Source organism: Kitasatospora sp. NPDC101801 (genome assembly GCF_044766665.1).
GTDB lineage: Bacteria > Actinomycetota > Actinomycetes > Streptomycetales > Streptomycetaceae > Kitasatospora.
In genome coordinates, this window is record NZ_JBIWML010000005.1 from 1 (window position 1) to 109,328 (window position 109,328).

118 protein-coding genes and 3 pseudogenes (1 of these 121 running past the window's edge) are annotated in these 109,328 nt (G+C 73.5%); 75 read left to right on the forward strand and 46 right to left on the reverse strand.

All coding sequences use genetic code 11. The features are described from left to right. Positions 1-105: 105 nt before the first annotated feature. On the forward strand, positions 106-519 hold the full coding sequence (locus ACIRPK_RS09090) for a PPOX class F420-dependent oxidoreductase (protein WP_403035160.1): 414 nt from the start codon (positions 106-108) through the stop codon (positions 517-519). 15 nt (positions 520-534) lie between these two features. On the opposite strand, the gene ACIRPK_RS09095 is transcribed toward ACIRPK_RS09090, so the two are convergent. Together ACIRPK_RS09095 and ACIRPK_RS09100 are read right to left on the reverse strand one after the other, a co-directional pair. Beyond that, a complete protein-coding gene (locus ACIRPK_RS09095) occupies positions 535-822 on the reverse strand; it encodes a hypothetical protein (RefSeq protein WP_403035162.1) in 288 nt (95 codons plus the stop codon). A 256-nt stretch (positions 823-1,078) separates the two neighbouring features. Continuing rightward, the gene (locus ACIRPK_RS09100) at positions 1,079-1,555 is read right to left on the reverse strand and encodes a MarR family winged helix-turn-helix transcriptional regulator (protein WP_403035164.1); all 477 of its coding nucleotides are present in this window, start codon (positions 1,553-1,555) and stop codon (positions 1,079-1,081) included. A 118-nt stretch (positions 1,556-1,673) separates the two neighbouring features. Here ACIRPK_RS09100 and ACIRPK_RS09105 point away from each other — a divergent pair, with 118 nt between their 5' ends. After that, complete coding sequence (locus ACIRPK_RS09105) at positions 1,674-2,066, forward strand: nuclear transport factor 2 family protein (RefSeq protein WP_403035167.1); 393 nt, start codon at positions 1,674-1,676, stop codon at positions 2,064-2,066. A 407-nt stretch (positions 2,067-2,473) separates the two neighbouring features. Here ACIRPK_RS09105 and ACIRPK_RS09110 read toward each other — a convergent pair whose 3' ends face one another. From ACIRPK_RS09110 to ACIRPK_RS09120, 3 genes are all read right to left on the reverse strand, one after another. Then, positions 2,474-3,280 carry a DUF1206 domain-containing protein gene (locus ACIRPK_RS09110; protein WP_403035169.1) on the reverse strand — a complete coding sequence of 269 codons (807 nt, stop codon included), beginning with the start codon at positions 3,278-3,280 and terminating at the stop codon, positions 2,474-2,476. A gap of 66 nt (positions 3,281-3,346) precedes the next feature. Continuing rightward, positions 3,347-3,556, reverse strand: coding sequence for a hypothetical protein (locus ACIRPK_RS09115; RefSeq protein WP_403035171.1), 210 nt, complete (start codon positions 3,554-3,556; stop codon positions 3,347-3,349). A gap of 341 nt (positions 3,557-3,897) precedes the next feature. Further along, positions 3,898-4,266 carry a winged helix-turn-helix transcriptional regulator gene (locus ACIRPK_RS09120; RefSeq protein WP_403035174.1) on the reverse strand — a complete coding sequence of 123 codons (369 nt, stop codon included), beginning with the start codon at positions 4,264-4,266 and terminating at the stop codon, positions 3,898-3,900. Positions 4,267-4,319: 53 nt separating this feature from the next. Between ACIRPK_RS09120 and ACIRPK_RS09125 the strand changes: the two genes are divergently transcribed. Together ACIRPK_RS09125 and ACIRPK_RS09130 are read left to right on the forward strand one after the other, a co-directional pair. Then, positions 4,320-5,234, forward strand: a complete 915-nt coding sequence (locus ACIRPK_RS09125) for an NAD(P)-dependent oxidoreductase (protein WP_403035177.1) — start codon at positions 4,320-4,322, stop codon at positions 5,232-5,234. A gap of 487 nt (positions 5,235-5,721) precedes the next feature. Beyond that, on the forward strand, positions 5,722-6,285 hold the full coding sequence (locus ACIRPK_RS09130) for a dihydrofolate reductase family protein (protein ID WP_403035180.1): 564 nt from the start codon (positions 5,722-5,724) through the stop codon (positions 6,283-6,285). Positions 6,286-6,378: 93 nt separating this feature from the next. Here the strand turns inward: ACIRPK_RS09130 and ACIRPK_RS09135 are convergent, their stop codons facing one another. Continuing rightward, on the reverse strand, positions 6,379-7,470 hold the full coding sequence (locus tag ACIRPK_RS09135) for a VWA domain-containing protein (protein ID WP_403035182.1): 1,092 nt from the start codon (positions 7,468-7,470) through the stop codon (positions 6,379-6,381). 225 nt (positions 7,471-7,695) lie between these two features. Between ACIRPK_RS09135 and ACIRPK_RS09140 the strand changes: the two genes are divergently transcribed. The 4 genes from ACIRPK_RS09140 to ACIRPK_RS09155 all read left to right on the forward strand — a co-directional run bounded on the left by ACIRPK_RS09140 (position 7,696) and on the right by ACIRPK_RS09155 (position 11,612). Further along, positions 7,696-9,432, forward strand: coding sequence for an MFS transporter (locus ACIRPK_RS09140; protein WP_403035185.1), 1,737 nt, complete (start codon positions 7,696-7,698; stop codon positions 9,430-9,432). 91 nt (positions 9,433-9,523) lie between these two features. After that, positions 9,524-9,970 carry a MarR family winged helix-turn-helix transcriptional regulator gene (locus tag ACIRPK_RS09145; RefSeq protein WP_403035188.1) on the forward strand — a complete coding sequence of 149 codons (447 nt, stop codon included), beginning with the start codon at positions 9,524-9,526 and terminating at the stop codon, positions 9,968-9,970. A gap of 147 nt (positions 9,971-10,117) precedes the next feature. After that, positions 10,118-10,321, forward strand: a complete 204-nt coding sequence (locus tag ACIRPK_RS09150) for a ferredoxin (protein ID WP_403035191.1) — start codon at positions 10,118-10,120, stop codon at positions 10,319-10,321. 64 nt (positions 10,322-10,385) lie between these two features. Next, complete coding sequence (locus ACIRPK_RS09155; RefSeq protein ID WP_403035194.1) at positions 10,386-11,612, forward strand: cytochrome P450; 1,227 nt, start codon at positions 10,386-10,388, stop codon at positions 11,610-11,612. Positions 11,613-11,777: 165 nt separating this feature from the next. Here the strand turns inward: ACIRPK_RS09155 and ACIRPK_RS09160 are convergent, their stop codons facing one another. Further along, positions 11,778-12,542: a hypothetical protein gene (locus ACIRPK_RS09160; RefSeq protein ID WP_403035197.1), complete on the reverse strand. Its 765-nt coding sequence runs from the start codon at positions 12,540-12,542 to the stop codon at positions 11,778-11,780. 551 nt (positions 12,543-13,093) lie between these two features. Between ACIRPK_RS09160 and ACIRPK_RS09165 the strand changes: the two genes are divergently transcribed. Further along, positions 13,094-13,915, forward strand: coding sequence for an SAM-dependent methyltransferase (locus ACIRPK_RS09165; RefSeq protein ID WP_403035200.1), 822 nt, complete (start codon positions 13,094-13,096; stop codon positions 13,913-13,915). Positions 13,916-14,009: 94 nt separating this feature from the next. Here the strand turns inward: ACIRPK_RS09165 and ACIRPK_RS09170 are convergent, their stop codons facing one another. Beyond that, positions 14,010-15,308: an ABC transporter substrate-binding protein gene (locus tag ACIRPK_RS09170; RefSeq protein WP_403035202.1), complete on the reverse strand. Its 1,299-nt coding sequence runs from the start codon at positions 15,306-15,308 to the stop codon at positions 14,010-14,012. Positions 15,309-15,850: 542 nt separating this feature from the next. On the opposite strand from ACIRPK_RS09170, the pseudogene ACIRPK_RS09175 reads away from it, so the two are divergent. Both ACIRPK_RS09175 and ACIRPK_RS09180 read left to right on the forward strand, forming a co-directional pair. Then, a pseudogene (locus ACIRPK_RS09175) lies at positions 15,851-16,177 on the forward strand (carbohydrate binding domain-containing protein); the annotation flags it as partial. Between the two features lie 246 nt (positions 16,178-16,423). Continuing rightward, positions 16,424-17,389: pseudogene (locus ACIRPK_RS09180) on the forward strand (chitinase); the annotation flags it as partial. A gap of 93 nt (positions 17,390-17,482) precedes the next feature. Here the strand turns inward: ACIRPK_RS09180 and ACIRPK_RS09185 are convergent. Both ACIRPK_RS09185 and ACIRPK_RS09190 read right to left on the reverse strand, forming a co-directional pair. Further along, positions 17,483-18,226, reverse strand: a complete 744-nt coding sequence (locus ACIRPK_RS09185; RefSeq protein WP_403035205.1) for a hypothetical protein — start codon at positions 18,224-18,226, stop codon at positions 17,483-17,485. Positions 18,227-18,305: 79 nt separating this feature from the next. Then, positions 18,306-18,728: a nuclear transport factor 2 family protein gene (locus ACIRPK_RS09190; RefSeq protein ID WP_403035208.1), complete on the reverse strand. Its 423-nt coding sequence runs from the start codon at positions 18,726-18,728 to the stop codon at positions 18,306-18,308. Positions 18,729-18,812: 84 nt separating this feature from the next. Between ACIRPK_RS09190 and ACIRPK_RS09195 the strand changes: the two genes are divergently transcribed. The 4 genes from ACIRPK_RS09195 to ACIRPK_RS09210 all read left to right on the forward strand — a co-directional run bounded on the left by ACIRPK_RS09195 (position 18,813) and on the right by ACIRPK_RS09210 (position 21,524). Next, complete coding sequence (locus ACIRPK_RS09195; RefSeq protein ID WP_403035210.1) at positions 18,813-19,382, forward strand: PadR family transcriptional regulator; 570 nt, start codon at positions 18,813-18,815, stop codon at positions 19,380-19,382. Then, complete coding sequence (locus tag ACIRPK_RS09200; RefSeq protein WP_403035213.1) at positions 19,369-20,145, forward strand: SGNH/GDSL hydrolase family protein; 777 nt, start codon at positions 19,369-19,371, stop codon at positions 20,143-20,145. Before ACIRPK_RS09195 ends, ACIRPK_RS09200 begins: the two co-directional genes overlap by 14 nt. A 9-nt stretch (positions 20,146-20,154) precedes the next feature. Beyond that, the gene (locus ACIRPK_RS09205; protein WP_403035216.1) at positions 20,155-20,922 is read left to right on the forward strand and encodes a class I SAM-dependent methyltransferase; all 768 of its coding nucleotides are present in this window, start codon (positions 20,155-20,157) and stop codon (positions 20,920-20,922) included. A 179-nt stretch (positions 20,923-21,101) separates the two neighbouring features. Next, complete coding sequence (locus tag ACIRPK_RS09210) at positions 21,102-21,524, forward strand: hypothetical protein (RefSeq protein WP_403035219.1); 423 nt, start codon at positions 21,102-21,104, stop codon at positions 21,522-21,524. Between the two features lie 68 nt (positions 21,525-21,592). Here ACIRPK_RS09210 and ACIRPK_RS09215 read toward each other — a convergent pair whose 3' ends face one another. Continuing rightward, on the reverse strand, positions 21,593-22,372 hold the full coding sequence (locus ACIRPK_RS09215; RefSeq protein WP_403035222.1) for a VOC family protein: 780 nt from the start codon (positions 22,370-22,372) through the stop codon (positions 21,593-21,595). A gap of 258 nt (positions 22,373-22,630) precedes the next feature. Here ACIRPK_RS09215 and ACIRPK_RS09220 point away from each other — a divergent pair, with 258 nt between their 5' ends. Genes ACIRPK_RS09220 through ACIRPK_RS09255 form a run of 8 tightly spaced genes read left to right on the forward strand, consistent with a single transcriptional unit; the run spans position 22,631 to position 29,953 of the window. Next, a complete protein-coding gene (locus ACIRPK_RS09220) occupies positions 22,631-24,304 on the forward strand; it encodes a purple acid phosphatase family protein (RefSeq protein ID WP_403035225.1) in 1,674 nt (557 codons plus the stop codon). Next, positions 24,304-25,485 (forward strand): non-hydrolyzing UDP-N-acetylglucosamine 2-epimerase, encoded by a 1,182-nt coding sequence (gene wecB, locus ACIRPK_RS09225; RefSeq protein WP_403035228.1) that lies wholly within the window; start codon positions 24,304-24,306, stop codon positions 25,483-25,485. The genes ACIRPK_RS09220 and wecB overlap by 1 nt, the downstream gene beginning before the upstream one ends. After that, positions 25,482-26,144 (forward strand): PIG-L deacetylase family protein, encoded by a 663-nt coding sequence (locus ACIRPK_RS09230; RefSeq protein ID WP_403035230.1) that lies wholly within the window; start codon positions 25,482-25,484, stop codon positions 26,142-26,144. Before wecB ends, ACIRPK_RS09230 begins: the two co-directional genes overlap by 4 nt. Further along, on the forward strand, positions 26,141-26,845 hold the full coding sequence (locus ACIRPK_RS09235; RefSeq protein ID WP_403035233.1) for an HAD family hydrolase: 705 nt from the start codon (positions 26,141-26,143) through the stop codon (positions 26,843-26,845). The genes ACIRPK_RS09230 and ACIRPK_RS09235 overlap by 4 nt, the downstream gene beginning before the upstream one ends. Then, the gene (locus ACIRPK_RS09240) at positions 26,842-28,146 is read left to right on the forward strand and encodes a glycosyltransferase (RefSeq protein WP_403035235.1); all 1,305 of its coding nucleotides are present in this window, start codon (positions 26,842-26,844) and stop codon (positions 28,144-28,146) included. Before ACIRPK_RS09235 ends, ACIRPK_RS09240 begins: the two co-directional genes overlap by 4 nt. Then, on the forward strand, positions 28,143-28,697 hold the full coding sequence (locus ACIRPK_RS09245; RefSeq protein ID WP_403035238.1) for an exosortase/archaeosortase family protein: 555 nt from the start codon (positions 28,143-28,145) through the stop codon (positions 28,695-28,697). The genes ACIRPK_RS09240 and ACIRPK_RS09245 overlap by 4 nt, the downstream gene beginning before the upstream one ends. Then, positions 28,694-29,683: an ATP-grasp domain-containing protein gene (locus ACIRPK_RS09250; protein ID WP_403035241.1), complete on the forward strand. Its 990-nt coding sequence runs from the start codon at positions 28,694-28,696 to the stop codon at positions 29,681-29,683. The genes ACIRPK_RS09245 and ACIRPK_RS09250 overlap by 4 nt, the downstream gene beginning before the upstream one ends. A gap of 51 nt (positions 29,684-29,734) precedes the next feature. Beyond that, positions 29,735-29,953, forward strand: a complete 219-nt coding sequence (locus ACIRPK_RS09255) for a hypothetical protein (RefSeq protein ID WP_403035243.1) — start codon at positions 29,735-29,737, stop codon at positions 29,951-29,953. A 346-nt stretch (positions 29,954-30,299) separates the two neighbouring features. On the opposite strand, the gene ACIRPK_RS09260 is transcribed toward ACIRPK_RS09255, so the two are convergent. Beyond that, positions 30,300-31,310, reverse strand: coding sequence for an aldo/keto reductase (locus ACIRPK_RS09260; protein ID WP_403035245.1), 1,011 nt, complete (start codon positions 31,308-31,310; stop codon positions 30,300-30,302). A 190-nt stretch (positions 31,311-31,500) separates the two neighbouring features. Between ACIRPK_RS09260 and ACIRPK_RS09265 the strand changes: the two genes are divergently transcribed. From ACIRPK_RS09265 to ACIRPK_RS09290, 6 genes are all read left to right on the forward strand, one after another. Beyond that, positions 31,501-33,246: a glycoside hydrolase family 36 protein gene (locus ACIRPK_RS09265; protein WP_403035247.1), complete on the forward strand. Its 1,746-nt coding sequence runs from the start codon at positions 31,501-31,503 to the stop codon at positions 33,244-33,246. Then, the gene (locus ACIRPK_RS09270; RefSeq protein WP_403035249.1) at positions 33,243-34,778 is read left to right on the forward strand and encodes a GMC oxidoreductase; all 1,536 of its coding nucleotides are present in this window, start codon (positions 33,243-33,245) and stop codon (positions 34,776-34,778) included. The genes ACIRPK_RS09265 and ACIRPK_RS09270 overlap by 4 nt, the downstream gene beginning before the upstream one ends. Beyond that, on the forward strand, positions 34,775-36,181 hold the full coding sequence (locus ACIRPK_RS09275) for a hypothetical protein (RefSeq protein ID WP_403035251.1): 1,407 nt from the start codon (positions 34,775-34,777) through the stop codon (positions 36,179-36,181). The genes ACIRPK_RS09270 and ACIRPK_RS09275 overlap by 4 nt, the downstream gene beginning before the upstream one ends. Positions 36,182-36,184: 3 nt before the next feature. Then, positions 36,185-37,177, forward strand: a complete 993-nt coding sequence (locus tag ACIRPK_RS09280) for a TauD/TfdA family dioxygenase (RefSeq protein ID WP_403035253.1) — start codon at positions 36,185-36,187, stop codon at positions 37,175-37,177. A gap of 101 nt (positions 37,178-37,278) precedes the next feature. Further along, the gene (locus ACIRPK_RS09285; protein WP_403035255.1) at positions 37,279-38,526 is read left to right on the forward strand and encodes an MFS transporter; all 1,248 of its coding nucleotides are present in this window, start codon (positions 37,279-37,281) and stop codon (positions 38,524-38,526) included. Between the two features lie 159 nt (positions 38,527-38,685). Further along, positions 38,686-40,179 carry an FAD-binding oxidoreductase gene (locus tag ACIRPK_RS09290; RefSeq protein WP_403035257.1) on the forward strand — a complete coding sequence of 498 codons (1,494 nt, stop codon included), beginning with the start codon at positions 38,686-38,688 and terminating at the stop codon, positions 40,177-40,179. 14 nt (positions 40,180-40,193) lie between these two features. On the opposite strand, the gene ACIRPK_RS09295 is transcribed toward ACIRPK_RS09290, so the two are convergent. Beyond that, a complete protein-coding gene (locus ACIRPK_RS09295; RefSeq protein ID WP_403035259.1) occupies positions 40,194-40,499 on the reverse strand; it encodes a hypothetical protein in 306 nt (101 codons plus the stop codon). 198 nt (positions 40,500-40,697) lie between these two features. Here ACIRPK_RS09295 and ACIRPK_RS09300 point away from each other — a divergent pair, with 198 nt between their 5' ends. Continuing rightward, positions 40,698-41,138 (forward strand): VOC family protein, encoded by a 441-nt coding sequence (locus tag ACIRPK_RS09300; protein WP_403035261.1) that lies wholly within the window; start codon positions 40,698-40,700, stop codon positions 41,136-41,138. A gap of 112 nt (positions 41,139-41,250) precedes the next feature. On the opposite strand, the gene ACIRPK_RS09305 is transcribed toward ACIRPK_RS09300, so the two are convergent. Continuing rightward, positions 41,251-41,622 (reverse strand): hypothetical protein, encoded by a 372-nt coding sequence (locus ACIRPK_RS09305; protein WP_403035263.1) that lies wholly within the window; start codon positions 41,620-41,622, stop codon positions 41,251-41,253. Positions 41,623-42,033: 411 nt separating this feature from the next. After that, positions 42,034-42,237, reverse strand: coding sequence for a hypothetical protein (locus ACIRPK_RS09310; RefSeq protein ID WP_403035265.1), 204 nt, complete (start codon positions 42,235-42,237; stop codon positions 42,034-42,036). A 218-nt stretch (positions 42,238-42,455) separates the two neighbouring features. Here ACIRPK_RS09310 and ACIRPK_RS09315 point away from each other — a divergent pair, with 218 nt between their 5' ends. From ACIRPK_RS09315 to ACIRPK_RS09330, 4 genes are all read left to right on the forward strand, one after another. Next, the gene (locus ACIRPK_RS09315) at positions 42,456-42,929 is read left to right on the forward strand and encodes a DIP1984 family protein (RefSeq protein WP_403035267.1); all 474 of its coding nucleotides are present in this window, start codon (positions 42,456-42,458) and stop codon (positions 42,927-42,929) included. 563 nt (positions 42,930-43,492) lie between these two features. After that, a complete protein-coding gene (locus tag ACIRPK_RS09320) occupies positions 43,493-43,810 on the forward strand; it encodes a hypothetical protein (RefSeq protein ID WP_403035268.1) in 318 nt (105 codons plus the stop codon). 60 nt (positions 43,811-43,870) lie between these two features. Continuing rightward, positions 43,871-44,491, forward strand: a complete 621-nt coding sequence (locus ACIRPK_RS09325; protein WP_403035270.1) for an L-threonylcarbamoyladenylate synthase — start codon at positions 43,871-43,873, stop codon at positions 44,489-44,491. 93 nt (positions 44,492-44,584) lie between these two features. After that, the gene (locus tag ACIRPK_RS09330; RefSeq protein WP_403035272.1) at positions 44,585-44,983 is read left to right on the forward strand and encodes a hypothetical protein; all 399 of its coding nucleotides are present in this window, start codon (positions 44,585-44,587) and stop codon (positions 44,981-44,983) included. 45 nt (positions 44,984-45,028) lie between these two features. On the opposite strand, the gene ACIRPK_RS09335 is transcribed toward ACIRPK_RS09330, so the two are convergent. After that, positions 45,029-45,955: a LysR family transcriptional regulator gene (locus tag ACIRPK_RS09335; RefSeq protein ID WP_403035274.1), complete on the reverse strand. Its 927-nt coding sequence runs from the start codon at positions 45,953-45,955 to the stop codon at positions 45,029-45,031. A gap of 115 nt (positions 45,956-46,070) precedes the next feature. On the opposite strand from ACIRPK_RS09335, the gene ACIRPK_RS09340 reads away from it, so the two are divergent. From ACIRPK_RS09340 to ACIRPK_RS09350, 3 genes are all read left to right on the forward strand, one after another. Beyond that, on the forward strand, positions 46,071-46,886 hold the full coding sequence (locus tag ACIRPK_RS09340) for an inositol monophosphatase family protein (RefSeq protein ID WP_403035277.1): 816 nt from the start codon (positions 46,071-46,073) through the stop codon (positions 46,884-46,886). Positions 46,887-46,930: 44 nt separating this feature from the next. Further along, positions 46,931-47,575, forward strand: a complete 645-nt coding sequence (locus ACIRPK_RS09345; RefSeq protein ID WP_403035280.1) for an NADPH-dependent F420 reductase — start codon at positions 46,931-46,933, stop codon at positions 47,573-47,575. A gap of 175 nt (positions 47,576-47,750) precedes the next feature. Further along, the gene (locus tag ACIRPK_RS09350) at positions 47,751-48,236 is read left to right on the forward strand and encodes a hypothetical protein (RefSeq protein ID WP_403035283.1); all 486 of its coding nucleotides are present in this window, start codon (positions 47,751-47,753) and stop codon (positions 48,234-48,236) included. Positions 48,237-48,320: 84 nt separating this feature from the next. On the opposite strand, the gene ACIRPK_RS09355 is transcribed toward ACIRPK_RS09350, so the two are convergent. Beyond that, the gene (locus ACIRPK_RS09355; protein WP_403035286.1) at positions 48,321-48,521 is read right to left on the reverse strand and encodes a hypothetical protein; all 201 of its coding nucleotides are present in this window, start codon (positions 48,519-48,521) and stop codon (positions 48,321-48,323) included. 95 nt (positions 48,522-48,616) lie between these two features. Between ACIRPK_RS09355 and ACIRPK_RS09360 the strand changes: the two genes are divergently transcribed. Beyond that, positions 48,617-48,955 carry a hypothetical protein gene (locus ACIRPK_RS09360; RefSeq protein ID WP_403035289.1) on the forward strand — a complete coding sequence of 113 codons (339 nt, stop codon included), beginning with the start codon at positions 48,617-48,619 and terminating at the stop codon, positions 48,953-48,955. 228 nt (positions 48,956-49,183) lie between these two features. Next, a complete protein-coding gene (locus tag ACIRPK_RS09365) occupies positions 49,184-49,684 on the forward strand; it encodes a nucleoside 2-deoxyribosyltransferase domain-containing protein (RefSeq protein WP_403035292.1) in 501 nt (166 codons plus the stop codon). Between the two features lie 49 nt (positions 49,685-49,733). Here the strand turns inward: ACIRPK_RS09365 and ACIRPK_RS09370 are convergent, their stop codons facing one another. After that, positions 49,734-50,462, reverse strand: coding sequence for an SDR family oxidoreductase (locus ACIRPK_RS09370; protein ID WP_403035295.1), 729 nt, complete (start codon positions 50,460-50,462; stop codon positions 49,734-49,736). Between the two features lie 108 nt (positions 50,463-50,570). Here ACIRPK_RS09370 and ACIRPK_RS09375 point away from each other — a divergent pair, with 108 nt between their 5' ends. From ACIRPK_RS09375 to ACIRPK_RS09395, 5 genes are all read left to right on the forward strand, one after another. Further along, a complete protein-coding gene (locus ACIRPK_RS09375) occupies positions 50,571-50,861 on the forward strand; it encodes a DUF2695 domain-containing protein (RefSeq protein ID WP_403035297.1) in 291 nt (96 codons plus the stop codon). 175 nt (positions 50,862-51,036) lie between these two features. Next, a complete protein-coding gene (locus ACIRPK_RS09380; RefSeq protein ID WP_403035300.1) occupies positions 51,037-51,291 on the forward strand; it encodes a hypothetical protein in 255 nt (84 codons plus the stop codon). Next, positions 51,288-51,554, forward strand: a complete 267-nt coding sequence (locus tag ACIRPK_RS09385) for a hypothetical protein (protein WP_403035303.1) — start codon at positions 51,288-51,290, stop codon at positions 51,552-51,554. The genes ACIRPK_RS09380 and ACIRPK_RS09385 overlap by 4 nt, the downstream gene beginning before the upstream one ends. 95 nt (positions 51,555-51,649) lie before the next feature. Continuing rightward, positions 51,650-51,967 (forward strand): hypothetical protein, encoded by a 318-nt coding sequence (locus ACIRPK_RS09390; protein ID WP_403035306.1) that lies wholly within the window; start codon positions 51,650-51,652, stop codon positions 51,965-51,967. Between the two features lie 400 nt (positions 51,968-52,367). Further along, positions 52,368-52,751, forward strand: coding sequence for a hypothetical protein (locus ACIRPK_RS09395; RefSeq protein WP_403035308.1), 384 nt, complete (start codon positions 52,368-52,370; stop codon positions 52,749-52,751). 504 nt (positions 52,752-53,255) lie between these two features. Here the strand turns inward: ACIRPK_RS09395 and ACIRPK_RS09400 are convergent. Continuing rightward, positions 53,256-53,684, reverse strand: coding sequence for an ArsI/CadI family heavy metal resistance metalloenzyme (locus tag ACIRPK_RS09400; RefSeq protein ID WP_403035310.1), 429 nt, complete (start codon positions 53,682-53,684; stop codon positions 53,256-53,258). Positions 53,685-53,772: 88 nt separating this feature from the next. Between ACIRPK_RS09400 and ACIRPK_RS09405 the strand changes: the two genes are divergently transcribed. From ACIRPK_RS09405 to ACIRPK_RS09415, 3 genes are read left to right on the forward strand one after another with little or no spacing between them, the layout of a single operon-like run. Then, positions 53,773-54,159 (forward strand): ArsR/SmtB family transcription factor, encoded by a 387-nt coding sequence (locus ACIRPK_RS09405; protein WP_403035313.1) that lies wholly within the window; start codon positions 53,773-53,775, stop codon positions 54,157-54,159. Next, positions 54,156-54,902, forward strand: a complete 747-nt coding sequence (locus ACIRPK_RS09410; RefSeq protein ID WP_403035316.1) for an aquaporin — start codon at positions 54,156-54,158, stop codon at positions 54,900-54,902. The genes ACIRPK_RS09405 and ACIRPK_RS09410 overlap by 4 nt, the downstream gene beginning before the upstream one ends. Before the next feature lie 37 nt (positions 54,903-54,939). Then, a complete protein-coding gene (locus ACIRPK_RS09415) occupies positions 54,940-55,362 on the forward strand; it encodes an arsenate reductase ArsC (RefSeq protein WP_403035318.1) in 423 nt (140 codons plus the stop codon). A gap of 45 nt (positions 55,363-55,407) precedes the next feature. On the opposite strand, the gene ACIRPK_RS09420 is transcribed toward ACIRPK_RS09415, so the two are convergent. Beyond that, positions 55,408-56,400 carry a helix-turn-helix transcriptional regulator gene (locus ACIRPK_RS09420; RefSeq protein WP_403035320.1) on the reverse strand — a complete coding sequence of 331 codons (993 nt, stop codon included), beginning with the start codon at positions 56,398-56,400 and terminating at the stop codon, positions 55,408-55,410. Between the two features lie 229 nt (positions 56,401-56,629). Between ACIRPK_RS09420 and ACIRPK_RS09425 the strand changes: the two genes are divergently transcribed. The 4 genes from ACIRPK_RS09425 (at position 56,630) to ACIRPK_RS09440 (ending at position 63,167) form a co-directional block, all read left to right on the forward strand. After that, positions 56,630-57,493 (forward strand): LLM class flavin-dependent oxidoreductase, encoded by an 864-nt coding sequence (locus ACIRPK_RS09425; RefSeq protein WP_403035323.1) that lies wholly within the window; start codon positions 56,630-56,632, stop codon positions 57,491-57,493. A 142-nt stretch (positions 57,494-57,635) separates the two neighbouring features. Continuing rightward, positions 57,636-58,310: a hypothetical protein gene (locus tag ACIRPK_RS09430; RefSeq protein WP_403035325.1), complete on the forward strand. Its 675-nt coding sequence runs from the start codon at positions 57,636-57,638 to the stop codon at positions 58,308-58,310. 1 nt (position 58,311) lies between these two features. Beyond that, positions 58,312-59,874: a DNA polymerase Y family protein gene (locus ACIRPK_RS09435; RefSeq protein WP_403035328.1), complete on the forward strand. Its 1,563-nt coding sequence runs from the start codon at positions 58,312-58,314 to the stop codon at positions 59,872-59,874. Between the two features lie 35 nt (positions 59,875-59,909). Next, complete coding sequence (locus ACIRPK_RS09440) at positions 59,910-63,167, forward strand: error-prone DNA polymerase (protein ID WP_403035330.1); 3,258 nt, start codon at positions 59,910-59,912, stop codon at positions 63,165-63,167. Between the two features lie 328 nt (positions 63,168-63,495). Here ACIRPK_RS09440 and ACIRPK_RS09445 read toward each other — a convergent pair whose 3' ends face one another. Beyond that, positions 63,496-64,689 carry a PP2C family protein-serine/threonine phosphatase gene (locus tag ACIRPK_RS09445; protein ID WP_403035333.1) on the reverse strand — a complete coding sequence of 398 codons (1,194 nt, stop codon included), beginning with the start codon at positions 64,687-64,689 and terminating at the stop codon, positions 63,496-63,498. Next, the gene (locus ACIRPK_RS09450; RefSeq protein ID WP_403035829.1) at positions 64,686-66,296 is read right to left on the reverse strand and encodes an ATP-binding protein; all 1,611 of its coding nucleotides are present in this window, start codon (positions 66,294-66,296) and stop codon (positions 64,686-64,688) included. The genes ACIRPK_RS09445 and ACIRPK_RS09450 overlap by 4 nt, the downstream gene beginning before the upstream one ends. A 113-nt stretch (positions 66,297-66,409) precedes the next feature. Between ACIRPK_RS09450 and ACIRPK_RS09455 the strand changes: the two genes are divergently transcribed. Both ACIRPK_RS09455 and ACIRPK_RS09460 read left to right on the forward strand, forming a co-directional pair. Then, positions 66,410-67,183, forward strand: a complete 774-nt coding sequence (locus ACIRPK_RS09455; RefSeq protein WP_403035335.1) for a response regulator — start codon at positions 66,410-66,412, stop codon at positions 67,181-67,183. A gap of 389 nt (positions 67,184-67,572) precedes the next feature. Beyond that, positions 67,573-68,289, forward strand: coding sequence for a hypothetical protein (locus ACIRPK_RS09460; protein WP_403035337.1), 717 nt, complete (start codon positions 67,573-67,575; stop codon positions 68,287-68,289). Positions 68,290-68,419: 130 nt separating this feature from the next. Here ACIRPK_RS09460 and ACIRPK_RS09465 read toward each other — a convergent pair. Together ACIRPK_RS09465 and ACIRPK_RS09470 are read right to left on the reverse strand one after the other, a co-directional pair. Next, positions 68,420-68,587: pseudogene (locus ACIRPK_RS09465) on the reverse strand (NAD(+)--rifampin ADP-ribosyltransferase); the annotation flags it as partial. 40 nt (positions 68,588-68,627) lie between these two features. After that, a complete protein-coding gene (locus tag ACIRPK_RS09470) occupies positions 68,628-69,047 on the reverse strand; it encodes an SsgA family sporulation/cell division regulator (protein WP_403035340.1) in 420 nt (139 codons plus the stop codon). Positions 69,048-69,288: 241 nt separating this feature from the next. On the opposite strand from ACIRPK_RS09470, the gene ACIRPK_RS09475 reads away from it, so the two are divergent. Together ACIRPK_RS09475 and ACIRPK_RS09480 are read left to right on the forward strand one after the other, a co-directional pair. After that, positions 69,289-70,017, forward strand: a complete 729-nt coding sequence (locus ACIRPK_RS09475; RefSeq protein ID WP_403035343.1) for a class I SAM-dependent methyltransferase — start codon at positions 69,289-69,291, stop codon at positions 70,015-70,017. Between the two features lie 308 nt (positions 70,018-70,325). After that, entirely contained in the window at positions 70,326-70,625 is a 300-nt protein-coding gene (locus ACIRPK_RS09480; protein WP_403035344.1) for a hypothetical protein, read from the forward strand. A gap of 182 nt (positions 70,626-70,807) precedes the next feature. On the opposite strand, the gene ACIRPK_RS09485 is transcribed toward ACIRPK_RS09480, so the two are convergent. Beyond that, positions 70,808-71,740, reverse strand: coding sequence for a LysR family transcriptional regulator (locus ACIRPK_RS09485; RefSeq protein WP_403035347.1), 933 nt, complete (start codon positions 71,738-71,740; stop codon positions 70,808-70,810). A gap of 109 nt (positions 71,741-71,849) precedes the next feature. Between ACIRPK_RS09485 and ACIRPK_RS09490 the strand changes: the two genes are divergently transcribed. Both ACIRPK_RS09490 and ACIRPK_RS09495 read left to right on the forward strand, forming a co-directional pair. Then, positions 71,850-72,767 (forward strand): NAD(P)H-binding protein, encoded by a 918-nt coding sequence (locus tag ACIRPK_RS09490; RefSeq protein ID WP_403035350.1) that lies wholly within the window; start codon positions 71,850-71,852, stop codon positions 72,765-72,767. Positions 72,768-72,966: 199 nt separating this feature from the next. Continuing rightward, a complete protein-coding gene (locus ACIRPK_RS09495; RefSeq protein WP_403035352.1) occupies positions 72,967-73,689 on the forward strand; it encodes a dienelactone hydrolase family protein in 723 nt (240 codons plus the stop codon). 454 nt (positions 73,690-74,143) lie between these two features. Here ACIRPK_RS09495 and ACIRPK_RS09500 read toward each other — a convergent pair whose 3' ends face one another. Together ACIRPK_RS09500 and ACIRPK_RS09505 are read right to left on the reverse strand one after the other, a co-directional pair. Beyond that, complete coding sequence (locus ACIRPK_RS09500) at positions 74,144-74,803, reverse strand: response regulator transcription factor (protein WP_403035353.1); 660 nt, start codon at positions 74,801-74,803, stop codon at positions 74,144-74,146. A gap of 5 nt (positions 74,804-74,808) precedes the next feature. After that, positions 74,809-75,993, reverse strand: a complete 1,185-nt coding sequence (locus ACIRPK_RS09505) for an ATP-binding protein (protein WP_403035356.1) — start codon at positions 75,991-75,993, stop codon at positions 74,809-74,811. 233 nt (positions 75,994-76,226) lie between these two features. Here ACIRPK_RS09505 and ACIRPK_RS09510 point away from each other — a divergent pair, with 233 nt between their 5' ends. From ACIRPK_RS09510 to ACIRPK_RS09530, 5 genes are all read left to right on the forward strand, one after another. Next, positions 76,227-76,604, forward strand: a complete 378-nt coding sequence (locus ACIRPK_RS09510) for a hypothetical protein (protein ID WP_403035358.1) — start codon at positions 76,227-76,229, stop codon at positions 76,602-76,604. Between the two features lie 17 nt (positions 76,605-76,621). Continuing rightward, complete coding sequence (locus tag ACIRPK_RS09515) at positions 76,622-77,647, forward strand: efflux RND transporter periplasmic adaptor subunit (RefSeq protein WP_403035359.1); 1,026 nt, start codon at positions 76,622-76,624, stop codon at positions 77,645-77,647. Between the two features lie 2 nt (positions 77,648-77,649). Beyond that, positions 77,650-78,363 carry an ABC transporter ATP-binding protein gene (locus ACIRPK_RS09520; RefSeq protein WP_403035831.1) on the forward strand — a complete coding sequence of 238 codons (714 nt, stop codon included), beginning with the start codon at positions 77,650-77,652 and terminating at the stop codon, positions 78,361-78,363. Next, complete coding sequence (locus ACIRPK_RS09525) at positions 78,360-79,601, forward strand: ABC transporter permease (protein WP_403035362.1); 1,242 nt, start codon at positions 78,360-78,362, stop codon at positions 79,599-79,601. The genes ACIRPK_RS09520 and ACIRPK_RS09525 overlap by 4 nt, the downstream gene beginning before the upstream one ends. Positions 79,602-79,699: 98 nt before the next feature. Then, a complete protein-coding gene (locus tag ACIRPK_RS09530; protein WP_403035365.1) occupies positions 79,700-80,035 on the forward strand; it encodes a hypothetical protein in 336 nt (111 codons plus the stop codon). Between the two features lie 43 nt (positions 80,036-80,078). On the opposite strand, the gene ACIRPK_RS09535 is transcribed toward ACIRPK_RS09530, so the two are convergent. Together ACIRPK_RS09535 and ACIRPK_RS09540 are read right to left on the reverse strand one after the other, a co-directional pair. Continuing rightward, positions 80,079-80,759, reverse strand: coding sequence for an ATP-grasp domain-containing protein (locus ACIRPK_RS09535; RefSeq protein ID WP_403035368.1), 681 nt, complete (start codon positions 80,757-80,759; stop codon positions 80,079-80,081). A gap of 441 nt (positions 80,760-81,200) precedes the next feature. Next, complete coding sequence (locus ACIRPK_RS09540) at positions 81,201-81,893, reverse strand: TetR/AcrR family transcriptional regulator (protein ID WP_403035370.1); 693 nt, start codon at positions 81,891-81,893, stop codon at positions 81,201-81,203. A gap of 53 nt (positions 81,894-81,946) precedes the next feature. On the opposite strand from ACIRPK_RS09540, the gene ACIRPK_RS09545 reads away from it, so the two are divergent. Then, on the forward strand, positions 81,947-83,068 hold the full coding sequence (locus tag ACIRPK_RS09545; protein WP_403035372.1) for an FAD-dependent oxidoreductase: 1,122 nt from the start codon (positions 81,947-81,949) through the stop codon (positions 83,066-83,068). A gap of 105 nt (positions 83,069-83,173) precedes the next feature. Continuing rightward, positions 83,174-84,379, forward strand: coding sequence for a saccharopine dehydrogenase family protein (locus tag ACIRPK_RS09550; protein ID WP_403035375.1), 1,206 nt, complete (start codon positions 83,174-83,176; stop codon positions 84,377-84,379). Between the two features lie 227 nt (positions 84,380-84,606). On the opposite strand, the gene ACIRPK_RS09555 is transcribed toward ACIRPK_RS09550, so the two are convergent. Beyond that, positions 84,607-85,161 carry a dihydrofolate reductase family protein gene (locus tag ACIRPK_RS09555; RefSeq protein ID WP_403035376.1) on the reverse strand — a complete coding sequence of 185 codons (555 nt, stop codon included), beginning with the start codon at positions 85,159-85,161 and terminating at the stop codon, positions 84,607-84,609. 95 nt (positions 85,162-85,256) lie between these two features. Further along, positions 85,257-85,958, reverse strand: a complete 702-nt coding sequence (locus ACIRPK_RS09560; RefSeq protein ID WP_403035834.1) for a helix-turn-helix domain-containing protein — start codon at positions 85,956-85,958, stop codon at positions 85,257-85,259. Between the two features lie 130 nt (positions 85,959-86,088). Between ACIRPK_RS09560 and ACIRPK_RS09565 the strand changes: the two genes are divergently transcribed. After that, positions 86,089-87,492: a mycothione reductase gene (locus ACIRPK_RS09565; RefSeq protein ID WP_403035378.1), complete on the forward strand. Its 1,404-nt coding sequence runs from the start codon at positions 86,089-86,091 to the stop codon at positions 87,490-87,492. A gap of 7 nt (positions 87,493-87,499) precedes the next feature. Here the strand turns inward: ACIRPK_RS09565 and thpR are convergent, their stop codons facing one another. Genes thpR through ACIRPK_RS09580 form a run of 3 tightly spaced genes read right to left on the reverse strand, consistent with a single transcriptional unit; the run spans position 87,500 to position 90,601 of the window. Beyond that, positions 87,500-88,081, reverse strand: a complete 582-nt coding sequence (gene thpR, locus ACIRPK_RS09570; protein WP_403035379.1) for an RNA 2',3'-cyclic phosphodiesterase — start codon at positions 88,079-88,081, stop codon at positions 87,500-87,502. A 43-nt stretch (positions 88,082-88,124) separates the two neighbouring features. Then, positions 88,125-89,855: a hypothetical protein gene (locus ACIRPK_RS09575; protein WP_403035382.1), complete on the reverse strand. Its 1,731-nt coding sequence runs from the start codon at positions 89,853-89,855 to the stop codon at positions 88,125-88,127. Beyond that, positions 89,852-90,601 carry an ABC transporter ATP-binding protein gene (locus ACIRPK_RS09580; RefSeq protein WP_403035384.1) on the reverse strand — a complete coding sequence of 250 codons (750 nt, stop codon included), beginning with the start codon at positions 90,599-90,601 and terminating at the stop codon, positions 89,852-89,854. Before ACIRPK_RS09580 ends, ACIRPK_RS09575 begins: the two co-directional genes overlap by 4 nt. A gap of 310 nt (positions 90,602-90,911) precedes the next feature. Between ACIRPK_RS09580 and ACIRPK_RS09585 the strand changes: the two genes are divergently transcribed. The 4 genes from ACIRPK_RS09585 to ACIRPK_RS09600 all read left to right on the forward strand — a co-directional run bounded on the left by ACIRPK_RS09585 (position 90,912) and on the right by ACIRPK_RS09600 (position 93,746). Further along, positions 90,912-91,064, forward strand: coding sequence for a hypothetical protein (locus tag ACIRPK_RS09585; RefSeq protein WP_403035386.1), 153 nt, complete (start codon positions 90,912-90,914; stop codon positions 91,062-91,064). Positions 91,065-91,470: 406 nt separating this feature from the next. Continuing rightward, entirely contained in the window at positions 91,471-91,842 is a 372-nt protein-coding gene (locus ACIRPK_RS09590; protein ID WP_403035388.1) for a hypothetical protein, read from the forward strand. A 91-nt stretch (positions 91,843-91,933) separates the two neighbouring features. Next, positions 91,934-92,767 (forward strand): PIG-L family deacetylase, encoded by an 834-nt coding sequence (locus ACIRPK_RS09595; RefSeq protein WP_403035389.1) that lies wholly within the window; start codon positions 91,934-91,936, stop codon positions 92,765-92,767. An 85-nt stretch (positions 92,768-92,852) separates the two neighbouring features. Beyond that, on the forward strand, positions 92,853-93,746 hold the full coding sequence (locus ACIRPK_RS09600; protein ID WP_403035390.1) for an endonuclease/exonuclease/phosphatase family protein: 894 nt from the start codon (positions 92,853-92,855) through the stop codon (positions 93,744-93,746). A gap of 14 nt (positions 93,747-93,760) precedes the next feature. On the opposite strand, the gene ACIRPK_RS09605 is transcribed toward ACIRPK_RS09600, so the two are convergent. From ACIRPK_RS09605 to ACIRPK_RS09635, 7 genes are all read right to left on the reverse strand, one after another. Then, on the reverse strand, positions 93,761-94,396 hold the full coding sequence (locus tag ACIRPK_RS09605) for a class F sortase (RefSeq protein ID WP_403035391.1): 636 nt from the start codon (positions 94,394-94,396) through the stop codon (positions 93,761-93,763). Positions 94,397-94,424: 28 nt separating this feature from the next. Further along, complete coding sequence (locus tag ACIRPK_RS09610; protein WP_403035392.1) at positions 94,425-95,093, reverse strand: hypothetical protein; 669 nt, start codon at positions 95,091-95,093, stop codon at positions 94,425-94,427. A gap of 258 nt (positions 95,094-95,351) precedes the next feature. Further along, entirely contained in the window at positions 95,352-95,597 is a 246-nt protein-coding gene (locus ACIRPK_RS09615) for a hypothetical protein (RefSeq protein ID WP_403035394.1), read from the reverse strand. A gap of 20 nt (positions 95,598-95,617) precedes the next feature. Then, positions 95,618-95,782 (reverse strand): hypothetical protein, encoded by a 165-nt coding sequence (locus ACIRPK_RS09620; protein WP_403035396.1) that lies wholly within the window; start codon positions 95,780-95,782, stop codon positions 95,618-95,620. 69 nt (positions 95,783-95,851) lie between these two features. Then, positions 95,852-96,718 carry a hypothetical protein gene (locus ACIRPK_RS09625; protein ID WP_403035397.1) on the reverse strand — a complete coding sequence of 289 codons (867 nt, stop codon included), beginning with the start codon at positions 96,716-96,718 and terminating at the stop codon, positions 95,852-95,854. Further along, positions 96,715-97,365, reverse strand: coding sequence for a hypothetical protein (locus ACIRPK_RS09630; RefSeq protein ID WP_403035398.1), 651 nt, complete (start codon positions 97,363-97,365; stop codon positions 96,715-96,717). The genes ACIRPK_RS09625 and ACIRPK_RS09630 overlap by 4 nt, the downstream gene beginning before the upstream one ends. Positions 97,366-97,819: 454 nt before the next feature. After that, the gene (locus ACIRPK_RS09635) at positions 97,820-98,104 is read right to left on the reverse strand and encodes a hypothetical protein (RefSeq protein ID WP_403035400.1); all 285 of its coding nucleotides are present in this window, start codon (positions 98,102-98,104) and stop codon (positions 97,820-97,822) included. A gap of 171 nt (positions 98,105-98,275) precedes the next feature. Between ACIRPK_RS09635 and ACIRPK_RS09640 the strand changes: the two genes are divergently transcribed. After that, the gene (locus ACIRPK_RS09640) at positions 98,276-98,608 is read left to right on the forward strand and encodes a YkvA family protein (protein WP_403035402.1); all 333 of its coding nucleotides are present in this window, start codon (positions 98,276-98,278) and stop codon (positions 98,606-98,608) included. Between the two features lie 6 nt (positions 98,609-98,614). Here the strand turns inward: ACIRPK_RS09640 and ACIRPK_RS09645 are convergent, their stop codons facing one another. The 3 genes from ACIRPK_RS09645 to ACIRPK_RS09655 form a co-directional block, all read right to left on the reverse strand. Then, positions 98,615-99,208 (reverse strand): NAD(P)H-dependent oxidoreductase, encoded by a 594-nt coding sequence (locus tag ACIRPK_RS09645; protein ID WP_403035405.1) that lies wholly within the window; start codon positions 99,206-99,208, stop codon positions 98,615-98,617. 106 nt (positions 99,209-99,314) lie between these two features. Further along, the gene (locus ACIRPK_RS09650; RefSeq protein WP_403035406.1) at positions 99,315-100,562 is read right to left on the reverse strand and encodes an RNA polymerase sigma factor; all 1,248 of its coding nucleotides are present in this window, start codon (positions 100,560-100,562) and stop codon (positions 99,315-99,317) included. 74 nt (positions 100,563-100,636) lie between these two features. Beyond that, entirely contained in the window at positions 100,637-101,011 is a 375-nt protein-coding gene (locus ACIRPK_RS09655; protein ID WP_403035408.1) for a YciI family protein, read from the reverse strand. Between the two features lie 348 nt (positions 101,012-101,359). On the opposite strand from ACIRPK_RS09655, the gene ACIRPK_RS09660 reads away from it, so the two are divergent. Both ACIRPK_RS09660 and ACIRPK_RS09665 read left to right on the forward strand, forming a co-directional pair. Continuing rightward, the gene (locus ACIRPK_RS09660; protein WP_403035411.1) at positions 101,360-102,397 is read left to right on the forward strand and encodes an NlpC/P60 family protein; all 1,038 of its coding nucleotides are present in this window, start codon (positions 101,360-101,362) and stop codon (positions 102,395-102,397) included. A 99-nt stretch (positions 102,398-102,496) separates the two neighbouring features. Next, positions 102,497-102,841: a RidA family protein gene (locus tag ACIRPK_RS09665; protein ID WP_403035414.1), complete on the forward strand. Its 345-nt coding sequence runs from the start codon at positions 102,497-102,499 to the stop codon at positions 102,839-102,841. 91 nt (positions 102,842-102,932) lie between these two features. Here the strand turns inward: ACIRPK_RS09665 and paaK are convergent, their stop codons facing one another. Continuing rightward, positions 102,933-104,276, reverse strand: coding sequence for a phenylacetate--CoA ligase PaaK (paaK, locus tag ACIRPK_RS09670; protein ID WP_403035837.1), 1,344 nt, complete (start codon positions 104,274-104,276; stop codon positions 102,933-102,935). Positions 104,277-104,567: 291 nt separating this feature from the next. Between paaK and ACIRPK_RS09675 the strand changes: the two genes are divergently transcribed. After that, on the forward strand, positions 104,568-105,302 hold the full coding sequence (locus ACIRPK_RS09675; protein WP_403035839.1) for an NPP1 family protein: 735 nt from the start codon (positions 104,568-104,570) through the stop codon (positions 105,300-105,302). A gap of 158 nt (positions 105,303-105,460) precedes the next feature. Here the strand turns inward: ACIRPK_RS09675 and ACIRPK_RS09680 are convergent, their stop codons facing one another. Beyond that, entirely contained in the window at positions 105,461-106,096 is a 636-nt protein-coding gene (locus tag ACIRPK_RS09680; protein WP_403035416.1) for a DUF6629 family protein, read from the reverse strand. Between the two features lie 332 nt (positions 106,097-106,428). Between ACIRPK_RS09680 and ACIRPK_RS09685 the strand changes: the two genes are divergently transcribed. After that, a complete protein-coding gene (locus ACIRPK_RS09685) occupies positions 106,429-108,312 on the forward strand; it encodes an FAD/NAD(P)-binding protein (RefSeq protein ID WP_403035419.1) in 1,884 nt (627 codons plus the stop codon). After that, on the forward strand, positions 108,313-109,328 hold the 5' portion of the coding sequence (locus tag ACIRPK_RS09690; RefSeq protein ID WP_403035421.1) for a putative PEP-binding protein. 238 nt of this gene lie beyond the right edge of the window; only the first 1,016 of its 1,254 coding nucleotides appear in the window; its start codon is at positions 108,313-108,315; its stop codon lies off the right edge, out of view.

The window sequence follows — 109,328 nt, forward strand, 5'->3', positions numbered from 1 at the left end:
CAGACCGCCAAGCCCTACCGCTGGACCTACGACGGCACCCCACTCAAGACAGCGTGATCAACACCCCTCCACGAACTTCCGCAGAGCAGCACTAGGGTCGCCGGTGTGACGACGATCGAGTTGAACGATGCCGCCCGCCGGCTCCTTGACGATGTGAATCTCGCGGTGCTGGCCACCCTGAACCCCGACGGCAGCCCGCAGACCTCGGTGGTCTGGGTCGCCCTCGACGGCGACGACCTGCTGATCTCATCGGCGGCCGGCCGCCGCAAGGTCACCAACGTGGAACGCGACGCCCGGGTCAGCCTCACCGTGTACGACCGCACCGACCCGCTGCGCTACCTGGAGGTGCGCGGCACCGCGACGGTGACCGAGGACCTGGGCCGGAAGGTGGCCGTCGCGCTGGCCCAGAAGTACGCGGGGCCCGACGCGGGCGAGGAGTACCTCGCCCTGCCGCCCGAAGTGGTGCGGGTGGCCGTCCGGATCACCCCGCAACGCCTGGCCGGCAACCTCGCCCGCTGACCTGACCGCCGGTCCTCACCGCTCGCGCCGCTGCGCCTCGGTGAGGACCCCCAGCTCCAGCTCCTCCAGCCCGGCCAACAGCCCTTCCACGTCCCCGGCCTGAGTGACCAGCAGCTCGGTCAGCACCGCCACCAGCACCCTGCACCCCTCGACCCCGAACCGCTCGACATACGCATCCAGCAACCCGACCTGCACCTCGGTGGCCGCAGCCGCCGACCCCGCCGCCGCCCTGGCCCGCACCAGCGCCGCCGCGACCAGCGAAGCGTCGTCCAGCAGATCATCGGAACCGTACGAAGCACTCATCCCACCAGCATGACGGGCCCGCACACCAAACGTGGGCACATCGCCCAAGTCGCCTGCGGCAAGCCCCGCCCCGACGAACGGCTCGCCAGGAGCGGGCACGCTTCGGCCGCCCCGCCCGCGACGTAGAGGTAGCGTGTCGGCTCGCCACTGCCCTCCTCGTACGTGGCTCCGCCCAGGAGCAGCACCGCCGTGCCCCGGACCAACTTCGTCGGCCTTCGCCGTGATCCGGGCGAACGTCCCGCCAGGCCCTTGACGGTCAGTCGTGGTCGGCGGCGAAGGGTCCCTGGTCGACGAAGGCGAAGGGTCCCTGGTCGACGAAGCGGCGCAGGAGACGGGCGAAGGCCAGGGAGTCGGCCTGCGGCCAGGTGGCGAGTGAGTCCTCGATGGCGTCCGCGAGTCGCCGCCGGGTGACGGCCAGGACGGCGTGCCCGTCGTCGCTGAGCGCGAGCAGGGTGGCGCGGCCGTCGTTCGGATCCGGCTGACGCTTGAGGAGGCCGGCCCGTTCCAGGTGGTCGGCGCGCCGGGTGACGGTGGTGCGGTCCAGTCCGACCTCGCGGCCGAGGTCGGCCGCGCTGCGCGGGCCGGTGCGGGCCAGGCCGCTGAGGACCGGGTAGGTGAGGTCGTCCACCGCTTCGAGACCGTCGGTGAGACGGGCGTGGAGACGGGCGCGGGTGCTGCGCCGCAGGAGCAGCCCGAGGGCGTCGGCGATGTCGTCTCCGGTCGTGTTCGTCATGGCCCCAGAATAGCGTGCGCGGAGCACGCTTTTCCGCTACCGTCATAAGCGTGCTCAAGGCACGCGTCTCCGGATCGAACCCGCCGGGACACTCCCGCATGCAACCGAAGGAATCCCCATGAGCCGCACCGACATCCGCACCGCCCTGACCGACCTGCTCCTCACCCCGGGCCTCGACCTGCACGCGGCCGCCGACCGGCACTTCGCCCCCGACTACCGCCAGCGCACCGACGGCCGCTGGGACGACCGCACCCAGTTCCTCGCCCACATCGCCCACCTGCGCACGGTGGTGGCGGACGGCTCGGTCGAGGTCCACGACGAGCTCACCTCCGGCGACCGGTACGCCGACCGCCACACGATGGAGATCACCAAGACCGACGGGTCCACCGTCCGCATGGAGGTCTACCTGTTCGCCGAGTTCGCCCCCGACGGCCGCTTCCGCCGCATCGAGGAGACCACCCTCCTGCTCGAAGGCGCCGAGGGTGACCGCAACCTCGGCAGCGCCCGCTGAGAACCCGGCCCCCGCCCACGCCCCACGAGCTCTCCCATGAAGCAGTTGCTGTTCCCCGAGTTGCAGACCTCGATGGCACCCGGCTGCCCGAAGGAACCGAGCAACGGGGCAGCGTTGACCAAGGGCGCGACCGTCTGCGGTCCGAGCGCGAACAGAGCAGGCTGAGCCTCCTCGGCTACCACCCTGCTGTCTGCGTCCAGTTCCCTGCGGAGATCGTCGATCCACTGGTCCATGAAGGAGGAGTCCGGCCGCGATCGCCGGCCGGCGAGTTCGCGGTCGGCGCGAAAACCACCCCGCTCCACCGGCCACTCGTTCGGTCCGGCGAACACCCTGGGCTCGGCCAGGCGTTGGGCGGCCTGGTCAAGATCGCGGGCGGTGCCGGTGCCGGCCAAGGGTGTGTCAGCGGGTCACAGGCGGCGCCAGCGGGCGGCGGCGAAGGAGAAGCCGCCGAACAGCAGCAGGCCCAAGGCGACCAGCGCCAGCAGCCACGGGCCGGCCGGGGTAGTCGTGAAGGAGCGCAGGGTGTCGTCAACTCCCTTGGCCTGGCCGGGATCGAAGCGGACGGCCGCGATCAGCGCGAAGACGCCGGCGGCGGCGAATACCGTGCCACGGGCGACGTTACCGGCCATACCGCTGACGGTGACCGCGGTGCGGGTCCGGGGTCCCATCGCGGCCGTGTCCAGCTTCCGCAGGAACTTCCGCAGGGCGGCGCGGACCACGATGCCAATGCCGATCCCGATCACGACCAGCCCCGCCGCTCCGACCAGGAAGCGGCCGCCCGGCTTGCCGAGAAACGTCGCCGTCCAGTCCCGGGACTTGGCGTCGCTGCTGGACGAGGCCCCCGCACCGGCAGCGAACACGGCGGCTCCCCAGCAGGCGACGGCGTAGAACGCGGCCCGGCCGCCGTTCAGAACCCGGCTCCCGACCTTCCTCCGCTCCGAGCCACCGAACACGGCCGCCGACGCGCGCCAGATCGCCATACAGGCGAAGCCGACGACCAGCAGCCAGAGCGCCACCCAGCCGAACGGCTGCTCCACCACCTGCTGGAGCGCACCCTGACGGTCGGCCTCCTTCCCACCACCGTGCCCGAACGCGATCTTCAGTGCCAGGTAACCGACCAGGAGGTACACCACCCCCCGCGCCACGAAGCCCGACCGGCCGGCGAAACGCAGCCACCGGTCGCGCCGGCCTCCAGCCCTCGCTACAGCATCCACCAGGACATCCCCCTCTTCATGCGGTACTTCTCCCGCACCTCGCGATGACCGCGCGTATGCCCGGCATCAGGGGCTGCCATGCCCCCGACCCGCCGCCGGTGGGATCCAGACCTCGGCCGCTCGCAGTGCCTTGCCGCGCCAGATGTGGAAGACGATCTCGAACTGCGGGTGCACGGCCAGGACCTTCATCGTGCGGAAGGCACTGGTGGAGCCCTCGTGGGTGACCTTGACCTGGCCCAGCCGGGCGGCAGCCGCCTTGGCCTCGTCCGCGGACATGCCGCGTGGGGATCCAGTTCGATGTCCATGGCCGTCCTTGTGTCGGCCCGCACGCACGGCGATGATCCCGCTGCCCGCCGGTCCCTGCCGGCTGACCAAAGCCACCGAGCTCCGTCGGCCCCGCAGGCACGGGGACGGTCCCAAACGCGTCGGCATCCCACTGATCGACCTCAAGTCGGCCGATGGGGTGTCCGGCCGGATGGCCGGCATGCCGGCGGCTCCGCCCGTCACCTGGCGGCCGTCGCGTCCCTGCCAGTGGCCACCTTTTTGTGCGTACTGGGCAGCGGCGGGCAGGTGCGACGAGACTGGTGCCCAGAAGGGCGAAGGGAACTGACAGCAGGTCAGGAGGCCGGCAGTTCGACTTCTCCGGCCTGCTCGGCCGCCATCCGGTCGAGGCGTTCGTGGCCCAGGTCGGAGACCGGGCCGAGGGCCTCGGAGAGGCGGCGGGCGAAGTCGGTCAGTGAGTAGACCGTCTTCAGCGGAAGGACGTCGTGCACCTCACGGTGCACCAGGCCGTCGGACTCCATCTCGCGCAGGGCCTGGGTGAGGACCTTCTCACTGAGGCCGGGCAGCCGCCGACGGAGTTCGGCGGGGCGGTGCGGGCCGGCCTCCAGCAGCCAGAGCAGCGACGTCTTCCACTTGCCGTCGATCACCGCGATCGCGGCGGTCACCCCGCACACGTTCGGGTTCACGGCCTGACTGCGCGTCATCTCTTCCCCCCGGGCTCGTCGTTGTCCACCACCATGTCTACAGGAGCTGAAGTATGTCCACCAACCACACCCGGCCCACCGTCACCGTGCTCGGCCTCGGACCGATGGGCCGCGCCCTGGCCGGTGCCTTCGCGGACGCCGGCGTCCGCACCACGGTCTGGAACCGCACCCCGGGCCGGGACAGCGAGCCGGCCGCCCGGGGCGCGGTGAGCGCGGCCACGGCGGCGGAGGCAGTGGCCGCGAGCGAGCTGACCGTCGTCTGCGTGGTGAACTACGACGCCTCGGACGCCGTGCTGCGCCGCCGGGAGGTCGAGGCCGCGCTCAAGGGCCGGGCGGTGGTCAACCTGACCGCCGACTCGCCGGACCGGGCCCGCTCCACGGCCGCCTGGGCGGCGGAGCACGGCGTCGGGTACCTGGACGGCGCCATCATGACGCCGGCCCCGAGCATCGGCACGCCGGAGGCGGTCTTCATCCACAGCGGGCCGGCCGACCTCTACGAGCGGCACGCGCCGGTGCTGGCGCTGCTCGGCGGCACCCACACCCACCTGGGCGAGGAGATCGGCCGGGCGGCCGGCTTCGACATCGCACTGCTGGACATCTTCTGGACGGCGATGGCCGGGTACGTGCACGCGCTGGCGCTGGCCAAGGCGGAGGGCATCAGCGGACGGGAGCTGGCGCCGTTCGCCCAGGGGATCGGCGCGATCTTGCCCCCGCTGTTCGCGGAGTTCGCCGAGGACTTCGACAGCGGCAGCTACTCGGGCGCGATCAACCCGCTCACCTCGGGAGTCTCCACCATGGCCCACGTGGTGCACACCGCCGAGTCGCACGGCATCGACTCCGGGGTGATGCGCGCGGCCGAGGGCCTGGTCCGCCGGACCATCGCGCTCGGGCACGGACAGGACGGGGTGAGCCGCCTCGCCGAGGTGCTGGGCCGCCGCTACCAGCCCGGGCAGGCACCGAACGCCTGACCCCTGCTGGGAGGGCCTGCGGCTGAGCAACAGCCGCAGGCCCTCCGCATGTTGGCCTCGGGCCCCCACCATCTGCCCTCGACGACGGGCACCGGCACGGGCCCCGGCAGTGGCTGGGCGCCATCACCCCCTGGCTGCCCGAAAACTGACCGCCCATCACGGTCTCCTCCACCGTTGCCCCCTCGCTCCCGGCCGCAGTGCGGCAGGATGGCGCCGCTGCACCACCGTCCGAGGAGACCACCGTGGAACCCTGGCACTACGTCGTCATCGCCCTCGCGCTGCTCGCCCCCGCCGCCGTCTGCATCGTCAGGAGAATCCGTCGCAGGTAGCTGTCCCACCCGGCCACCAGTCGGCCCCGCACATGCGACGGTCGGCCGGCCGAGGTCGAGCAGCGGCCCGGAAGGACCACAGTGGCGCGGATCGCGCACCGATGGGTTCCCGCGCGCCGGTCCGTACGCGTGAGACCGACTCACGGAATGCTGGCGCCATGCGGAAACTGATCTACGGCATGAACCTGAGCCTGGACGGCTACATCGCCGCGCCCGGCGACGACATCGGCTGGAGCGTGCCGAGCGACGAGCTGTTCCGGTTCTGGTCCGACCAGTTGCAGGCGACCGACCTGTCGCTGTACGGGCGCAAGCTGTGGCAGACGATGAGTTCCTACTGGCCGAACGGCGACCAACTGCCCAACGCCACCCCGGCGGAGATCGAGTTCGCGCGCCGCTGGCGGGACATGGCGAAGGTGGTGTTCTCCTCGACGGTCGACACGGTCGACTGGAACACCCGCCTGGTCACCGGCGACGCGGTCGCCGAGATCGCCCGGCTCAAGGCCGAGGACGGCGGCGCGATGGACATCGGCGGCGCGACGCTCGCCGGGGCGGCCATCCGGGCCGGGCTGGTCGACGAGTACGTGCTGGCCACCGCGCCGGTCCTGGTGGGCGGCGGCACGCCGTTCTTCACCGCGCTGGACAGCTGGGTGAACCTGAACCTGGTGGAGACCCGGACGCTTCCCTGCGGCGTGATCCTGACCAGGTACGAGACCAGGCGCTGAGCGCCCCTCCCCGGGTGGACCCGCGGCATCGGATCGGCACCGCGCTGACGGGTGGGGACGGCGCCCGTCTCCACCCGTCAGCGCCCACTCCTCCTACAGGAGGACGAGCAGCTTCGTGCCCGGGACCAGCTTCCGGTTCACCGAGGTGGACTGGACGAACACCGTGTACGCCGGGTTGTCGCCGGGCTTGACCGTGGCCTCGGAGGCCGGCAGGCCGAGGAGTTGACGGGCCGCCGGGCCGGAGAAGACCCGGCCCGTGAGCTGGCCGGTGGTCTGGTCCTTCTCCGCCACGGCGAGCTGCTTGCTGCCCTGGATCTTCTCCCGCTTGGAGAGCTCGTAGAAGGCGCAGCCGGTCTGGTACGGGTGCCCGGAGCGGGTGACGAAGTCGCGGATCGGTGTCGGCTGGTCGACCGGGACCAGGATGTACTTGCCCGCGCCGAGGGCGTCGAGGTTGGCCTTGACCTCGGCGGTGCTCAGGTCCTGGCCCATGGTGAAGAGGTTCTTGGTGCCGCGCACGCCCTGCTCGCGGCCGCGCAGGAAGCTGGTGGCGGCCGCCTTGACGGTGCCGATGGCCTCCTCGACGCCCTGGCTGGAATCCGCGTCCCAGATCGCGATGTTGCCGGCCGGGAAGCCGTAGCCCTGGGCGGTGCGCTTGGCGAGGGAGTTCGGGACCAGGATCGCCGATGTCCAGTGGTCGGGGAGACTGTCCATCGCGGATCGGACCCGCCCCACCCAGGTGCCCAGGACATCCACTCCCTGATTGCCGCTCAGCCGCGTGTGCATACGGCCGGTCTCCGAAAAGCCGGACGCATTCTCCTCGCCGTCGGTGACCACGACCTGGAGGAAGGAATGCTCCCCGTACCCCTCCCAGATGTTCGTCAGGTCGTCGAGGGATTTCACGGCCGCCTCGATCAGTGCCGTCGCCCCGTTGTTGACCTTGTAGAGGCCCCGCAGGGACGGGAGGTGCTTGACGTCCATGTCCCAGACCAGGTTCTGCACCACGTGGTCGAACGCGTAGAGGCTGATGCGGGTCTCGTGACCGAGTCGGTCGGACTCCTCCTGGAGGCCCTTCACGAATTCGTCCACCACGCGGACCAGCTGCGCCTCGTGCTTGTGCATCGAACCGGAATTGTCGACCACCAGCGAGACGTGGTTGACCTTGTGCTTGATCCTGTTCGCAGACACAGTGAATCCCCTTTTCCGGCGCGTTGCCGACGCCTTTTCGGCGCCCCCTCCAACGTTGATCACAGAATACGAGGAGGCACTGACATTCCCCTTCGGAGCCAGCCGGGCCGACCGCCCCGCCTTCGGCCCCGGCTCCGGCTCCGGCTCCGGCCACGACCCCTTGCCCCGGGAGCCCCCTCCAGCAGATAGTTAGCTGAAGGCAACTAACGTCCTGGGGAGGCCGGCATGCAAGCGGTGGACCACGACCATCCGCGCTACAAGTGGGTGGCCCTGTCGAACACCACACTGGGGACCCTGGTGGCGACGATCAACAGCTCGATCGTGCTGATCTCGCTGCCGGCCATCTTCAACGGCATCGGGCTGAACCCGCTGGAGCCCGGCAACGTCAGCTACCTGCTCTGGATGCTGATGGGCTACATGCTGGTCACCGCCGTACTGGTGGTCACCCTCGGCCGGCTCGGCGACATCCACGGCCGGGTGCGGATCTACAACGCCGGGTTCCTGGTCTTCACGCTCACCTCGGTGGCGCTCTCGCTCGACCCGATGGCGGGCGGCGGCGGCGCGCTCTGGCTGATCGGCTGGCGGGTCGCGCAGGCGGTCGGCGGGTCGATGCTGATGGCCAACTCGGCGGCGATCATCACCGACGCGTTCCCGGCCCGGCAGCGCGGGATGGCACTGGGCGTCAACATCGTTGCGGGCATCGCCGGTTCGTTCGTCGGCCTGGTGCTCGGCGGGGTGCTCGCCGAGTGGAACTGGCGCTCGATCTTCTGGGTCAACGTCCCGATCGGCCTGTTCGGCACCCTGTGGGCCTACCGCTCGCTGCGCGACACCGGCCTCCGCCGGCCGGCCCGGATCGACTGGTGGGGCAACCTCACCTTCGCCGTCGGCCTGACCGCCCTGCTGGCCGGCATCACCTACGGCATCCAGCCGTACGGCGGCCACACCATGGGCTGGACCGACCCCTGGGTCCTGGCCGGACTGCTGGGCGGCACCGCGACGCTGGTCGCGTTCTGCCTGATCGAGCGTCGGGTCGCCGAACCGATGTTCCCGCTGCGGCTGTTCCGGAACCGCACCTTCACCGGCGGCAACGTCGCCACCCTGCTCGGCTCGGTCGCCCGCGGCGGGCTGCAGTTCATGCTGATCATCTGGCTGCAGGGGATCTGGCTGCCGCTGCACGGCTACGACTACGAGTCCACCCCGCTCTGGGCGGGCATCTACATGATCCCGCTGACCGTGGGCTTTCTGGCGGCCGGGCCGCTGGCCGGGCACCTCTCCGACAAGTACGGCGCCCGGCTGTTCGCGGCCGGCGGGCTGGTGGTGATGGCGGTCTCGTTCGGCGGGCTGCTGCTGATCCCGACCGACTTCGGGTACGGCTGGTTCGCCTTCCTGATCTTCCTGAACGGGCTGGGCGGCGGGCTGTTCGCGGCGCCCAACACCTCGCTGATCATGTCCAGCGTGCCGGCCGAGGCGCGCGGCGCGGCCTCGGGGATGCGGGCCACCTTCCAGAACGCCGGCATGGTGCTCTCGATCGGGATCTTCTTCTCGCTGATGGTCGCGGGGCTGGCCGGCTCGCTCCCGGCCGGCCTGGACAGCGGGCTGACCGCCCAGGGCGTCCCGGCCCCGGCCGCCCGGTCGATCGCGGGGCTGCCTCCGGTGGGCACGCTGTTCGCCGCCTTCCTCGGCTACAACCCGGTCCGCGAACTGCTCGGGCCCGATCTGCTGGCCCGGCTGCCGACGGGCAACGCGCAGACCCTCACCGGCCGCGAGTTCTTCCCCCAACTGATCTCCGGGCCGTTCCACGACGGCCTGGTGGTGGTGTTCTGGTTCGCCATCGCGCTCTCGCTGCTCGCGGCCGCCGCCTCGCTGGTGACGGACCGTCCGCAGGCGCGGGGTCGTTCGACGGGTACCGTGAAGGCGCCGGACGGCCCGGACCGGGCGGCCGACCCGGTGCGGCGCGCCTGACCGGTGCGCCTGGCCGGTGCGCCGCACCAACGCAGCCCCACGGGCCGGGCCCACGGGCCGAGCGCGAGGACCACGAGAGACCGGAGGACCCATGGCGACCCGACCCGAGCTGCCTCCGGCGGAGCTGTCCCGACTGCGCCTGGCGATCTCCCGCCTGCACCGCCGGATGGTGCAGGCGTCCAGTCGGCTGGATCTCACCTTCGCCCAACTGTCCGCACTGGCCCGGATCGAGGAGCACGCCCCGATCCGGCTCGGCGACCTGGCGGCCCGCGAGCGGGTCGCCCCGCCCTCGATGATCCGCACCCTGGCCCCGCTGCACGAGGACGGGCTGATCACCAAGGACCCGGACCCCCGGGACCGCCGGTCCGCCCTGATCGCCGTCACCGACCACGGTCGCGAGACGATCGCCCGGATCCGCGCCGAACGCTCCCAGCTGCTCGCCGACCGGGTGTCCCGGCTCACCCCGGACCAGCGGGCCGCGCTGCTCGCCGCGCTCCCGGTGCTGGAGCTGCTGGCGGAGGAGCCCGAGCAGGACTGAGCGGGCCGCTCCGAGCGGGGAACCGAGGGGCGGTTTCCCGCCATTTCCAGCGCGGGGCGCGCCACCTCTTCGTGTGCGATGCGCACTGGGTTACGGTGAATTGGTTGCCTAGGGAAACCGATTCACCCTGAGACCGAGGTGCCCACCATGCAGGTGACCATCGATCAGGACCGGTGCTGCGGCTCCGGTCAGTGCGTGCTGACCGCCCCCGGCGTCTTCGACCAGAGCGAGGACGACGGCCTCGTCCGGCTGCTCGACCCGAACCCCGGGCCCGCCTCCGCCCCCGACGTACGGCTGGCGGCCGCACTCTGCCCGGGCGGCGCCATCACCCTCGCGGGCCGGCCCGACTGAGCCCGACCCCGCCGACTCCGCCAATCCAGCTGACCCCGTTGGACGTTGGAAGGACCTCTGCCCGATGAGCATCGACGCCCCCACCGCACGGCCGAGCCACCCCGGCCCCTCCGTCACCGACCTCCCCGCCGCCCCCGGCGGCTGCCCGTTCGACCCGCCGCCCGCGTACCGCGAGGCGCACCGCAGCGCACCGATCGGCGAGGCCCGGCTCTGGGACGGCACCGCCTGCCGGCTGCTCACCGGCTACCGGCAGGTCCGCGCCGTCCTCTCCGACCAGCGCTTCAGCGCGGACGCCCGGCACCCGGGCTTCCCGTTCCTCTCCCCGGGCCGGCGCGAGCTGGTGGCCCGCACCACGCCCAGCTTCATCCGCCTGGACGACCCCGAGCATGCCCGCCAACGCCGCATGCTCACCGGGGACTTCATCATCAAGCGGGTGGACGCGCTGCGCCCGCAGATCCAGCGGATCGTCGACGAGGCGCTGGACCGGATGACCGCCGGCGGCGGACCGGCCGACCTGGTGGCCGAGTTCGCCCTGCCGGTCCCCTCGCTGGTGATCTGCCTGCTGCTCGGCGTGCCGTACACCGACCACGACTTCTTCCAGCAGCACAGCCGCACCCTGCTGGACCTGACCGCCGACTTCGAGGAGGTCGCCGCCGCGCAGCAGGAGTTGACCGGCTACCTGGTCGAGCTCGCCGAGACCAAGCGCCGAAGCCCCGACGACAGCCTGCTCAGCCGCCTGGTGGCCCGCGGCGAGGTCACCCTCGCCGAGGCCGCCGCGATGGGCCTGCTCCTGCTGGTCGCCGGGCACGAGACCACCGCCAACATGACCGCGCTCGGCACGGTGGCCCTGCTCCGCAACCCGGCCCAGGCCGAACGCCTCCGGGCGGAGCCGGAGTTGATGAACGGCGCGGTGGAGGAACTGCTGCGCTACCTGAGCATCGTCCACCACGGCGTCCCCCGGGTCGCGTTGGCGGACGTCGAGCTGGACGGGACGCTGATCCGGGCCGGCGAGGGCGTCATCTGCATGGTGTCCACGGCCAACCGGGACGAGGAGATGTTCACCGACGGCGACGAGCTGGACGTCACCAGGGACGCCCGCCGCCACCTCGCCTTCGGCTTCGGCGTGCACCAGTGCCTGGGGCAGCCGCTGGCCCGCTTCGAACTCCGGATCGCGCTCGGCACCCTGCTGCGCCGCCTGCCCAGTCTGCAACTGGCGGTGCCGTTCGAGGAGTTGGAGTACCGCACCTCCTCGGTGGTGCACGGCCTGCGGGAGCTGCCGGTCACCTGGTGAGCGGCCCCGGGCCCGCCGCACCACCGCCGGCGCGCGGACGAGGCGTCACCAGCACTCGTACGCCGGGGACGCCCGCAGGACCGACCCCCGGGTCGGCACGCGAAACCCCTGCTCGCACGGTAGTCGGCCCGGGGGCGGACGGTCGTCCGCAGCGGGGCCCGGTGCTCACCGACCGCGCTCGGGACCGGCCGCGCGGAGCGCGACCGCCTGGCGGAGCGTCAGCACCGCGCACTGGGCCCGCGCGCCGTCCGGGAGGGTGTCGCGCTCGGCGCCGATCACCTCGACCGGTTCCAGTCCGAGCTCGGCGAGCCGCGCGTTGACCCCGATCCAGGCGGCCAGCCGCTGCTCCAGGCTCCGCTCGGCAGCGGCCGGGCAGCGGAGCAGCGCCTCGGTCTGGGTCAGGGTCAGCTGCCCGATCTGGGCCAGCTCCTCGGCGGTCATCCCGGGGCAGTCCTCCGGTTCGGCCGGGCCCACGCCGAGTTCCACGAGCCGGGCGTTCACCGGCCGCCAGGCCGCCGACCAGAGGTCGGCGGCCTCCTGCTCCGCCCGCAGCCGCTGCATCGCCCGCTGCTCGCTCTCGTGGTTCCCCCGGGCGAAGTACGCGTTGGTCTGCACCGCGTCCCAGCGGGTCGGGTCGTAGCCAGGACGGTCGCGCCACGGCCTGGCGACCCGGACCAGCTGGTTCCACTCCCGGCGGATCGCCTGTAGGTGGGCCAGCTCGGTGAAGCCGTCCTGCGGCCGGGTGGCGTCCCGCAGCTCGATGCTCAGGTTGAGGACGGCCGCGCTCTCGCCGAGGAACACCTCCAGCGCCCGGGCGGTGGGGTCCGCCTGGTCCAGCTGGCCGCGCACCCAGCCGAGCAGTTCGGCGACGTCGGCCTTGCTCAGGTCACCGGCGAACCGCTCCGCGGATGCGGCGCTCTTCTTCGGCACAGTGGTCCCCCTCGGTCTCGGGCGGCCGGACCGACGGGGCGTCAGGTCGGGCTCGTCGCCCCGGATACGTGACGTTATCCGAGGCGACAACGCGACAGAAGGGGCTCCGGTGAACCGGCCGGTCGTCCACCACCGACCCCACCGCCCCGCCCCCACCGCCCGACGAGGTCAGGTGCCCGGCGGACCGGCGCTGGTGGCGCCGGTGTACGCGGCCGGGTCCAGGCACTCACCGCTCTCCGGACTCCGCAGGGTGCTGCCGCTCCAGACCCGGACCTGCCCGGACCACCCGTCTCAGGCCGCGACCGGCGGCACATCGGCGACGGGAGCGGGGCCCTGTCTGCGGTCAGACGATCGTCAACCGGCCCACCCCCTGGCACTCCTGCCACTGGCACCGGCCGGTGGCCGCCGACGCGAGCGAGCGTCGGCGGCCACCCGCCGCTTCTCGCCCAACCATGCTGTCCAGCACCGGAACTGATGGGGCGTCACTATACTCACCGGCGGTGGACGGCACGCCGTCGTGACGTGCCGCCATCTCGAGGCGAGGGGTCCCCATGACCACAAGCACCGAGCGCCCGGTGGCCGACGTCGAGTCCGCCAACATCGCCCGGATCTACGACTACTACCTGGGCGGGCTCTACAACTTCGAGGTGGACCGGCAGAAGGCCGAGCGGATCAGGTCAATGCTGCCCAGCGTCGACCTGCTCGCGCGCGCGAACCGGGACTGGCTGCGCCGCACGGTGCGGTTCCTGCTCACCCAGGGCGTGGACCAGTTCGTCGACCTCGCGTCCGGACTGCCCACCATGGGCAACGTGCACGAGGTGGCGCACGCCCGGAACCCGCAGGCCCGGGTGGTGTACGTGGACCACGAGCCCTCGGCCGTGCTGCACGGCGAGGAGATCCTCGCGGACGAGCCGCTGGTGGCGATGGTCGAGGCGGACGGCCGGTTCCCGGAGCGGATCTGGGAGCACCCCCGGGTCCGCGAACTGATCGACCTCAGCCGGCCGGTCGGCGTCCTGATGGGCGGCCTGCTGGTGTTCGTCGACGACAAGGACGACCCCGCCGCCTTGGTGGCCCGCTACCGGGACGCCTGCGCGCCCGGCAGCTACCTCGCCATCTCGCACCTCTCCGACGACCTGGCCGACCCGGAGACCCGGGCTCAGGTCGGCCGGATGACCGATGCCTACCTCGCCGGCGTGGGCCAACAGCTCTACGTCCGCCCCAGAGACGTGATCGCGTCCTGGTTCGAGGGGATGGAACTCGTCGAACCGGGCCTGACCCTGATGGCGGACTGGCGCCCCACCCCCGGCCACGCGGTGGACGCCCAGACACCGTCGAAGGCGCTCGGCTACGGCGCGACCGCCCGGATGCCCTGACCCCATGGCCGGGCGGCGCCGCAGGCGCCTGCCCACCGTGGGCGCCCGCCTCGCTCGGGCGCCGCGGGCGCCCCCGTCGCCCGCGACGTCCCGGCTACTGCGGCTTCCCGCCGGTGAGCACCCAGCGGACGTCCACGAAGCCGCTCTGCTGCTCCGTCAGGCGACCGCCCTTGACCTGCTGGAACGTCACCCAGGTGTTGGTGAGCCGGGGCGACTCCGCGCTGGGCAGCATGTCGGTCTGACCCCAGCTCAGCGGCGGTGTGACGCCACCGGTGTCGATCGAGTCGCCGCTGTCCAGCTGGCCACGCAGGCCCTTGGCGGTCAGCGGCTGGCCCGCCGAGGCGATCCGGTCGACCGCCTGCAGGAACACCTGGTAGGCGACCCAGGTGGTCTGCACGGCGAGGTCGGTGGTGTCGACCGGCGCGGCGCCCGCGGTCGCCGCGTCGGCGGCCGCCGTCCGCAGGTCGTCCCAGCTCTTCGAACCCTCCGGGGGGAACCACCCGGTGGCCAGCGCCCCGTTGAGCGGGCCGGCCGCACCCCCGGTGGAGTCGATGACCCCCTGGTGGACGCTGCCGATCACCGAGGCCAGCTGGGTGCGCTTCGGCGCCGCCTTCCGGTACGCGTCGAGCAGCAGCAGCGTCTGCTCGGGGCCGAGCGCCACCGACACGCAGCTGCCGGGCCGGTCCTCGCCGACCGCCTTCTGCACCGGCCCCGCCATCGCGCCGGCCCCGGCGCCCTCGGGCACCGGGACGTCGACCAGCTTGATCCCGGCGGGGGTGACCGCCGCGGCGAGGTACCGGGTGAGCGTGTCGCCGTTGCCGGTGTCCGGCCGGACCAGGGCGACCGTCTTGCAACCGGCCGCCGCCAACTGCCGTCCGCTGCCCGCGATCAGCGCCGGTGTGCCACCGGCCACCGGGTAGGACAGCGGGCTGCTGAAGTCCGAACCGGAGACGCCGTACCCGCCGAGGTAGGGGATCCCCGCCGCGCCGAGCACGGGCATGAAGGTGTCACCGAACTGGCTGTACGAGCCGATCACGGCGACCACGTGGGCGGCCACGGCCTGCTCCGCACAGGCGGTGGCACCGGCCGCCGTGTTGTGCTCGTTGCAGCTGAGGACCTTCAGCTTCCGGCCCGCCCGGCCGCCCTTGGCGTTGACCTCGCGGCCGATCTCCTCGGCCAGCGCCGTCACCCCCGGCCGGTCCACCGAACCGGTCCCGGACGGCGCCCAGGTCATCACCACCAGCGCCTCGCCGTCGCCCGCCGCACCGGCCGGCCCGCCGCAGCCCGCCACCGCCAACAGCGCGGCGGCGGCCGCCACCGACCCCACCCGGCGTCCGCCCGCCCGCCACCTTCCGGTGGTCTCTCCGCCGGCCGCCGCGGTCTGCCTGCTCATGCTTCCTGCCCTCGTTGGACTACTCGCGACGCGGAACCGCGCTCACTCGCCGGACAGCAAAACGCCACCGCCGCACAACCAGAGGGACAACGCACGAACACCCAGCGGACACCCACGTAACAACAGCCCCACCGGCACCCGCAGGAGGGCCCCGGCGGTACTGACGCGGCATCAACCCACCCGCCCGGTCCCGCGATGCCGGTCCCGACGGTGCACCCCGAGATCGCCGCAATGGTCCAGACCTATTGACGGGCCCCGCCGCCCCTTCTACGATCCGGTCCGGCACATCCCCACATGTCCCCACCTCACCCACAGCCGGGCGTCACGCCCCCACGCACTGGTCCTTTCCATGGCGTTCGGCGGGAAGGCAGCACAGCATGTTCCGTCGGAGGTCACGTACTCCACGCCCGTCGGGTGCACTCAACCCCAGCTCACGCGCGGCACAGCCGAACCGGACCAGCCACGCCACGCCCGGCCGGTCCGTCCTGAGCCGCTCCGTCGCCGGGGTGAGCGCCGCCGCCGTCATCGGTGCCGGCCTGGTCATGGCCGGCTCGGTCACGGCCGGGGCCGCCGCCACCAACCTGGTGGCCAACCCCGGCTTCGAGAGCGGGCTCTCGGGCTGGACCTGCACCGCCGGCTCCGGCGCGGCGGTCGGCAGCCCGGTCCACGGCGGCGCCTCCGCGCTCAAGGCCACCCCGAGCGGCCAGGACAGCGCCCAGTGCACCCAGACCATCAGCGTGCAGCCCAACTCCCAGTACACGCTGAGCGCTTACGTCCAGGGCAGCTACGTCTACCTGGGCGCCACCGGCACCGGTCTCACCGGCACCACGTCCACCTGGACGCCGAACAGCGCGACGTACGGCCAGCTCAGCGTCAACTTCGCCACCGGCGCGAGCACCACCTCGGTGACCGTCTTCCTGCACGGCTGGTACGGCCAGCCGACCTACTACGCCGACGACGTGTCGCTCACCGGCCCCGGCGGCAGCAGCCCCTCGCCGAGCAGCAGCCCGTCGGGCAGCCCTTCCGCCAGCCCGTCGCCGAGCAGCAGCCCCTCGGCCAGCCCCAGCCCGTCGAGCAGCCCGTCGACCAGTCCGTCGCCGAGCACCAGCCCCACCTCGCCGGGTGACACCTGCCCGACCAAGCCCAAGCCCGCGGGCAAGGTCCTGCAGGGCTACTGGGAGAACTGGGACGGCGCCTCCAACGGCGTCCACCCCGGCATGGGCTGGGTGCCGATCACGGACAGCCGGATCGCCGCGCACGGCTACAACGTCATCAACGCCGCGTTCCCGGTGATCCTCTCCGACGGCACCGTGCTCTGGCAGGACGGCATGGACGCCGGCGTCAAGGTCTCCACCCCCGCCGAGATGTGCCAGGCCAAGGCGGCCGGGGCGACCCTGCTGATGTCGATCGGCGGCGCCGCCGCGGGCATCGACCTCAGCTCCAGCACCGTCGCGGACAAGTTCGTGGCGACCGTCGTCCCGATCCTGAAGAAGTACAACTTCGACGGGATCGACATCGACATCGAGACCGGCCTGTCCGGCAGCGGCAGCATCACCACGCTGTCCGCCTCCCAGTCCAACCTGATCCGCATCATCGACGGCGTGCTCGCCCAGATGCCGCCCGGCTTCGGTCTGACGATGGCCCCCGAGACCGCCTACGTCACCGGCGGCAGCGTCACCTACGGGTCGATCTGGGGCTCCTACCTCCCGATCATCAAGAAGTACGTCGACAACGGCCGCCTGTGGTGGCTGAACATGCAGTACTACAACGGCAGCATGTACGGCTGCTCCGGCGACTCCTACCAGGCCGGCACCGTCCAGGGCTTCACCGCGCAGACCACCTGCCTGAACAACGGCCTGGTCGTCCAGGGCACCACCATCAAGGTGCCCTACGACAAGCAGGTCCCCGGCCTGCCGGCCCAGTCCGGCGCGGGCGGCGGCTACTTGGCGCCGAGCCTGGTCAGCCAGTCCTGGAACGCCTTCGGCGGCGGGCTCAAGGGGCTGATGACCTGGTCGATCAACTGGGACGGCTCGAAGGGCTGGTCCTTCGGCGACAACGTCAAGTCCCTCCAGGGCCGTTGACACCCGCTGACGGGTGATCGAGCGGGCGGGGCCCCGGGAGCGTTCGTCGCTCCCGGGGCCCCGCTCCGGTACCCGCCACCGGGCCGGGCCCGGTCAGGACTGCGGACGGCGGTGCCCGCCCCGGAGCACCAGCGCGGGCGTCCGGTCGTCGTACGCGCCGCAGGCGGTGGCCGACCACGGCGAGTACTGCTGCGGGACGGTGTAGTACGGCACCAGCACCGGCCCGCCGCGCCGACCGCGCGCCCCGCGCGGCAGCAGTGCGGGCAGCACGTCCAGGCTCTGGCCCGCCAGGATCGCGTTCCGGCAGGCCGGACAGGCCGGCCGCCGCTCGGCGGCGGCCTCCCGGACGCTGACGGTGGGTCGGCGCCGGGCCTTGCGGCCGGGGCCGGCCGAACCGGCGGCCGGGCGGACCGCGGCGCCGTGCAGCGGGTTGTAGAAGCACCGCACCGCGAACGGCCGGGGCCGCCCGCCCGCGTGCGCGACGTGTGCGGCCGCCAGCCGTTCGACCGCCTGCTCGGCCAGCACCACGGCGGCGGTGAGGTCCGGCAGGTCGGCGGCCTCGTCGAGCAGGCGCCCCGCCGCGTCGTACGCCTCCAGCGCCCACAGGTAGTCCCGGCGGGCCCCGGTCTCCTCCGGCGGGAGCTGCAGCTCGGCCGCCCGGAGGACGTCACCGGCCGCCGTCACCCGCTCGGCGGCGATCTCCGCGAGCCGGTCGCGGAGCACCTCCCACTCCCGCAGCACCAGCTCCCGGGCCTGCTTGGACTCCCGCCGGCCCGGCCGACGCGCTTCCTGCTCCTCGGGCCGCAGCAGACGCAGAAACCACCAACGGCGGAACACCCCGACCTCCTCGACCGACCGCACGCAGCCTACCGCCGGCCGCCGACGGGAAGCGGGGCCGGGCCCGCCTGACGGCCGCTCAGGCGCCCGGCACCAGCCCGTCGGCGACCAGCCCGGCCAGCACCGCCTCGCCGAGGGCGTGCACCGCCGACTGCGGGCGCACCATCACGGTGAACTCCTCGATCAGGCCCGCCTCGTCGAACTGGAGCAGGTCGATGCCGTGGATCTCCCGGCCGTTCACCGTGACCCGGAACGGCAGCACCACCGACGGGGCCTCGGCACCGTCCCCGGTGGTCTCCACGGTGCCCGTCAGGCTGCCGAGGTAGCGGAAGTCCTCGAAGATCCGGAGCAGCACCCCGAACAGCCCGAGCACCATCGGCCGCCCCTCGAACGGGGTGAACTTCACCGGGCTGTAGAACCGGATGTCCTCGGTGAACAGCTCCTCCAGGGCGGCGAGTTCACGCTTCTCCACTGCGGCGCGGAAGCGTTCGGCGGTCTCCATGGCTCTCCCAGGTACTCAAGAAGGTGACTAGTCAATTTCTTGAGTATGATGCAGCCACGGACCGGAAAAGGGAAGGGGAATCGGATGGCCCTGCGACATGCCGTCCTGGCGGCGCTGCTGGACGGCGAGTTCAGCGGTTACCAGCTGGCCAAGGCCTTCGACATCGGCGTCGCCAACTTCTGGCACGCGCTCCCCCAGCAGCTCTACACCGAGCTCGCCAAGCTGGAGCAGGCCGGGCTGATCACCGGCCGCGAGGTGGTCCAGGAGGGCCGGCCCAACAAGCGGGTCTACCAGGTCACCGGCACCGGGCGGGCCGAGCTGGAGACCTTCGCGGCCACCCCGGCCAAGCCCTCCTTCATCCGCGACGACCTGTTGGTGAAAGCCCAGTACGCGGACCGGATCGGCACCGCCGAGGTGATCGGGCAGCTCGACGAGCGGGCCGCCGCGGCCGCCGCCAAGGTCGAACTGCTCGGCGAGCTGCTCAAGAAGCTCCGCGGTGACCTGGACGAGGACGAGTTCCTGCTCCACGGCGAGCGGATCGGTCCGTACCTCACCTGCCTGCGCGGCATCACCCACGAGCGCGAGACCCGGGACTGGTGCCGCCGGATCGCCGCCGTCCTGAGAGCGAGAGAGCACGCCGATGTCGAGAACTGACCACCAGCGGTACGTCGCCCTGGGCGACAGCCAGACCGAGGGCCTCGGCGACGGCGACGACACCGTCGGCCTGCGCGGCTTCGCCGACCGGCTGGCCGAGCAGCTGGCCCGCGCCAACCCCGGCCTGCAGTACGCCAACCTGGCGGTCCGCGGCCGGCTGGCCGGCCAGGTCCGTGCCGAACAGCTCGCCCCCGCCCTGGAGTTGCGGCCCGACCTGGCCACCGTGGTGGCCGGCGTGAACGACCTGCTCCGGCCGAAGTTCGACGCCGAGGCGGTGGTCGGGGAGCTGGAGCAGATGTTCGCCGCCCTCACCGCCGCCGGGGCCACGGTGGCCACCGCCACCTTCCCCGACCTCAGCCGGCTGGTCCCGATCGCCCGCCCGCTCAGCGGCCGGATCCACGAACTCAACGACCGGGTCCGGGCCGCGGCCGCACGCCACGGCGTCCTGGTCGCCGACACCGCCCGCCCGGCCGTCTCCACCGACCCCCGGCTGTGGAGCACCGACCGGCTGCACGCCGGCCCGCTCGGCCACGCCCGGATCGCCGCCGCCCTCGCCGAGGCGCTCGGCCTTCCCGACAGCGACGACAGCTGGGCCGATCCCCTTTCCCCCCTCCCGCCGGCCGGCTTCCTGCGCACCGCCCGCGCCGAACTCCGGTGGACCGCCGATTTCCTGGGCCCCTGGCTGGCCCGCCGGGTCCGCGGCCGTTCCTCCGGGGACCACCGCACCGCCCGCCGCCCCCACCTCGCACCGTTGGCCGGGTGAGTCGTCCGGATGTCTGATCGTGCACGGAGCTTCGGGGCGATCGCGGAATCCTACGAGCGGTTCCGGCCGGGGTATCCCGAGGAGCTCTTCCGGCTGGTGACGGCGTACGCGGGAGACCCCGTCCGGACCGCCCTCGAAATCGGCGCCGGGACGGGCAAGGCGACCCGCCTCTTCGCCCGCCCCGGGCTCACGGTCACCGCCACCGAGCCCGACCCGGCCATGCTCGCCGAGCTGCGCAGGCACCTGCCGGCCGACGTCCGGACGGCGCAGCTGGCGTTCGAGGAGCTGCCGACGGACGAGACGTACGGGCTGGTCTACGCGGCGGCGGCACTGCACTGGACGGCTCCGGCGGGCCGGTGGCCGCGGATCGCCGCGCTGCTCCGGCCCGGTGGGGTGTTCGCCTCCTTCGGCGGTCCGGTGCAGCTGGCCGACCCGGCCGTCGAGGAGGCCGTCCGGCGCGCCCGGGCGCCGTTCCTGACGACCGACGAGATCCCGTCCCCGGACGGCACGCCCCCGGAGCGGGCCATGCAGTGGCCGGGCACCGAACTCGAACGGTCCGAGTGGTTCACCGACGTCCGACAGGCCGTCCTCGCCCGGCGTCTGACGGTGAGTGCCCACGACTACCTCGGTCATCTCTCGACCGTCTCGGCCTATCTCGTGCTGCCCGCGCCGGACCGGGCGGAGGTGTTCGACCGGATCGGCCGGGTCCTGCCCGCCCGGGTCGAACTGGCCGCCGACATCACCGTTCATCTCGCGCGCCGTCGCGACGAACGGTGACGCCCGACGACCCGGAATCCGATCCTCGGGGCGCGGTCGGTATCAATCCGATGAACAATTCCAAGTTTCGTACAGATGCCCCATTTTGGCCGTTGAAGCACGTGTTCGATCGCCGCTAGGGTCCCGGCTCCGAGCGCATCGAACTCCGGTGCCGGAATCCAACGGGGAGTACACGCCAGATGGCGATCCGCAAGTCCACCATGCAGGAGCAGGTCGCCGAGGCGATCGCGGCGATCGAGCCCACCGACCGGGCCGTCGTCACCTTCCACACCATCACCGGGCCGAGCCCGTGGATCATGAACGAGCTCGGCCTGCTCGGCCAGTTCTTCGTCAAGTACTACTTCGTCACGCTCACCGAGCGCGTGGTCGTCGTGCACCGGGCCGGCCGCCTGGCCAACCGCCCGAAGGAGCTCGTCCACGTCATCCCGCTGGAGCAGGCCCGCACCCTGGTCACCGAGGTCAAGCGCCGCACCCTGTGGAGCTCGCTGCGCTTCCAGTTCCCGGGCGAGGCCAAGCCGACCCGGCTGAACATCGCCCGCTACTGGCGCGCGGAGCTGGACCAGTTCGTCCCGGCGCTGACCGGCGAGCAGATCGCCTCCTGACCGAGCCGACGCCGTGCCCGGATCCCCTTGCGGGGTCCGGGTACTGACGTCTCCGGCCGGCCGGGCCGTCAGCCCATCCGGGGGTCGGGCTCGAGCACGGCGAAGACGGCCCCGGCCGGGTCCGCCAGCCAGGCGATCCGGCCGACCTCCGGCACGTCCGAGCCCGGCATCACGACCGTACCGCCGCTCGCCCGCGCGGTGTCCGCCACCGCGTCCACGTCCGCGACGGTGAAGTACGGCACCCAGCGAGCCGCCGTCTCACCCTCCATCAGCGGCGCCACACCGCCGAAGGAACCGTCCTCCTGGTCGCCGTCGGCGATGCTCACCACCCGGTAGGTCATCCCGGGCACGGACATCTCCTTCGAGCGCCAGCCGAACAGGCCCCGGTAGAACCCGAGGGCCGCGACCGGGTCGGCCACGTGCAGCTCCACCCAGCAGAGGGTGTTGTCGGCGGAGGTCAGGTCCAGCCCCCGCGTCCTGGCCGGCTTCCAGACCGCGAAGTCGGCGCCCTGCTGGTCGGTGTACTGCGCGAGCCGGCCCTCGCCCATCACGTCCATCGGCTCGACCCGGACCGTGCCGCCGCCGTCCCGCACGCCCTGCGTGGTCGCGTCCGTGTCCTCCGTCTGGAAGTACACGGTCCACCGGGAGCTCGCCCCCGCGTCCAGCTCGCCGACGGCCCCGACGGTCTTCCCGTCCACCTGGAAGAAGCCGTACCCGCCCGTGTCGGGCCCCAGCAGCTGGAAGTCCCAGCCGAACACCGCCCGGTAGAAGGCGGCGGTCCGGGGGATGTCCGGACTCCCCAGGTCGATCCAACTGGGGGATCCGGTGCGGAAGTCGGTACCGAGCATGGGGGCCTCCTGGGACGGGGTTCGCGAGTCACGCGTACGTACGACTACACGCCCCGGCGCCCGCGCGACCGCGCCCTGCCCTCCCGGCCGTCCGTGTTCACCCGCCCGGAGGCACCGCCGGCCCGGCTTAACCGAACATACATCCGGCCAATGCCGGGGCTTCACCCTCCGACACCCGGCCGGTCACGGTGACCGACGAGCCTCACCGGGGCGGAACGCGCCCTTCCGAATTGCCGTACCACCGAGAAAGGCAACCAGGTGGACCTCCCCGGGTTCCGGGTGTCCCGTCGCCGCGCCGACGAGATGACCATCGCCGAGCAGTACGACTACTGGCAGGACGTCAGGAAGAGCGTCTCCCGTCGCCGCTTCCTCCAGGCGAGCGCCGTCGGCGCCGCCGCCGTCGCGGTCGGACCGACCCTGCTGACCAGCTCCGCGCACGCCGCCTCCGGCGACGCCGTCACCCCGTTCGGCCGCCACCTGGCCTTCGGCAACGACCCGACCAAGCAGATGCGGGTGGCCTGGCAGGTCCCGGCCGCCGTCTCCAACCCGGTGCTGCGGCTCGGCACTTCGGCGAACGACCTGAGCCAGCTGGTCCAGGGCGACCTGCGCAGCCTGCACAGCGAGTACGGCACCGCCGCGCCGCTGGACCAGTTCTACGGCCACGCCGCGCTGGACGGCCTCGCGCCGGGCACCACCTACTACTACGCGATCGGCCACGACGGCCTGGAGGCCGCCGGCGGCCCGGTGAACAGCTTCACCACCGCGCCGGCCGGCTCCGGCGGCTCGCTGGAGCCGTTCACCTTCACCGCGATGGGCGACCAGGGCGCCAGCACCCAGGCGGCGCTGGAGAACACCCAGATCCTCGCCCAGAAGCCGGTGTTCCACCTGCTCGCGGGCGACATCTGCTACGCCGACTCCAGCGGCCGGGGCACCCTGACCGACTCGTACAACCCGAAGGTCTGGGACAGCTACCTGACCCAGATCGAGCCGGTCGCCCAGTCGGTGCCGTGGATGGTGGCCACCGGCAACCACGACATGGAGCCCTGGTACTCCCCCAACGGCTACGGCGGCCACGCCAAGCGCCTGGACCTGCCCACCAACGGCCCGGCCAACTGCCCGTCGGTGTACGCCTTCACCTACGGCAACCTCGCGGTGCTGTCGCTGGACGCCAACGACGTCAGCAACGAGATCCCGGCCAACCGGGGCTACTCCGGCGGCGCCCAGACCAGCTGGCTGGAGCAGACCCTCAAGGACCTGCGCGCCAACCCGGCGATCGACTTCATCGTGGTCTTCTTCCACCACTGCGCCTACGCGGTGACCACCAGTCACGCCTCCGAGGGCGGGGTGCGCACCTCCTGGACCCCGCTGTTCGACAAGTACAACGTCGACCTGGTGGTCAACGGCCACAACCACATGTACGAGCGGACCGACCCGATCCGCGGCGGCACCGCGACCCGCGCGGTCGCGGTCGGCGACACCGTCGACCCGGTGGCCGACGGCACCACCTACGTGGTGGCCGGCGGTGGCGGCGCGAGCCTCTACAGCCTGCCCGCCAACGGCCCGGAGAGCTACGCGGGCAACGTGCACGACTCCGCCGGGGTCACCGGCTACGCCTGGAGCGGCTCGGGCGGCAAGACCGCCGAGACGGTCGCCTGGTCCCGGGTCCGCTACCGCGGCCACAACCTGATCGCGGTGGACGTCAAGCCGGCCGCCCCGGGCGGCCGGGCCACCCTGACCATGCGGGCCATCTCGGTTGAGGGCGCCAAGGCCGGCACCGAGGTCGACCGGGTCACCATCGCCCGCACCACCTCCGTGGTGGACACCCCGGCGTTCGGCATGCCGGCCGTCCTGACCGGCGCCGCGCTGGCGGCCGGTGCGGGCTACCTGGCCTGGCAGAAGCGCCGCAGCGGCCTCGAGGTGCCGTCCGCCTGATGGACACTCAGAACGAAGGCCCGTCCGGGGCGGCACGCCCCGGACGGGCCCTGCGGGCCACCCTGTTCGCGGGCACCCGCCCGGAGATCGTCAAACTCGCACCCGTCGCCCTGGCCCTGCGCGCCGCCGGCGCCGAGGTCCGGGTGGTCGCTACCGGGCAGCACCACGACCAGCGGATGGCCGGGTCCTTCTTCACCGGCCTGGGCGTCGAACCGGACCAGCGCTGGACGCTGGCCTGGGACGAGTCCGAGCGGGTCGCCACGCTGCTCGGCCGCGCCCTGGCGCACTTCGCCGCCGACCGGCCGGACGTGGCCGTGGTGCAGGGCGACACCTGGACGGTGCCGCTGGTGGCGATGGCCGCCCGTCGGCACGGCGTCCCGGTGGCCCACGTCGAGGCCGGGCTGCGCTCGGGCAACCCGCTCTCCCCGGAGGAGTCCAACCGCAAGGTGGCGGCCGCGCTGGCCACCGTGCACCTGGCGCCCACCGAGGGCGCCGTCGCCAACCTGCGGCGCGAGGGCGTCCCCGAGGACGCGGTGCACCTGGTCGGCAACACCGTCTGCGACGTGCTGCGGGCCTCCGGCGTCGAGCCGGCGGCGCCCGCCGACCGCAGCGGCGTCCTGGTCACCGCGCACCGCCCGGGCACCGTGGACACCCCGGAGCGACTGGCCGCCCTGGTCACCGTGGTCCGGGCACTCGCCGACCGGCACGCACCGGTGGTCTTCCCGGTCCACCCCCGCACCGCCGACCGGCTGGCCGCCTTCGGCCTGACGGACCGGCTGACCCACCCGGGCCTCACCCTGCTGGAACCCCAGCCGCACCGCCGGATGCTGGAGCTGATCGCGGGCTCCGCCCTGGTGGTCACCGACTCCGGCGGCCTCCAGGAGGAGGCCGGCTGGTTCGGCGTCCCGGCCGTGGTGCTCCGCGAGAGCACCCCGCGCCCCGAGGGCGTCGCGCTGGGCCAGGCCGTCCTGGCCGGCCTCGACCGGGACCGCGCCCTGGCCGCCGCCGGCACCCTGCTCACCCCCGGCGAACAGCGGCGGATCGCCGCGATGCCCTGCCCGTACGGTGACGGGCGCTCCGCCGAGCGGATCGCCCGGCTGCTGACCGACCGTCACCGGCACGACCTGCTGGCCCTGCGCGAACCCGGCACCCGCCGCACCGTCGAGGAGGACTCCCCGTGACCCGCGTCCTGGCTGTCGGAGCCCACCCCGACGACATCGAACTCGGCTGCGGCGGCACGCTGTTGCGGGCCCGCCGGGACGGCGCCGAGGTGACCATGCTGGTGCTCACCGACGGCCGGCTGGGCCCCGGCGACCCGGGCCTGCGGGCCAGGGAGCAGCGCCAGGCCGCCGACCACCTCGGCGCCGACCTGGTCGACGGCGGCTTCCGGGACGGCGAACTGGTGCACGGCCCGGCCCTGGTGGACCGGATCGGGCAGGTGCTCGCCGATGTCCGCCCGGACCTGGTGCTCACCCACGCCCCGGCCGACTCGCACCAGGACCACCGGGCCGCCGCCGACGCCACGGTGGCGGCCGCCCGGGCGCTGTCCAGCGTGCTGCACTACGAGTCGCCCTCCACCCTGGAGTTCCAGCCCACCGTGTTCGGCGACGTGACCGGGCTGCTGCCCGACAAGCTGACCCTGCTGCGCCACCACGTCTCCCAGGTGATCGGCGCGAGCCGGGTGGACCTGGAGGCGCTGTCCGCGCAGGCCAGGTTCCGGGGCTTCCAGGCCCGGGTGACGGAGGCCGAGGGGTTCTCGGTGACCCGCGCGCTGCTCAGCGTCCGGTCCCTGGCGATCCCTCAGCCCCGCCGCACCGCCGGGTCCGAGGGCCGGGTGTGAGCGCGGACCGGGCGCCGCTCGGCGTCCTGCTGGACCTGGACGACACCCTCTACCCGCAGGCCGAGTTCCTCGCCCTGGCCTGGGCCGAGGTGGCCGCCGCCGGGGCCCGGCTCGGGCTGGACGGCCCCGCCCTGCGGGCCGCGCTGCACCGCGCCGCCGAGGCGGGCAGCGACCGGGGCGGGCTGATCGACGGCGCGCTGGCCGAGCTGGGCGCCGACCCGTCGGCCGCCCCCGCGCTGGTGGCGGCGTTCAAGACCTTCCGGCCGACCGTGCTCACCCCCTACCCGGGCGTGGCCGAGCGGCTGCCCCGGCTGGCCGCACTGGTCCCGGTGGTGCTGCTGACCGACGGCAACCCGGACCAGCAGCGGGCCAAGCTGGCCGCCACCGGGCTCGGCCCGGCGCTGCGGGCGGTGGTCTGCACGGACCAGCCGCACGGCCGCAGCCACCGCAAGCCGCACCCGTCCGGCTTCCTGGACGGCCTGGCCGTGCTGGGCTGTTCGGCGGCGGACGCGGTGATGGTCGGCGACCGCCCGGACAAGGACGTGGCCGGGGCGCAGGCGCTCGGCATCCGGGCCCTGCGGGTCCGCCAGGGCGAGTACGCCGGCCGGCCGGACCCGGCCGGGCTCTGGCGCGCCGCCGCGACCACGGCCGAGGCGCTCGACCAGCTGATCGCGCTCTGCGGCGGGGAGGCCGGCCGGTGAGGCGGACCGTCCTGCTGCGGCCGGCCGCTGCGGCCCTGCTGGTCGCGACCCTGGTGCTGGCGCCGCGCTGGGTGCACGGAGCAGCCGTGCTGCTGCTCACGGCGGTGTTCGCCGCCTACCTGCTGCGCCACCTGGTCTTCCTGACCGCCGCCCTGCGCCCCGCCCCCGCCGAGCCGGCCGGGCCCGTAGACCCGCCCCGGGTCACGGTGCTGATCCCCTGTCACAACGAGGCGAAGGTGGTGGACGGCCTGACCACCGCGCTGGCCGCGCTGGAGCACCCGGCCGACCGGCTCCAGGTGATCTTCGTCGACGACCGCTCCGCCGACGGCACCGGCGACCTGCTGGCGGCCGCCCTGGGGAACCGGCCGAACTGGCAGCTGCTGCGCCGGGCCGCCGACGCGGTGGGCGGCAAGTCCGCCGCGCTCAACGACGCGTTGGAGCTGGCCACCGGCGAGATCGTGGTGGTCTTCGACGCCGACCACCAGCCCGCCCCCGACTGCCTGCGCGAGCTGCTCCGCCCGTTCGCCGACCCGAAGGTGGCCGCCGCGCAGGGCCGCTGCGTGGTCCGCAACCCGGACGACGGCGTGATCGCCCGCCTGGTCGCGGTGGACTACCTCTGCGGCTACCTGGTCAACATGGCGGGCCGGGCCCGGGTGTTCGGCCTGCCCGCGTACGGCGGCGCCAACTGCGCGGTGCGCACCGAGGTGCTCCGCGAACTCGGCGGCTGGAACGTCGCCTCGGTCACCGAGGACACCGACCTCTCGCTCCGGGTCTGGCTGAGCGGCCGTCGGATCGGCTACGCCGAGCGGGCGGTCGACACCGAACTGGCCGTCACCGGGCTCGGCGCCTACTACCGCCAGCGCTACCGCTGGGCGCGCGGCCACCAGCAGGTCTGCCGGGACTACCGGGGGCAGCTGCTGCGCAGCCCGCACCTGGGGTGGCCGGAGAAGGCCGAGGCCCTGCTGTTCCTGTACGTGTTCCACGTGCCGGTGCTCTGCGTGGCCGCCGTGCTGCTGGCGGGTCTCGAACTGAGCCTGCCCGGGCTGTCCACGGTCGGCCTGCTCTGGCCGGTCGCCCCGCTGATGGCGGCCGGGCCCGTGCTGGAGATCGGCGGCGGCCTGATCCGGGCCGGCGCCGGCCGCCGTGAGGTGCTGCCGCTGCTGCTGTTCCCGTTCCTGTTCGTGGTCTCGATGCTGCTCTGCACCCGTGCGCTGCTGGACGGTTGGGCCGGCTCGCGCTACTCCTGGGTGAAGACCGAGCGCACCGCCCAGGCGCCCAACGCCCGGGGAGCGGCCACGTGAGCGCCCGCCGGGTCCGGCTCGGCCACCCGTTGGTGCGGGTGCTCGCGGTGGTCGGGCTGACCGTCCTGCTCGGCTGGTACGCGGCCGGTCCGGTGACCGGTCTGGAGGCGGCCGCGACCGCCAGGCTGGCCCGCTGGACCGGCCTGGAGCTGACCCGCTCGGTGCCCGGCACCAACCTGGTCCGGGGCTTCCACGGCTACCAGCCGTTCTACATCCGGGTCACCCCCTCCTGCTCCGCCCTCACCGTGGGTGCGGCGGCGGCCGGGGTCTCGCTGCTGATCCTCGGCGGCAGCCGGCGCCAGCGGGTCGGCGGGGCGGTGCTCGCGGTGTCGGTGCTGGCCCTGGGCAACCTGGTCCGGCTGGCCGCGGTGCTCTGGGTCGGCCAGGGGGCGGGCATCCCCGCCATGGTCACCTTCCACGACTGGGGCGGCACCGTCTTCTCGTACGCGCTGCTGCTCGCCGCCGTCCTGCTGCTGATCGCCGTCCGGCTGCCCCGCCGACGGCGCGCCCGCTCCGCCGAACCCCCGCTGACCGAAGGACCCCGACCGTGAACCCGACCGACCGCCCCACTGCCCCCGACCTGGCCGGCCGCCGGGTCCTGGTGACCGGCTGCGGCGGCCCGGCGGGCGTCGCCGTGGTCGAGGAGCTGGCCGCGCTGGGTGCCGTCCCGGTGGCCGCCGACTGCGACCCGTACGCCGCCGGGCTGCACCTGGGGCACCCGGCGGTGCTGCTGCCGTTCGCCGACGCGCCCGACTACCCGCGCCGCCTGCTGGCGGCGGCGGTGGCGCAGCGGTGCGCGGCGGTGGTCGTGACGGTGGGCGAGGAGTTGCTCCGAGTGGCGGGCCTGGAGGCCGAGTTCGCCGCCCAGGGGGTGGCGGCCTGGTTCCCCGCCGGGCGGGCGGTGTCGGACTGCCTGGACAAGTGGGCCTTCGCGGAGCGGATCGAGGCGGCGGGCGTGGCGGGCCCGCGCAGCGCGCTGGGGGCGCCCGGCGAGCTGCCGGGCCCGTGGATCGTCAAGCCGCGGTTCGGCCGGGGTTCCCGGGACGTGTACCCGGTGGACGACCCGGCCGACTTCCCGACCCTGCTGCGGCGGGTCCCGGAGCCGCTGGTGCAGACCCGGCTGACGGGCCGTGAGTTCACCGCCGACTGCCTGATCGACCGGGACGGGACGGTGCTGGGCACCGTCCCGCGCTGGCGGTCGCAGACCCGGGCGGGCATCTCCACCCGGGGCACCACCTTCACCGACGCCCGGATCGACGTCCTGGTGGCGGAGTTGGCGGTCGCGCTGGGCCTGACCGGCGTGTGCAACGTCCAGGGCTTCCTCGACGAGGAAGGACCGGCCCGGGTGGTGGAGGTCAACCCGCGCTTCTCCGGCGGGCTGCCGATCTCGCTGGCGGCCGGTGCCGACCTGGTCGGCCAGTTCCTCCGGGGCACCCTCGGTCTGCCGGTCCGGCCGGACGCCCTGCGGGGCCGGGACGGGGTGACCACCGTGCGGTGGTTCGCCCAGCGCACGGCACTGGAGGCCGCCGACCGATGAGCCGGGCCGGTCGGCGGCCTCCAGGCCCGCAACCTCACCCTCAAGGACGGCGTGCTGGGCCGGAGCGAGCCGTGGACCGCCGCTGACCGGCAGCGCTCGGCGGCAGCCGTCCACTCGCTGACCACCGGTCAACCCACCGCCCGGTACGAGTCGACCGGCACGGTCGGCGCCACCCTGCTCGCGGGCGGACGCCTGCTCTGGTGGAGCGCACGGCCGGACCGAACCCGCGCGGCGCCATCCGCTCCGGCGCCCAGGACGCCTCGGGCGTGACCGGCCTGCTCCCCGCCGACTCCGCGTACGCCCCGAGGCTGGTCGGCCCGACCGCCTCCGACCAGGCCGGCAGCTTCCGGACCGGGAGCGGCGAGCCGGCCGGCGGCTGGACCAACGCGGTCCTCCCCAAGCTCTGGCAGCTGCCGATCACCGGTGGCACCCCCGCCCGGGTCTCCTGCAACCGGGGCGGCCAGTACGAGCACGCCGCCGACCGGGGCACCGGGTGCTCTGGCTGGACGGCACCCTGGGCCGCACCGACCTGGTGGTCCGCGACAACCCGGCCGGCCGCTGCTGACCGGGCGTCAGGCACCCGGCAGGGCCACCTCCGGACCTCCGGCGGTGGCCCTCAGTGCTGCGGCGTCGGGGCGTGCTCCGGCAGCAGGCCCGCGCCCTTGAGGTCGGCCCACAGGGCTCCGGGGACGGGCAGCTCGAACATCGCGACGCTGTCGTCGACCTGCTCGGGCGAGCGCGCCCCGACCAGGACGGACCGCACGGCGGGGTGTCCGAGCGGGAACTGCAGGGCGGCGGCTCGCAGCGGCACGCCGTACCGGCCGCAGACCGCCTCGACGGCCCGCGCCCTGGCCAGCACCGCGTCGGTGGCCGGCTCGTAGTGGAAGTGCGCGCCGGCCACCGGGGCGGCGAGCACCCCGGAGTTGTACACCCCGCCGGCGATCACCGTGATCCGCCGGTCCGCGCAGAGCGGGAGCAGCTCGTCGAGCGCCGACTGGTCGAGCAGCGTGTACCGGCCGCCGACCAGCACGCAGTCGAACGGCGGGTCGGTGGCCGCCTCGGCGAAGCGGGCGAGCAGCGGGGCCTGGGTGAGCCCGACGCTGATCGCCCGCACCACGCCGGCCGCGCGGAGTTCGGCCAGCGCCCGGTAGCTGCCGGCCATCGCCTGCTGGTAGTGCCGGTCGGCGTCGTGGATGTGCAGGATCTCGACGTGGTCGGTGCCGAGCCGGGCCAGGCTCTGCTCCAGGGCCCGGTGGGTGCCCCGGTAGGAGAAGTCGAACCGTGGTGCGACGCCGGTGAGTTCACCCTCCGGCCAGCCCTCCTGGGTGTCCGGGCCGCCGGGCTCCAGCAGCAGGCCGACCTTGGTCGAGAGGGTGAACCCGGCCCGCGGCCGTCCGGCGAGGGCGTGCCCGGCCCGCTGCTCGGAGAGCCCGTAGCCGTAGAGCGGCGCGGTGTCGAAGAACCGGATGCCGTGCTCCCAGGCCCGGTCCACGGTGGCGATGGCCGACCGGTCGCCGACCGCTCGGTACAGGCCGCCGATCGGGGCGAGCCCCAGGCCGAGTTCGGTCACTTCCACGTCGGTCCGGCTGCCCAGCCGGACGCGTCCGGCGGCCCGTGCGGTTCCCATTGGCTCCCCCTCTGGCTCCATGCACCCTTGCAGGGCTTATCTGCAAATACTGCGTCAGACTTCCATCACTGCAAGCAAATCAGCAATGAAACTTTTCCTAATCTGATGGCAAGTCATCTGGTGACGTGGGTAGCCTGACGCGGCGCGGCCCGATCCGACGGGCCCGCACCCGTGCCGAGGAGGAGCCAGGATGCTCAGCGTGACGACGGCGGAGCTCGCACCCGCCGAAGTTCGACCCCTGCTGGACGAGATCGGCATCGCGGTGCTGGGGGACGGCGCGAGCTGGGAGCTGACGCACGAGTCCGACGAGGTCTCCCTGCTCACCCTCCGGGGCGACGGCGAGCTGGAGGTCCGGCTCTCGGTACCGCTCGGGGACGCGGCCGGCTTCTGGCACCCCGAGTGTCACTGGGAGCGCACGATCGTCGCCGACTGGGGTGGGCGGGCCAGCGCCTCGCTGGTGGACGGGACCATCGCCGGCTGCCTCTACGGCGCCGCCGGGCAGACCCGGCTGACCTTCGTGACGCTGGATCACCTCCCGGGCGGCCGGATGCTGTTCGGCGTCTCCGAGGAGCACAAGACCTACGTCGTCCACCTGCACGTCGACCCGGGGGCGCGCCCGTACCGGCTGCTGCTGGCCCGCACCGCACCCACCGTGGCCACCGCGATGCGCCGGCTGCGCGAGCGCATCCGGCGGGACGTCACCCTGCCCCCGCTGCCGCCCGGCGGCGACGGGCCGGCCTACTCGACCTGGTACGCCTTCAGCCAGCACGTCGCCGCCGCACCGGTGGCGGCCGAGGCGGCGCTCGCCGCCGAGCTGGGGTGCGGGGTGCTGCTGCTCGACGACGGGTGGCAGGAGCACGGTTCGGGCCGCGGCTACGCCGGTGTCGGGGACTGGCTCCCCGACACCGCCAAGTTCCCCGACCTCCGCGCGCACGTCGCCGCCGTCCAGGCCCTCGGCCTCAAGTACCTGCTCTGGGTCGCCCCGCTGCTCCTCGGCCCCCGGTCGGCGGCCTTCGGCACGCTGGCCGGCTCCGCACCGCTGGCCGCCCCGGCCCCCGGCGCACACGTCCTGGACCCGCGGCTGCCCGCGGTCCGCGACCACGTCGTGCGCACCGGCGTCCGGCTGGTGACCGACTACGGGCTCGACGGGCTGAAGTTCGACTTCCTGAACGACGTCATGGTCTACGCCGGGACGCCGCCCACGCCCGGCGCCGACACCGCCGACGTGGGGGCCGCCATGGGCCTGCTGCTCGACCAGCTGCGCACCGCGCTGGAGGCGGTCCGCCCGGGCGTCCTGATCGAGCTGCGCCAGCCGTACGCCGGCCCCGCGATGGCGCCGTACGGCAACCTCTTCCGGGCCGACGACTGCCCGGCGGACGCCGTCGACAACCGGGTGCGGACCATCGACATCTCGCTGCTCGGCGTCGGCGGCGCCGTCCACTCCGACATGCTGATGTGGGATCCGCTGAGCACCCCGCAGATCGCGGCCCGGCAGCTCATCGCCGTCCTGCACGCCGTCCCGCAGCTCTCGGCCCGGCTGGCGGACCTGTCGGCCGAGCACCGGCGGATGCTCACCTTCTGGCTCGGCCAGTGGCGGCGCCTGCAGCCCACCCTGACCGGCGGCACCCTGGAGCCGGGGCGCCCGGACGGCCTCTACCAGCTGATCACCGCCGTCCGGGACGAGGAGTGCGTGGTCATCGTGCACGAGGACCGGGTGGTCGGCCTGCCCCGCGCCGCCCGAACCACGGTGGTGAACGGCGGCACCGCCGACCGGGTGGCGATCGAACTCACCGGCCCCGGACGGGACTTCCGGCACGAGACGTTCGACGCCTGCGGCGACCTGGTGGCGAGCGGGCCCGTCAGGCTCGGCAGCGGCCTCACCGCGCTCGCCGTCCCGCCGTCCGGCCTCGCGGTGCTGGACGAGGTGACGGCGTGACCGGCCGACGCCCCGAGCCTCCCGAGCACGCCGACGTCGTGGTCGTCGGCGGCGGGATGGCCGGCCTGGAGATCGCCAAGGAGCTGGACCTGCGCGGGGCCCCCGACGTCCTGGTCCTGGAGGCCGGCCCGGCCGACGACCTGGCCCACGTCAACGCGGCGCACGACGCCGACACCGCGCTGCGGATGTGGCTCGCCCCGGACGGTGACCCGCACTTCTGGCGGCCGTGGAGCTCGCACTGCGCCCCGCACTACCTCGGGGTCGCGGGCCTGCGGCGCCGGTTGGGCGGACGCTCGCTGTACTGGCACGGCGTCACCCTGCCGGTCGAGAACTGGGCGCTGCGGGAGCCCTGGTGGCCGGCCGCCGTGGTGCGCGACCTCACCCGGTCCTGGCAGGACGGGCCGTCGCTGCTCACCCGGGTCGGGAACGACCTGCGGGACTGGGCGGCGGCCGACGGCCCCGCCCCGGCCGCCGGGCCGGACACCCTCGACCTCGGATCGGTCCGGCTGGTCCGCGCACCCCAGGCCGTCCGCGCCGTCCCCGGCCCCGCCGACCACCGCTGGGAGGCGTACAGCCCGCTGACCCACTGGGAGCAGGGCCTGGACTCCCGGCGGACCCGGTTCGCCGCCGACACCCGGGTGCTGTCCGTCCGGCTGACCGAGGGTCAGGTCACCGGGGTGACCGTCCGCTCCGGGCCGGCCGGCGCCGTCCGGACGGTGAGCTGCCGCACCGTCGTGCTCGCGGCCGGCACCGTCGAGTCCACCCGGATCGTCGCCCAGAGCCTCGGGCGGCGGGAGCCCTTCGACGGCCTGGTCGACCACCTGGCGCAGGGCTTCGTGGTGGCACTGCCGCCGGACGGGATCCCGGCCGGGATCGCCGCGGCCGCCGACGCGGGCGCCTTCCTGTACGCCCCCGGGCCGCCGGCCGCCCGCTCCAATCTGTTCGTCCGCCTCTACCGCAACCGCACCGGGGCCGTGGTCCTCGACACCTGGCTGATGGGCGAACAACTGCCCTGCGCCGACGGCGTGTTGCGGTTCACCCCCGACGCCGATCCGCAGGCCCCGTGGACCACCGCCGTGAGCTGCGGCCTCGGCCCCCAGGACACCGAGGTGGTCGCGGCGCAGCGCACCGCGCTCCGGGAGTTCTGGGAGCAGTTCTGCCTGGCCACCGGCCGGACCGCGACGCCGCTGGGGTTCCCGGACTTCGAGAGCGCCGAACGCATCCTGGAGGACGTCCTGCCCGGGGTGGACGAGGCATCCGCCGACGCGGTGCCGGTCACCTGGACCCGGCCGCTGGGCACCGAGTACCACGAGGCGGGCACGCTGCCGCTGGGCCGGTGGCTCGACGACGGCCACGCGCTGCGCGGCACCCGGGGGCTGTACGTGGCCGGCCCGGCCTCGTTCCCCCGCAGCGGCGCCGCCAACCCGTCCCTGACCGTGCTGGCACTGGCCCGCCGCCTCGCGGCGCTGCTCCCGCTCGGCCCGTCCGAACCCACCGCCCCGGCCGCCGGGGCACGAGAGGTCCGCCCATGAGGCTCGCCCTGATATCCGGCGACGGGCTGCCGGTGAGCGGCCTGCTCACCGTGTTCCGCAACGTCGTCGCCCTGGCTCGGCAGCAGCACGAGCTCACCCTGCCCGTCCCCGCCGATCTCGGCTTCTCCTGGCGGCCGGACAAGCCCGCCTTCTACCCCGACGGCAGCGACCCGACCGGCCACCCCGACTGGCTGGACGTCACGACCGCGCGCCCGGTCGCCGACAGCGCCCGGCTGGCGAAGGAACTGACCTGGATCCGCGACCGGGTGGCGATCGGCGAGACCCTCTCCCCCGACGAGAGCCGGGAGCTCGACGCCCGGATCGAGCTGCTGGCCGGCCCGTACGAGGAGCACTTCGCCCGGCTGCTGACGGACCACCGGGTCGACTGGGCGGTCGCCGTCAACATGACCCTGACCGACGCCGTGCCGGTCACCCTCGCCCTGCACCGCGCGGCGGCCCGGTACTGGGCGGACGGCCGGCCCGGCGGCATCCTGTTCTGGGACCACGACCTGTTCGGCAGCTACGCCGTCCACGAGGGCACCACCCGGGTCTACCCGGTGCGGCCGAACGCCTTCACGCCACTGCCGGGCGGCCACCCGTCCCACCGCTGGGCGGTGGTCTCGCCGGGGCTCGCCACCGAGGCCGACGGCTACCCGACCGCGCTGCGGCCGACCACCGTGCCGAACGTGCTGCCCGTGGTCCGGCCCGGACCGACGGACCGTCACCGCGAGTTCCTGGCCAGGTTCGGGATCGGCCCGGAGCGTCCGGTCGTGCTCTGCCCGGTCCGGGTCTTCCGGGTCAAGGGCGTCGAGCTGTCCGTCGAACTGCTCGCCGCCGTCCGGGCCGAGACCCGGCGGCGGGGCGAGCCCGATCCGGTGCTGCTGGTCTTCGGCTCGCTCGGCGAGGACCCGGAGTACGCCGCCGAAGTCCTGGCGGCGGTCGACGAGTTCGACGTCGCGGCGGACGTCCGGTTCCTCGACGGCGTGCCGCTCGCCAGCCACCGGGACCGGCACGGCCGGTGGCACCTGGACGAGGCCGACCTGCTGGCCCTCTGCGCGGCCTCGCACGGTGGTGTCTTCTTCACCCCGAACCGCCCCGACGTCGAGAGCGTCGGCCTCGGCCCCGCGCTCGCGGCGCTGGTGCGGGTGCCCTGCGCGAGCACCGGTTACGGCGTCCTCGACGAGGTCTACGGCCCGGGGTTCCGCCAGGTCCGGGTCCTGCCCGGCGCCTACCCGGAGGCCGGCGCCGCCTTCGCCGACTGGATCGCCCGCACCCGCGACGGCGACCGGGACGCCCTCGACGCCCTGACCCGCAATCAGGAGATCGTCGCCGAGCGCTTCCCCGACCTGCCCTGGACCACCCTGCTGTCGCAGCTGGCGGCGGCCCTGCACCCGGAGGTGTGAACGATGGCTCCGACCCTGCCCGCCGACATCGCGGAGACGACCGTCGACCCGGCCGACCGGCCCGGCCTGCGGTCACTGCTCGACAGCCTGGTGCGCCGCTACGACCGCGCCGACGCCCCGGCCTTCCTCCGCGACGCCCCCGGTCTCGGCGCCGCCCTCCCGTTGGCCCTGCACGAGCGTCTCTTCCAGATGCGGGAGTTGGACGACACTGCCGCGCTGGTGGTCCGGGGCGGACCGGTCGGCGACGGCGTGCCCCCCACTCCCGGCCACTGGCAGGACCGCGTCCCCGGCGCGACCCGGTACCAGGACTTCTGGCTGACCCTGCTGGCCTCCCAGCTCGGCGAGCCGGTCTGCTGGAGCACGCTGCAGGGCTCCCGGCTGCTCGGCGACGTGCTCCCGATCAAGGGCGAGGAGGAGGAGCAGACCGGCCACGGCAGCGCGACCGAGCTGGCGTTCCACGTCGAGGACGCCTTCCACGACCGGCGCTGCGACCTGCTGGCACTGCTGACCCTGCGCAACGTCGACCGGGTGCCGACCACCCTGGCGACCACCGGATCGCTCGACCTCGCCGCGCTCGACCTGGACGTCCTGTTCGAGCCGCGCTTCCTGATCAGCCCGGACCCCGAGCACCTGCGCGGCCTTCCCGCCGCCGACCGGCCGCAACCCCGGCTCAGCGCCGTCCTGCACGGCCGCCGCGACTCCCCCGCCCTCCGGGTGGATCCGGCGTTCACCCGGGCACCCGAGGCCGATCCGGCGGCCCGGCGCGCCTTCGACGGACTCTGCGCCCAGCTCGCCGACCGCCTGGTGCCCGTCGAAGTCCCGGTCGGCGACGTGCTCCTGATCAACAACCACCGGGCGGTGCACGGCCGACGGCCGTTCCGGGCCCGGTACGACGGCACCGACCGCTGGCTGCGCAAGGCCACCGTGCTGCGCGAACTGTCGCACCCGGACACGGCCCTGCCCTCGGCCCGCGCCCGCGTGCTCAACCCGTTCTGAGCCGCTGACCACTCCGAGCCGACCACCACGAGGAGTCCCACCATTCCTGCCGCCCTTCCCCTTCCCCCTGCCACCGGCCGCACCGTCACGGCGGGCCCCCGATGAGCGCGCCGGCCCAACTCCGGCTGCTGGCCCGGTACGGCCGGCTGCGCCGGATCCTGCTCTGGTCGTTCGTCGCCCGGATCCCGCTCGGCGCCGTGACCCTCTCGCTGTTCCTCGGCACCAGGATCAGCACCGGCTCGCTCGAGTTCGCCGGCTGGGTCAGCTCCGCCGCCGTGGTCGGGATGGCGGCGGGCGCGCCGGTCCAGGGGCGACTGCTCGACGCGTTCCCGCTGCCCCGGGTGGTGGCCGCCTTCGCGGCCGGCCAGGTCCTCGCCCTGGCCGCACTCGCCCTGGCGGTCACCGGTGACCGCCGGGACTGGGTGGTGGTCGCCCTGGCCTTCCTCCAGGGGGCGTCGGTGCCCGCACTGTCCTCCTGCACGCGGCTGGTGACCAAACGGTCCCTGCCGCCGGAGGAGCTCGGCACCGCGTTCGCGCTGGACTCCGTCCTGCTGGAGGTCGTCTACCTGGGCGGGCCCGCGCTGGCCGCCTGGGCCGTCACCGCCGTGGGCGTCCGGCCCGTGCTGGTGGCCGCCGCGCTGCTGACCGCCGTCGGCACCGTCCGGTTCCTCCGGGCGGCCGGTCTGCCCGCCCTCACCGGTACGGCCGACGACGCACCCGCCGGGCCCGGCCCGGAGTCCACCGACCGGCCGGCACCGGCGGCCCCCGGCCGGTTCACGGCCGGCAGCTTCGTCCTGGGCATGGCCCTGCTCGCCGCGCCGTTCGGCCTGATCGAGGTCGCCCTCACCCAGCGGGCCACCGAGGAGGGCGCCACCCTCGCCTCAGTGGGGACCTACCTGACGATCATGGGCGTCGGCAGCGTGATCGGCGGCCTGGTCCACGGCGCGCTCCGCTGGCGGGGCGGGGTCTCCGTCCGCTTCGTGCTGCTCGCGCTCGGCCTGGGCGGCGGTCTGGCCTCCGTCGCCGTGGTGTCGGGCCCCGCGCCGGTCGGCCTGGCCTTCGCCCTCGCCGGGCTCTGCGTGGCCCCGCTGGCCGCGCTCGGCTTCCAGATCCTCGACCTGATCAGCCCGCCGGGGGCCTGGATGCAACTCCAGGGCTGGGGCTCGGTGGCGAACACCGCCGGCCATGCCGTCGGCCTCACCCTCGGCGGCTACGTGGCGGCCGCCCAGGGCTCGTCCGCCGCCTTCGGGCTGATCGCCGTGGCCGTGCCACTGGCGGTGGCCCTCTCGCTGCCCGCCCTCCGGACACCGGCCCGCACCCGACCGGCGGCCACCGTCGGAGCGGCCTGACCCCGGTCCGCCGGTGCACCGCTGCGCTGCGGGGCCATGCGGTGAATCGGGCGCAGCCGTTCCGCAGTTGACGGCGCGTCACCGTGGCCGCCGATGGCCCGACGGTTACCGTGACCTGGCGAATTGACCGCATTCCCGGACCGGAAGGAGTGCAGGACGATGGACCGACGAGGGTTCCTGACCGCCCTGGGCATCGGCGGCACGATGGCCCTGACGGGCACCGGCCGGGCCTACGCGACCGGACCGGACCGACCCCGGGCACCCCGCGACACGACCGCCCCACCGGACTGGTCGGCCCTGAAGGCCCGGCTCGACGGCCGACTGCTGCTGCCGCAGGACCAGGGCTACGCCGTGGCCCGGCTCGGCTACAACGAACTCAACGACGTCCAACTCCCGGCGGCGGTCGCCCGTTGCACCTCCCCGGACGACGTACGCAGCTGCCTGGACGCCGCCCGGGGTCACGGCGTACCGATCGCCGCCCGCAGCGGCGGCCACAGCTACCTCGGCTACAGCGTGCCCAACGACGGGCTCGTGATGGACCTCCGCCCGATGGCCCGGGTCCAGGTCCAGCCCGACGGCACGGTACGGGTCGGCGCCGGCGCCCGGCTGATCGAGGTCTACGCCGCCCTGGCCGCCGCCGGACGGCTGCTGCCCGCAGGCTCCTGCCCGACGGTCGGCATCAGCGGCCTCGCCCTCGGCGGCGGGATCGGCGTGCTCAGCCGCCGGTACGGGCTCACCTGCGACCGGCTGGTCTCGGCCCGGGTGGTCACCGCCGACTCCCGGCTGCTCACCGCCTCCCCGTCCTGCGAGCCGGACCTCTACTGGGCCCTGCGCGGCGGGGGCGGCGGCAACTTCGGCGTCGTCACCGAGTTCACCTTCAGCACCGAACCCGCGCCCGACCTGACCGTCTTCGCCCTGCGCTTCCCCGCCGAGGCGGCCACCTCGGTGGTCGGCGCCTGGCAGGAGTGGATCGCCGACGCCCCGTCGGAACTCTGGACCAACTGCGTGGTCTCAGGCGCCGACCGGCCCACCGCCCGGGTCGGCGGCTGCTACGTCGGCCGCCCCGGCGACCTGGACCCGCTGCTCGACCGGCTGGTCACCGCCGCCGGGACGCAGCCCACCTCCCGCACCGCCCAGAGCAAGAGCTACCTCGACGCCATGAAGTACATGGCCGGCTGCGCCAACGACACCATCGCCCAGTGCCACCCCGTCTCCGAAGGCGGCCGGCTGCCCCGCGAGGGCTTCGTCGCCGCCTCCCGCATCCTCACCGCCCCGCTGGACGCCCAGCAGGTGACCCGGCTGATGACCGGTCACCCCGGGATCGACCTCCTGCTCGACTCCCTCGGCGGCGCGGTCTCCCGGCTCGCCCCCGACGCGACCGCCTTCCCGCACCGCTCCGCGCTCGCCTCGGCCCAGATCTACGCCGGCGCCACCCCGGCCGGACAACAGGCCGCCACCGCCGCCGTCGACGCCATCCGCGACGGTCTCGGGGCACTCGGCGCCACCGGCGCCTACGTCAACTACATCGACGCCACCCTTCCCGACTGGGGCACCGCCTACTACGGCGGCAACCTGGCCCGCCTGAAGTCGGTGACCCGGCAGTACGACCCCGACCAGGTGTTCGCGTTCCCCCAGTCCGTGGCCCGCGCCTGACGGTGCCTCAGCTCTCAGGCCGCCTCCCGCCCCTCCCGCCGCCGGGTGGCCCGGACCGCCACCACCGTCACCACGAAGACCGCGGCGCCGCCGAACACCAGGGCCCGGTCCACCGGGACCGAATCCGCCAGGCTCCGCTTCGTCTCCTCGTACGTCCGGGTCGACCCGCCACCCCGCCCGACGGTCCGGCAGCTGTCCCCCGGCTCCATGGCCTTCCCGTCACACTCCGGGACACCCCTGCTGTGGTTCGACCAGGCACACCCCCCGAAGAGGCTCAGACCCAGGGCGATCACGGCAACAACCTTCAGCAGAGTCCTCATTCGCCGGAGCGTACCGACCGGTACCCCACCGACCGACCCGGGTTCGCCAGAGGGTCGCACACGGTTCCACCACCGTTCACCGATGCCCCGGCCCCGTAAGTTGCTCGGCGGAGGATGTCGAGAACGGGCCACCGGCTCCGTCCCAGGGACAGCAGCGGCGGCCGGCCCCGGCTGCACCAGGAAGAAGGAGAGACCAGCATGGCGATTCAGCGGATGGACAACGTCGGCATCGTCGTCGAGGACATGGATGCCGCCATCGCGTTCTTCGTGGAACTCGGAATGGAACTGGAGGGCAGGGGTGAGGTCAAGGGCCTCTTCGCCGACCAGTGCACCGGACTCGACGGCGTCCACTGCGAGATCGCGATGATCCGCACCCCCGACGGCCACAGCCGGCTCGAGCTCGCCAAGTACCGCAGCCCGGCAGCGACCAGCACCGAACCCCGCAACCGCCCCCACAACATCCTGGGCACCCACCGCGTCATGTTCGCCGTCGACGACCTCCAGGACACCGTCACCCGCCTGCGCCCCCACGGCGCCGAACTCCTCGGCGAGATCGCCCGCTTCGAGGACAGCTACCTGCTCTGCTACGTCCGCGGCCCGGAGGGCATCATCGTCGGCCTGGCCGAACAACTCCACTGATCCGGTCGGGCATCCGCGCCAACGGAGGCCCGACCGGCAACATCAGCTCAGAGCCTCGGCCCATGAGCGAGACGCATCCCACCAATCTCGGTGCCGAGCCCGGAAGTCGCGGTCAGCGATGCCGTCCGGCGAGGAGCTCGTCCAGCGGGACCAGCGCGCCGTCGCCCTCGCCGGCGGTACGCCGCCACAGCTGGACGCCATCGCCGGGCCGCAGCTGCTGGCTGTTCTCCCAGCCGGTGATGATCAGTTCGGCCAGGCGCTGGGCGTTGACGCGGTTGCGGCCCAGGGTGGCGCTGGCGAGCTCGGGCTGCGGCTGGCCGTGGCCGTCGTCGGCGTGGAGGTACCAGCGCTCGTAGGGGCTGTAGCGGCCCTGGTCGTCCGGCGGGCTGAGGTGCTTCGACAGGTGCCAGGTGCGGCCCTCGTGGACGGTCGTGGCGTTGCCGGCGGTGTGGCCGGTCCAGGTGAGCTGGGACTTCCAGGGCACTGCGGGGTCTCCTTCGGGGTGCCGTCCGCGCTCCGGGCCGAGCCGGCGCGTGCGGCGCTTGGTGAACAGCGGGCGGTGATCCAGCCGGCCGGGCGCACAGACGCCCGGAGCCGGCTTCGCCGCCGCTGGGGGCGGTGCGAGTGGCGGGGGAAAACGAGCGGGCGGCAGCGGTCAGGTCGTCAGCGCCCGCCGTACCGCTCACGCCGCACTCCCTCACCCTCCTGCCCTGTCGATGCCGAGCATCGTAGTCGGCTGCGCCCCGATCCCACGCCGACGCCAGGCTCCCCAGCGCTCAAGGAGTTCGTACGCAACGAGAACCGAGCCCGGGTCGTCCGCAGGACGTCGGGCAAGGAGCACCGCCGGGGCCGGTCCGCGGCACCCGGCGACCGACCGTACGGACCACCGCGCCGGTCAGGGCGTGCTGATGCTGCAGTCCTTCACGGTTTCGTCGCAGCTCTCGGCTCCCCTGGCTGTCCCGTAGAACAGGGCAGCCATCAGACCCACGACTGCGAGCGCCCCGACGGTGCGCAGTACGGCGTTCCACCAGCCGGTGGCGTGAAGGCAGAAGTCGATCAGGACCACCCCGATCGGGAGCGCCCCGAAGAACATGAACATCCCGAAAATGAACCACCCTTCGGCCCCCATGCAAGCACGTTGCCCACACCCGGCCCCGCCTACACCGGCCTCAACCCCTGTCGGTACTCACCTCCCCTGCGGTCCGGTCATTCCGCCCGGCAGACCTCTGGCTTCGCCACCGGCCCCGCGGCCCGCACCATCGGGCTCTGACGTGCATACTTACCGGATGATCAGCAGGACGTTGAGGTGATGACGCGGTGAAACTGGCTGAAGCGCTCGCGCAGCGCACGGCTGCGGCCCGGCGGGTCGAGCAGCTCCGGGCGCGCGTCGTCGGCAGCGCCCGCTACCAGGAGGGCGAGGAACCGGCCGAGAACGCGGCGGAGGTCCTGGCCGAGGCGGGCAAGGTGCTGGACGAGCTGGAACGGTTGATCCGTCAGATCAACCTCACCAACTCCACCGCACGCATCGAGGGTGGCGGCACCCTTACCGACGCCCTCGCCCGCCGGGACGTCCTGCGGATGCGCCACTCGGTGATCACCTCGGCCGCCGACGCCGCCTCCGGGCACGACCAGCGCGGGACGGTGCGTCAGATGCGGTCCGAGCTGAGGATCCTCTCGGCCCTGCCGGTCGCCGAGCTCCGCGCCCGGGCGGACGTCCTGGCCAAGGAGATCCGCGAGGTGGACACCCTGATCCAGCGCACCAACTGGGAGATCGACCTGCTGGAGGACTGACCCCACGAGCCGGGTGTGGGAAAGCAGGTAGTCGCCACGGAGGCGTGCACACACCGCGGGCCGGCGGTTCATCCGGCCCTTGGCGCGTGAAGAGCAACGCAGGGGTTCGACTCCCCACTCACAGTGCAGCTCAGCACCGCGTACAAGTGACAGTGCACACCGCACAGTTCATCACCACGTGCAGATCCGGACGACGAGGGCGGGAACGGGGCACCCCACACCCCGATGCGAGGGCCGTGCACACCAGCACGGCCCTCGCATCCACACCACCCGGGGGCAGGTCGGACAAGCGATCCTGATCCTCCCTGTCGGTCGTGCTCAGAACTCGCTGGCCGGCCTGCCGGACCTGAGGTGCCGTGAGGAACTGGACGTCCCGGTGGTGACCGCCCCCGCCCGTGGCCGGGCCAGGTGGCGGGTATTCGCCTGTGCTTGTCACCACCCGTTGACAGTCATCACACGGCCGCCGCAGGATTCACCCGCCCTGCACAACCCGGGAGCTTCAACCCGTCTCCCGGATCTGCGGGTGCCCCGTGCCACCGCCGCCTCCGAAGGGACCGTCCCCGATGCGCCGTACCGCAGCACTCCTGACGACCGCTCTGCTCCTCGCCACCGGCGTCCTGGCCGCCCCCGCCGCCAACGCCCAGCCCGCGTCGGTCCCCGGCCCGGGCGGCGGCTCGTGTTTTGCGTACCCTTCCGGCCCTTTCGGGATCGGTGTCTGTTCCGGCATCGAACCGCGCCGCGCCTGGGCCGTCCACGCCACCTGTGAGTCCGGCATCAACGTCACCAGCGGCCTGCGCCTCGGCGACGGCACCGCCACGGCCAACTGCGGCAGCGGCCGGATCCGGTCCACCTCCGTCGCCATCGGCCCGCTCGTCCCGTAGCGCCTGCCACACCCGCCGCGCCACGCGGAACGCGGCGGGTGGATCCCGTAGAGTCGGCCAATGGCGAAGTACTTCGACGTGCACCCGCAGTCCCCCCAGGCCCGCACCATCGGCACCGTGGCCGACAGCCTCCGCTCCGGCGCCCTGATCGCGTACCCGACCGACTCCTGCTTCGCTCTCGGCTGCCGCATGGGCAACCAGGAGGGCCTCGAACGGATCCGGTCGATCCGGCGTCTCGACGACCGCCACCACTTCACCCTGATGTGCGAGAACTTCGCCCAGCTGGGGCAGTTCGTCCATATCGACAACGCGGTCTTCCGCGCGGTCAAGGCGGCCACACCAGGCAGCTACACCTTCATCCTCCCCGCCACCAAGGAGGTCCCGCGCCGTCTGATGCACCCGAAGAAGAAGACGGTGGGGGTCCGGATCCCCGACCACGTCGTCACCCGGGCCCTGCTGGCCGAACTCGGCGAACCCCTCGTCTCCAGCACCCTGCTCCTGCCCGGCGAGGACGAGCCGATGACCCAGGGCTGGGAGATCAAGGAGCGGCTCGACCACGTGGTGGACGCCGTGCTGGACTCCGGCGACTGCGGCACGACCCCGACCACGGTCATCGACTTCTCCGACGGCGAAGCGGAGATCGTCCGACGCGGAGCCGGCGACCCCACCCCCTTCGAATGACGACACCGCCCGGCTGACCTACCGTCACCCCGCTCCCCGTCCGGGAGCGGAAAGGCCTGGCCCGGGGCGTCAGCGAAGTCCTAGGCTCCCACCATGAAGATCTGGACGGAGCACCCTGCCCAGAGCGAGGTCGAAGCGGTCGTCCGTCACTACTTCGACCTGCTCCGGGCCGGGCGGATTCCCGAAGCCGAGCGGCTCGTCGATCACGCCCCGGTCCGGCACGTGCTCAGGTCGCTGTGGGCCGGCTCGGTCGAAGCGGACACCGACGAGGACGAGGACGAGGCGGGTTCCAGCCCTGCCGCCGACGCGTGGGCGCAGGACCTGTCCTGGCTCGCCGAACTCGACCTCGCGGACTTCCACTGGGGCCACTCGGGCACCAGCTGCTACGTCGAGATCAGCTACCGCGCGCAGATCATCGAGGTGTCACTGAACTTCCGGGTCAAGCCCGTTGACGCCGGCTGGGTCCTCTCGGGACCGGCCACCCTCTGGTAGGGCGGAGTCACCCGCCCGTACGGACAGCTGATGCGCACGAGGGGATCAGCTGCCACCGTCCGTCACGTCCGGCGGTGCGAACAGTGCCCGGACGGTTGCGGTGGCCAGGTCCCGCAGCCAGGTGTGAGCGCGGTCGTCGTCGTAGCGCTGGTGCCACAGCAGGTACAGCGGGACCTCGGGCAGCGGAAGTGGCAACGGCACTGTGGCCAGGCCGAGTTGTTCCCGCGCTGCACGGGTGACCGCGTCGGGGACGGCGACGACCAGGTCGGTGTCGCGGGCGAGTTGCAGGGCGAAGGCGGCGGTGGGCCCGGCCGCGACGACGCGTCGTTCGAGGCCACGGACCGTCAGGGCGTCGTCGATCGGGTCGTGCAGGCTGCCACGGCGCGAGATGGTGAGGTGCTCGGCGGCGGCGTACCGCTCGATGCCGAGCGGGCCTTCGGTGAGCGGGTGGCCCGCTCGGACCGCGAGGACCAGCCGGTCGCTGCCGACCAGGCGGTGGCGGATGTCGGGGAAGGCCGGAGTGCCGGAGCTCGATTCGAGGTCGACCTCACCCCGGCGCAACTCGGCGTCGTCCGTGCCGGGTTCGGCCGACAGGCGGAGCCGTACGCCGGGCGCCTGGCGGTGGACGGCGGTGATCAGGGCGGTGCCGCAGGCGGCGGTGAGGGCGTCGTGCCAGCGCACGGTGAACACCCGGTCCAGGGCTGCCAGGTCGAGTTCCTGCTGCGCGGACAGCAGTTGGTGGGCCTGCTGGACGAGGGCGTGGACCTGGGCGCGCATGGCCAGCGCGCGGGTGGTGGGGACCATGCTGCGGCCGGTGCGGACCAGGATCTGGTCACCGGTGACCTTGCGGATGCGGCCCAGGGAACGGCTCATCGCCGGTGCGGTGACGTGGAGGCGTGCGGCGGCGCCGGCCACGCTGCCCTCCTCCAGCAGTGCGTCCAGGGCCATGAGCAGATTCAGATCCAGTTGCATGGCAGTAACTCTACAAGTGAACAGCATGCACTTGTTGTTAATGGCCGAGGAGCCTACCTTCGAAGTGCAGGCGCGAGACGAACCCTCCGCCCACATCGAACCCAGGGAGCCCACCATGAGCAACACCGCCATGCCTTTCGCCGCCGACCAGACGCTGCTGTCCGAGGTCACCACCGCCGTGCGGACCGCAGGGCTCACCCTGCGCGACCGCCACACCCCGGACGCCCGGGGCGTGAGCCTGGAGGAGGTCGTCGCCGAGATCCACGCCAACGACGCCGCGGTGCTGGACGTGCTGCGCGAGCCGCTGCTGCGGGCCCGGCCGGGGTCGCAGTGGGCCGAGGACGAGTTGGCCGGCGGTGCGCTCCCGGCGGGGGAATGGTGGGTCGTCGACCCGGCCGAGGGCAACATCAACCACGTGCACGGCATGGAGGACTGGGCCGTGACCGCCACCCTGGTCCGCGACAACCAGCCGGTGCTCACCGTCGTCCACCTGCCGCTGACCGGCGACACCTACACCGCGGTCGCCGGCGGCGGTGCCCACCTCAACGGCCGGCCGCTGAAGGTGTCCGCCAAGACCGACCTCGGCGCCGCCCTCGTCGGCACCGGGCAGGCCAGGCCCGGCGAGGACGAGCGCACCTTCCGGCGGATCGGCGACTCGGTCACCGCCATGCTGGTCAACGGTCTGGTCGTGCGCGTGTCCGTCCCCGCCACGATGCAGCTCATCCACGTCGCGGCCGGACGCACGGACGCCTTCTGGCAGTTCTCCGACGTCCGCTCCGGCCTGGTCGCCGGTGCGCTGCTGGTCGCCGAGGCCGGCGGCACCGTCACCGACCTGGCGGGCGCGCCCTGGAGCACGGCCAGCCGCGACTTCCTGGCCGCCGCCCCCGGTATCCACACCGCCGCCCTCGACGTCCTGTCCCCGATCGCCTGACCCCACCCCTCCGCTCTCCTCCCCACCGCAAGGAGCATCACCACATGACCAGCATCGGCATCCTGGGCGCCGGCCGCGTCGGCGCCAACCTGGCCGGCAAGCTCTCCGCCGCCGGACACCACGTCACCCTCGGCGTACGCGACCCGGCGGCGGCCGCAGGGCTCGCCACCGGCACCGCTGCGCAGATCGCCTTCGCCGACCAGCGCACCACGGCCCGCACCGCGGACGTCGTGGTCAACGCGACGCCTGGCCACGACTCCCTGGAGCGCCTGGCCGACCTACGCACCGAACTCTCCGGCAAGCTCCTCGTCGACGTCTCCAACGCCACCCGCGACGCCGGTGACGGCCTGCCAGGTGACCTCTGCTACCCCGGCAGCAGCCTCGCCGAACGACTCCAGGCCGCCCTCCCCGACACCCGCGTGGTCAAGACCCTCAACACCATGCTGTTCATGGTCATGACCGCTCCCGAGATCCTCACCACTCCCCCGACCGCCTATCTCTCGGGCGACGACCCGAACGCCAAGGAGACCGTCGCCCGCCTGCTCGCCGACCTGGGCTGGCAGCCCGGATGGATCGAGGACCTCGGCGACATCACCACGGCCCGCGCCACGGAGGCCATGATCCTCCTGGTCCCCCACGTCCTGCGCCGACACGGCTTCAAGCCCTTCGCCGTCTCCCTCGCCCGCTGACCCGTCAGGCTCGGGTCCGGACCGAAACCGGTACCGTCGTCGTCCCGAGGACCGATCCCGCCCTCGTACGCCGGGCGGAGCGCCCGGGGCGACAGCGGCGACCGGACTTCGACAGGCGTCAGGCGTACCGCCGTTGTGGCAGGCTTCAGTCCCGAGCCAGCCGTGAGGAGCGACGGTGACACCGCATGACCCAGCGTCAGCCGACGACGCGGACCGGGACCCGGACGAGCACGTGCGGTTCGCCCGCTACCGCAGGGCCTTCGACGAGGTGGCTCCGGCGGACGCGGCCGCCCTGGTCACCCGGGTACTCACCGATCCCGACAGGGCAATGGCGAACAGCGCCGTCTGCGAGTACCTCGACCGGCAGGCCGCCGCACTGCTCACGGACCCCGGCTACCCGTCCTGGCACCTGGAGATGACCGGCCCGGTGTCAGTGGACGCCTTCTCCGCACGGCGCCTCGACGAGTGGACCCTGCTCCGGACGATGGCCCTGTGCGAGCCATGGGACTCGGCGCAGCTGCTCACCGCCTCCAACTGGCTCCAACTCCGCGCCGCCGAAACGTCGCCGGCCACGGCCGCGCTCGCCGTCCTGGCCGACAACGGCCGCACCCGACGCATCCGCACCGTCGCCGGCACCCGACTCACGGCCACCCGACGGTGATCATGCCGGCGGCGGGGGCGACGCGGTGGAGCCCAGGTGTCTTGGCGGTACCACCCCGGGCCGGCCGGCTGCCTGAGCCGACGGCTACTGCGTGACGACGGCGATGCAGCGGCGAAGTTCCCCGGCCGCCTCGGCGGCGCCGTCGACCGTGACGCCGCTCGGCTCGCCCGCGACGGCGCGGTGCCAGACCCAGCGCAGCAGGTCGGCGGGTGGGCCGCTGATCGTCACCTCGGCCGTGTCGTCGGCGCCGTCCTCGACCGCGAACCGGCCGGGGCCGGTTCGCACTCGCCAGGACGCGCCGTCCGTGCGCGCGGCGTACGTCCGGCCCCTTGTCCGGCTCGCGCGTCAGTGCTGGTTAGGCTGCTGCCGAGGAGGCGATCATGGGGATTGAGCTGGAACTGCATTCCGTTCGACCGGCGCGAAGCAACTGGAACATGTCCAGGACCTCGCTCCTGCGGGGCTCGTACGAACACGGCGAGGCATTGGCGGAGGTGCTGGCCACGCTCAAGGTGAACGGCCCCGGCAAGCTGTGGGCGGTGGACCCTTACGGCAACACACAGTTCAACGAGCAGGAGTCGCAAGCCGCGCTCGGCGAGATCGCCGGACTGCTGACGCAGTGCTCCGACGCCGCGCAGACCGCTGCCGTGACCGACCTGGCGGCGCTGCTGAAGGCCTGCGCGACGACGCCGGGAAGCTACTTGTGGTTCATCGGGGACTGATCCGCCCGGTGCGGTGGTCGGCAGTGGGGCTCGTCGAACCTGACGGGTGGGCCGGAAGACGCCGGCGAACAACCCGCCCGGTCACGAACGGCACGGTGACCGGCCGTCAGCCGGTCGTCGCCAGGACAAGCGCCGATCAGCCTCATCAGCCATGCCGGAGAGGGATCTGACGACAGGCAACTGTGGAAACACCCTCCCTCCGAGGTCCGGAGCGGTCACCGTAGAGCAATGAGGAACTTGTACTTCGAGGCCCCCACCGGCTACGAGCCGCTCCCGGACGGACCACCCGCCGTCTTCCTGGCCGGCGGGATCACCGGCTGCCCCGACTGGCAGGCCGAGGCGGCCGAGGACCTGCTGCGCGTCGGCCTGATCGTGCTCAATCCGCGCCGGGCGGACTTCCCGACGGCCGACCCGGCCGAGGGGCCGAGGCAGATCGGCTGGGAACACCGGCATCTGCACGCGGCCGACGTCACGCTGTTCTGGTTCTGCGCCGAGGAGGTCCAGCCGATCGCGCTGTTGGAACTCGGTGCCGCGCTCGGCGAAGGCCGGCCGATCGTGGTTGGCGCCCACCAGGGGTACGGGCGACGTCTGGACGTGGTCGGGCAGGTCCGGCTCGCTGCACCCGGCCTGCCCGTCCACGGGTCGCTGGAGGAGACGGTGGACGCCGCGATCGTCGCCGCCCGCCTGACCGCTCGGTGCCCTTCCACCTCGCCGGTCCGACCTCGCTGACCATCCGGCGGGGCCACCGCCTTGGTGGTGTCGGGTCTGGGCAGGGCCCCTACATCTGCTCGAAGTGGAAGGAGCGGATGAAGCAGTCGCGCGGCTGGCCGATCGCGAACAGGACGCAGTCCAGCACGGATCGGGCGGTCAGCGGGTCGCTCCCGGTCCGGGATGCCTGGTCCCAGCCGGGGTGGAGCGGGTCGCCGTCCGTGAAGTCCGGAGGGTAGAGCGAGATGACGCGGATGCCTTCGGGGCGGAGCCGGTGGGAGAGGATGTCGGCGAAGCCGGCTTGGGCGGCTTTGGCCGCGTAGAACGCGGGGTGCGCCTGGGAGCGGTGGTTGCCGGTCTCCGCAGCCGAGGAGACCAGGGTGACCACGTCCGCCCCGACGGAGGCGCGCAGCAGGGGCAGGAAGTGTTTGACCGTCAGGACCGTGCCGGTGGCTCCGGAGGCGATGGTGTCGGTGATCGCGACGTCGTCGGCGTCCAGCAAGTCGGGGCCCACCAGGTAGCGGGCGCCGTTGTTGACCAGCACATCCACCCGGTCGGCGCGGGCCGCGACCCCGTCGGCGAACGCCCGTACGGAGGCCGGGTCCGCCAGGTCGCAGGCGAACGCGTCAGCCTTCGCGCCGCTGTCGGCCGCCACCTCGTCGGCCACCGCCCGGGCAGCCGCCGACGAACGGGCGGACACGAACAGGCGTGCGCCCGAACGACCTGCCTGCAAGGCCAACGCCCGCCCGAAGCCACGCCCGGCCCCGGTGATCACCACCGTGCGCCCGGTGAGATCCACCCACGCACCTCCTTCTGTCCCGTCTTGATCATTACGAGCGTAGCCGTACCTCGTCGTGGTCCGACATAGGGTCGGCCTGGTGAGATCGGCGAGAAGCGGGTGGTACTGATGACTTCGGAACGGGATCGTCGGCGGGAGCTGCGCGACGCCTACAAGGCAGGGGTGAAGCGGGACGAGTGGGACGTGCTCGGCATCGGGCGGGAACAGCTCGACGATCTCCTCGCCCATCTCGAGGAGAAGCTCGGGGAGACCGGATGCGACCACTCGTTGCGGCATTCCCGGGACTGGGCGGATTCCCGGGGCGAGCCGTGGTCCGAACTGGAACAGGGCCTGCAGGCGAGTGGTGGCGGCTGCGACTGCGAGGTGCTCGCGAACGTCGATCCTGATGAGCAGCTCTGATGCTCGCTCAGGTCACGTCAGGGAGCGGGCTCCAGGAAGACGCCGGCGCCGTGGATCCGCCACCGCACGGCCCGGACGACCGTTCCCGCTGCGAGAGGCGACCCTCCGGGGCGGCTGCCCCGGACCCGCCGACGCGCCCTGCTGCTCCTGACGCCGGGGCAAGTACCATCGGGCCATGACGGTTGAGCTGACGGCCCATCTGGACGACGCGCTGGTCGCCCACCTCCAGCAGGAGGCGGAGCGTGCGGGGATCGACCTCGACACCTATCTGTCCAGGGTCCTGACGGCCGATCACCTGGCCGCCCGGGGCACCCGCGAGGCGCAGATCGCCCGCGCGGCCGCCCACACCGCTGCCGCGTACCACTCCTGGGACCGGGCCGGCCGGTCCGAGGACGGTGCGCTGAGCTTCGAGGACGTCTTCGGCCGGTGAGCGCCGACCACGGCTTCGGCGCCCGCTTCTCCGCGGAGGCCGGCAAGCTGATCCGCACCGCCCTGAACGAGGAGCAGCGCAAGCAGCTCCAGACCGCGCTGGAACAGGCGATGGCCGACCCCTGGTCCTGGCCGCCGAGCGACCGGGAAGACCTGGACGACAGCATCCGGCAGATCGTCCTGCCCGAGACGATCGCCCACTACGTCGTGCTCCCGGACCCACCCGTGCCGCACCTGTGGATCATCACCCTCACCATCCTGTGAACCACCCCTCCGCCCCACCGAGGGCCGGCGCCGACCTGGGCGGCCCCGTAGACCCACCGGGCGCCGACCGTGTGGTGACCGGTTCCGTGCACTGCTTGCCCACCTGCCGGAGCATCGAGCACTCGACGCCCCGGCGGCCGACCCCCGACGACTTGACGCCGGTCACCCGCAATCGGCTCTGGTCGGTCCGCTCTGTCGTCTACGACACGGCGGTCATGCCCACCGTCAACCGGCCGCGACTGCCGGACGCGATCCGGGCGCAGCCCCTGGTACGGCGGGAAGGTCGCTGGGGGGTCCACCGGCCGCACCACCGGCACGAACCTGGTTCCGGCGCGGCCCTGGAGGCCCGGCGTCCGACCACCGCTCAGCTCGCCGAGGTCGGACTCGTCTCCCGACACCTGGCCGGCCGCTGACCGAGCCCCTGGCTGCGTTGCCCTCTGCCGCCGAGCCTTGCCGATCCCCCGGTGAGCTGTGGCACGCCGTCACGCAGAGCAAGCGGTTGGTCCTATGAAGTTATAGGTTCCCACGAACTGATGCGGTCGTCAGACTCACACCCGGCGGGTCAACTCCTGGGAGCCTCGCTCAACTTCTCGCCGCCGCCGCGCCCCCAGGTCTGCCGCGCACATCCGTGCCCGCGCCTGACGGCCGGGCACGGGTCCTGATCCGTTGGGACGACCGGTGGCGTGAGGTCGCGGGCGAGTCGGCGGCAACGGTTCCGTCCCTCCGCTGCCCGATCGAGGCGCACCGGCGCCGACGGTGCGGTCAGCCGACCGGCCGCGTCCGTCCTGGAATACCGACGATGGGAAACATGTCATGCGTAAGACCTTCCGCTCCGCGATAGCCCTGGGCTTCGCCGCCGCCTCGCTGGTGCTCGGCACCGTCTCCGCCGAAGCCCGTTCCGCCCCTCCGACCTCCCAGGGCGACTTCGCCGGGTGCCGCACCGGCTGGGTGTGCATCTACGCCGACGCGAGCTGGAACAGCCGCATCGTCTACCAGTGGCAGAACTACGGCGCCCACAACCTCGCCAACATGGAGGGCGCCCACCGGGTGTTCAACAACCAGACCGGTGGGGCCGTCGCGTACCTGTGTCTCGGCTACGGGGCCTCCAACTGCCCCGGCGGCAACGACGTTCAGCCGTGGGAGTACTGGGACACCAACCTCAGCCCGATCAACTCCGTGTGGATGCCCGCGCCGTAACCACAGCGCCCCGAAGCCGGCCAGGCCCTCGTACCGCAACGGCGGTACGAGGGCCTGGCCGGCTTGTCGCGCCATCGCAGGCGCCCACCGCTGGGTCGGGTCGACGCACCGTCAGCCCCCGCAGGGACGCTCCCGTCCCGGAATTCCACCGGCCGACAGCGAATCCGCGCAGGTCGGGCCTGCGGTCCGCCGCCGCCGTCCGATCCCGGACCCTCTGACCCGCTCAGCGGCGGGAGCGGTCGGCCGGCCGTCGGGAACGGCCCGAGGTCGCGTGCAAGGGTGGCAGAGTGCGCCTGTGTGCCGCCCGAAAGGGGGGAGTCTCGATGGCGAAGCTGTCACGCGACGCCGAGTTCACGGCATTCGTTGTCTCGGGAAGCGGGTGGCTCCGCAAGGTGGCCTGGCCTCCACCCGAGCCCGGTCATTGCGGGCCCGCCATCAGCACCGTCGACCCCGTCGGCGTCCGCGCACTCAGCACCTCCGACCGCGCGGCGCCGGCCCGCCCCGTCAGGAGGCGAGGTCCTCGGTGCCGGTGCAGCAGTTGCCCGGGGCGCTCTTGCCGAGGGTGTCCGCGTCGGCCTTGACGACGTAGACCTCCCAGGGCTCCCGGCCGGGGCCGGTCACCCAGACCTTGTCCTGGAGGGCGTAGCAGCAGGAGGTGTCGTTCTCCTCGGAGGTGGCCAGGCCGACGTCCCGGAGGCGGGTGGCGGCGGCGGCGACCTGCTCGGTGCTCCCGACCTCGACGCCGAGGTGGTCCAGCCGGGTGTCCTCGCCTTCCTGACCCTCGATCAGGACCAGCTTGAGCGGCGGCTCGGCGACGGCGAAGTTGGCGTAGCCGGGCCGGCGCTTGGCGGGCCCGGTACCGAAGAGCTCGGAGTAGAAGGCGACGGAGGCTTCGAGGTCGGCGACGCGAAGGGCGAGCTGAACGCGGGACATGGTGGTCTCCTCGATCCGGATCCTTGATTCGACAGCTGTCGATACAGCGAGCTTGCCTCTCGGGATAGATGGCTGTCAACATAGACACATGTCGAATCTGGAACTGCCGGTGCTCGGGCCGGACGACGCCCCGGCGTGCTGCTCGCCGCTGGTCCGCGAGCCGCTGGACGAGGCGGCCGCCGTCGACCTGGCGAAGATGTTCAAGGCGCTGTCGGACCCGGTACGGCTGCGGCTGCTGTCGCTGATCGCCTCGCACGAGGGCGGCGAGGCGTGCGTCTGCGACCTGACGGGACCGTTCGACGTGTCCCAACCGACGATCTCCCACCACCTCAAGGTGCTGCGCGAGGCCGGGCTGGTCGGGTCCGAGCGGCGTGGGACCTGGGTCTACTACTGGGTGCTGCCCGCCGCACTGACCCGCCTGTCCGCGCTCCTGGACACCCCGGCCGCCCCGGCCACCGCAGGGGGATCCAGATGATCGGGGCACCGCCGCCGGCCCGCCGGGCCGTGGCCGAACTGGTCGGGACCGCCGCCCTGGTCGCCGTGGTGGTCGGTTCCGGCCTCCAGGCCACCGAGCTGTCGCGGGACGTCGGCGTGCAGCTGCTGGCCAACTCGCTCGCGACCGTGTTCGGCCTCGGGGCGCTGATCCTGCTGCTCGGCCCGGTCTCCGGTGCCCACTTCAACCCGGTCGTGACCCTGGCCGCCTGGTGGACCGGCCGCCGGAGCGGGGACGGGCCGAGCCTGCGGGAGGTCGCGGTCTACGTCCCGGCCCAGACGGTCGGCGCGATCGGCGGTGCGGTGCTTGCGGACGCGATGTTCGCCGAGCCGCTCGTCCGGTGGTCGACCCACGACCGCTGGGCTCCGCACCTGTGGCTGGGCGAGGTCGTGGCGACCGCCGGCCTGATCCTGTTGATCTTCGGCCTGACCCGGACCGACCGCGCGCGGTTCGCACCGGTCGCGGTCGCCTCGTACATCGGCGCCGCCTACTGGTTCACCTCCTCGACCAGCTTCGCGAACCCGGCGGTGACGATCGGACGCGCGTTCACCGACACCTTCGCGGGCATCGCTCCCGCCTCGGTGCTGCCGTTCGTCGCCGCCCAACTCGCCGGACTGGCGGTCGGCCTCGCGCTGGTCGCGGCCCTGTTCGGCCGCCCGGCGCCCGCCGCCGAGGACATCCCCGTCCCGCGTGGCGACCACCACCCGGCCACGGCCGCCCACTGACCCCGCAGGCTCCGGCCCGTACCCGAAGGACAGTTTCGTGAGCAGTTCCGCCGTCCCGTCCGTGCTGTTCGTCTGCGTTCACAACGCCGGGCGGTCTCAGATGGCCGCCGCATTCCTCACCCACCTCGGCGGCGGACGGGTGCAGGTCCGCTCCGCCGGCTCCGCCCCCGCCGGGAGCGTGAACGCGGCGGTGGTCGAGGCCCTCGCCGAGGTCGGCATCGACATCTCCGCCGAGATCCCGAAGGTGTTGACCGTCGAGGCGGTGCAGGCCTCCGACGTGGTGATCACCATGGGCTGCGGCGACGCCTGCCCCTTCTTACCGGGCAAGACCTATCTGGACTGGAAGCTGGACGACCCGGCCGGCCAGGGCGTCGAGGCGGTCCGGCCGATCCGCGACCAGATCGAGGCCCGGATCCGCGACCTGCTCACCGAGCAGCTCGGCATCGGGCCCGCCGCCTGACCGGCCGCCCCGCCCTCTCCTCCTCTCCCCCAACACCCGAGGCGGTCAGCCCAGTCCACCGAGCATGATCCGGGCTATCAGCTCACGACGGCTCGCCACCCCGGCCTTCGCGAACACCGACTTCAGGTGGTCCTGCACCGTGTACGGCGTCATGGCGAGCACCCGTGCCACCTCCTTGGTGTCGCAACCGCGCACCAGCAGCAGGGCCACCTCCTGCTCACGGGCCGTCAGGCCGTACGCGGAGAGGTAGAGCGGTATCGCGTCCGCCGGCGTGGCCCGGGTCGCGACCACCGTGACCTCCCCGCCCGCCGAGCCCCGCAACGCCGAGGCGTGCAGCACGAACCAGTGCCCGTCCCGATCCTGCACCCGGATCTTCGCCTGCGAGACCGGCAGCCCGGCGGCCGCCCGACGGGCCCCCTCGGCGGCCATCGCGAAGGCGATCGGCACCGACAGCGAGGTCCGCGACGGATCCGCCAGCCGGGCGAGCAGTTCCTCCGCCGGCCCCGACACGGCGATCGGACGGTTCGTCACGCCCAGCACCATCACGGCCGGCCCGCCGCCCGATCCGCCCGGTCCCGGCGCCTCGGGCGGCGGGGCGTGGCAGGCACTCAGCGCGCGGCCGAGGTGCCGGGCGGCGGTGTCCGCGAGCTGACGCTGACGGGCCAGGTACGGACCCCGGTCGGGCGCCCGCAGGAACGCGGCACAGCCCCACATCCCGCCGTGCGCGTCGAACACCGTCCGCAGTTCGTCGCCGAATCCCGCCGGTGCGACCTGCTCCCGGTACCGGACGCTGTGCTCCGGTCGGCCCCTGGTCGCCCGGCTCAAGGTCTCGGCCCGGAAACCACTGCGCCGGATCTTCGGAAACGTGGCGAGGTCGTCCGCCCACACCTCCAGCCGGACCGCCTCCTCGAACGCGCCCAGGCCCAGATCGTCGCTGAGCACCGAGTTCACCAGCCCGGTCGCCGGATCGGCCGTGTGCCAGCAGACGGCATCGAACTCCAGTACCTGGCGCAGCAGTTCATCGGCTCTACGGAACACCGCAGCCACCGGAAGCCCGGCCACCGCCAACTCCCGTAAACCCTCCATCGCCTGCCGCGCCGCCACCCCACCCACCCCACGTACTCCCATGGCCGGAAGCTAGCACGCCCGCCGGGACCACCCCCTGACCTGACCTCAGCCCGCCCGCTCCTGTGCCTGACAGCCAACCTGCGGTGAAGGCCCCCCAATCCGATTGCCGTCCCCGTGGCGGGTTGCGCACACTGCTGGGATGCGCTTCTCCGTCAACATCCCCAACTTCGGTGACTTCGCCGACCCCCGGAACGTCGCGACGGTGGCGGTTGCCGCCGAGCAGGCCGGCTGGGACGGGCTCTTCGTCTGGGACCACGTCCTGCACCGCCGGCACCAGGGACGCCCCTTCGGCGATCCCTGGATGCTGCTGACGGCAGCCGCACTGGCGACCTCACGGATCCGACTGGGCCCCCTGCTGACGCCGGTCCCCCGTTACCGTCCGGAGCAACTGGCCCGTCAGGTGGCCACCTTGGACAGTCTCAGCGGGGGCCGGGTGATCTTCGCTGCGGGCCTGGGCGGTCCGATCGAGGACGAGTACCGCAGCTTCGGCGACGCCGCCGAGCCACCCGTCCTCGCCGAACGGCTGGACGAGGGACTGGAGTTGTTGCGGCGCTTCTGGTCGGGTGAGCCGGTGGACCACCGTGGCGGGCACTACGAGGCCCGGGACGTGACGCTGCTGCCGGCAAGCGTTCAGCAGCCCGGTCCGCCGGTATGGATCGGCGGGTTCTGGCCGCGTCGTTCGCCCATGCGGCGGGCAGCGCGCTGGGACGGCGCGGTGCCGCTGTTCGAGACCGCCCGGCACGGACAGGTGCCGGATGCGGCGGAGGTACGGGACCTCGTCGACTTCGTGCGCAAGCACCGTACGGCCGAGGCCGGGCGCCCCTTCGAGTTCGTGCTCGGCGGTGCCACGCCCCTGAACGCGGCGAGGGCCAAGGACGTGATCGGTCCGCTCCACGACGCCGGCGCCACCTGGTGGGACGAGCGACAGCTCCAGCTCGGCCCCGACCTGGACCGCCTGCCCCCGGTGCTGCGCCGGATCGAGGCGGGGCCGCCGGTGATCTGACCGAACGCCGAGGCTCTCGATCCACCTGCCCCACCTCCACTCCCGTGACCTGCAGTAACAGCATCAGATCGAACTAGTGACCGATTCATGCGAAGGGGAACCCCGACTTCCCTTTTTCGTTCATTTGTTCGACAGTGGGGGCATGGAGGCATCCCTGGCCACTCTGGCACCCCGGCTCCAGCTGTCCCGCCCGGGGCAGCTGGTCCCGGTGCTGCCCGCGCTCGAAGGTCTCCTTCCGGAGCGGGGTCTGCGCCCGGGTGCGGCGGTGTCGGTGACCGGCGGCGGCACCGCGCTGCTGCTGGCGCTCGCGGCCGCCGCGTCGACCGGCGGCACCTGGTGCGCGGCGGTCGGTGTCGAGGGGCTCGGCCTGCTGGCGGCGGCCGAGCTCGGGGTCGACCTGACGCGCCTGGTGGTGGTCGAGGACGCCGGCGACCAGTGGGCCCGGGTCGCGATGGCCTTGGCCGACGGCGTCGGTGTGCTGCTGTTGCGCCCGTCCGGCCGGGTCTCGGACCGGGTGGCGGAGCAGGTGGTCACGGTGACCAGGCGCAGCGGGTGTGCGCTGGTGGTGTCCGGGGAGTGGCCCGGTGCGCGGGTCCGGCTGCGGGTGGCGTCCCGGTCCTGGGAGGGCGTGGGCCAGGGACACGGCCGGCTGCGGGCCCGTCGCCTGGTGGTGGAGGCCGGCGGTCGGGGGGCCGCGGCCCGTGAACGGCAGCACGAACTCTGGCTGCCGGACCGCCAGGGCGCGGTCCGGACCGCCGGCCCGAACGCGCACCGTCCTGAGGCGGACGCGACGCACGATCCGTTGGCGGTGGTCTGAGGTGCCAAGGACCCAGGAGGACGTCCACGGGGAAGCCGTACCCCCGCGGGTGCTGGCCGTCTGGGTGCCCGACTGGCCCGTGATCGCCGTCCTGGGTGCGGAGCCGGGGCCGGACCGGCCGGTCGTCGTGGTCGAGCGCGGCCGAGTGCTGGCGGCTTCCGCCGCCGCCCGGCGCGGTGGGGTGCGGCAGGGGCAGAAGGTGCGCTCGGCCCAGTCGCTGGTGGCCGGCCTGGCGGTGCACGAGCGCCGGGCCGACACGGAGGCCGGGCTGTTCGAACCGGTGGCGGACGCGGTGGGCGTGCTGGCCGCACGGCTGGAGGTGGTGCGCCCCGGGATGCTGGCGCTTCCGGCCGCTGGTGCGGCCCGGTTCCACGGCGGCGAGGACGCGCTGGCGGAGAAGGTGGTCGACGCGGTGGAGGCCGTCGGCCACGCGTGCCGGATCGGAGTCGCCGACGGCCTGTTCGCGGCGCAGTTGGCGGCCCGGGCCGAGCGGGTGGTACCGATCGGGGAGAGCGCCCGGTTCCTGGCGGCGATCCCGGTGTCGGAGCTGGCGGAGCCGAAGCTGGCCGGTCTGCTCGGGCGGCTCGGCATCGTGACGATCGGTCAGTTCGCCGGCCTCCCGGTCGGCAGCGTCGCGGACCGCTTCGGCCGGGTCGGCGTGGTCGCGCACCGGCTGGCCCGGGGGCTGGAGGCCCGCCCGGTCGTCGCCCGCCCACCCGGGGTGCACCTGACGGTGGAGCAGCGTTTCGACCAGCCGTTCACGGTCATGGAGCCGCTGGTGTTCGCGGCCCGGGCGCTGGCCGAGCGTCTGCACGCCGGTCTCGCCGGGGCGGGCCTGGCCTGCGGGCGGGTCGAGATCGAGGTGGAGTGCGCCGACGGCACGGGTGCGTCCCGGGCCTGGCGGCACGAGGGCCTGCTCTCCGTCGGGGCGGTGGCCGAGCGGATGCGCTGGCAGTTGCAGGCCTGGCAGCAGCGGCAGTTGTTCGACGAGGCCTCCGGCGGGGTCGTGGTGCTGCGGCTGGTCCCGGACGGGCTGGTACGCGATCCGGGCCGCCAGCTGTCGCTGGCCGACGGGAATCAGGAGGCCACCGAGCGGATCGAGCGGGCCGTGGCCCGGGTGCAGGCGATCCTCGGCCACACCGCGCCGGTCACCGTCGAGCTGGCCGGCGGCCGCACCCCCGCCGACCGGATCGTCCGCACGCCCTGGGGGGATGCCCACCGGGAGCGCCGCGCGGACGGACCCTGGCCGGGCCGGCTGCCCTCGCCGTCCCCGACCCGGGTGCCGCCCGCCCCGGTACCGGTGCGGCTGCTGGACGCCGAGGGCCGGGAGGTCGAGGTCACCGCGCGGGCCGAGACCCGCAGCGCCCCGGCCCGCCTGGTCCTGCACTCGGGAGCCGTCGAGGTGACCGGCTGGGCGGGACCGTGGCCGGAACAGGAACGCTGGTGGGCCCCGGACGAGGCCCGGCGCACCGCCCGGATGCAGGTCACCGTCGCCGACGGACGGGCCTTACTGCTCGCCGTCACCGGCGGCCGCTGGCGCCTGGAAGGCGACTACGACACCTGACCCCCGATCCCCCCAGCAAGACCGGACACCGCAGCATGGGTTTCACCAACCACCCGAAGACACCGTGGCGCGACCTGCACCACGCCATGACCGGCACCCGGCCGGGTGACCGTACGGTCATCCCCTTCCCCGGCCCCGAGCCGGCCCCGGCTCCGCCGCCGTCCCCACCTGCGGGCAGCCGTCCCGGCCCCGGCTGGGCGGAGCTGCACGTCCACACCAGCTACAGCTTCCTGGACGGCGCCAGCGATCCGGCCGAACTGGTCGACGAGGCGGCGAGGTTGGGCATCGGCGCGCTCGCGGTCACCGACCACGACGGCCTCTACGCCGCCGCGACGTTCGCCGCCGAGGCCCGTCGCACCGGCCTCGCCACGGTCTTCGGGGCGGAGCTGACCCTGGACGCCGCGCTCGCGCCGACCGGCGTCGCGGACCAGGACGGTGAGCACCTGCTCGTCCTGGCCCGGGGGGTGGAGGGCTACCGGCGCCTGGCCAAGGTGATCGGCGACGCCCACCTGGCCGGTGGCGCCAAACGCCGCCCCCGGTACGACCGCGAACGGCTCACCGACGCGCACGCCGGCCACTGGGCGGTCCTGACCGGCTGCCGCAAGGGCGCCGTCCGCCGCGCCCTGGAGAGCGAGGGGCCGGCCGGCGCCGAGCGCGAACTCCGGCTCCTCGCCGACCGGTTCGGCCCCGGCAACGTCTTCGTCGAGCTGACCGACCACCACCTGCCCGGCGACGACGACCGCAACGACACCCTGGCGGCACTCGCCGCCCGAACCGGGCTCCCGCTGGTGGCCACCACCGCCGCCCACCACGCCGCCCCCGCCCAGGGCCGGCTCGCCCAGGCCCTGGCCGCCCTGCGCCAGGGCCGCTCGCTGGCCGACGCCGAGGCGTACCTGGCGGCGGCCGGCACCGCCCACCTGCGCTCCCCGGCCGAGATGGCCCGGCGCCTGGCCCCCTGGCCCGGCGTCCAACAGGCCACCGTCGACCTCGCCCGCGAGCTCGCCTTCGACTTCAAGGCTCTCGAACCCGAGATGCCCGGCTTCACCGTCCCGGACGGCCACACCGAGATCAGCTGGCTGCGCCGCCTCACCCTCGAAGCTGCTGCCCGTCGCTTCGCCCCGGGCAACACCAAGGCTCACCAGCAGGTCGCCCACGAGCTGGACGTGATCCAGCAGTTGAAGCTCGCCGGGTACTTCCTGATCGTCCACGACATCGTGGCCTTCACCCACCGGTCCGGCATCTGGTGCCAGGGCCGGGGCTCGGCCGCCAACTCCGCCGTCTGCTACGCCCTCGGCATCACCGCCGTCGACCCGATCCGCTACGACCTCCTGTTCGAGCGCTTCCTCTCCCCGGAGCGCGACGGCCCACCCGACATCGACCTGGACATCGAGCACCGCCGCCGCGAGGAGGTCATCCAGTACGTCTACGACACCTACGGCCGCGACCACGCCGCCCAGGTCGCCAACGTCATCACCTACCAACCCCGCCTCGCCGTCCGCGACGCCGCCCGCGCCCTCGGCTACGCCCCCGGCGACCTGGACCGCTTCGCCACCGCCACCGGCTGGCACGAGATGCCCCCGGCCGACGCCGGAGTGCCGGACGACGTCCGGGAGTTGGCCGCCGGGCTGCGCGGCCTGCCCCGCCACCTCGGCATCCACTCCGGCGGCATGGTCCTCACCCACCGCCCGATCGCCGAGACCTGCCCCACCGAGTGGGCCACCATGCCCGGCCGCTCCGTGCTCCAGTGGGACAAGGACGGCTGCGCCGAGGCCGGACTGGTCAAGATCGACCTCCTCGGCCTCGGCATGCTCTCCGCCCTGCACGACGCCTGCGACCTGATCGAGCGTCACCACGGCCTGCGCTACGACCTGGCGACCATTCCCAAGGAGGTGAAGGAGGTCTACGAGATGCTCTCCCGGGCCGACACCGTCGGCGTCTTCCAGGTCGAGTCCCGCGCCCAGGCCGGCGCCCTGCCCCGGATGCGCCCGAGCGAGTTCTACGACCTGGTCGTCCAGGTCGCCCTGATCCGCCCCGGCCCGATCCAGGGCGGCTCGGTCCACCCCTACATCCGCCGCCGGAACGGACACGAACCCGCCACCATCGCGCACCGGTCGATGAAGAAGGCCCTCACCAAGACCCTCGGCGTCCCGCTGTTCCAGGAGCAGATGATGCAACTCGCCATCGACTGCGCCGGGTTCACCCCCGCCGAGGCCGACCAACTGCGCCAGGCGATGGGCTCCAAACGCTCCCACCAGCGCGTCGCGGCCCTGCGCGAGCGCCTGCTCGCCGGGATGAAGAAGCGCGGCATCCCGGACGCGGTCGCCGAGGACGTCTACACCAAGATCGACGCCTTCTCCGGCTACGGCTTCCCCGAGTCCCACGCCGCCTCCTTCGCGCTGCTCGTCTACGCCAGCGCCTGGCTCAAGCTGAAGCACCCGGAGGCGTTCACCTGCGCCCTGCTGGCCAACCAGCCGATGGGCTTCTACTCCCCGCTGAGCCTGATCGCCGACGCCCGCCGACACGGCGTCACCGTGCTGCCCGCCGACGTCAACCACTCCCACCCCGCCCCCACCCTGGAACCCGTCCCGGGCACCCGCCCCGCCATCCGGCTCGGCCTCGCCGCCGTACGCGGCCTCGGCGACGACCACGCCGCCACCATCACCGCCGGGCAGCCGTACACCGACCTGGAGGACTTCGCCCGCCGTACCGCCCTGCCCGCACCCGCCCTCGAAGCCCTCGCCACCGCCGGCGCCTTCGCCGGCCTCGGGGTGACCCGCCGTCAGGCCCTGTGGTCCGCCGGGCTGCTCGCCCGCACCACCGGCGACATGCTCCCCGGCACCACCCTCGCCCTGACCCCACCGGACGGCGTGCCGGAGATGACCGCGATCGAGGAGACCATCGCCGACCTGTGGGCCACCGGCGCCTCCGCCACCACCCACCCCGTCCAGCACGCCCGCCCCCACCTGGACCGGTGCGGCGCCATGACCGCCGTCGGCTTCAAGGACGAGGCGGTCCACGGCACCCTGGTGAGCGTCGGCGGCCTGGTCACCCACCGCCAACGCCCGCCCACCGCGGGCGGCGTCCTGTTCATCTCCCTGGAGGACGAGACCGGCCTGGTCAACATCGTCGTCCAGCCGCACGTGTGGGAACGCCAGCGCAAGGTGGCGCTCGGCAGCGCCGGCCTGCTCGTCCACGGCACCACCGAGCGCCGCGACGGCGCGATCAACCTGGTCGCCACCCGTCTCGTCCCGCTCACCCTCGCCCCCGGCGCCCGCAGCCGCGACTTCCGCTGACCAGTCGGCCGAGGAAGTCCCGCCGGTCGATGACAGCCGGGCCCCGGCGAGGGTCAGCACGGCAGTTCACCCTGGCCGACTCGAACCACCCCCGACCACACCGTCCTGGCCCGAGCGCTCCACGCCTACCTGCGCTGGCGCAACGCCGACGCACGCCCCCCGGCATCCTCGCGGCCGAACGACGAGAACGCGCCCGCAGCCGCAGCGAGCGGCCCACCGCGAAGGCGGCACCGTCCCGGTCCGTCCGGCCGGCCAAGCCCTCGGAAGGGTCCGCAAGGTGATCCTGCCCGCACACTCTCGAACCCGGTGGACGTCTCCGGTCAGAGCACTAGCGGCGGTCCCAGTGGAGGTGGAGGACGGCGAGGTCGTCGCTGTGGCGGCCGGCGTTCAGGGTGTGGGTCTGCTGGATGAGCAGGTCGACGTGGGTGGCCGGGTCCGCCGGGGCCGAGGCGTTGATCAGCGCAAGCAGTCCGTCGACGCCGAGCCGCTCGCCGGTGGAGCCGTTGTGCCCCTCGGTGAGGCCGTCGGTGTAGATGGTCAGGGAGCCGGTGTCCGGGAGCGGGACGACCGTGCGGGGCCAGTTCCGGAAGCCGGGGAGGATGCCGAGCGCGATGCCGTGGGCGGCGGTCACCTCCCGGGTGCCCTCGGCGGTGGCGAGCAGGGGTTCGTGGTGACCGGCGAGGTGGAAGGTCGCGGTCGCCCGGCCCTGGTCGAGGGTGAGCAGGGTGCAGGTGGCGAACTGCGACTCGCTTCCGCGTTCGGCGACCAGGACGCGTTCCATCAGGTGGAGCAGGTCCTCACCTCGGTGTCCGCCCAGGATCAGGGAGCGCCAGGCTATCCGGAGCAGGACACCGAGGGCGGCGGCGTCGCGGCCGTGTCCGCTGACGTCGCCGACCACGGCGTGCAGGAGTCCGTCGTCGCCTTCGACGACGTCGAGGAAGTCGCCGCCGAGCAGGGCCATCGCGGTGCCGGGCAGGTAGCGGCTGGTGACCGTCACGGTCGAGGTGCCGAGGATCGGCGGCGGCAGCAGCCCGCGTTCCAGGCGGGCGTTCTCCTCCGCGCGCAGGCGGATCGTCTGAGCCTCCATGCTGGCGCGCTCGGTCTGGCTGCGGTAGACGGCGTAGCGCAGGGTGCGGCGCAGCAGTTCGGGCTCGACCTTGCCCTTGACGAGATAGTCCTGGGCCCCGGCGGCCATCGCGTCGGTGCCCGCCCGGGCCTCGGCGAGGCCGGTGAGGACGATGACGGCGTTGTGGGGTGCGAGGTCGCGGACCGCGGTGATGGCGGCGGTTCCGGTGGCATCGGGCAGGTGGAGGTCCAGCAGGATGCAGTCGATCTGCTGGGCGGCCAGCACCGCCTTGGCCGCGTCGAGGGTCGATCTGACGGTGAGTTCGAAGCGCAGGCCGGTGTCCAGCAGGAGTTCCTCGACCAGGATGACGTCGGCGTCGTCGTCCTCGACCAGCAGGACGCGGTAGGTCGGCTCGTCCTCGGCCGGGCCGGGCTGGGTGGTGGTGGCCGAGGTCATCGCGTCTGCGGCTCCGTGTCCGCGTGACCGGCCTCCGGCACGGTGGAGTGGCCCGGGGTCTCGAGTGGTTCGGGGGCCAGGGTGAAGCTGATGCGCGTGCCGTCGCCGTACTGCGGGTCCACGGTGATGGTGCCGCCGTGGAACTCGACGATCTTCCTGCACATCGCCAGGCCTATGCCGCTGCCGCTGTAGGCGTCCTTGGTGTGGAGGCGCTGGAAGATGACGAAGACCTTGTCGGCGAACTCCGGGGCGATGCCGATGCCGTTGTCGGTGACGGCGAAGTGCCACAGCTGGTCCCCGCGCGTCGCCGAGACGTGGATGCGGGGTTCCTCATCGGGTCGGCGGAACTTGACGGCGTTTCCGATCAGGTTCTGCCAGAGCATCCCCATCTGGGTGGGGTCGGCCACCAGGACCGGCAGCGGGTCGTGGGTGATCCGGGCACCGGCCTCCTCGATGCCGACGCTCAGTGCGTCCAGGGTCCGCTCCAGCGTCTTCTCCAGGTCCACCTCCTGGTGGCTCTGGTGGACCCGGCCCACCCGGGAGAACTCGAGGAGGTCATTGATCAGGACCTGCATGCGGTTGGCACCGTCGACGGCGAAGTCGATGTACTGGTCGGCCCGGGCGTCGAGCTGACCGCCGTAGCGGCGCTGGAGCAGCTGGGTGAAGCTGGAGACCTTGCGCAGCGGCTCCTGAAGGTCGTGCGAGGCGACGTAGGCGAACTGCTCCAGCTCGGTGTTGGAGCGCTGCAGATCGGCCGCCTGCGCGTCCAGGCGCATCCGGGCCTCCTCGATGGAGGACAGCTCCCGCACCAGGCGGCGGCGCATGGAGTCGATCTCGCCGCTGAGGCGCCGCAGGTCGGCGGGGCCGGTCGCGGTGATCGGGTGTCCGAAATCACCGCCGGTGATGCGCCGGGCGTCCTCGCCCAGCTGCTCCAGCGGCCGGGTGATGCCCCGGCGCAACCCTTCGAAGACCAGCACGGTGAGCAGGGCGATCACCACCGCGATCGCCGCGAAAACCCAGTTGCGCACCCGCATCGTCGCCAGGAGGTCGTCGCGTGCCTGGGTGCGGTCGGCGCGCAGGTGGTCCTGTTCCCGCAGCAGTTCGGCGCGGACGGCGTCGAAGGCGGCCTTGCCCCCGCCGGCGGTCGCGGCGGCCTCCGCCGAGGGTGCGCCCGGTGGGGATGCGGCGATCGGACGGGCGATCTCCTCCTGCCACCTCGTGATCGCCGCCTCGACGGAGGCGAGGTCCCCCTGTGCGGCGTCGTTGCCGCGCAGGAGTTCGGCCAGGCGCGCGACGTGGGTCTGCTGGTCCCTCACGCCCTGCTGGTAGGGCAGGAGGAACTCAACGTTGCCGGTGAGTCCGTAGCCGCGGATCCCGGTCTCCTGGTTGAGCAGGGCGGCCTCCAGGCGGAACGAGGTGGACATCGCCGGTGAACGCACGTCGACCAATTCGGTGCTGATGGTCTGGGTCCTGTCCAGCACCCAGAATCCCGTCACTCCGAGCACGGCCAGCACGGTCAGGGAGAGGGCGACGCCGGCCCGCAGCCAGCGCCTGGTCGTCCACCTGGACAGGCTCCGCTCACGCGACGGCCTGCGGTTGTCCTGCATCGTGTTCGCCTCTCCGGTGGCAGCCGTCCCGGCAGAGCGGCGCAGCGCATACTGTAGAGGCATCACGACAAGCGTTGTTGTCGCAGGGTCAGATCCGGCCTACTGTTCCGGCTATGCCTGGCAAGAACTTCGTACTGCGGTCCACCCCGCAGGAGACAGCAGCGATCGCCGATGCGGCGGTGGGCCGGCTCGCACGGCGCATGGTCCTGCAGTTGCTGGAGGAGTCCCCGACACCCGGGGCGGGCGGTCCGGCGCCGGCGCTGGGCATGCTGCACGTCCTGGACCACCTCCAGCGGGCCGCCGAACGCCTGCAGCGTGAGGCGGCCGTCACCGCCACCCGGACCGGGGCGGGTTATCCCCAGCTCGGCTCGGCCTGCGGCCTGACCCGCCAGGGTGCGCGGCAGCGCTGGCCGGGGATCCACGACCATTCCGATGAAGCACCTACGGAGACCTTGATGATGACCAGCCCCGCCCGCGCCTTCGACGTCCTGCTGGTCGAGGACGACGCGGCCGACGCCATCCTCATCGAGGAAGCCCTGGCCGAGCGCGGTGCTCGAAACCTGGTCCAGGTGACCGACGGGCTCGCCGCTCTGGAGCACCTGCGCGCGCCGGGCGCCGTCCGGCCGGACCTGATCGTCCTGGACCTCAACATGCCCCGGATGAACGGCCGTGACCTGCTGCGCGTCCTGAAGGCGGACGAGGACCTGCGGACCATCCCCGTCGTCGTCCTCACCACCTCATCCGCACCCGACGACGTCACCGGCGCCTACAGCAGCCACGCCAACGCGTACGTGACCAAGCCCGTCAACCTGGAGGAGTTCGAGCAAGCCGTCCAGAGCATCGACGCCTTCTACCTCGACACCGCCACCCGGCCGCCCCGCGACTGACGCGCCGACCGGCGTCGGTGGCGGGGCGGGGCGCTGAACCCGCTCCGTGAAAGCACGGAAGGGGGCCCGGGCACCGGGCCCCCCTTCTTCGCGGGTCGGCCTGGCGACCGACCTCGCGCCCGCCGCGGAGCTGGCCTGCCCTGACACCGCGTCAGGTCCGCCCGGGCCTTCACGGCCTCCGGCCGAGCGCCTCGGGCTGCCCGTGCTGAAGCATCTGGTCCACGTTCCCGGGTGTGGGCGGTCGCGGTGCGGGCAGTCGCTGGGTAGCCAGCGCGCCGCACGACCTGAGCCCGCGCGGTAACGGAGCGAGGAGGCGTCGGTCATGACCGGCATTCCGATCTGGGAGTCCACGAGAACGGCACCACGGTGCACGAGCTCGGGAGAAGGCCATGACGCGTAGTCGCGGGGATGCCCGCCTCCGCCATCCCCGGCACGAGCGGCGTGGCGAGGCCCGGCTTCCCGCCGTTGTCGCCACGCTGGCCGCCATCCTTCTCTACGTGGCCCTCCCCCAGCAGCTGCTGGTGGCGCCCCGCTACGTCCTACCGGCGCTCGAACTGCTCCTGCTCATCCCGCTGATCGCCGTCAACCCCCTGCGGCTGACCCGCCAGAACCGCATCTCGCGCGCCCTGTCGCTCACACTCGTCCTGTTGATCGGGGCCAGCAACCTCGCCTCGCTCGGCATCCTCGTCCACGACCTCGTCACGAAGGGGGTGGCGGACGGCGGCCAGCTCCTGATCGCCGCCCTCCAGGTCTGGCTGACGAACATCATCGTGTTCGGCCTCGCGTACTGGGAACTCGACCGCGGCGGCCCGGTCAGCCGAACCCAGGCCCCGCGCGCCGAGCTCCCCCTCGCGGACTTCCGGTTCTCCCAGGACGAGAACGACGACGCCGTCGAGGAGGTCGCCGACGGCGCCAGCGGCTCGTCCGACTGGGTCCCCACCCTGCCGGACTACCTCTACATCTCGGTGACCAACTCCACCGCCTTCAGCCCCACCGACACGATGCCGCTCTCCACCCGGGCCAAACTCCTGATGAGCATCGAGAGCATCGCCGCCCTGATGACCTCCCTGCTCGTCATCGCCCGCGCCGTCAGCATCCTGCACTGAGCGGCCCGTCGCCCCGCACCGACCGCGACGGGAGCGCCGATCGGCGCCACCCGGGCCGGCCGACGGCGCCCGGCGAGTCGCCCGGCGGTCATGGGGAGAGGAGCAGAGTGGGCCTCGGCGGAGTGTCCCTGCCGGTCGCGGAGTTCGGCGAGCACCTGACGGGTGCGTAGGAGCGGGCCGGGTTGCCGGGCAGCCGCTGGTCCGTCAGGTTCGGGTCGTCCTCGAACGGGCCGGGCGGCTCGACGAGGTGGATCCGCCCGTGCCCCTCGCCCGCCGCCGACTCGGCTCCCCGGACGGCGGTCCCAGGTCGCCTGCGGGCCCAGCAGCCGCACCGCCGGTCAGACGAGCAGCTGGGCCAGGCAGGCGTCCAGATCGAGGTGATCGGTCTCGGTACCGGCGGGGACCAGGGCGAAGGTCTCGTCGAGGAAGTCGCCCACCTGCGCTCCGGGGACGCCGAGGACCGCGCTGCCGGCGGAGCCGCGCAGCTCGATCAGGACCAGGCCGTCCGCGCCGGGCGCAACCAGGACGTCGCCCTCGCCGGCCGGTGCGCGCCGGCCCCGGTCGAGCAGGTCCCGGCCGAAGGTCCAGCAGACCGGCGGCTCGCCCCCCGCGAACGGGTACACCTCGGCCACCCCCAGGTACACGGCGTAGGGCAGGGCACTGTCGTAGGCGAGCCGGCCCGCGAGGACGAACTCCGGGTACGGGCTGCTGAGGACCCGCACGGCCAGGCATCGCAGGACGGTCTTCGAAGCTTCCAACGCTCCCCCTCGGGACGGACGGGGCGGCCGGGCGGGTCGCCCGGTGCCGTCTCGCTGAGCGGCTGCCCCGTCCGAACCGGTTCACACGCGTCCGTGCACAACCCTCGCGGCCCGCCGGGCCCAGAAGCCGGACCAGCGGTGGTGAAGCACCGATCCGTGGACATACTGGTGAGATGACGGATCATCACGGAGCGGGTGCGGAGCGGCGGTTGGGCCGGGCGTGCACGGACGGGCGGGTGTCGTGAGCGACGCGTCCGGTCCCTACACGGTCTCCGCCGAGTTCTACGACCTCCTCCAGGCGGAGCCCGACCGGCGGCGGGCCGAACGCCGCTTCGCCGGGGCGGCCCGCCGGGCGACCCTGGCCGTGGTCGAGGTCGGTGCGGGCAGCGGGATCGTCACCGAGGTGCTGCTGGCCGCCGCCGCGGTGCCGGTGCACGCCGTCGAGCCTTCGGCCGCGATGCGCTCGCTGCTGCTGAGCCGGCTCGCCTCCGTCGGGGCCGACCGCCGCGCCCGGGTCACCGTCCACCCCGATCCGCTCCAGGAGGCGGGCCTGACGGAGACGGCGGACCTGGTCGTCGCGTCCAACGTCGTGGCCGGCTTGGACCCGGCAACGCGCCGCGCCGTCTGGAAGGCCGTCGCCACAACGCTCGCCCCGGGCGGCCTGCTGCTCTTCGACCCCCCGCCCCCGGCGCTCCCTGCCGACCGTGAGAAGGTCGGGACGCTCGGCCCGGTACGCGTGGGCCCGGACCACTACTTCGCGGACGTCTCGCGGGCGCCGGACCGCGGCGTCATCCGCATGGAGTTCAGCTACCGCGTCGAGCGGGACGGCCGCGTCCTGCGCCGGGAGCGCGAGGCCTTCGACCTGTGGCCCGCAGAGCCCGACCTGATCGCCGAGGAACTCACGGCCGCGGGCCTGCACCTGGTACAGGCCCCGGAGCCCGACCTGATGGCTGCCCGGCGCCCGGGCTGACCCGCACTCAGGATGCCGGGCGGGTACGGCGTGAGCACCTCGGTGACGATCCGGACCGCAGTGCCGCTCGGGACCGGAGCCCGGGACAGCGGTGGGAACTGCGCCGCTCCAGCGCACGGATCTGCCGGAGCCCCTCTCACCGGGGAGGCCACCCGAGCGGGACCGGCCGATCCCGGGCGGAGCACAGCTTCCGCCCTTCCCTGACCTGCCGTGCAATCGGCCTGCAAGGTTTGTGCACCGCCGAATCCCTAGGTTGTCCGTACCTCGTCAAACGATTCGGATGACGGGCAACTGAAGGGAAGTTCGGGATGTTGACGACCTTGAAGAGCAAGATGACGGCCGCCGCCCTGGCAACGGTCGCGATCGCGTCACCGGTGGCGCTCGCCGGCGCGGCCCAGGCGGCGGGCGGCACGGCGCCCGCCTGCGTCAGCCGCAGCGTCGACACGTCGCTGAAGAAGGTCTACCTCGGCAACTCCTGCGGCAAGACGATGAACATCACGATCGTCTTCACGAACGGCAGCGAGACCCAGTGCCTCGCCATGCCCTCCGGGCGCACCGCGACGATCAGCTTCAGCCCGTACACCTACAAGCGCACCGCGGTCTGTTGATCGTCACCGGCTGAAGGAGCGGCCCGGCGACTGCCGGGCCGCCCCCTGCTCACCGGCCGGGCCCCGGCCCGGCAGCCTTTCTCGGCGGTCGAGCCGCGGCGGACGGGCTAGCCATGACCCGATGAACCCTGCTTCGGACAACGGCCTCTGACGACCTGTCAGCAGCCGCCCCCGCCGCACCCTCAGGCTCCCAGTACCTGCCGTACGGCGCCGCGCAGCCACTGGTGGCCGCCGTCCGCGCTGTGGCGTGGGTGCCAGGCCATGCCGATCGTCAGGGGTGGCAGCGGCAGCGGGATCTCCAGCAGGCGCAGCCCCAGCGCGTGCGCCGCGTCGCCGACTGGCGAAGGGGGCTCCCCCGGCAGTGCGGTCGGCACCAGGCAGACCACGTCGGCGGCTGCGGCCAGGGCCATCGCCGCGAGGTGTCCGGGCAGGACGGCGCTGACCCGGCGGCTGAGCCCCTGCTCGGCCAGGGCCGCGTCCAGCGGGCCGGTGAAGCGTCCCCGGCGGCTGACCGCCACGTGCTCGGCGGCGGCCAACCGGGCGGGGGTCAGGGGTCCTTCGGCGAGCGGGTGGCCGGCCCGGACGCCGACGGCCATCCGGAGCGTGACCAGTTCCTCGACCCGGGTCTCCGGGTCGACGTGGTCGATGGACCCGATCTCCAGGTCGATCCGGCCCTCGCGCAGCGCGGGGCCCGCCTCCCACTCCTCGGCCAGCACCCGCAGCGAGACACCGGGCGCCCGACGGCCGGCCAGCCCGAGCAGGCCGGGCGCCAGGGCCGCGCCGACCAGGTCCGAGGTCTGGACGGTGAACGTACGCCGCAGCGCGGCGGGGTCGATCCCGCCGCTCGGGGTGAGCAGTGCCTCCAGCCGGCGCACCACCGCGGCGGCCTCGTCCCGGAGTTCCTCGGCGCGGGGTGTGGGCACCATCGCCTGCCCCGCCCGCACCAGGAGCGGGTCCTGGAGCACCCGGCGCAGCCGGGCCAGGGTGCGGCTCATCGCCGCCGGGGAGGTGTGCAGCCGCGCGGCGGCGCGGGTGACGCTCTGCTCGGTCAGCAGGGCGTCGAGAGCGACGGCGAGGTTGGCGTCGAGGTTCGGGACTGGGCTGCTCACCGGCATGATTCCGTTTCGGGCAATGATCCGTTGCTGGAGTTCCCATTGTGGCAACACGGCTCGGGTCCGCAGGATGAGGGGGCCCCACAGATCCGACCCAGACCGCGAGGTTTTCATGATCGTCATTACCGCCCCCACCGGGAACATCGGCCGGAGGCTGCTGTCGCTGCTGGTCGAGGCCGCGCCCGCGCGCGGCGAGGAGCTGCGCGTCGTGGTCCGCGACCCCGCCCGGCTCCCCGAGACCGTCCGCGGCCGGGTCGAGGTGGTCACCGGCTCGCACGGCGACGCCGAGACCGTCGACCGCGCCTTCACCGGGGCCGACGCCGTCTTCTGGCTGGTCCCGCCGGACGGCTCGACCACGCCCGACGAGGCGTACCGCGGCTTCACCCGCCCGGCCGCCCGGGCCTTCGCCGCCCACGGCGTCGGCCAGGTGGTCGGGGTCTCGGCGCTCGGTCGCGGCACCCCGCAGGCCGCCCGGGCCGGGCTGGTCACCGCCTCTCTGGCGATGGACGACCTGATCGCCGACTCCGGCGTCGCCTACCGCGCCCTGGCCAACCCGTCCTTCTTCGAGAACCTGCTGGAGGACGCCGACTCGATCCGCGAGAGCGGCGTCTTCACCGACACCGCCGCCCCGGACCGTCCGGCCCCGCTGGTCGCCGTCGCCGACATCGCCGCGACGGCGGCCGAGCTGCTGCTCGACCGCTCCTGGACCGGGGTCGACACCGTCCCGGTACTGGGCCCGCAGGACCTCTCCCCCGACGACCTGGCCCGCATCATGACCGAGGAACTGGGCCGCCCGGTCCGCTACCAGCGCCAGCCGTACGAGGAGTTGCGCTCCACCCTGCTCGGTTACGGCCTCGACGAGGCGTTCGTCGAGGGCATGGTCGAGATGAAGCGCGCCAAGGACCAGGGCCTCGACTCGGGCGTCACCCGCTCACCGCGGACCGGCCCGGGCACCGGGTTCGCGCAGTGGTGCGCGCAGACCCTCAAGCCCGCCGTCCTCGCCGCACCGGCGGCAGGCGACCCGCACTGAGGCCGGCGGCCGGAGCGGCGCGCGCGAAACCCGTTGGCGAGCGGCGGCGACCGCTGCTACGGTTCCGGTGGCCGTGCGAGAGAACAAGGAGGTGGTACCCGTGAACACAGTGACGACATGGGTGCTCCTCTCCGGGGTCATGGTCGGGCGATAGGTCGTCCGGGAGCGCCGTTCCAGAGCACTCCCGAAGGGCACCACCATGCAGTTCATTTCCGAGCAGCGCTTCGACGACGGCGTCCTCGAGCGCGAGTTCACCCTCGGCGAGATCCCCGGCACCCTGTGGACGACCGGGTCCGCACCGGCACCGCTGATCCTGATGTCCCACAACAACGGCCTGCCCAAGGCGGATCCCCGCCTGATGGCCCGGGCCCGGTACACGGCGGCGCGCGGCTACGCGGTGGCCACCATCGACGCCGCCGGGTGCGGCGACCGGCCCCGTACCGCTGCGGAGGAGCAGGCCCGCGCCGAGCTCCGCCAGGCGATGCAGGCGGGCGAGCCGGTCGACGAGATCTTCGAGTCCTTCATCGGCCCGATGGTCGAAAAGGCGGTCCCGGACTGGCAGACCACCCTGGACGCCCTCCTCTCGCTCCCCGAGATCGGCGGCCCGGTCGGCTATTCGGGCGGGTGGACCGCCCTCGGCATCCGGCTGGCGGTGGTCGAGCCGCGGATCGCGGCCGCCGGCTTCTTCGCCGGGGGCTACGTGCCTCGCGCCCAGCGCGAGGAGGCCCGGCAGGTCACCGTTCCGCTGCTGTTCCTGCTGCAGTGGGACGACGAGGGGAACCCCCGGCAGCGGGCCCTGGACCTGTTCGACGCCTTCGGCAGCAAGGAGAAGACGCTGCACGCCAACCTGGGCGGACACGTCGGCACCCCGGCGTTCGAACTGGAGGACGGCTGCCGGTTCCTGGACCGCCACCTGAAGTGACACCGGGCCGCCAGGCCACCTCCCGCCGGTGAGCGGCGTCGGCCACGACACTGCTCACCGCCAGACACTGTGGGCCGCCGCCGAGTTGGCGGCGGCCCACAGTGTCTGAAGCTCTCGCGCGACGAGCGGCCTGCGAGCGCTGTCGGCGACGGCAACACCCGTGGGGACGTTACCGGGCCCTGTCGCGGGCATGCATGGTGATCTTCCTGCCTGCCGACGCCTGCCCAACACCCGCAAGGGGTCTGGACCGCACTCGCCGGCTCCTGACCAGGGTGAACCGATCTCCGGCTACGAACATCGTGCCGGAACCCCTCACGCCATGACCTCGCCGTCGGTGACCGGTGCGAGGTTCCCCGAACGGCAGCGCGGGTGGCGGACCGGCTCGGCAGCAACTGGCCGCCACCGAAACGCCGATGACGCTTCGTCAGTGGTTTGCGCCGACCGGGCCATGACGTCAGGTCAGGCGGTAGCCGCGACCGACCACGGTGGTGATCGGGTCGGGGCCGCCGAGCTTGTGGCGCAACGTCTTGACGGTGGTGCGGACGGCCGTGGTGAAGGGGTCGGCGTTCTCGTCCCAGACGCGGTTGAGGAGGTGCTCGGCGCTGACGAGTTCGCCGTCGGCGCGCAGGAGTTCGGTCAGCACGCCGAACTCCTTGCGGGTGAGGGCGACCGGACGGCCGGCCCGGCGGACCTCGTGCCGGCCGATGTCGAGGTGCAGGTCGCCCCGGGTCAGGACGACGGGCCGGCGGTCGGGGGCCCGCCGGCCGAGTGCGGTGACCCGGGCGATCAGCTCGCGGAAGGCGAACGGCTTGGCCAGGTAGTCGTCGGCGCCCAGTTGGAGGCCCTCGACGCGGTGGTCGAGGGTGGCGGCGGCGGTGAGCATCAGGATGCGGGCCGGGGAGCCTTCGCGGATCAGGGCCCGGGTCACGTCGTCGCCGTGCAGGACCGGCAGGTCGCGGTCGAGGACCAGCACGTCGGGGACCACGTCCAGCGCGCGGCTGACGGCGGCGGCGCCGTCGTGCACGACGTCGACGACCATCCCGTGCTCGCGCAGGCCCTCCGCCACGAGGCCGGCCAGGACGGTGTCGTCTTCGACGACGAGGACTCGGAGCATGGTGGTCACCTGACGGGGAGGGTGAGGGTGACGGTCAGTCCGCCACCGGGGCGTGCGGCGGCGGTCAGCCGGGCGCCGTGGGCGTCGGCGACGGCGTCGACGATGGCCAGGCCGAGGCCGGCACCGGTGGTGCCGGTACGGGTGGCGCCGCGTTGGAACGGCTCGCGCAGCGCGGGCACGTCGCCGGGCCGGATGACGGGGCCGGTGTTGTCCACCCGCAGCCAGCAGGTCCGGTCGCCACGCCCGGTGGCCAGCCAGACCTCGCCGGGATCGGTGTTGTACCGGACGGCGTTGTCCAGCAGGTTGCGCAGGAGGAGTTCCAGCTGGGTCGGGTCGCCGGTGCAGGGCGCGGCGTCGAGATGGGTGCGCAGTCGCGGCGCGTCGGCCGGCCAGGCGGTGGCGGCGTCGGCGGCCAGGCGGTCGAGGTCCACGGGGGTGCGGGTCGGGCTGTGCCGGGTCTGGGCGAGGTGGAGCAGGCTGGTGAGGATCGCGTCGCTGCGGGTGGCGGCGGTGGCGATGGTGGCCAGCGCCTGGCGGTACTGGGCCTCGGGCCTGGTCTCCCGGTCCAGGGCCATCTCGGCGGCCGTGCGGATGATGGTCAGGGGTGTGCGCAGTTCGTGGGAGGCGTTGGCGACGAACAGGCGCTGGCTGCGGAAGGCGCGTTGCAGGCGGTCGAGCATGGCGTCGAAGGCGTCGGCGAGGGTGCGGATCTCGTCGCGGGGGCCCGGCAGGGCGATCCGGGCGTCCAGGCTGTCGTGGGACAACTCGGCGGCCGTGGCGGTGATCTGACGCAGCGGGCGCAGCGCGCGGCGGGCGACCAGCCAGCACAGCAGCAGGGACACGACGGTCAGGACCGCGAACAGCGCTCCGGTGTCGAGGACGATGGTGCGCAGGGCTTCGGTGCGGGCCTGGGTGGTGGCGGCCTCGACGTTGGCCGGCTGCACGGAGGCGGAGGGGGAGGGCAGCGATGTCGCTGCCATCGCGCTGGGGTGGGCGACCGGGCCGCTGGGACCGACGCTGCCGGGCTCGACCGCGACGGGGGTGCCGATGCCGGCGATCACCGCCTGACCCGCGCTGATGAACTCCCGGCGCACCAGGTAGTACATCGCGACGAGCACCGCCGCCCCGGTGGCCACGAACACGGCGGCGTACCAGAGGGTGAGGCGCCCGCGGATGGTGATCATGCTCATCCGCCCATTGTGACCACACCGGGTGTGTGATCCGTGTGTGGCCCCACCACACGGGGTTCCCACCGTGTCGCGGCGAGGGTGGCGGCATGAAGAGGACATTGCGGGCTCTCGGGCCCATCGTCGCCGTCGGGCTGTTGCTGCTGACCGGGACCACGGGATGCGCGTCCGGATCGGATGCGGACGGTGCGTCAGAGGGCGGGGACCAGGCGCAGGTACGGAAGTTCGCGCAGTGCATGCGCGAGCACGGGGTGGACATGCCCGATCCGCAGAACGGCCGGGTCGGCACCGCTCCGGACCCGGCCGCCGCCTCCGGTCCGCAGGCGCTGAGCAGCGCCGGCGCGGTGGACGTGCCGGAGAGCGACGCGTTCGAGAAGTGCCGCACGTTCCTCCCCAACGGCGGGCAGCCGCAGAAGCTCAGCGCCGCCGACCTGGCGCAGCGGGTGAGGTTCGCCCAGTGCATGCGGTCCCGGGGGATCGACTACCCCGACCCGACCGCGGACGGCCAGGCGCAGGCCGTGCCGGTGAATCCGAACGACCCGCAGGCCTCGGCCAAGCTGGACGAAGCGTCCCGCGCCTGCGACGCCGACGGCGCGAACGGGGCGGCGAAGTGAGTCGGCGGACGGTCGTCGTGGCGGCGACCGGTGCGGTGGGCGTCGCGGTGGCGGTCTTCGCCGGCCTCGGCTACGACGGTGGCGGGCCCGCGCCCGCGCCGAAGCCGCCGGCCCCCTCGACGGCGCCGGTCACCCGCGCCACGCTCGTGGACCAGGTACGCCTGGCGGGCCGGGCGGACTTCGGCCCGGCCCAGCCGCTCGCGGCCCGCTCGGCCGGCACCGTCACCGCGCTCGCCGCCCCGGGCACCGTGCTGGACCGGGGCGACGCCGCGTACCGGGTGGACGACCAACCGGTGGTGGTCCTGCTCGGCGCACTGCCCGCGTACCGCGCGCTGGCGGACGGCGTGAGCGGCCCGGACGTGCGGCAGTTCGAGGAGAACCTGCGCGCGCTGGGCTACGGCGGCTTCAAGGTCGACACCGTCTTCGACAAGTCGACGGCCACCGCCCTGAAGAAGTGGCAGAAGGCGCTGGGCCTGCCGGAGAGCGGCACCCTCGACCTGGGCCGAGTCGTGTACGTCGCGGCGCCGGTGCGGGTCGCCGAGCACAAGCAGCGGGTCGGCGACGCCGCCGCGCCCGGCACGGCCGTGCTCACCACCACCGGCACCGCCCGCTCGGTGACGGTGACGCTGGAGGACCGGCAGGTTGCCCTGGTCAAGGTCGGCACCAAGGTCCGGCTGCAGGCCCCGGGCGGCACACCCCTCGAAGGCACCGTGACGGCGACCGGCCCGGCGGACACGGCCGACGGCGACACCGGGCAGAAGGGCGGCGGCAGGACCCGGGTCACCGTCACCCCGGCCGACCAGGCCGGGCTCGGCGGCGGCGACGCGGTCGAGGTGACGGTGGTGCGCGGGGAGAAGAAGGACGCCCTCACCGTGCCGATCGTCGCCCTGCTCGCCGTCGGCGACGGCTACGGCGTGGAGGTGTTCGGGCCCGGCGGCCGGCACGTGGTGCCGGTCCAGGTCGGCATGTTCGCCCAGGGGCGGGCCGAGGTCAGCGGCCCCGGCCTCGCCGAGGGCACCCGGGTGGGGGTGGCCGGGCAGTGACGATCCTCGCCCTGGAGGCGGTCCGCAAGGAGTACCCCGGCGGCGTGGTGGCCCTGGACGACGTCACGCTGGACGTGGCCGAAGGCGAACTCGCCGCGATCGTCGGGCCGTCCGGCTCCGGCAAGTCCACCATGCTGCACCTCGCCGGCACCCTCGACCGCCCGACCGCCGGCCGCGTCCTGGTGGCCGGCCACGACGTCTCCGCCCTCGCGGACCGGCGGGTCGCCGCGCTGCGGGCCCGCACCATCGGCTTCGTGTTCCAGCAGTTCCACCTCGCCCAGGGCGTCAGCGCGCTCGACAACGTCGCCGACGGACTGCTCTACCTGGGCGTGCCGCTGCGCCGCCGCCGCGAACGGGCCGGGCAGGCACTGGAACGGGTGGGCCTGGGGCACCGGCTGACGCACCGTCCGCACGAGCTGTCCGGCGGCGAGCGCCAGCGGGTCGCCATCGCCCGCGCGGTGGTCGCCGCCCCGCGACTGCTGCTGGCCGACGAGCCGACCGGCAACCTCGACAGCGCCTCCGGCGCGGGTGTCGTGGCCCTGCTCAAGGAGCTGAACGCGGCCGGGACCACCGTCCTGGTCATCACCCACGACCACGACCTCGCGGCCGGCCTGCCCCGCCGGATCCTCATGCGCGACGGCCGCGTCACCGACGACCACCGACCCCTCGCCCGCCCGGGCGGCGGCGCGGGGGCAACTGCCGGGAGCCGGCCATGACCGACCGTCACCCCACCGCCGACGCCCCGGGAACACCGCCGCGCTCGGCCCTCAAGCCCACCCGGCTCAGGCCCGCCGACGTCGCCCGGGTCGGCGCGGTCGGCCTGCGCACCCGCCCCGTCCGGGCGGCGCTGTCCGCCCTGGGCATCGCCATCGGCATCGCCGCGATGATCGCCGTGGTCGGCATCACCTCCTCCAGCCGCCTGGACCTGGACCACCGGCTCGCCCGCTACGGCACCAACGTCCTCACCGTCACCCCCGGTACCGACTTCGCCGGTGCGGAGGCCGCGCTGCCCGACACCGCCACCGCCATGACCGGCCGCATCCCCGATGTCGAACACCTCTCCGCCACCGGCCGGACCAAGGCGTCCGTCTACCGCACCGACCGCGTCCCGGCCGCCAACACCAACGGCATCGCCGTGCTGGCGGCCCGGGCCGACCTGCCCGCCACCGTCGGCGCCACCTTCGCCGCCGGCAACTGGCTCAACAGCGCCACCGAGCACGGCGAGGCCGTGGTCCTCGGCGCCACCGCCGCCCGCTACCTCGGCATCGACACCGCCTCCCCCGACACCCGGGTCTGGCTCGGCGGCCAGTGGTTCACCGTCATCGGGGTGCTCGCCCCCACCCCGTTGGCCCCCGACCTCGACGGGGCCGCCTTCGTCGGCTGGAGCGCCGCCCGACAGCACCTCGGCTTCGACGGAGGGATGAGCACGCTCTACGTCAGGATCAACCCCGCCGCCGTCGACGACGTACGGACCCTGCTCGGACGCACCGTCAACCCCGAGCACCCCAACGAGGTCCGCGTCGACCGCCCCTCGGACGCCCTGCGGGTCAAACAGGCCACCAACCAGACCTTCACCGGCCTGCTCCTCGGCCTCGGCGCGGTCGCCCTGCTGGTCGGGGGCGTCGGCGTCGCCAACACGATGATCATCTCGGTACTGGAGCGCCGGGGCGAGATCGGCTGGCGCAGGTCCCTCGGCGCCACCAGGGGCCAGATCCGCGTCCAGTTCCTCACCGAGGCACTGCTGCTGTCCGCCCTCGGCGGCGCCGGGGGTGTCGTCCTCGGCACCGCCGTCACCGCCGGCTACGCCGCCACCCAGCACTGGCCGGTCTCCGTCCCCGCCTGGGCCCAGGCCACCGCCGTCGGTGCGACCCTCCTGATCGGAGCCGCCGCCGGCCTCTACCCCGCCGTCCGCGCCGCGCGCCTCTCCCCCACCGAGGCGCTCGCCCAGCCCTGACGGCCCGCCACCGGGTCCGTCCGCCTCGTTCCGATCGGACGGGCGGACCCGGCCGGACCCCTGTCTCCGAAGGGGTCGGTTCCGCTACGCTCCTCGTCGTGCCGGACTCCGTCGAACACCTCAGCGACTACGCCGACGTCATGGTGCTGATCGAGCACCCCGCCGGCGATGTCGCGTGCCCACTCGCCCGGTGGATCAAGCTCGGCCCGGGCCCCCGGCCCTACCTCCGACCGTCCCGGGCCTGGTCGGCCAGCACGGGCGAGGAACTGCCCCTGACCCTGATCCCGTTCCGGTACCGCAACACCCGGGCCGCCCGCCAGGCCATCCGGGACGGCCGGATCCCCGACCCCTGGCCGGGCGCCTGGAGCCCGCCGAGCCAACAGGAAGAGGACGGCCGGTCACCGCACGGCGACCCCTACGAGGACGCACTCTAGGGCGACGGTTTCGCAGCCGGGCTCGCCCCGGGACGAGCGCCGCTCAGGCCCGCAGGAACGCCAGGTCTCCCGGCCGCACCCGTTCGCGCGGCCCCGCCGCCCGCAGCACCACGTCCAGCACCCGCGCCGGCTCGGCGGCGTACGCGTGCGAGAACCACGCCATGTTGGCCTCCACCACGGCCCACCGGTGGCCCGGGCGGTACGGGTCGAGCAGCTGCCCGACGTCCACCACGACGGCGCTCGGCAGCGTCGGCCCGGCCACGGCGACCAGCCGGTCGGCGAACTCCGCGATCTCCCCGGCGACGGCCCGGTCCGCGCGGTCCGTCCCGGTCCCGAGGAGCGGGCGCGGGTCGAGGCGGCCGAACACCGCGTACCGGCTGCCGGTGGCGACCCGGCCGTCCAGCAGGACGAGCCGGTACTCGGCCGCGAACGTCACCACCTCCGACAGCAGCACCGGTGTCGCCGGGTCCAGGCCGGCCGGCAGCCGGGACCCGTCCGCGTAGACGTCCGCCGGAAAGGACTTCTCCCGGGGCGGCTTGACGAACGTCGGCCGGTCGAGCGCCCACGCGTCCACCACGGTCCCGGCCCGGACCTGACGGCCCGTGAACTCCTCCGGCAGCTCGGCGAGCCACCCGTCCGTCGGTTCGAGCAACGCGAACCCGAGCCGGTCCGCCAGCCCCGCACCCGCGACCGGCCCGCCGTACCAGTAGGCCGGCCCCGCCACCGAGCCCGGATCCTCCGCAGGCCGGACCGCCATCCCGCGTCCCGCCGCCTCGACCCGTCCGGCCAGCCGGGGACACGCCCACTCCGAACCACCGCCCTGATCCCGAGGATCGTCAGCACCGGCGCGGCAACGAGGCAGGCCAGCAGACCGAAGACGAGCGCAGGAAACGCGTACACGATGTCCCCCGGCGTCCTGCCGTCCGACGACGAACCACCGCAGCGCAGTTCCACTCCGGTCCGAGAGCTGGGAACAGCTCCACCTCCGGCAGGCCACCTCTGTCCGCACCCTGGTGCACTCCGCCCCGCCCCCGCGCAGCTGAACCTGCCGCAAGCAGGGGAGTACCTCCTCGCCCTTCGCGATGGCAACGAACTCCCGGACGAGCTGGTACGCCTCGTCCGGGCGGTGGGGCCTCCGTCCACGACCAGCGGCAAGGGCTGAGTGTCACGCAGGCGGCGGGCTCAGTCTGGCCGCCACGGCGTCGAGGACCCAGTCCAGGCCGGTCGCGAAGGAGGTTTCGGCGTCCACGTCCGTGCCCTCGTGTACGGCCTTGGCCAGTGCCGGGAAGCGGCCCGTGGCCAGCATCCTCGTCACGTGCGGGCCGGAGGCGCGCTGCCAGTCGCGCTTGGACAGGCCCGTGGCGCGCTCGGCCCGCAGGTTCGCGACCTCGCGCCGGATCGCGCCGGTGACGTAGGCGCTGACGGTCTCCACGGCACGCAGGACGGTGTCGACGTCGGCGAGGCCGTCGAGGGCGGCCAGCTTGGCCTCGGTCACGGCGAGGCCGTTCGGACCCAGGGTCGGGCGGCCGCCGAGCAGGTCGGCCAGCCACTCGTGGCGGAGTGCGGCCTGTCTGGTGCGGTGGGCGAGGAGGCGCAGCGCCTCCCGCCAGTCACCGGGCTGCTGCTCGGGGAGGATCTCGGCCTGGACCTCGTCCACCAGGAGGTCCAGCAGCTCCTCCTTGGTGGCGATGTAGCCGTACAGCCGCATCGGGCCGGCGTTCAGCCGGGCGGCGACCTTGCGCAGGGACACCGCCTCCAACCCACCCTCGTCGGCCAGCGCGACGGCGGCCGCGACGATCCGCTCCCGGTCGAGCGGCACGGGGCGTGCCGACGGCTCCGGTCGGTCCCACACGGTCATGGTCACACCGTTCTGCTGTGCTGGATCACCTTGACGCAATACAGTGTATCGACATGAGACATCGTATCGCCGTCGTCGGAGGCGGCCCCGGCGGCCTCACCTTCGCCCGGGTCCTGCACCGCCACGGCCACCCCGTCACCGTCCTCGAACGCGACCCCTCGCCCGACGCCCGGCCCCCGGGCGGCATGCTCGACCTGCACCAGGAGCTGGGCCAACTCGCGCTGGAGAAGGCGGGGTTGCTGACGGAGTTCGAGGCGCTGTCCCGTCCCGAGGGACAGGCCATGCGCATCCTCGACCCGGACGGGACGGTGCTGCGCGACTGGCCGGCGCGGCCGGACGACCGGGCCAATCCGGAGATCGACCGCGGACGGCTGCGCGACCTGCTGCTCGGCCCGCTCGACGTCCGGTGGGGCCGGGACGTGACACAGGTGGTGCCGGGGCGGGACCGGGGCGGCGCCCTGGTCCGTTGCGCGGACGGGCGGGAGGAGACCTTCGACCTCGTGGTCGGCGCGGACGGCGCCTGGTCACGGACCCGCCCGGCCGTCTCCCCGGTGACACCGCACTACACCGGCGTCACCTCGGTCGAGACCTCCCTCGACGACGTCGACACCCGCCACCCCGACCTCGCCCGGCTGGTCGGCGAGGGTTCCGTGGCCGTGTACGGCGTGAACCGGGCGCTCGTCGCCCAGCGCAACAGCGGCGGCCACGTCAAGGTGTACGCCCAGTTCCGCGCGCCGCTGGACTGGCACACGGACCTGGACCTGGCCGACGCCGAGGCCGTGCGATCGAGCCTGCTCGCGCTGTTCGACGGCTGGGCCGCTCCCGTCCGCGACCTGCTCCGCCACGGCGCCGCTTTCGTCCACCGCCCCCTCCATGTGCTGCCCGTGTCCCACACCTGGACGCACGTCCCCGGGGTGACGCTCCTGGGCGACGCCGCCCATCTGATGCCCCCGTTGGGAGCGGGCGCGAACCTCGCGATGCTGGAAGGTGCCGAACTCGCCGAGTCCCTCGCCACCGGCCCCGAGGACCTGGACCGGACGGTCCGCGCCTTCGAGGAACGGATGTGGGAGCGGGCCGGCCGGTGGGCGAAGATCACCACAGCCGGTCTGGAACGCCTGGTGAGCCCGGACCCCGCCCAGGCCCTCGCCCTCTTCGACCGGGTCCACCCGTCCTGACGGCCGGGAACACCGGAGCCTCCGATCCCTGGAGTCGCCCCGTTGACAGTGCCACGACGGACTCCTAGCGTGGCGCCGTCGATTACCCGCGAGTAGGGACTGCAGATGGCCACGGCGCGCCCGTACGACCTCGTCCTGTTCGGTGCCACCGGGTTCACCGGCGGGCTCACCGCCGAGTACCTGGCCGGGGCCGTGCCCGACGGCTGCCGCTGGGCGCTCGCCGGGCGCAACGAGCGCAAGCTCGCCGCCGTCCGGACGCAGCTCGCGGAGGCCGACCCGCGCTGGGCCGACCTGCCGCTGCTGGTCGTGGACGCCGCCGACCGCGAGGCGCTCAGCGAGGTGGCCGCCTCGGCCCGGGTGGTGCTGTCCACGGTCGGGCCGTACCTGCGGCACGGCGAACCGCTGGTGGCGGCCTGCGCGGAGAGCGGCACCGACTACGTGGACCTCACCGGCGAGCCGGAGTTCGTCGACCGGATGTACCTGCGTCACCACGAGCGGGCGGTCGCGACCGGCGCACGGCTGGTGCACGCCTGCGGCTTCGACTCGGTGCCGCACGACCTCGGCGTGCTGTTCACGGTCGAGGAACTGCTGCGCGGTGGCGGCCCGGTGACCCGGCTCTCGGTGGAGGGTTTCGTCCGGGCTGGTGGCACCGTCTCCGGCGGCACCTTCGCCTCGGCGATGACGGCCTTCTCCCGGCCCCGGGCGATGGCGCGGGCCGCCCGGGCCCGTCGCGCGGTCGAACCCCGGCCGAAGGGGCGGCTGGTCCGGACGCCGGCCGGCCGGCCGCACCGGTCGCGGGCGGCGCGGGCCTGGGCGGTGCCGATGCCCACGATCGACCCGCAGGTGGTGTCCCGCTCGGCGGCCGCGCTGGACGAGTACGGCCCGGACTTCGGCTACACGCACTACGCGGCGGTCCGACGGCTGCCGATCGCCCTCGGCGGTGCCGCTGCGGTGGCTGCCCTCGCCGTCGCCGCCCAACTGCCTTCGCTGCGCCAGGCATTGGGGAAGCTGCGGAAGCCCGGCGACGGTCCGAGTGCGGAGCAGCGGGCCCGCTCCTGGTTCACCGTCCGCTTCCTGGCCCGGGCCGAGGGCGGACGGACGGTCTTCACCGAGGTGTCCGGCGGCGACCCGGGCTACCAGGAGACCGCGAAGATGCTGGCCGAGTCGGCCCTCTGCCTGGCGTACGACGATCTGCCCCCGGTGGCAGGGCAGTTGACCACGGCGGTGGCGATGGGCCGGCCGCTGATCGACCGGCTGGTCGCGGCGGGGATCTCCTTCCGGGTCCTGGACACCCCGCCGTCCTCCAGGTGAGTACGCGAGCCGGGAGCCGCCCACCCGGCTGAGCGCCGAGTCGGTCACCGGTGAGTCCACGACCACCGGGACAACAGCGTGATCCGGCCGCGTGCCGGGGAACGAGGGGAACCGCCGCGCCGCTGACGGGTACTCACCGCACCATCGAGCCGAAGAGCCCCGGCCCGCCGCCACGTCACTCCCGGCACCGGCCCGCGACGCCGCCCCCGGCGACGTCGCGGCCCGGCTCAGCGCACCGGGCGGTAGGTCGCGATGATCACCCCGCTGCTGGTCGGCAGCGCGCTCACCAGCTCCAGCTTCTTCATCGCACCGTCGGCGGCGAACAGCCTGCTGCGCCCCTCGCCCGCCACCACCGGGTGGATCAGCAGCACCAGTTCGTCCAGCAGGTCCAGCTCCAGCAACGAACGCACCAGGGTCGGGCTGCCCGCGACGGTGATGTCCTTGCCCTCGCCGGCCTTGAGCTCGTTCACCGCGGCCACCAGATCGCCCTTGACCAGCGTGCTGTTCGCCCAGTCCGCGACGCTGTCCAGGGTCGAGGAGACCACGTGCTTGGGCGAGTCGTTGATCCACTTGGCGAAGCCGGCGTCCTCCCCGTCGGTCACCGTCGGCCAGTACCCGGCCCACTCGGTGAACGTCACCCGGCCCAGCAGGATGGTGTCGGCGGACTCCAGCGTGCCGGAGAGCGCCGCTCCCATCTCCTCGTCGAACGCGAACTGCCACTCGTTCGGCGACTGGGCGACACCGTCGAGCGAGACGAACAGACCCGAGACCACCTTGCGCATGATTCCTCCACGATGAGTGCGGGACCCACCGCCCGTCCCGGTCGGGACGGGCCGGTCCCGTCGGCCACGTCGTGAACACTAGGCGGGCCCCGAGGTCAGGTCTTGTACAGAAGCGACAGCGGCTCGGCCGTGTCCCGGCTGCTCAGCTGCGTGGCCGTCCGACCCACGTACCGCTTCAACGACCGGGCCAGGTGCGGCTGGTCGAAGTACCCCAGCCGGTGCCCGACCTCCAGGGCCGGCTCCCCCTCCCGGATCAGCACGGCGGCCTGGCGGGCCCGCCCGATCTGCCGGACGGCGCCCTGGGTGAGGCCGGTCGCCGCGACGAACCGCCGTTGCAGGGTGCGGTCGGAGACCTCCGGGCCGGCGCCGCCGAGCACGGCGGGCACCACCGGGTCCAGCTCCACGATGCCCTCGCGCACCATCCGCAGCACGAACGCCTCGGCGTTGTCGTAGTCGGGGACGTGCCAGGCGGAGCCCTTCAGCCACAGCGAACGCCGCGTCACATCCGGGATCGGCGCGTTGCCGCCCACCAGCCGGCTGACCGGGATGTGCGGCATCGACGTGCCCAGCGCGAAACTGATCCCGAAGAAGGCGGCGTCCCCCGGCACCGGCGCCCAGGACGCCTTCGCCTCCGGACCCAGCACCGCCGCCTGCGTCAGGCCGTGCCGCTCCCAGAACACCAGCTCCCAGTGCGACGTCGCAACCGACATCATCCGGCCGGCGTCCTCGCTGCGGCTGCGCCACACCCGCTCGACGTGGGCCAGCTCCGACGGCCGGCTCTCGATCACCAGACCCATCCCGCACTCCTCGCAGACCACCCGGCCGACCCCGGCACCTCCCAGTCTCACACCTTCCTCCGACAACGGGCCCGGCCGGCTTCCGCAGCGCCGCCCGGCGGCCTTGCCCCCGGCCGATAGGGTCTCCCTCATGGACCGTCATCTCGATCTCGTCGTCATCGGCACCGGCTCCGGGAACTCGATCGTCGACCAGCGGTTCGACAGCTGGCAGGTCGCCCTCGTCGAGCAGGGCGTCGGGCCGCTCGACAGCTTCGGCGGCACCTGCCTCAACGTCGGCTGCATCCCGACCAAGATGTTCGTCCACACCGCCGACACCGCCCGCGCCCCCGGGCACGGCGCCGTCCTGGGCCTCGACCTGACCCTGCGCGGCGTGGACTGGCCCGCCGTGCGCGACCGGGTCTTCGGCCGGATCGACCCCATCGCGGCCGCCGGCGAGCGCTACCGCGCGACCGGGTCCGACCGCGTCACCCTCTACCGCGGCACGGCCCGCTTCACCGGTGTGCGGCAGTTGCGGGTGGACACCGCGGACGGTCCCGTCACGCTCACCGCCGACCGGGTCGTGGTGGCCGTCGGCAGCCGACCGGTGATCCCCGACGTACCCGGCCTGGACGACACGCTCGGCTACCGCACCAGCGACACCGTCATGCGGATGGACCGGCTCCCGCGCCGGATGACCGTCCTGGGCTCGGGCTTCGTCGCCGCCGAACTGGCCCACGTGTTCTCCTCGCTGGGCGTCGAGGTCACCCTGGTCGCCCGCGGCGACCTGCTGCTGCGTCAGGAGGACACCGACCTCGCGCGCCGCTTCACCGAGCTGGCCCAGGGGCAGTGGGACGTCCGCCTGAACCGCACCCTGCGGCGCGCCGCCCGCACCGGGGACACCCTGCGGCTCCACCTCGACGGTCCCGAGGGCCCCGAGACCCTGGAGACCGACGAACTCCTGGTGGCCACCGGCCGCCGGCCCAACGCCGACCTGGTGGACGCCGCCGCGGGCGGGCTCGCGCTGCACCCGGACGGCCGGATCGTCGTGGACGCCCGGCAGGCGACCACGGTGCCCGGTGTCTGGGCCCTCGGCGACGTCTCCTCCCGCTGGCAGCTCAAGCACGTCGCGAACCACGAGGCCCGCACGGTCCAGCACAACCTGTTGCACCCGGACGCCCCTCGCAGCTCCGACCACCGCTACGTCCCGCACGCGGTCTTCTCCGCCCCGAGGATCGCCTCGGTGGGGCTGACCGAGCAGCAGGCCCGGGCCGACGGACGCCGCTACGTGACCGCCACCCGCGAGTACAGCGGCATCGCCTACGGCTGGGCCATGGAGGACACCACCGGCTTCGCCAAGATCCTGGCCGACCCGGCCACCGGCGAGCTGCTCGGTGCCCACATCATCGGCCCGGAGGCGCCGACCCTGATCCAGCCGCTGATCCAGGCCATGTCCTTCGGGCTGGACGCCCGCACCATGGCGGAGAACCAGTACTGGATCCACCCGGCCATGCCCGAACTGGTCGAGAACGCCCTGCGGGACCTCCCGCTGGACTGACGCACCGTCAGCCGGCCGCGAGCCGCCACGCCTCCAGGTCGCGGTACCGGATCGGCCCGGGCCCCCGGCCGACGTTGCTGCCGACCAGGTGGAGCCGCTCGGCCCGCCACGGCCGGCCGGCGAACCCGGCCAGGGCGGCGGCCGCCTCCGGCACGCTGGTGGGATCGTCACGGCGGGCCCTGGCCAGGGTCAGATGGGGCCGCAGCGGACGCTCGTTGAACGCGATCCCGCAGGACCCGACCACGTCCCGGACGTCGGCGGCGAGCCGGTGCAGTCCGTCCAGGTCCCCGTCGATCCCGCTCCACAGCAGCCGGCCGTCGAAGTGGCCGCCGCCGCGCAGGCCCAGGTGCAGCACCGGGTGCGACGCCGCCAGGCCGGCCAGCGCCGACCGCAACGGCGGGACCGCCGTGGCGGGGAGCTCACCGAGGAACGCCAGGGTGACGTGCCAGTCCTCGATCCGGTTCCACCGCAGCCGCGGGTGCCCGGCAGTGGCGGCCCACAGGGCCTCGGCCAGTTCGTCCTTGGCCTCGTCCGGCGGGGCCAGCGCCACGAAGACGCGGATGGTCGAGGGCTCGGGAAGATCGTTCACCAGGGATTTCTAGCACCTCCCCGACGCCCCGCGACCCACCGCGCTAGGCGGTGCTCTCCCCGGGGCGGGCCTTGCTCATCTTCACGGCCCTGGCCTGTGCCCAGCGCAGCAGCAGGACCGCGATCACCAACGCCATCAGGGCGGCCCGGCCGACCGGCCCGGCCGACCCGGCGCGCAGCGCCGAGGAGAACAGCGGCGTCAGCACCGCCACGCCGACGGCGGGCCCGGCCGCGTACCAGGCGGCGAACAGCACCGGGCCCGTCCCGCCGCCCGCGCCCTGCGCCGGGGAGAACATCAGGTCCTTGCGCAGCACCCCTCGGCAGGCGTTCACCAGCCCCGCCGCGACCAGCGCCGGCGCGGCGGCCGGGGCGAGCCAGGCCGCCGGACCGGTGCCCGCCGCCAGCAGCGCCCCGGTGCAGGCCAGCCCGAGCAGGACCGCGGCCAGCGTCGGGACGATCGCATGACGCAGCATCAGACCGGCGAACGGGTACGGCGACCAGGAGGCCCGCCGGACGTCGTCCGTCTCGATCCGGGCCGGCTCCAGCAGCTGTGCGACGGCCAGGTAGCCGAACACCAGCGCCACGGCGGTGGCCAGCCAGGACAGCCCGCCGGTGGCACCGTGCGCGAGGACGGCGCAGAGCGCCGCGGGCACCGTCAGCACCACCGCGCGGCCGAGCCGGGCCGGGGAGCGGAGCAGCGCGAGGGTGTCCCGCCACGGCACCACCAGCCAGGCCCGCCGGGGCGCCGGCAGCCGGACCCGGCGCTGCCGGGAGCTGCCGTTGGCGCTGTTCACCGCCAGTCGCGCGCTGCGCAGTTCGACCGTCCGGAGCGCGGCCAGCACCCCGGCGGCCGTCCTGGCCCGCTCCCGGAGCCGGGCCAGTGGCACCGTCGCGGCGGCCCGGTCGGCGAGCACCAGGGCGGCGGCGGTCGACGCCAGCAGCAGTCCGGCGGCCACCCAACCGCCCGCCACGGCGGCCGGGGTCGGCGCCAGGGCGGCGATCGCGGCCCAGCCCCACGGGCCCGACCACAGCTCGACCGACTCCAGCCACGCCACGGGGTGACCGGCGACGGCCAGCCCGCTCTGCACCGCGAGCGCGAGGATCAGCAGGGTCAGGTACGGGGTCAGCCGGCGCACCCAGCGGGCGGCGCGGTCGCTGCGCTCCACCACCAGCGCGGCGCAGGTGGCCAGCAGCGGCATGCCGAGCCCGCCGAGCAGGCACCAGCCGAGCGCGGCCGGCAGGCCGGCCCGGACGGTCAGCCCGAGCGCGACCATGCCGCCGACCGCCGCCACCAGGCCGGGGAAGGCGGCCACCGCGCAGGACAGCCAGAACCACGGTCGGAGCACCGGGCGCGGCCGGACCGGGTGGATCAGCAGCCAGTCGGCCGCCGCCCGGGGCGGCACCACCGGGCCGCGCCACAGGCCGTCCCGGACCAGCAGCAGGAAGGTGGCCAGCCCGATCGCGGTGATGCCGGCGGGCATCGCGGCGAGCAGGTCGCCGCCGTGGCCGGTGTAGTCGGCGCCCATCGACGCCTGCAGGAACAGGCCGAGGCTGGGCACCCCGCCCCAGATGATCAGGATCAGCACCACGCAGTAGACCGCGAAGCCCACCGACTTGGCGCGGCTGCGCCGGTGCGGGGCGCGCAGGGCGCGCAGCAGGGCGAGGGTCTCGTCGGTCCAGTCGTCGTCGTCCGTCCAGGGCTCGACGGCGGACTCGGACTCGACGGCGGGCTCGGCGTCGGCGTCGGCCTCGGCCGCCGGGTGGGCGGTGGTCACCGGGCACCCGCCGAGCCTGCGGCGGTGCGGGCGGCGAACTCCGCCGCCAGGACCTTGCGGGTCGCACCCTGCTTGAGGATCTTGCCGTCCTCCAGCACCACCACCCGGTCGGCCACGTCCAGCGCGAGGTCGGTGTGGTGGGTGACCAGCAACACCGCGACGCCGTCAGCCAGTTCGCCCTTGAGCAGTTCGGCGAGGTGCCGCCGGGCGTCCGGGTCGAGGCGCTGCTCGGGCTCGTCCAGCAGCAGCAGGTCGCGCGGGCGCACCAGCGCGCAGGCCAGCAGCAGGGCCTGCATCTGCCCGGAGGAGAGCGCCGAGGGGAGTGCGTCGGCGCGTTCGGTGAGCATCCGGTCGGTGAGCACCTGGGCGACCCAGTCGGGCGCGTCGGCGACGCCGTGGGCGACGGCGACCAGCAGCAGGTGCTCACGGACGGTCAGATCCGGGTAGCAGGCGACGGTGTCGCCGACCACCGCCACCCGGGCCCGGACCCGGGGGTCGTTCTCGTCCATCGGGATGCCGTCGAAGCGCACCGTGCCCTTGCTGGGCGCGTCGCGGCCGGCCGCGACGCGGAGCAGGGTCGACTTGCCCGAGCCGTTGTGCCCGAGCAGCGCGACACACTCGCCGGCGGCCAGCGACAGGCTCACGGGGTGCAGCACCTCCCGCTCACCGTACGAGCGGCTGACGCCGGTCAGTTGCAGCAGGGCCTTGCGGGCTGCTGCGCGTGGTTCGGCGGCGTTCTTGACCATGGGGGAGGGCGCCTCTCAACGGGTTGTCCGCCCACAGTACCGACCGGTCGGCGGCCGGTCCGACGAGGGCCGCACCGACCCGGATCCGGCGGGACGCCGCGTGTTCCACCGGTGACACCCCGGATCCGGCTGTGAGACGAACCACAGCCGCCCGCCGGTCCCGGCGCCAACTGCCGCCGCACCGGCGGACCACCACCGCGGCCGGAGTCCGGTGCGGGTCGGAAATGATCTGGCTGCGCGCCATGTCCCAGCACACGGACACCCCGGGTGCCCCGGGCGGCCGGCCGCCCCTTCCGCGCCGGTCCTGGTGGTGAACCAGAAGGCCGAGCTGATCGAGCCGACCGACGAGTACGCGGTCTCCGACCAGCGGGGCGCCACCCTCGGCTCGGTGGCCCAGGTCGGTCGGAGCGCACTGCGCAGGTCGCCGACCCGCTGCTCAGCCTGGTCGTGGCGACCGCGCTGACCGTGGACCCCACTGAAGCAGGACGCCCGCGGTTTCGGCTGGCCACACCGCGCGCCGGTCCGGGCCCCTTCCTCCGCACGTCGGAGGACGAGGCTCCCACGCACCCCGAGCCGTCACCCGAAATGCATCCGATCTTGTCGTTCCGGTCTGGCATGATCTCGCTCCGTGCCCACAACGACCCCACGCGAGCGGGAGCGCCGGTGCCGTTCGGCCAGGCCGACCAGGACCGGGTGGAGGCCGAACTCGCCCACGCCCGCGAGCGGGTGGGCCGGGATCTGCTGGCCGGCTGACCCGGCCCCGGCGGAGCAGCGGCCGCGACCGGTACACCCTCGGACGCGGCGGATAATGGGCAGGGCAGCGGGCCGGCCGGGCCGGCGGTACCGAGCGGGTGGAAGGCGGAGCGCGGATGGGCGGGCTGACGGAGGGTCGGCGGGTACGGCTGGCGGAGGACCTCGGGATCGGCGAGGCGGTCTCCGGATCGGCCGTGGTCGGCTTCCTCGCCCTGGGCGCCGGACTCGAGGGCACCGTGGAACGGGTCAACGGCGAACTCCCGGAGCGCGAGGCGGTCCGCGAGTACCGGCGGCTCAAGGCCCTGTTCGAGGACTACGGCCACACCATGCCGACGGAGAGCCGCAGGCGCCTGGAGGGCGAGATCGCCGCCTTGGAGCCGGAGTGGGCGGCCTTCCGGGAGCAGGGGAACCGGGTGACGGTGCGGGTCCGCTTCGACAACGGCTTCGTCCTGGACGGGGCGCACGAGGACGTGCTCGTCCCGGTGTGACCCCGGCGCGTCCCACGGGCCGCGTACTGATCGACTGACCGGACCCGGCCGCCGACGCGGCGGGCACCATTCGAACCGGAGGATGTTTTCCATGGTTGACCGGCCCCTGACCCTGATGGCGGTCCACGCCCACCCCGACGACGAGGCCACCGGGACGGGCGGTGTCCTGGCCCGCTACGCCGCGGAGGGCATCCGCACCGTCCTCGTCACCTGTACCGACGGCGGGTGCGGTGACGGACCGGGCGGCGTGAAGCCGGGGGAACCCGGGCACGACCCGGCGGCCGTCGCGGCGATGCGCCGCCGGGAACTCGAAGCCAGCTGCGAGGTGCTGAACATCGGTCACCTGGAGCTGCTGGACTACGCCGACTCCGGGATGATGGGCTGGGCCGCCAACGACGCGCCCGGTTCCTTCTGGCGGACACCGGTGGCGGAGGGTGCCGCCCGCCTGGCCGAGCTGCTGCGGCAGTACCGGCCCGACGTGGTGGTGACCTACGACGAGAACGGCTTCTACGGCCACCCCGACCACATCCAGGCGAACCGCATCACCACGGCGGCGCTGGAGCTGACCGACCTCACCCCGAAGGTGTACTGGACCACGATGCCGCACTCGACGATGCGGCGGTTCGGCGAGGTCATGCGCGAGCTCGGGGACACCGGCGGGCAGCCGGAGTCGGAGGAGGACTTCGAGTTCCCCGAGATCGGGCTCCCCGACGAGGAGATCCGCACCTGGGTGGACACCGCGGCGTTCAGCGCCCAGAAGTTCGACTCGCTGGCCGCGCACGCCAGCCAGGGCGAGAACATCTTCTTCCTGAAGATGGGCCTGGAGCGGTTCACCGAGCTGATGGGCGTGGAGACCTTCGTCCGGGTCCGGGACACCACCGGCGCGGCGCTGCCCGAGGACGACCTGTTCGCCGGTCTGCGCTGATCCCCCGTCGACTGTCCGGCCCGGTCCGGGCCGGGCGGTCGTCCCCCAACACCTGTGACCGGTAGCGCTGTTGTAGCGTCTGACCGTGATCGACTCCGCGCCGGTGCGCCTGGCCACCTTCAACGTCCTGCACGGGCGGCAGGCCGGGGCCGACGGCCGGCCGTCGACCGCCCCCGGCAGCGCCACCGTGGGCCCGCTCCTCGACGCCGTCGCAGCCCTGGACGCCGACGTGGTGGCACTTCAGGAGCTCGACCGCTTCCAGGACCGGTCCGGCTCCGTCGACCAGGCCCGGGCGATCGCCGAGGCGACCGGCGCCACCGACTGGCGGTACGTCTCGGCCCTGCACGCCCGCTCGCGGCCGGGCCGGATCTGGGAGCCCGACCGGTCCGAACCGGGGATGCGGGTGTACGGCCCGCCGGGTACCGGGCACGACGGCACGGCTCCCTCCCACGGCGTGGCGCTGCTGACCTCCCTGCCGGTCCTGGCCTGGCGGGCCCGCCGGTTCACCGCGCCTCCCGTCGCCCTGCCGGTGGCCGGGCGGGCCGGTCTCACGGTGATCCGCGACCGGCCGCGCGCGGCCCTGGCCGCCGTGCTCCAGGGACGGCGCGGCCCGTTCACGGCGGTGGCGCTGCACCTGTCGTACGTCCCGGGGTGGAACGTCCGTCAACTTCTCGCCGTGCCCGGCTGGATCGCCGACCTGCCCCGGCCGCACGTCCTGCTGGGCGACTTCAACCTCGGCGGCGCGATCCCCACCGCCGCCCTCGACGCGGCCGGTCTGCTATCCCGGTCGCGGTCCGCGACGCCCCGGGCGGCCTGGCGTTCGGCGGCCCGGGTCCGGACCTTTCCGGCGCACCGGCCCCTGGTGCAGCTCGACCACGTCCTGGTGGCCGGCCTCGATCTGTTCCGGCCCGCTCCGATGCGCGCACCCGGAATGCCGATCTCGGACCACCGGCCCTTGGTGGTCGAGCTGCCGCTGTAGTCCGGTCGCCCCACTCACCGTGAGCCGGTCAGATGGGCGAACAGGATGACATTTCCAATGTATTCACGTTCCGCCCGGTTGAAGCGCCCGCCGCACGTGATGATGCGCAGTTCGGCGGCCGATGTCGGACCGTGGACCAGGGAATTCGGAAATTCCTTCCGGGAAAACGTGCGGACGTCGTCCACGGTGAATACGGCCGTACCACCGTCGAGCCGGGTGATTTCGACCACGGCCCCGGCCGGGACGCCGGCCAGCGACCAGAAGACGGCGGGCCCGTGGACCGTGTCCACGTGTCCCGCCAGCACGGCGGCGCCCGGCGCACCCGGGGTCGGGGAGTCGCGCAGCCAGCCCACCGTGCCGGGCAACGAGTACGGCGGCAGCTCCGGCCCGCCCCGGTCGTCGGTACCGAGCGCCAGCAGCGGCGCATCGACGCCGATCGAGGGGATCGCGAGGTGCAGCGGGGTGGACGGGGCCAGCGGGGCGAGCCCGGCGGGCGAGGGCGACGTGCCCTGAGGGTCCGTCACCCGGGCGGCGGGCCGCACTGCGGCGGCCACCGGGGCGCCTGAGACCTGCGCCTCCGGCCCCGGATCGTCCTCGCCGGCGGCTCCGGTCAGGGCGACCAGGAGCACCGCGCCGGACAGTGCCGCCATCGCCCGCCGACCACGGCGCGGCCCCCGTTCAGGCACCGGGCACAGCTCGGCCACCGCCTGCGGCCCGGCCCCGCCTGTGCCGCAGCAGCCGCAGCGCGGCCGCGCCGACGGCCCCACCGGTCAGCGCGATCGCCCCGTACCCGGCCAGGGTCGGGGGACCGCCCACCGGCTGGGAGCCGCCGCCACCGCCGGTGGCGGGCGCCGCCGGGGTCACCACGGTGACGGTCCCGTCCGTCACCGGGCGGCCCTGGCAGGTCGCGGTCACCGGGTACGTCCCCGGGGGCAGGTCGGCGGGCAGCACGAGCTGGCCCCCGGGGCTGCCGGGCGGCAGCTGCACCGGCGCGGGCACCGCCGGGGACGACAGGGTCACACCGCCGTCGGGGCAGGGTGTCCCGACATTGACCAGCACCGTCCCGCCCGGGTGCGTGGTGGGCGGGTCCACCGTCATGGGCACCGGCACGGGCGGTACCGCCGCGGCTGGGACCGGGCCGGGCCCCGCCGGGCCGCCGGGATCGGCCGGATCGGCCGGATCCGGCTCGGCCGGCTTGGCCTTCGGCGGCTCACCGCACCGGATGGGGTGGGTGGCGCACCACCCGGGCGGCATCCCGTCCCGGGGCGCCGCGAAAGCCGACCCACCCGTACCCAGGAATGCCGCGGTCACCGCGGCACCCGCCAGTCCCACAGCGAACTTGGCCATCTCCGAGCCCCTTTCACAACCGAAGCCGAGTCCGACCCGGGGTCGGACTCGGCTCGCACATCGGACGTTTACGCAATGGTTGCGAAATTACCGCCCCGGCCAAACCCCGGCTCCCTCGGTTGCCGATGACCGACACCCGGCTGGAGTGACCGTTCAACCCGCTCGGCTCAATCCGTCCGCAGGGCAGGACTCCACCATCTGATTCGTTCACGAATCATTGATCAGCGGCCCACTCTGATCTCCTGGGCGAAGCGGGGTTTACCGCACTGCGAACCAGGCCACCACCAGGGTGCCGAGGGCGGAGAGGGCGGCCCAGACGACGGTCGTACGGTGCCCGATCGGGACGGGCGGGTGCGCGGGCGGGTGCTCGCCGACACCGGCGACGGCTCCCCGGTCCGCGGTGACGATGTTGATCGTGGCATGGGCCCCGGCGGTGACGTTGAGGGCCTGGCGTGCGGCGAGGTCGATCAGCTCGGGGGTGGGGCGCTGCTCTTCTTCGGGCATGGCTGCTCCCGGACGACGGGTCAGGGCGTGCGGTGCAGGTACAGGATCGCGCGGAGCCGGCGGGCCTGGTGGCGGCGTTCGGCGGTGCGAGCCGATCGGGCGGCGAGCGAGATGGCGGCCAGTACGGCCGCGTACCCGAGGCCGAGGACGGTCATCGCGAGGATGCCGGGCTCAAGGATGAACATCGTGGTGGTCCCGGTGGTCGGAGGTGGTGCCCGGCGGACGGTCGGGGCCGGGCACCACCGGGGAGGGCCTCAGCAGTGGCCGACGAGGTCGGCGAGCTGGGGGGCGATCCGGCGGTCGGGCCGCTCGGCGATCTCGTCGAACCAGCCGGAGTCCCCGCAGACCACCAGGTTGTTGACCATCTCGGCGATCACCACGGGCGAGCACGCGCTGCCACCGTGCTGCTGCTCCGTCACGGCGGGCACGGCCCGGTGGTAGCCCGGCACCGCAGGCAGGCTCGGCGGCAGGGCGTCGCCGATGCCGTCGGTGCTGCCGCACGCTTCGACGAACCACCAAGCGGCGTCGGACATCTCACCGCGCTGGAGGTGGTGCAGGTGCATCGCGAAGGCGGCGTTGCGGTCCCCCGCCCCGGCCGCGATCTTCCACCAGAAGCTGGCGCTGACGGGGTGTCCGGCCAGGTGGAGCAGGTAGCCGAAGAGCAGCGCCCCGCTGATCTCGGTGTCGAGGTCGTCGTCGCTGAAGATGGTGTTCTCGGCCTGCACCTCGTACGGGTCGTCCTGGTCGCGGCTGGCGAACCGGGACAGCAGGTTCAGCGCCTTGGGCCTGGCGATCGCCTGTCGGGCCATCTGGTTCAGGCTCTTCCGGGCGCGGTTGTACTCGTGCCACCAGGCGGGCCGCTCGTAGCTGCCGGCCTGGTGCCGGGCGACGGTGGCGGAGATCCGGCGCAGTGCGTCGCCGATGCGGTCGCCGCTGGGCACCGGAGCCTGCTCGGGCAGCTGGGTGAGGTTGAGGAACTCGCCGACGATCTGGTCGCGTTCGGCCGGGCGGGTGCGGTGACCGGTGCCGAGGAAGCCGGTCTCCAGCAGGTGCTCGACGTCCCGGTCGTGGTCGGCGAGACGGTTGTCGGCGGGTCCGCCACCGTTCGGGTCGATGGTCACCGGCGGGCTCCTCTGCTGGGGCTCTCGGACTGGGTGGGCTTGAGCAGCTTGCGGCGCTGCAGGACGGTCCTGAGGTGCGTCATGGCCTTGTCGTAACTGCGGTCGACGGTGGCGGGATGGACGGCCAGGACGCTGGCGGCGAACAGGGTGGTGCGGCCCATCAGACGCTTGAGCACGACGGTGTCGAACTCCCGCTGGGTCAGCCGGCCGAGCGCCTGGTAGAGACCGACGTCGCTGTCCTCGGCGTCGGGGTCGTACAGGAGTTGTCGCATCTGGTCGAGAATCTGCCGGGCCCGACCCAGACGGTCACGGACGTCCGTCTCGATGCCCCGGCAGATGACCCGCACCCGCACGGCGGAGGTCAGCATCGACCAGCAGTGGTCCTCCAGGTTGGGCGAGCGGAGGATCCTGGGCCAGTCGATCGCTATCTGCGAGAACACCTCGACGGCTACCTCGGTCGCGGTGTGCCGGTCCGCCAGCATCTCGACGGCGAAGCCCACGAAGAAGTCGTAGTTGGTCAGCACGTAGGCTTCGAAGTCGACGGGCAGGTTGTCCACCGGGCTCTCCACCCGGGCACCCCACACGGTGACCTCGGGCTCGGGGTCGGGCGCACGGAAGGGACCAACCGGGGTCGGGTCGTCGGTCACTTAGGCCTCCCAGCCCGGGTACCCACTGCGAGTCCTGCCCGCACCACCCGACCGGACCCGCAGCTCGTTCGTTCTGCGCTGGCGCTTCCATCGCTGCGGACCGGGCTTGACCGAGGAGGTGTTCATAACGTTCCTGATTCGTCGAGGGTTGAGGTGCGATCGGTTCGTTCCGGCCTTGTTTCGGCCTGGTTCCAGCAAACCAAGCGACCGCGTCTGTTCACGCACGCCGAAACCACCGATTTCGCCGATCAGCCAACGATCATGACGGGCCGTCAGGTCACCGGCCCGTCAGATCGCCTCGCGCACTGGGGTTTGCCCAGCTCATGGGAGTACCCGACGACGGTCACGCAGACCGCCCGGCCGGCCACCTCGGGCGCCGGAGGTGACGGGAGTCACACTCCCCGGGCCGGACGGTGGTGCGCGCACGACGGCCGGCCGGCCGGGGCACCGGTGATCACCTGATCGGGGCACGGCTCCGGCCCGCTGCCCGGCCGATGAGGTTGCCGACCACCACGTAGACGACGGCCGCGATGCCGTAGTCGAGCAGCACCTGGAGGGTGTGCCCGGAGACCGTGAACAGCCCGCGCGACCAGCCGGCCAGCCAGTCGGCGGCCGAGTGGAACCAACTCACCACCGTGTTCCCCTGGTTGGCGTCGAGCAGGTCCATCAGGATCCAGATGACCAGGATGCCTGCGACGATGTGGGCGACTGCTCTGATGATCGAATGGATGCCTCTCATGGCCCCCGTCTGCCCGCATCGGCGCCGATGAACCAGCAACGGCGCGGCCAACTGGCCTGACTCGCCCAGGCGTTGTCACCCCACGGGCACAGCGCGGAGACCTGCTGTGCACGGTCCGCCGAAAGTAGGGCAGGCTGCTGGAGAGCGAACGCTACGAGTGGAGGTGGCCGGGTGACCGGCAGCGAGGTGTTCTGGTGGGTGGCGGGCGGAACGGTGGTCGCGGTCACCCTGGCGACGGCGGTCGTGCTGGTGGTCAAGCTGGTCCGGGCCAAGAAGATGCTGGGGGCGACCGGCATCCCGATGTCGAAGAAGGTGCTGTTCTGGGCGGCCATCGTCTACCTGGTCAGCCCGGTGGACCTGTTGCCCGACCCGATCCTGCTGGACGACATCGGCTTCCTGCTGTTCGCCCTGCGCTCCCTCACCCAGGCCGGCGCGGCGGGCGCCGACGGCACCGGGGCGGCCGCCGTCCCGCCGTCGAAGCGGCCGCCCGAGACCTTGGCGTAGCCGCGCTCAGCCCAGCAGCGCGGCCGCCTCCCGGCGTACGTCGTCCAGCCAGGCCGCCCGTTCGGCGGCGGTCGAGTCGCCGACGGTCCGCAGGACCACCCGGCGCACCTCGCCGACCCCGACGTACGGCAGCACGCAGGCAGCCCAGATCCGCTCCAACGGGTCGCCGAACTCGTCCCGCTCCCGCTCGGCGGGCGTGTCCGAGGTGTTGAGCACGAGGGCCCGGCCGGCCTTCAGCAGTCCGGCGGGCTCCCCTTCCGCAGCGCCCAGCTTGTAGGCGACGCCGGGGGCGAGCACCCGTTGCACCCAGCCGGTGAGGACGGCCGGCGGCATGCCCCACCAGTTCGGGTGGACGAAGACCAGGGCGTCCAGCGTGCCCACCTCCGTCCGGTGCAGCGCCACCTGCGGATCCTGCGCGGCGTCCGCCGCCCCGACCGTCCCCGTCTCCTCGGCGGACAGCAGCGGCCCGAACCCCTCGGCGTACAGGTCGTGCGCCACCACCTCGGCTCCCCGCTCCCGCAGCTCCCCCACCACCGCGTCGTACATCGCGTGGTTGAAACTCCCCGGTCGCGGATGTGCGAGGTACACCCCGATGCGCATGTCTCTCCCCCGGTGGCTCGGCCGTCGTCGACCACCGTACGGACCGGCCGCGTTCCCGCCCCACCCGGGGTCGGCCGCAGCACGTCCGCACCGGCCCGACGGACCGTCACCCCCCGCGCGCGGCCCGGCCCAGCAGGAGGTCCCGCTCCCGGGTGTTCCGGGCCAGCGCGGCGGCCCGCTCGAACTCGGCCCGGGCCTCGGCGGGCCGGCCCAGCCGCTCCAGCAGGTCGCCCCGGACGCTGGGCAGCAGGTGGTAGTCCCGCAGCGCGGGCTCCGCCGCCAGCGCGTCCACCAGCTCCAGGGCCTGCGCCGGCCCCTGGGCGTAGGACAGCGCGACCGCCCGGTTCAACTCCACCACCGGGGACGGGTTCAGCCGGGCCAGCCGGGCGTACAGCCCGGCGATGGTCACCCAGTCGGTGTCCGCCCAGTGCGGGGCGAGGGTGTGGCAGGCGGCGATCGCGGCCTGCAGGGTGTACGGACCGGCCTCCGGCCGCGACACTCCGGCCCGGGCCAGGGCCGCCGCCCCACGGCGCATCAGCAGCCGGTCGAACCGGGCCCGGTTCTGCTCGGCCAGCAGCACCGGCTCGCCGTCCGGCCCGGTCCGCGCCGCGAGCCGCGCGGCCTGGAGCTCCACCAGCGCGGCCAGTCCGTGCACCTCGGGCTCCTCGGGCATCAGCCCGGCCAGCACCCTGGCCAGCCGCAGCGCGTCCTCGCACAGGGCCGGCCGCAGCAGGTCGTCACCGGCGGTGGCGGCATACCCCTCGTTGAAGACCAGGTAGATGACCTCCAGCACGGAGGCCAGCCGCCCGGCCCGGTCCGCACCGACCGGGACCTCGAACGGCACCTTCGCGGCGGCGATGCTCCGCTTGGCCCGGACGATCCGCTGCGCCACCGTCGGCTCGGCGGCCAGGAAGGCCCGGGCGATCTCGGCTGTGGTCAGCCCGCCGACCAGACGCAGCGTCAGCGCGATCCGGGCCTCCGCCGAGAGGACCGGATGGCAGGCGGTGAAGACCAGCCGCAGCAGGTCGTCGTCGATGTCGTCCGGCTCGGCCACCTCCGGCGGCGGCACGTCCTCCAGGGTGCGGCCCACCTCGGCCAGCTTGCGCGCGTAGACCTCCCGACGGCGGACCAGGTCGATCGCGCGGTTCTTCGCCGCCGCCGTCAGCCACGCCCCCGGCCGGTCCGGGACGCCCGTCCGCGGCCACTGCTCCAGCGCGGCGACCACCGCGTCCTGGGCGATCTCCTCGGCGATGCCGACGTCCCGCACGATCCGGGTCACGGCGGCGATGATCCGCGCCGACTCGATCCTGAACACCGTCTCGACCGCCGTCGCGTCCCACTCCGTCACGGTCACCCATCAGAGCAGCCCCGGCCGGGGTGGGGCAAAGCGGCGCGCGGGCCGCTCTGCCCCACCCGGAACCGCACGGGTCAGGCCGAGGGCAGCTGCGGCGCCTCGTCGAACTGCCGGACCTCCGCACCGACCTCCCAGCCCACCGGGTGGGTGGCCAGGAAGCGCCGGGTCCACTCCACGGCCTCCGCCATGTCCTTGCACTGGAGCATCGCGTACCCACCGACGACCTCCCTGGCCTCGGTGAACGGGCCGTCGGTCAGGCTCAGCGCACCACCGGACCACTTCACCCGGACTCCTTCGGAGGTCGGCTTCAGCCCGTTGGTCTCCAGCATCACCCCTGCCTTGGTGATCTCCTCGAACAGCGCGCCCATCCGCTCCTCGAAGCCGGGATCGGCCTCGAAGGCCGCGGCCTTCTGCTCGTCGATACGGATCAGTGTCAGGTAACGCGGCACGGTGCACTCCTCAAGCCCGGAAGCGGGGCCGTTCCCCGCCTCTCACCCGTACGTCGAACGGGGACCGACCGAATCGACACTCCACCGGAAAGAAATTTCCCGCCACCCAGCGGGCGCCCTTCCCCGTGCGGAGCCGGGAAGGGAAGCCCCGCGTGCCCGGCCGGGCAGACCTGACTGCCCCTGCGGCCCACCCCGGTCACTGACGGCCCGTCAACCCGCCCTCCGGCCGGACCGGTTCGAGAACCGGAGTGGACGCGGAGCAGGGACTTCACTACGGTCAGACGTCAACCAACGATCCGGATCATCACTCGAACAGATGAGGCCGGCCGGGCAGAAGGAGCACCTCCCTTGGCTTCCCACCGCCGCCCCAAGCAGCCGAGCCGGGCCCAGGTCTCCGTGCTGACCGCTGCCGCAGCGACCGTGGTCGCCCTCTCCGCGCAGTCCGGCGCCCAGGCGACACCGGCCAAGCCCGGCAAGGACGAGGTCAAGGTCCAGGTCGACGCCCTGTACGAGCAGGCCGAGGCGGCCACCGAGCGGTTCAACGGCGCCAAGGAGCGGACCGAGCAGCTGCGCAAGCAGGCCGACCAGCTCCAGGACCAGGTGGCCCGCAGCCAGGAGCAGCTGACGACCCTGCAGAGCGGCCTGGCCGCCGAGGCCGCCCAGGAGTACCGGGACGGCGGGGTGGACCCGACCGTCGCCCTGATGCTCTCCTCCGACCCGGAGAACTACCTGACCAAGGCCTCCAGCGTCGACCAGGTGAACCGGACCCAGGCCGAGACCCTGAAGTCGCTCCAGGACCAGCAGCGCCGCCTCGACCAGCAGAAGCAGGAGACGGCCGCCGTCCTGGCCGAGCTGGACCGCAACACCCAGACGCTGAACAGCACCAAGACCGAGGTGCAGCAGAAACTCCAGGAGGCGCAGAAGCTGCTCAACCAGCTCAGCGTGGCGGACCGGACTGCGATCCTGCGCGGCTCCGACGGCGCCGCCTCCCGCAGCTCCTCCCGGGTCGACCCCGCCTCGCTCCCCTCGGCCGGCGGCTACGCCGCGGTCGCGGTGCAGACCGCGCTCGCCCAGCAGGGCGACCCGTACCTGTGGGGCGCCGGCGGTCCCGACAAGTTCGACTGCTCCGGCCTGATGGTCTACGCCTACGCGAAGGCCGGCGTCTCGCTGCCGCGCACCTCGCAGGCCCAGGCCGGCGTGGGCACCAATGTCGGCACCGACTGGCACAACGCCCTGCCCGGCGACCTGGTGATCTACAAGTCCGACCGGAGCCACGTCGGCATGTACATCGGCAACGGCCTGGTGGTGCACGCCCCGCGGGCCGGCGACGTGGTCAAGGTGATGCAGGCCGACGCCATCAGGATCAACACCATCCGCCGGGTCTGAGACCGACCGGCCGACGCCCCCGGTTTGGACACCCCCGACGGCCGCTCGGCGGCGCCGGTACCATCGGCGCTCCTGAACGGCACTAGCGAAGGCACGTCCATGATCCAGCGGTTCGGCAGCAGCAAGCGCATGAGTGAAGCCGTGGTGCACAACGGCACGGTGTACCTGGCCGGCCAGGTGGCCGACGACCTCACCCAGAACGTCGAGCTGCAGACCAGGACGGTACTGGCCACCATCGACCGCCTGCTGGCCGAGGCCGGCAGCGACAAGAGCCGGATCCTCCGCGCGGAGATCTTCCTCGCCGACATCTCCGACTTCGCCGCCATGAACCTGGCCTGGGACGCCTGGGTGCCCGCCGACGCCGCTCCCGCCCGGGCCACCGTGCAGGCCGCGCTCTACCGCCCCGAGGTCCGGGTCGAGATCGTCGTCACCGCCGCACTCTGAGCCACCCGCTCCGGGGCCGGCCACCGCCGGCCGGCCCCGGAGCGAGCCCGCCCGGGGTCCGCCGGCCGGGGTGCCGACCGGGCGGCAAGCGTCAGCCGGTGCGCAGGTCGTGGACGCGCCGGATCTTGCCGACCGAGCGCTCGATGGTGTCCGGGTCGACCACGGTCACCTCCACCGAGACGCCGACGCCGTCCTTGACGCTCCGGGCGATCTCGGCCGCCGCCGCGGTGCGCTGGTCGGGCGTGGCGCCGGGACGGGCCTCGACGACCACCGCCAGGTGGTCCAGCCGGCCCCGCCGGGTGATCCGGAGCTGGAAGTGCGGCGCGACGGCGGCCGTCCGGAGCACGATCTCCTCGACCTGGGTCGGGAAGATGTTGACGCCCCGGATGATGATCATGTCGTCGCAGCGTCCGGTGACCTTCGCCATCCGCCGGAAAGCCGGACGGGCGGTACCGGGCAGCAGCCGGGTCAGGTCACGGGTCCGGTACCGGATGATCGGCAGGGCCTGCTTGGTCAGCGAGGTGAACACCAACTCGCCGCTCTCGCCCTGCGCGAGCAGCTCGTCGGTGAGCGGGTCGACCACCTCGGGGTAGAAGTGGTCCTCCCAGATGTGCAGCCCGTCCTTGGTCTCCACGCACTCCTGCGCCACGCCGGGGCCGATCACCTCGGAGAGTCCGTAGATGTCCACCGCGTCGATGTCCAGGCGCCCCTCGATCTCCCGGCGCATCGCCTCCGTCCACGGCTCCGCCCCGAAGATGCCGATCCGGAGCGAGGTGCTGCGCGGGTCGACGCCCTGCCGCTCGAACTCGTCCAGCAGGGTCAGCAGATAGGACGGCGTGATCATGATGATCTCGGGGCGGAAGTCCTGGATGATCTGCACCTGACGGGCCGTCATCCCGCCGGAGGCCGGGATCACCGTGCACCCCGCGCGCTCGGCGCCGTAGTGCGCCCCGAGCCCGCCGGTGAACAGGCCGTAGCCGTAGGAGATGTGCACCTTGTGCCCGGGCCGGCCGCCCGCCGCGCGGATCGAGCGGGCCACCACGTCGGCCCACATGTCCAGGTCGTCCTGGGTGTAGCCGACCACCGTGGGCCGCCCGGTCGTCCCGCTCGACGCGTGGATCCGCCGGATGTCTGCCTGCGGCACGGCGAACATCCCGAACGGGTACGACGCGCGGAGATCCGCCTTGGTGGTGAACGGGAACCGGCTCAGGTCGTCCGGACTGCGGCAGTCCTCCGGCCGCACCCCGGCGGCGTCGAACTTGCGGCGGTACAGCTCGACGTTGTCGTACGCGTGCCGCAACGTCCAGCGCAGACCGGCCAGCTGACGCTCGCGCAGCTCCGCCGGGCTCAGCCGCTCCCCGGCGTCCAGCAGCTCGGCGGGCAGCGGCTCCCCCAGGCGGGGTGCGAGGGCCGGGGCGGTCGGCTCGACACTCATGGGCTCCATGCCTTTCTCCGTCCCGGCCACCGGATTCCGCCCGATGAACCGACCGGACATTCGGTTGGCTTGCTGCCTCGTCAACCAATCAAGCTTTCGAGCCGCCTGTCAAGGGATGACGCATGTTCACGCCCGGAGCACCGGGCCTTGCCCCGAGGGCACTACAGTGGCCCACCGGGGTTGCCCAGCCCACCCCGTGGCACCTCACCACCCCTTTCCCGCCAAGGAGTTGATGTGCGCAGCCCGCTCTCACCGGCCCCCCGCCCGGCCCGTCACCGGCGGTCCGCAGCCGTGTGCCTGCTCAGCGCCGCCGCCCTCGCCCTGGCGGTCCCCGGCGTCGCGCACGCCGGAGTCATCCAGTCGCTCCCGCAGAACGCCGACGGGCTGGAGCAGTCCTTCTCCCCCGCCTACGACTACGACCGGGACGGCTGCTACGCGACCGCCGCGATCAGCCCCGACGGCACCCTCAACCCCGGGCTGAAGCTCGGCGGGGGCGTGAACGGGCACTGCCGCGACTACGCCCAGCTCGCGAACGCCAACACGTACTCGCGCGAGAAGTGCAACAACGGCTGGTGCGCGGTCGTGTACGCGAGCTACTTCGAGAAGGACCAGGCCACCCTCGGACCGGCCGCCATCGGGCACCGTCACGACTGGGAGCACGTGGTGGTGTGGATCAACGACAACCAGGTCCGGTACGTCTCGACCTCGCAGCACAGCGGCTGGAAGTGGTACCCGAGTTCGCAGGTGCGCTTCGACGGGACACACCCGAAGGTCGTCTACCACAAGGACGGCGCCTCCACCCACTTCTTCCGGCTCGCGAACGGCAACGACGAGCCGCCGGAGAACACCACCGGCGGCTGGTTCTACCCGCGCCTGGTCGGCTGGGGCGGCTACCCGGCCGGCCTGCGCGACCGGCTCACCACCGCCGACTTCGGCTCGGCGACGATCAAGATCACCGACAGCACCTTCAACGACGCCCTCAACAACTCCAAGCCCGCCGGCCTCCCGTTCGACCCGTACGCCTGAGACCGACGGGGCCGCTGCCGTGCCGCGCCACGGCAGCGGCTCCGTCGGCGTTCCGGCCTCAGCTCCCCAGCGGCCGGCACCCGGAGTCGACCCCGTTGAGCGACCAACCACCCCGGCCCGGCGCGCACTTCTGCACCCCGTCCCGTGCGAGCAGCTGCTCAGGGAGCGCGGACGCCCGCCGGCCCCCGGACCCAGCGCAGCAGCAGGACACTGACCAGCGCGGCCAGCGCGCACCAGGTGGAGGCGAAGGCGGTCCGCCAGAGGACCGCACAGACCAGCGCGCCCACCGCCATCGCCCACCCGAGCCGGCGCAGCTCCGCGTCGGGGCCGGCCACCAGCGGGCCGAGGGTGGCCACCAGGTAGCCGGCCAGCAGCAGGGGTGCCAGCGGGAGGCCGACCGCGTAGCTGAGGGTGTGCCCGTGGGCCTCCGCCGTGACGGGGCCGGTCAGGATCGCCACCGTGAGCGGCACCGCGGTGGCCGCTCCGAGCACCAGGAACGGCAGCAGACGCCGGGGCCGACCGGCGGCGCACCAGACGCCGACCGGCACCATCACCGCCAGCACCGGCATCGCGATCAACGCCCAGACGAACCGAGCGGCCTGAGCGACCGTCGGGTCGACCCGGCCCTCACCGCCGAGCCAGACCACGGCCTCCACCAGCTGGTGCACACCCAGCAGCAGCGGCAGTGCCGCGAGCGCCAGCTGCCGCCGGTGCCGCACCCCGCTCAGGCACGCCACCCCGAGGCCCGTGACGACGGTACCGGCGACCAGATCCGCCTCGGCGCTCCAGCACATCGGCTCCTCCCAGCGGCCATGATCGCTGGTCCACGGTAAGCCGACACCCCGCCCCGGGCGGTCCGACCCGCCGACCTGGAGCTTCCCCTCCTTCGCCGCCGCTCCCCGGCCACCAGCTCGCCACTCGGCACCCAGCCGCACCACCGGCCCCAACTCGACACCAGCACAAGCGATCTGACCCGGCATCACCCTGGACAACCCACCGTGCGGCCACCCCCGTCTCCCCTAGCCTGGTGGCCGGACACCCCGCGTCCGCCCGGCCGGCGACCGGGCCCCGGAATCGAACGCGACCGCCGCGCCACGTCCCCACCCCTCACACCGGAGGCTTCACCATGAGTCGAACAGGCATGTGCCCCAGGGTGCTCGTCGTCGGTGCGGGCCTGGCCGGCACCGCCACGGCGATCCGCCTGCTCCGCTTCGCGCGCAGCCCGCTCGAGGTGGTCCTGCTGGAGCGGCGGTCCGACTACCGGAACGCCGGGGTCGCGTACCACCGGGACGGCAATCCCTGGGACCACGTCTTCAACATCCAGGCGGGCCGGATGTCGGCGTTCCGGGAGGACGTCCTCGACTTCGTCCGCTGGGCCAACCACGAGGCCGACCGCCGGGGCTGGCCCGAGCCCTGGGCCGGACTGGAGTTCGTCGAACAGGGGCCGGCACCCCGGCGGATCTTCCAGGACTACCTGGCCGACCGGCTGGCCGAGGCCCGGCGGGAGGCCGGCCCGGGTGTGGTGCTGATCGAGGCGGACGGCGAGGCGGTCGACCTGGAGATCCGCCCCACCGGGGTCGAGGTGACGGTCCGGCAGCTCAGCACGGGCGGCCGACCCGCCGGCGAGGGCCCGGAGGCGGCGGTGCTGCTCGCCGACCACGTCGTGCTCGCCACCGGCCTCGAACAGCGCGATCCACCCTTCGCCACCGGCGTACGCGGCCACGCGGCCTTCGTCCGGAACCCGTACTCCGCCTCCGCCGTCAGCAGGCTGGAGGCGCTGCCGCCGGAGGCCACCGTCGCGATCGTCGGCTCCGTGCTGAGCGCGTACGACTCGGCGGGCCTGCTGCTGCGGCGCGGCCACACCGGGCGGATCCACCTGATCTCCAGGACGGGCACGATGTTCCGGACCTACCCCGGCGGTCACGAGCACGGGGTGGTGCGACTCCCCTGTCCGAAGACGCTGCTGGAGCCGTACCGGAACCGGGAGGAGTTCCTCGGCCGGGTCAGGACCGAGTGGGAGACGGCCTGTTCGGCGGTGACCCGGGAGCACCCCGAGGTCGACCCGGTGGTGGTCGCGGAGCGGGTGGCCAAGGCCTGGGAGCCGCACCTGCCGGAGGCGATCGACCGGATTCCCTCGGCCGAACTGCGCGGCCTGCTGGACGAGTTCGGCACCGCCATCGCGGCGTTCCGGGTCGGTGCGGTGGAGTACACGATGTCCGTCATCGAGCGCGCCCTGCACCCGGCCGACGGGCCGGTGCGGCTGGTCGTCGGCCGGGTGGCGGAGATCGCGCCGACCGGCTCCGGGCGGCTGGCCGTCTCGGTGGTCGCCCCGGCGCAGCGGCAGACCATCGAGGCCGATCTGGTGGTCGCCAACTTCGGCCGGGAGTCGGACTACCTCCGGGTCGGCCAGGCCCTCTGGCGGAACCTGCTCCGGAAGGGGATCGCCGTCCCGCACGCCCGCACCGGGCGCGGCCTGGAGGTCGACGGCCAGGGCGCGCTGCTGACCGCCGAGGGCGAGCCCGCCGGGCCGATCTCGGCGGTCGGCGTCCTGCGGGAGGGCGACGAGATCGTCCGGAACGGCCGTACCGGGGCGTTCACCTTCAATCTCGCCGCCATCAAGAACCACTCGATCGCGGTCGCCGCGCGGGCGATCGAGCAAGTGGAACTGCGCGAAGAAGATCTGGCCCGAAACATGGCTCAATTGCACGGCCATCTCGGCAACATTGAGGAAGCGACCCGGACGGGCTTCGAGGACGCTGTTCTCCTGGAGGCGAAGAGGTTGGCCACCCGGACCCGAAATGAGCGGGAACTGCTCGACGCCCGTCTGGACGCCCAACTCAGGTCCGTGGGCGAACTCCTGACCCTCCCGATGGACGCCTTCCGGTCCGACCGCCTGATCAGGGCGGCCGTCAACCGGGCGGCCGTCGAACGACTCACCGACATCTCCGTGACGCCACGACAGCTGCGCCGACAACTGGGACTGGCGGACGCCGAGGATCTGGAGGACTAGTTGAACGGGCGACGGATTCAGGGATTCCTGCTGACCGGTGGCACGCAGAACGTCTTGCACGGCACCTGCAACCGCACCAGAACCCCGCGCGAGGGATCCATCCTCGTCGCCCCTTCCCTGGAAGCCGGCCTGTACGAGGCGATCGTGGCGGCGAGAGCGGTCGTCTGCGGTTCCGGTGGGCTGACCGGCCACATGCAGTCGCTCTGCCGGGGCCGGGGAATCCCGGTGCTCCGGGTCGACCAGGCCGATCTCGCCGACCTGGTCGGTGAGGTGACGCTGCATCTGGAGAGCCAGTCGATCGTCCTCGGGTCCGCTCCGGGCACCGGGGACGCCGGCCCGGACGGCGGCACCCCCTCGGTGGACGACCTGGGCTCGGCCTGCGCGGTCATCGCCGACCTCCAGGACATCGAGACGGTGAACGCCTGCGGCCCGAACGCCAAACGGGTCGAGTCCTTCTTCATCCGGGAGGAGTTCCTCTGCCTGGCGGCGGGCCTGCGGCCGCTGGACGCCCTGGCCGGCGGCCCGGCCGCGATCGCCGCCTACGGGCGGGCCGTCGCGGACCGGCTGTGCGCCTTCGCCGAGGCGCTGCTGCCCGACCAGCGGCTGGTCCTGCGGCTGCTGGACCTCCGCTCCGACCACGCCGCCGGCGTCACCGAGCTGGCCGCCGTCGCGGTCGAGCCCAACCCCGAGCTGGGCCTGCACGGCGCCCGCTGGCTGCTGGGGTCGGCCGAGTACCGGGACGCCCTGCACACCGTGCTCGGCGCACTGCGCGAGCGGCTCGGCGAGGGCGCCCGCCGGGTGCACCTCTCGGTGCCCTTCCTCAACGACGCCGAGGAGTTCGCCCAGCTCAGGGCCCACCTCCGGCTGCCGCCCGAAGTGGCGCTCTCCGCCTTCATCGAGACCCCCGCCGCCGTGCACGCCACCCCGGCGATCTGCGCGGCCGGCGCGGGCGAGCTGTTCGTCGGGGTGAAGGACCTGGTGCAGTTCTACCTGGCCGCCGACCGGGGCAACCACCT

Bases quoted from the DNA above. Each gene is read 5' to 3' on its own strand.
- ACIRPK_RS09510 (WP_403035358.1), top strand. From the start codon at position 76,227: ATGCGCGAGCACGGGGTGGACATGCCCGATCCGCAGAACGGCCGGGTC.
- ACIRPK_RS09440 (WP_403035330.1), top strand. From the start codon at position 59,910: ATGGGTTTCACCAACCACCCGAAGACACCGTGGCGCGACCTGCACCAC.
- ACIRPK_RS09595 (WP_403035389.1), top strand. From the start codon at position 91,934: ATGGTTGACCGGCCCCTGACCCTGATGGCGGTCCACGCCCACCCCGAC.
- ACIRPK_RS09215 (WP_403035222.1), bottom strand. From the start codon at position 22,372: ATGCTCGGTACCGACTTCCGCACCGGATCCCCCAGTTGGATCGACCTG.
- ACIRPK_RS09685 (WP_403035419.1), top strand. From the start codon at position 106,429: ATGAGTCGAACAGGCATGTGCCCCAGGGTGCTCGTCGTCGGTGCGGGC.
- ACIRPK_RS09375 (WP_403035297.1), top strand. From the start codon at position 50,571: ATGACTTCGGAACGGGATCGTCGGCGGGAGCTGCGCGACGCCTACAAG.
- ACIRPK_RS09680 (WP_403035416.1), bottom strand. From the start codon at position 106,096: ATGTGCTGGAGCGCCGAGGCGGATCTGGTCGCCGGTACCGTCGTCACG.
- ACIRPK_RS09345 (WP_403035280.1), top strand. From the start codon at position 46,931: ATGACCAGCATCGGCATCCTGGGCGCCGGCCGCGTCGGCGCCAACCTG.
- ACIRPK_RS09590 (WP_403035388.1), top strand. From the start codon at position 91,471: ATGGGCGGGCTGACGGAGGGTCGGCGGGTACGGCTGGCGGAGGACCTC.
- ACIRPK_RS09130 (WP_403035180.1), top strand. From the start codon at position 5,722: ATGCGGAAACTGATCTACGGCATGAACCTGAGCCTGGACGGCTACATC.
- ACIRPK_RS09155 (WP_403035194.1), top strand. From the start codon at position 10,386: ATGAGCATCGACGCCCCCACCGCACGGCCGAGCCACCCCGGCCCCTCC.
- ACIRPK_RS09580 (WP_403035384.1), bottom strand. From the start codon at position 90,601: ATGGTCAAGAACGCCGCCGAACCACGCGCAGCAGCCCGCAAGGCCCTG.
- ACIRPK_RS09095 (WP_403035162.1), bottom strand. From the start codon at position 822: ATGAGTGCTTCGTACGGTTCCGATGATCTGCTGGACGACGCTTCGCTG.
- ACIRPK_RS09480 (WP_403035344.1), top strand. From the start codon at position 70,326: ATGTTGACGACCTTGAAGAGCAAGATGACGGCCGCCGCCCTGGCAACG.
- ACIRPK_RS09460 (WP_403035337.1), top strand. From the start codon at position 67,573: ATGACGCGTAGTCGCGGGGATGCCCGCCTCCGCCATCCCCGGCACGAG.
- ACIRPK_RS09560 (WP_403035834.1), bottom strand. From the start codon at position 85,958: ATGGGTCTGGTGATCGAGAGCCGGCCGTCGGAGCTGGCCCACGTCGAG.
- ACIRPK_RS09365 (WP_403035292.1), top strand. From the start codon at position 49,184: ATGAGGAACTTGTACTTCGAGGCCCCCACCGGCTACGAGCCGCTCCCG.
- ACIRPK_RS09550 (WP_403035375.1), top strand. From the start codon at position 83,174: ATGGCCACGGCGCGCCCGTACGACCTCGTCCTGTTCGGTGCCACCGGG.
- ACIRPK_RS09330 (WP_403035272.1), top strand. From the start codon at position 44,585: ATGAAGATCTGGACGGAGCACCCTGCCCAGAGCGAGGTCGAAGCGGTC.
- ACIRPK_RS09145 (WP_403035188.1), top strand. From the start codon at position 9,524: ATGGCGACCCGACCCGAGCTGCCTCCGGCGGAGCTGTCCCGACTGCGC.
- ACIRPK_RS09100 (WP_403035164.1), bottom strand. From the start codon at position 1,555: ATGACGAACACGACCGGAGACGACATCGCCGACGCCCTCGGGCTGCTC.
- wecB (WP_403035228.1), top strand. From the start codon at position 24,304: ATGGACACTCAGAACGAAGGCCCGTCCGGGGCGGCACGCCCCGGACGG.
- ACIRPK_RS09450 (WP_403035829.1), bottom strand. From the start codon at position 66,296: ATGCAGGACAACCGCAGGCCGTCGCGTGAGCGGAGCCTGTCCAGGTGG.
- ACIRPK_RS09105 (WP_403035167.1), top strand. From the start codon at position 1,674: ATGAGCCGCACCGACATCCGCACCGCCCTGACCGACCTGCTCCTCACC.
- ACIRPK_RS09335 (WP_403035274.1), bottom strand. From the start codon at position 45,955: ATGCAACTGGATCTGAATCTGCTCATGGCCCTGGACGCACTGCTGGAG.
- ACIRPK_RS09170 (WP_403035202.1), bottom strand. From the start codon at position 15,308: ATGAGCAGGCAGACCGCGGCGGCCGGCGGAGAGACCACCGGAAGGTGG.
- ACIRPK_RS09645 (WP_403035405.1), bottom strand. From the start codon at position 99,208: ATGCGCATCGGGGTGTACCTCGCACATCCGCGACCGGGGAGTTTCAAC.
- ACIRPK_RS09615 (WP_403035394.1), bottom strand. From the start codon at position 95,597: ATGCCCGAAGAAGAGCAGCGCCCCACCCCCGAGCTGATCGACCTCGCC.
- ACIRPK_RS09485 (WP_403035347.1), bottom strand. From the start codon at position 71,740: ATGCCGGTGAGCAGCCCAGTCCCGAACCTCGACGCCAACCTCGCCGTC.
- ACIRPK_RS09405 (WP_403035313.1), top strand. From the start codon at position 53,773: ATGTCGAATCTGGAACTGCCGGTGCTCGGGCCGGACGACGCCCCGGCG.
- paaK (WP_403035837.1), bottom strand. From the start codon at position 104,276: ATGAGTGTCGAGCCGACCGCCCCGGCCCTCGCACCCCGCCTGGGGGAG.
- ACIRPK_RS09495 (WP_403035352.1), top strand. From the start codon at position 72,967: ATGCAGTTCATTTCCGAGCAGCGCTTCGACGACGGCGTCCTCGAGCGC.
- ACIRPK_RS09340 (WP_403035277.1), top strand. From the start codon at position 46,071: ATGAGCAACACCGCCATGCCTTTCGCCGCCGACCAGACGCTGCTGTCC.
- ACIRPK_RS09150 (WP_403035191.1), top strand. From the start codon at position 10,118: ATGCAGGTGACCATCGATCAGGACCGGTGCTGCGGCTCCGGTCAGTGC.
- ACIRPK_RS09610 (WP_403035392.1), bottom strand. From the start codon at position 95,093: ATGGCCAAGTTCGCTGTGGGACTGGCGGGTGCCGCGGTGACCGCGGCA.
- ACIRPK_RS09115 (WP_403035171.1), bottom strand. From the start codon at position 3,556: ATGTCCGCGGACGAGGCCAAGGCGGCTGCCGCCCGGCTGGGCCAGGTC.
- ACIRPK_RS09665 (WP_403035414.1), top strand. From the start codon at position 102,497: ATGATCCAGCGGTTCGGCAGCAGCAAGCGCATGAGTGAAGCCGTGGTG.
- ACIRPK_RS09635 (WP_403035400.1), bottom strand. From the start codon at position 98,104: ATGAGAGGCATCCATTCGATCATCAGAGCAGTCGCCCACATCGTCGCA.
- ACIRPK_RS09545 (WP_403035372.1), top strand. From the start codon at position 81,947: ATGAGACATCGTATCGCCGTCGTCGGAGGCGGCCCCGGCGGCCTCACC.
- ACIRPK_RS09395 (WP_403035308.1), top strand. From the start codon at position 52,368: ATGCGTAAGACCTTCCGCTCCGCGATAGCCCTGGGCTTCGCCGCCGCC.
- ACIRPK_RS09505 (WP_403035356.1), bottom strand. From the start codon at position 75,993: ATGAGCATGATCACCATCCGCGGGCGCCTCACCCTCTGGTACGCCGCC.
- ACIRPK_RS09265 (WP_403035247.1), top strand. From the start codon at position 31,501: ATGCTCAGCGTGACGACGGCGGAGCTCGCACCCGCCGAAGTTCGACCC.
- ACIRPK_RS09165 (WP_403035200.1), top strand. From the start codon at position 13,094: ATGACCACAAGCACCGAGCGCCCGGTGGCCGACGTCGAGTCCGCCAAC.
- ACIRPK_RS09555 (WP_403035376.1), bottom strand. From the start codon at position 85,161: ATGCGCAAGGTGGTCTCGGGTCTGTTCGTCTCGCTCGACGGTGTCGCC.
- ACIRPK_RS09260 (WP_403035245.1), bottom strand. From the start codon at position 31,310: ATGGGAACCGCACGGGCCGCCGGACGCGTCCGGCTGGGCAGCCGGACC.
- ACIRPK_RS09300 (WP_403035261.1), top strand. From the start codon at position 40,698: ATGGCGATTCAGCGGATGGACAACGTCGGCATCGTCGTCGAGGACATG.
- ACIRPK_RS09525 (WP_403035362.1), top strand. From the start codon at position 78,360: ATGACCGACCGTCACCCCACCGCCGACGCCCCGGGAACACCGCCGCGC.
- ACIRPK_RS09455 (WP_403035335.1), top strand. From the start codon at position 66,410: ATGCCTGGCAAGAACTTCGTACTGCGGTCCACCCCGCAGGAGACAGCA.
- ACIRPK_RS09200 (WP_403035213.1), top strand. From the start codon at position 19,369: ATGTCGAGAACTGACCACCAGCGGTACGTCGCCCTGGGCGACAGCCAG.
- ACIRPK_RS09325 (WP_403035270.1), top strand. From the start codon at position 43,871: ATGGCGAAGTACTTCGACGTGCACCCGCAGTCCCCCCAGGCCCGCACC.
- ACIRPK_RS09140 (WP_403035185.1), top strand. From the start codon at position 7,696: ATGCAAGCGGTGGACCACGACCATCCGCGCTACAAGTGGGTGGCCCTG.
- ACIRPK_RS09380 (WP_403035300.1), top strand. From the start codon at position 51,037: ATGACGGTTGAGCTGACGGCCCATCTGGACGACGCGCTGGTCGCCCAC.
- ACIRPK_RS09500 (WP_403035353.1), bottom strand. From the start codon at position 74,803: ATGCTCCGAGTCCTCGTCGTCGAAGACGACACCGTCCTGGCCGGCCTC.
- ACIRPK_RS09320 (WP_403035268.1), top strand. From the start codon at position 43,493: ATGCGCCGTACCGCAGCACTCCTGACGACCGCTCTGCTCCTCGCCACC.
- ACIRPK_RS09190 (WP_403035208.1), bottom strand. From the start codon at position 18,728: ATGGAGACCGCCGAACGCTTCCGCGCCGCAGTGGAGAAGCGTGAACTC.
- ACIRPK_RS09400 (WP_403035310.1), bottom strand. From the start codon at position 53,684: ATGTCCCGCGTTCAGCTCGCCCTTCGCGTCGCCGACCTCGAAGCCTCC.
- ACIRPK_RS09425 (WP_403035323.1), top strand. From the start codon at position 56,630: ATGCGCTTCTCCGTCAACATCCCCAACTTCGGTGACTTCGCCGACCCC.
- ACIRPK_RS09360 (WP_403035289.1), top strand. From the start codon at position 48,617: ATGGGGATTGAGCTGGAACTGCATTCCGTTCGACCGGCGCGAAGCAAC.
- ACIRPK_RS09280 (WP_403035253.1), top strand. From the start codon at position 36,185: ATGGCTCCGACCCTGCCCGCCGACATCGCGGAGACGACCGTCGACCCG.
- ACIRPK_RS09205 (WP_403035216.1), top strand. From the start codon at position 20,155: ATGTCTGATCGTGCACGGAGCTTCGGGGCGATCGCGGAATCCTACGAG.
- ACIRPK_RS09210 (WP_403035219.1), top strand. From the start codon at position 21,102: ATGGCGATCCGCAAGTCCACCATGCAGGAGCAGGTCGCCGAGGCGATC.
- ACIRPK_RS09605 (WP_403035391.1), bottom strand. From the start codon at position 94,396: ATGGCGGCACTGTCCGGCGCGGTGCTCCTGGTCGCCCTGACCGGAGCC.
- ACIRPK_RS09540 (WP_403035370.1), bottom strand. From the start codon at position 81,893: ATGACCGTGTGGGACCGACCGGAGCCGTCGGCACGCCCCGTGCCGCTC.
- ACIRPK_RS09195 (WP_403035210.1), top strand. From the start codon at position 18,813: ATGGCCCTGCGACATGCCGTCCTGGCGGCGCTGCTGGACGGCGAGTTC.
- ACIRPK_RS09310 (WP_403035265.1), bottom strand. From the start codon at position 42,237: ATGTTCATGTTCTTCGGGGCGCTCCCGATCGGGGTGGTCCTGATCGAC.
- ACIRPK_RS09565 (WP_403035378.1), top strand. From the start codon at position 86,089: ATGGACCGTCATCTCGATCTCGTCGTCATCGGCACCGGCTCCGGGAAC.
- ACIRPK_RS09295 (WP_403035259.1), bottom strand. From the start codon at position 40,499: ATGAGGACTCTGCTGAAGGTTGTTGCCGTGATCGCCCTGGGTCTGAGC.
- ACIRPK_RS09290 (WP_403035257.1), top strand. From the start codon at position 38,686: ATGGACCGACGAGGGTTCCTGACCGCCCTGGGCATCGGCGGCACGATG.
- ACIRPK_RS09285 (WP_403035255.1), top strand. From the start codon at position 37,279: ATGAGCGCGCCGGCCCAACTCCGGCTGCTGGCCCGGTACGGCCGGCTG.
- ACIRPK_RS09445 (WP_403035333.1), bottom strand. From the start codon at position 64,689: ATGACCTCGGCCACCACCACCCAGCCCGGCCCGGCCGAGGACGAGCCG.
- ACIRPK_RS09620 (WP_403035396.1), bottom strand. From the start codon at position 95,782: ATGTTCATCCTTGAGCCCGGCATCCTCGCGATGACCGTCCTCGGCCTC.
- ACIRPK_RS09120 (WP_403035174.1), bottom strand. From the start codon at position 4,266: ATGACGCGCAGTCAGGCCGTGAACCCGAACGTGTGCGGGGTGACCGCC.
- ACIRPK_RS09275 (WP_403035251.1), top strand. From the start codon at position 34,775: ATGAGGCTCGCCCTGATATCCGGCGACGGGCTGCCGGTGAGCGGCCTG.
- ACIRPK_RS09490 (WP_403035350.1), top strand. From the start codon at position 71,850: ATGATCGTCATTACCGCCCCCACCGGGAACATCGGCCGGAGGCTGCTG.
- ACIRPK_RS09410 (WP_403035316.1), top strand. From the start codon at position 54,156: ATGATCGGGGCACCGCCGCCGGCCCGCCGGGCCGTGGCCGAACTGGTC.
- ACIRPK_RS09125 (WP_403035177.1), top strand. From the start codon at position 4,320: ATGTCCACCAACCACACCCGGCCCACCGTCACCGTGCTCGGCCTCGGA.
- ACIRPK_RS09430 (WP_403035325.1), top strand. From the start codon at position 57,636: ATGGAGGCATCCCTGGCCACTCTGGCACCCCGGCTCCAGCTGTCCCGC.